Below are 100,944 nucleotides of genomic sequence, written 5' to 3'. Positions count from 1 at the left end.
ATCTTTTTTTAAAAAATTCTGACAGATAGTTACTATTTTATCTAAAATTTTAAGTGTCAAACGACATGATGAGAAGGTCACAAATAGGCTTCGTGACTTTTTCATGGTCATCCTTTATAATAGATAGACATACTGTTGCGATGAAAAAGAAGAGTACATATATTCACCATTTACAGAGAGTCTGCGGTTGGTGCAAGCAGATAATGGCATGTATGGAATGGGCTTTGGAGCAGCTAACCGAACACTTGATAGAGTGAGTAGGCTTAGACGGAGCAGTCTCCGATATCAACGTCTTGAGTGATTTCTGATTTGAAATAACAAGGGTGGTACCACGGTTCATTCGTCCCTTTTCTGTTGAAAAGTGATGGGTGGGCCTTTTTATATTGAAGAAAAGAGGTTTTAGTATGACAAAAAAGACGATTTTCTCAGGCATTCAGCCTAGCGGTTCTGTGACATTGGGGAACTACATTGGAGCGATGAAGCAATTTGTCGATCTTCAGCATGATTACAACGGCTACTTTTGTGTGGTCGATCAGCATGCCATTACGGTGAGTCAGGATCGTTTAGCCCTTCGACAAAATATTAGAAGCTTAGCCGCTCTTTATTTGGCAGTGGGACTTGATCCTGAGAAGGCAACATTGTTTATCCAATCAGAGGTACCTGCCCACGCCCAGGCAGGATGGATGCTGCAATGTGTCGCTTATATTGGGGAATTAGAAAGAATGACTCAATTTAAGGACAAATCTGCTGGTAAGGAAGCGGTCGTTTCAGGACTATTAACGTATCCGCCATTAATGGCTGGCGATATTTTGTTATACGGTACGGACTTAGTTCCTGTAGGAGAAGATCAAAAGCAGCATCTTGAATTAACGAGAACGCTTGCTGAACGCTTTAACCGAAAGTACAATGACATCTTCACTGTACCTGAAGTCAAAATTCCAAAAGAAGGCGCTCGGATTATGTCTTTAACTGACCCAACGAAAAAGATGAGCAAATCTGACCCGAACCAAAAATCCTTCATTACCTTATTAGATGAGCCAAAACAGCTTGAAAAGAAAATCAAAAGTGCTGTGACTGATTCAGAAGGCATCGTCAAATATGACAAAGAAAACAAACCTGGAATTGCCAACTTGCTGACGATTTATTCTGTATTAGGGAACGTATCGATTGCAGAGCTTGAACAAAAATACGAAGGCAAAGGTTATGGTGAATTTAAGGGAGATCTTGCGAACGTTGTCGTGGATGCTTTGAAACCGATTCAAGATCGCTATTATGAACTCATTGAGTCAGATGAGCTTGACCGCATTTTAGATGAAGGTGCTGAAAAGGCTAACCGTGCGGCAAACAAAATGCTGAAAAAAATGGAGAATGCGATGGGTCTTGGCCGGAAACGCAAATAAAACAAGCTTGCAGCATATTCAGCTGCAAGCTTTTTCTAATTCACTTTTGATTCGTTTTCCATTTCCCAAAGTTTTTCAAAAAATGGCTGTCCTTTAATCATTTTTTCACAAAAGGCTAAATGGTTTTCTGACCATCCATCAATGGTTTCGTTATAAAGCATGTTCCAAATCTCCTCGAAAGACATTCGTTTGATCTGGTTGTACATGCGCGGATTCCATTCTGTATACCAATAGGCAATTTCTGCCCGGTTTTGAAGCCCCTTTAGTTGATCTAACGCCATAAACATCAGCTGCTTCAGCTGTCTTTCTTTTCTCGTTAATCCGCTGATATGCTGCGGTGGTAATGATAGGATGTGATATTCTTTCGTCGATTCAAGGCTGTCTGTTGTGAATTCATACTCCTCTGCCTTCACATCTTTCACCATTTCATACACCAATTGCTCCTGTCTTGGAATCAATCGGCTCTTTCTCACAGGGATGGAATAACCAATCGTATCCACAGCAATGATTCTAATCCCGTCCGTGACCACAAAGCAATACTCTAATTTACGGCGTTCATGATTTTTTCGAATATATGATTTCTCAAATACAGACTCTAGCAGCGTCTTCGGCAGCTCTGATAGATCATTCTCTATGTAATCAAACAAAGGACTCTGCACCTTGAGTAAAGGTACTTGATCTAACAGCTCCACGCTGTCCTCCTTGCGCCACTCATGAAAATGGCACACATTATAGCCATTCTCTTCCCCTTCAAACCAATTCACCCATACGTCATGAAGAAATAACATAACCAATCCCTCACTTTTTAAAAACTGTTGTCCACAGTATGGGCAAGGGATAGAGAAATTATTCCAACTTTATTAAAACTTCTCCCTGACGGAAGGACGGCTTTATTTCCTGGGAAAAGGAGAACGTCTCGCAGAGTCCTTTCACGATTTTCTATAAGCAGAACCTTATTTTAGCTTTTTAGGATCAAGGGCATCTCTCAGTCCATCACCTAAGAAGTTAAAGCATAAAACGGTAAGTAGAATCAGTAAACCTGGGAACAGTGGATACCACCATGCTTGCACCATAATGGAGAAATTTTGTGCATCTTGAAGCATGTTTCCCCAGCTCGCCGTTGGAGGCTGGATGCCGAACCCTAGATAGCTAAGTGTCGACTCAGCTAAAATAACAGAACCGACTTTTAATGTAGCAGACACAATAATAGGGCCGATACAGTTCGGTAAAATATGCGAAAAGATGATGACATGGTTTTTCGTTCCGATCGTTCTTGCTGCGAGTACGAATTCTCTTGTGCGAAGTGACAAGAATTCACTGCGGATCAGCCTGGCGGTTGTTGTCCAGCCAGTCAGCGCAAAGATTAAAATCAATTTATCAATACCCGGTTTAAAAATTGTCACTAGCGTGATCAAGAGAAAAATATCTGGAATAGACAATACGACATCCACCATTCTCATGAGCACAGAATCGACAAAACCTTTAAAGTATCCCGCTACCGCCCCAATGACGGTACCAATGGTGATGGCTCCGACTACTGAGACAAAGCCAACTAATAGAGACACCCTCGCTCCGTATAGCACTCTTGAAAAAATATCTCGACCAAACTTGTCGGTTCCCATAAAATGCTCTGCACTTGGAGGCTGTAGCCGTTTCAACAAGTCTTGCTGTTCCGGTGCGTAAGGTGCGATCACCGGGGCAAAAATAGCTGAAAAGATAATGATCAATAAAATAGCGGAGCCGGCAACCGCCAATTTATTTTTGAAAAATTTCTCGCAAAATAAACGAAGCATCGTCTCTGGTTTTGGCGGAAGGCCTTCTTTTAATTTGAGATCAACAGGAGGTGTTCCCATATTAGGTTGTGCCAATTGTGCCTCAGCTCCCTTCTAATATTCAATACGCGGATCAACGATCGCATAGAGAATATCCGCTATTAAGTTTCCAACGACCACGAGCACAGCAGAGATAACAGTCATCGCCATAATGACGGGATAATCTCTTGAAAAAGCAGAATCGATAAACAGTTTCCCAAGCCCTGGCCATGTGAAGATTTGTTCCACCACGACTGCGCCGCCAATAAAGGATGGAATCATGAGTCCAAAGATCGTAATAACAGGCATCAGACCGTTTCTCAATCCATGTTTGAAGATGACTTTGTTCTCTCTAAAACCTTTCGCTCGCGCCGTGCGAATGTAATCCTGCCGCATCACATCGAGCATACTTGACCTTGTATAACGTGTAAGGCCTGCCATATCAGCCGTTGCTAAAACAAAGGCAGGTAAAATAATATGATGAAGCCGGTCAAATAGATTAAAATCTGCATTTAAGGTAGAGACACCCCCGGTCGGAAACCATCCTAAATTCACTGATAACACCATTATAAGGATCAAACCAAACCAGAAATTCGGAATAGCCAGTCCGATAAATGATGTAACCGTAATACCATAGTCAAGTTTTGTATACGGACGTTTTGCTGAAAGAACACCAAATGGGATGGCAATGATCAGGGCAACTAATGTAGAAAAGATCATGAGGATGAGGGTATTTGGCAGCCGGGCAAAAATCAAATCAGCCACGGGCGTTCCTTTTTTTACGATGGATGTGCCAAAGTCACCTTGAAGCATATTACCGAGCCATTTCATATATTGCACATATTCAGGATCGTTCAACCCGTACTTATCAATAAAGGCTTCCCGGTCTGCGGCACTAATGGTCGGGTCCATCATGAGTGACATCGGATCGCCTGGTGCTGCTTTCATAATCGCAAAGGACAAAATCGTAATACCAAACAAAATCGGGATGGAAAGAAGTGTCCTTCTAATGATATATGTAACCATGTGCACAACTCCTTTTTCATCGGATGGCCATACTATGATGAAAAAAGGGGAGACACCTCCCCTTCTTCACTTGCAGACTACTGTTCAATCCACCATTTTTCGATTTTGTAATATTCATCTTTCGGGTGGTAAGAGTAGCCTTGTAGATTAGATGGCATCGCGCGATGTGAGTTGGCATAATAAAGGAACGTATACGGCTGGTCTTCTGCAATCAGCTCATAAATTTTTTCATACGCCTTTGAATACTCTTTACGATCACTCAAGTTTTTGGCATCAACTAGCAGCTTATCGACTTCTTCATTTTTATACCAAATGTTATTTAAGCCTTTTTCAGACTGACTTGAATGGAAAATGCTGTATTGGTCAGGGAATGTCGCTAAGCTCCAGCCGAGTAATAACGCATCATAATCCCATTTTGGCGGAGTTGTTTGTTCGATTAATGCACTGAACTCCACAATTTGCGGTTTTGCTTCAATGCCAATTTCTTTGAGCTGCTGCTGGACAACGACAGCAATATCTTCACGGACTTTGTTTCCTTGGTTCGTCTTCAAAACGAAGGAGAACTTCTTACCGTCTTTATCAAGATAACCGTCTCCATCTGTATCCTCCCAGCCCTCTTCCTTCAGCATCTTCTTCGCTTTTTCTTGATCAAATTCAAATACTGGGACATTTTCATTTTTAGGGTAGTTCCATGACAACGGGCTTTCTGGGATGTTGGCTACTTTCCCGTCTCCATTTAACACTTGATCGACAATTGTTTGACGGTCAATGGCATGGGTAAGCGCTTGGCGGACTTTTTTGCTTTTGAACAGTTCGTTTTTCTGATTCCAGCCAATATATGAATAATTAAGCCCTAGATCAGATTCGATTTTGATGTTACTAACTTTTTCAGCTGTTTGCAGTTCTGCTCCAGGCACTGCAAAGAAATCAATATCACCTGCGGATAGCTGGGCCATGGCTGCATTTTGATCAGGAATCGTTTTAATGGTGACTGTATCAAGGTATGGACGTCCATCCCAATAATCATCAAAAGCTTCTAGTTTGACATAGTCCCCTTCTTTCCACTCGGCAAATTTAAATGGGCCAGAGCCGATTGGATTTTTTCGGTTAAATTCATTTTCACCAAGATCCTTTATAGGGACATCACCTAAAATATGCTTTGGTAAAATGCCATAGCTTCCTAGCGTGACATTATAAAAATATGGATCTTTTTTATTCAGCTTAAATTCGACCGAATAGTCCCCTGTTTTTTTGACAGACTCTAATACTTCAAAGCCTGATCCACGCTCACCATTGTAATCCTTATTGATCGGAATGCTGTATGTAAACACAACATCATCAGCAGTCAGTTCTTCTCCATCATGAAACTTCACGCCTTTTCTAATGGTCACATCAAACTGTTTGCCGTCATCGGATTCTTTAATATCTTCTGCCAACGCCAGCTGTGGGTTAAGCTTTCCATCTGTTTGCAGCAAAAAGCTATAGATTCTCTCTTCAATATCAGAACTTGCCACGTCTGTTGAGTAAAGTGAGTTAAATAATGTAGGCTCTGCAATCGAACCAATGACAAGATCTCCACCTTGTACAGGTTTACCTGTGGATTTCTTTTCACTGTCTCCAGACGTTTTATTTCCACCAGAACAAGCAGCAAGGAGCAATGTAAAGATCAGCAGTAAACTGACCAAAATGGACTTTCTCTTTCTATCTTTCATAGACAATTCCCCCTATCTTTTTTAAAAAATGATGACAGAAGCCCGTTTCATCCCCCCTCTCAAAGATGAGATCATACAAGCGTGATCAAGCGTCGTAGAGGTGGCAGGCCACAAAGTGGTTCGTTTTTAATTCTTGAAATTCTGGTACTTTTTCTTTACAGACTTCTTTCGCGTGTGGGCATCTTGTATGAAACACACAGCCTTTTGGCGGATTTGCAGGGCTTGGTAAATCTCCTTGCAGCATAATCCGTTCCCTTTTCACCTGACCTTTTTTACGGGTGACGGGAACAGAAGAAAGCAGGGCCTGTGTATACGGATGAAGCGGATCATCGTACAGGCTGTGCTTATCCGCAAGTTCCATCATTTTGCCAAGATACATGACGCCCACTCGATCACTAATGTGGCGGACCACACTGAGATCGTGAGAGATAAATAGATAGGTGAGGTCAAACTCTTCTTGAAGCTCTTCCATCAAATTGATGACCTGCGCCTGAATGGAGACGTCAAGCGCTGAAACAGGCTCATCTGCTATGATCATTTCAGGATTCATGGCAAGTGCACGAGCGATACCGATCCGCTGCCTTTGTCCACCGGAAAATTCGTGCGGGTATCGATTCGCAAAACTTGGGTGAAGGCCGACTTTGGATAAAAGCTGTTCTACTTTTTCATTTCTTTCTTTTAAGGAATATAAGTGATGTGTTTTGTAGGGTTCTTTGATGATACTTCGAAGTGTTTTTCTAGGGTTGAGTGATGCAAAGGGATCTTGAAAAACCATTTGGATGTTTTTCCTTGTTGATTGTCTTAGTTTTGATTCAGATACATGAGAAATATCTTGCCCTTTAAATAGAATTTGTCCTTCTGTTGGTTCATATAAACGAATCATCGTCCGTCCTAATGTGGATTTACCGCATCCAGACTCTCCAACGATGCCTAACGTTTCGCCTTTATAAATGTTTAAGTCGATGCCGTCAACCGCTTTGACTGCTCCTACTTTCTTTTGCAGCACCCCAGCTTTAATCGGAAAGTGTTTTCGTATATTTTTTAATTCCAGGATGGTTTCTTTCTCAGATCGATCTGTCATGTATGGTTGGTTTTCAGCAAGTGTCATGTTTGGCTTGCCTCCTCATATAAGAAACACCTGACGCTTCTACCATTTTCAAAGGTTGTCAGTTTGGGCAATTCACCTATGCATCGTTCCATGGCTTTCGGGCATCTAGGCGCAAAACGGCATCCTGCGGGAAGCTGATCTGGCGCAGGGACATTCCCTTTTATCGCCGTTAATGGCTGAATGTCTCCGTCAATGACCGGAATGGATTCAAGCAGTCCTTCTGTGTATGGATGAAGCGGCTGATCAAACAACTCTTCAACGGTTCCATTTTCAACAACCTGTCCGCAGTACATGACAATGACACGGTCTGCTACTTCCGACACAACACCTAAATCATGCGTAATGAGAAGTATAGATGTACCAAAGGTCGAACATAAATCTTTCATTAAGGTCAGCACCTGGGCTTGTATGGTCACATCGAGCGCAGTAGTCGGCTCATCCGCAATGAGGAGCTTCGGATCACAGCTTAGCGCAATGGCGATCATGACTCGTTGACGCATACCGCCGGATAAACGGTGCGGGTAATCTTTGATGATTTGTTCTGGCCTGGAAAAGCCTACAAGCTTTAGCAAGTCAATCGCTTTTTTGGTCGCTTCTTTTTTTGAAAGTTTTTTGTGGTAAATGAGGATTTCTGTTATTTGTTCCCCGATGGTTAAGACGGGATTAAGTGAGGTCATGGGTTCCTGAAAGATCATGGATACATCATTACCACGAATATTGCACAATTCCTTTTCACTATATGTAACAAGGTCTTTTCCATCAAGCTTAATGGAACCATCCATAATCTTCCCACCAGTCCCATTAATCAGACCCATGATGGATAAAGACGTAATACTTTTACCAGACCCAGACTCACCGACTAATGCGACTGTTTCCCCTTTTTTGATACTAAAATCAACGCCATCAACAGCAGGTATTGGTTCCTTTTTTCGAAAAAAATAGGTTTTTAAGTTTTGCACTTCAAGCAGTGTGCTCATGCATTCGCCCCTTTCTCCATAGATCAAATGAACCGAATCTAAAAATTCCGTCTTTTTAGAATAAAAAGAATTATCAAAATTTATATTTGTATATTATTACATCAGCATGACGAAATCAAGAAGTATTTAGTAAAATTGTAATATGTCACTTTTTTTGTGAATGTTTGTCTTTACGATTCTATCGCCTTTAAAAACGTTTCCGCTGGCTCCGCAATCATAGACTCCTCGCTGATTCGGTGCTCATCGAAATACTTTTTCACGATATAAAATCCAGTGGCATAGCCAAGCATTTTGGGGTAGTTCCCTTTTCCATAAAGGAGATTCTGTATCAGCCTTTCGTCGTCCTGCACTTTCTGATAAAGGTGACTGGATACCCATTTCTTGTACATGCGCTGCAGCTGCGATTCGTCATATAAAGTCGTCCACTTTGCTGTATAGCTTTCTCCATATCTATGATACACAGCATATTCAGCGAGCCCCTCCATCATGATTGTATCAAGGAATGTAAAATCTTTTTCTTCTTTCGTGAGAAAATGCAACCTGCATACATGGTGATATTCATGCGTCAGCAACGTACCGATTCGATCCTTTGGTGTATGCGGGGATAAAAAAAGAAAGATTTTGTCATCAAATGCCATGCCGGATTGAAAGTAAAATTGTTCTCTGATCTCTTTGCTGCTCTCATTAACAGGCAAAATAAAGACGGGGACATTAGGACCTCCCCACTTTTTTTGCAGCGCTTTGTATTCTTTCATCACAAGCTTGAAATACCCTTTTTCTTTGAGCTTGTCGATCATTTCCTGGCAGGCGTTCCATGATCGAACCATCCCGTGATGTTGTAAATGGGCGAGAATAGGTGATCCTTCTTTTTTATCCGCACCTTTAAAATAAGGGACAAAACGTGCCGCCAGCTCCTGAAATGATGATGATTGCTCAATGAGATATTGTGTATTGATCAGACCCATACCGCTGAACACCTCCATTTTCATCATATGCAAAAAGGCGGCGATCTGTTTATAGATCACCGCCTTCTTAAGACATATTACGCTTCGTATTTTTTGAAGATAATTGTCGCATTGTGCCCGCCAAAACCAAGTGAGTTGCTCAACGCAACTTGTACTTCTTTTGAACGTGCTTCATTTGCTACATAATCAAGATCACATTCTTCATCTGGTGTTTCAAGGTTAATCGTTGGCGGAATGACACTGTCTTTAATCGCCAGAACAGAGAAAATCGCTTCTACTCCGCCTGCTGCGCCAAGTAAATGACCTGTCATTGATTTTGTCGAACTGATCGCAAGCTGATTCGCATGCTCTCCAAACACTTCTTTAATCGCCATTGTTTCAAACTTATCATTATACGGTGTGCTTGTTCCGTGGGCATTGATATAATCAATTTCTTCCACTGTTAAACCTGCATCACGAATGGCTTCTTTCATTGCACGTACGCCGCCTTCTCCATTTGGAGCAGGTGCTGTGATATGGTATGCATCTCCAGTTGAACCGTAGCCAACGATTTCTGCATAAATGGTCGCACCACGTTTTAACGCATGCTCTAATTCTTCAAGAACAACAATTCCCGCTCCCTCACCCATCACAAATCCGTCACGGCTTTTATCAAATGGACGACTTGCTGTATCTGGATCAGGATTTGTCGAAAGGGCTTTGTTTGCACAGAAGCCAGCAAACGACATTTTCGTTAACGGTGCTTCTGTTCCACCTGTAATCATCGCATCTGCATCTCCGCGCTGAATGACTTTAAAGGCATCACCAATGGAGTTTGTTCCTGTCGCACATGCTGTTACTGTACAAGAGTTAACCCCTTTTGCGCCAAGAGCAATTGAAATTTGGCCTGTTGCCATATCTGGAATCATCATTGGAACAAAGAACGGGCTTACGCGTCTTGCTCCTTTATTCGAATACACTTCGAATTGCTCTTCGAATGTTTCAAGTCCGCCAATACCAGATCCAACCCATACCCCAACACGAGGTGCGTTTTCATCTGTAATTTCAAGGCGTGAATCATCTAAAGCCTTTTGAGCAGCAACGACTGCATATTGTGTGAAGCGTGCCATCTTTCTCGCTTCTTTTTTCTCCATGTAATCTTCGATGTTAAAATCTTTTAGTTCTGCAGCTACTTTTGCTGTATATTCACTTGAATCAACACGTGTGATCGGGCCAACACCTGATACACCTGCTACAGCATTTTTCCATGTTGTCTCTACATCGTTGCCAAGAGGTGTCAAAGCACCTAATCCTGTAACAACTACTCGTTTCTTATCCATTAATTTGTGCACCCCACTCTTTTATCGGCCCCATCGCATAGCGATTGCGCCCCACGTTAATCCTCCACCAAAACCAACCATTACAATCACATCGCCGTCATGAATTTTTCCGGCTTCGATTTCTTCACATAGTGAAATTGGAATGGATGCTGCTGATGTGTTTCCATATTTATGGACTGTTTTCGACATTTTTTCAACTGGCAGCTCTAAGCGTTCGCGTGCTGCTTCCATAATGCGAATGTTTGCTTGATGCGGAATCAAGAAGTCTACGTCTTCTTTTGATAGTCCAGCTTTTTCAATCACGTTTACGCTTGACTCGCCCATTTGTCTCACAGCAAATTTAAATACTTCTCTTCCATTCATGATTGTATGATCTTTTTCATCTAAGTACAAGTGCTTCCCGCCGCTTCCATCGGCTCCAAGCTCAAATGATAGAATTCCCTTGCCTTCGCTGACTGTTCCTAGTACAGCAGCACCTGCTCCATCTCCAAACAAAACAGCTGTGTTGCGGTCATCCCAGTCGGTAATGCGAGAAAGCTTTTCTACACCAACGACAAGCACGTGTTTGTAAGTGCCTGATTCGATAAATTGTTTTCCAGTAACAAGCCCATACATAAAGCCAGCGCAGGCAGCGCTAATATCCATTGCACATGCTTTATGTGCACCGAGCTGCTCTTGAATCATACAAGCGACTGTCGGAAATGCTTGATCTGGCGTAACTGTCGCTACAAGAATCATATCAATATCTTCTGCAGCCACATCTGCGTCAGCTAATGCTTTTTTTGCAGCAGCAAGCGCCATATGAGATGTATTGACATCATCAGATGCAATTCTTCTTTCTTCTATACCTGTTCTAGTACGAATCCACTCGTCAGAAGTTTCAACCATTTTTTCTAAATCACGATTTGTTAATACTTTTTCAGGTATATAGCGGCCAAGGCCAATAATTCCAGCATTCATTGAATAAGACTCCTTTTACTCATACGAGCATGTGATATTGTGATCTTATATTAGTATCTGGTACTAATTTTACCTTATTTTTTTCTCCTTGGCAATACAAACGTCTAACCTTTCCTCTCACTTTTTTCATAGATTAATGATATACCAATAGTAGAAAGGAACATGTGATATGGCGCAAAAGGATATTTTCTCAGCAATGATGTTTGGTCAGCCACTTGAAAAAGAGAAAAGCAAGACAGAAAAAAAGGAGGAGCGTGCAGAGACTTCTTCAAGTGATGACTCCATTGACTACATGCATGTCATGAATCAAATTGGAAACATTATGAACTCCATCGATGAGCTGAAGCCTGTGTTTAAAGATGTTGGTCCTATGATTAGTGCCTTCAAGAAAAAATTATCATAAAAAAAAGCCACTATTCTGTGGCTTTTTTTGATTGTTGACAAAGGGCTAAAATCTTTTAGCCCTTTGTCTTCTTCTCAGCGTGATAGAAAACCTTTGCAGTCTAGGAAGGACGAGCACTGGAGCGGAGCGAATTTGTCATTCGTGAGCACCAGCGCGCAGGACTGACAAAGAATGCGAGGGTTTGTCTACACGCTGAAAGCCACTATTCTGTGGCTTTTTCTGATGCTGCATCTGCTTTTCCAAGCTCGTATGCCTCTTGCATGACAGATGTAAACAAAGAGAGAAGTGGCTGAAGTGCTTGTGGATCAAGCTGAATCCCTGCTTTATCTAATTCTTCTTTTGCTTGTGGAAAATACTTCATCGCAATTTGTAAAAACTCCATCGATTTTTCGTGTTGCATGTTCAACGTCCTCACTTTTCATTTGGCAATTTGCCTGTTTTTTTGTAATTCGCAATATCCTTCTCAATGTCTTTCACAAAAGCGCGGTCTATGGTTGAGCTAAATTTCCCCATTTCGATCACTCCTTCTTTAAAGTCAAAGGAGTACTCACCTTGTTCGTTTAGCTTGCCTTCATTAAACTTCTTCGCAATGATACTGTACGCTTTATCGACATGCTGTACTGTGCTAGTTAACACCGTATGGCTTCCAAGGTTGGATTGATCAGTGACATATCCGATCGCAGATAAGTTGTCGGTTTTGATTTGTTCAATGACAGGGATATTATAACCATCACCTGCTGGATACACAACATCTACACCTTGTTTTTTCAATTTTTGATAGAGGTTCACCGCTTTGTCAGCATCATCCCAGTTTTCGACAAATTCCGCTAGGACTTGCACATGTTCGTCCTGATATTTTGCACCTTTGATAAAACCGTCTACTTCACTTTGCCAATCATATGTAGCCAGAATACCAATCTTTTTTGTTTTGGACATATGTGCTGCTGTCATGCCTCCGAAAAAGCCCATTGCTTCTCCTTTAAACGTGACGTTTGTGACATTATCAGCTTGAGGCTTGCCTCCATTGACCGTGATAAATTGTGTTTTCGGATAATCTTCACTGATCAAGTTGAAAATTTCGCTGTATTCATTGCCATGGCCAATAATCAAATTGACTCCTTTTTTATGAAATTCTTCAATGGCATCAACGATTTTCTCCTTGTCGACCATCCCTTCCTTATAATAAACATCTACACCAAATGTTGATTGGATATTTAATAAGCCTTTATAACCTTTCGTTCCCCAAACTTGATCATTAATCGTATCGGGGACGAGTAAACCCACCTTCTCAATATGTCCTTTTAACGGCGCCTGCGAGCAGGCAGATAGCATAAGAAGAAGGAACGAAAAGATCATGACAAGCCGCTGGTACTTCATGCCATGTTCAACTCCCTTTGCAACACGCAGGCATGAACCTGTATGTTAAATATAGGTTTATTTTATACTGAAAAAAGATAAGATGGAAGATCATTCTTGCTTTTTGTCGAAAAATGTTGAGTTTTGTCTTTTCCATTCTGCTATGATTTCTTCTGCTTGTTTGTCATCTGTTTGTCTTTCTACCTTCAATTGATGGATCATTTCCTCCCTTTGATCAGTCCGTGCCCACTTTAAAAGCTCCTTTGCGACATCTTCTACAAAAAATGTGTGATCATCCTTTATTCGTCTCTCTTCATGGAGTGTCCACGGACCAAACATGTGTGGAAGGATAACAGCCGAAACGCTTTGTTCATGCGAATGGCTTTCGGGTTCTTCGTAAAACAAGCGGTATATGCCATGCTTCGCTTCGAGGTCTGTCTCTCTGTTCATTGAATCATCTGATTGAAAAAAGATCAGGTCATATGCCTCTTTCCTATCTTGACCATCAATAACGCGGACAAGATCATTGCGGCCGAGCCACATCATCCGCTCTTCTAATAACATTTTTTGCTCCTCTGACTGCTCCTTAGGATATGTGATATCCACTTGTATGCCCTCTTTCATCATATATTCACAAAGTGTCAGTCCAAAAAATTCATCTGCACCTATGATCAGTCCTATTTCCATGTTCATGTCCCCTTTTTTAGCATATCGAATAAAAAGAAGAGCCCTTTCCATGAAGGGCTGTTATCATCCTATTCATTACAATTCTCTTTCATGCGATTTATAAAACTTGTGAATGGACTGAAAGATTCTTCTTGGATGATCAAACATATGCAAGGTGAGGTCCATCTGACAATGGTCTGGATTCATCATATGTTGATCAATAAAAGGCTTTGCATGTAGTTCATAGGCATACGGTGCGCCGTTTAGTCTCTGCCATATATGAATCGGTACATGAGCTGAATGAACGGGGCAAGAAGGAAGTGGATACGTTTCTGCTTCCTTTGCAGAGCACCCATAGCTCTGTGCGAGTTCTTTCATGAACTGTTTGTAGAAGAATTTGTGTTCCTTTTCTCTTTCTCTTTGTGCTTGCAGGTGTAAACATGGATTCATCATGGCTATAGACCTTAGCACTTCTGGCATTTCTTCGGCAAGACTCATGGCGACAAGTGCGCCCATTCCCTCTGCCAGCACATGAATTTCCCGGTTTAATATTTCTTGTTTTAATGTGTGATGAACAAGCTGTTTCGCACTAAAAACAGCATCTTCACATCCCCAGTGATTCCCATGAAGATGACTATTAAACAATGTATATCCTTCATCCTTTAAAGCAGTTAATAGCTGGTTTCTTCCGTAATGCTGAAGCCAGAATGATGTATTTTCCTGCACAAAGTGATTTCGGTCACCGAGGATTAGAATGCCAAAGCCATTTGGTTTTTGAGGAAGGTGAATGACGTTCCACTGGGAACCAAGCTGGAAAAAACGTTCGCTTACACCCATATGGCCAGCCTCCTTTCAGTGATTCTGCTTTCTATGATATGAACAACAACTCTTGTAGGAATAAGGAAATCCCCTAAAGACAGAAGAATTCTTTTTATTTTTATAGTAGAAGGTCTCAAAATGATCACATAAAGGCGGAAAACAGTCTTTTCTCTGAACTCGTATCTATGGTATGATAGTCAATAGATTGTTACATAAAGGACGGTGGAATAATGCATTACATTATCACCCTCATTTGGACTTTTCTGCTGACACATATGGCTGGTTACATCGTTTCATCTATGAATGGAGCTGCTTATGATTTTACGTTAACTTCCATTCTTGCCATAGTGTTTACGGTTATTTTATTCATCTTTGCTGAAGTAAGTCCAATGAAAGAAACAGAAAGTTCAACAGAACATTCTTAATATTGCTGGAAAAGAGCTAATGATTTGAGATTAGCTCTTTTTCTTTTTTTCAGAATGATGACCAGAAGTTGAGAGCGCACGCTAAAACCCCCTGCCGTCAATTACAGGGGGTTTTTGAGTTACACCTCAACCGTTTCGGACTTCTGTTTGTCTGCTGACAAATGGCTTTTCGCTAGCCCTGTGAACAGGAAGATCGCAATGCCTGATAAAATCTCAAGCACACCCCCCCCCGCAATGACAGGTCCTGCTCCAAAGCGTTCTGCCAGAACGCCCGATATGACGGCTGCAAGCGGGAGAAAGACATTTGATGACGCATTGATCACGGCATATACTTGCGGCTGATCTTCTTGGTCAACAGACGTTTGAATAATGACCATCTCTGGGACATTGATTGCACTGACGGCTGCACCAAAAATAAAGGAAGCTAGAAGAACGACTGGAAGCCATGTACTCATTCCAGTGATAAAGAATGCAGCTCCTTCAATCATGCCTGCGACAATAAAGAACAAGCCGAATCTTTTGATTTTCACCTTCGCCAGTGCAAAGCCCATCATAAACGCACCAACTGCGGCGACACCTCTTAAAATGGAATACACCATTGAATCACTTTGCAGCGCTTCTGCTACATATACAGCGGATAATGCCTGCCACGGAGCTGCGGCGACATTCATTAAAATACAATAAAGGGTTAGTGCAAATAAAATATGATGATTTTTAACGACTAGAAAGCCTCTTTTTAAGTTATACAGATATGTATTCTTTGCTTGTTTAATGTCTGCTGCTTTTTCTGCATCTGACTTTTGGAGTTTAACGCCAATAATGAACAAGCCCGATATGATGAATAAAGCAGTGGTGATCAGGAGCGTATCTGCAGGTCCAATTAATTTGACCAAAAGACCAGCGACCATCACCGCAGCAAGTGCGACAATTTCAAAAGATGATTGCAGGATCGCATTTGCTTTTTGAATGAGATGCTTTGGAACAATCTGCGGAAGGATAGCCACAGAAGCCGGGTTATAGGCTGCACCTGTTGCCGATTGAATAACCATTAATGAGATCAATAACCATAGAGGCAATATGTGCGAAAAATGCAGTAGTGGAATAATGAGTACAATGGTTGCTCGAATGACATCTGAAGCAAACATCCATTTAGATAAATGGTGTCTTTTCATAAGAGGTCCTAGTATTGGGGCCAACAATGATGAAGGAAGAACTGTCACTGCTAGAAGAAGTCCGGTACCGAGCGCTCCATCCCCTCTTAAAATCAATAACCAAAGAACGGATGTAAAAGCAAAACTTTCTCCTGTATTTTTTATGAGTCTTGATATGAACAATGAGGTGAAGCGTTTATTCCAAACACTTTCACTGAGATTCATCTTTTCCATCACACAAATCCTTTCAACCTTATACTATTCTTACATATTTTACCTTAAACTTTCTTTTTTTCATACTATTTATTTGAAAATTGGAACTTAATTGTTTTTTATTATAAAGAAAAAAGAGGCATGACACATGCCTCTAAAGACTTATTCATATGGACTCTTAGTCAATTGCTTACGGCTTTCTTTGGTAAGTCCAAACGCGGTTATGGTTCGAGTTATCTGGAAAGACGTCTCCTGCTTTAAGCTTTATCTTTAAAGGATCTTTCACCATACTACCGGTCTCACCGATTTCGATATAAACACCATTATTAGGTGCCTTATTACCAGATTTAAACTGATGCTGTTGACCCATTTCCATCCTCCTTTCTCGATTGATGTTATTATGTCCCATCCATTGTCTCTCCAATCCAACATGTAAAAAGTCCCTGCTCAGTCGAGACAGGGACACTTGTGATTTATTTAGGTTGTTGATACATGAGCTCTTTGATTAACGCTTTTTGCACATGCAGGCGATTTTCTGCTTGCTGGAATACTTTAGAGTGTGGTCCATCAATGATATCAGCCGTCACTTCTTCTCCGCGGTGTGCCGGCAAACAATGAAGGAAGATATAATCTGCTGCTGCATGTTGCATGAGTTCCTCATTGACTTGATATTCTTTAAATTCAGCTAGACGTTTCTCTGTTTCAGCTTCCTGTCCCATGCTTGTAAATACGTCTGAATAAATGACATCTGCATCCTGAACAGCAGCTACTGGATCTGTTGTGACGATGACTTCTGCGCCTGATAGTTTTGCAAACGCCTGGGCAGTGTCTGTCACCTCTTGAAGAGGTTCATAGCCTTTTGGTGATGCAACGGCAATGTCACAGCCTAACTGCGCGCAGCCGACTATTAAGGAATGAGCCACATTATTCCCATCACCGATGTACGCCACTTTCACACCTTTTAGTGTGCCTTTCGCTTCTTTAATCGTCAGTAAATCAGCCAGTGCCTGACATGGATGAGAGTAGTCCGTTAGTCCGTTGATCACTGGAATAGAGGCGTATTTTGCAAGTTCTTCTACCTTCTCATGTTCAAAGGTTCGAATCATAATGCCATCTACATACCCAGACAGCACCTGCGCTGTATCACCAATCGTTTCTCCTCTGCCAATTTGCAGATCATTTGAGCTGAGGAAGAGCGCATGTCCGCCTAGCTGCGTCATGCCCGCTTCAAACGAGACACGGGTTCTAGTTGAAGATTTTTCAAAGATCATCGCTAATGTTTTTCCTTTGAATAAATCTTGATATGGATGTTGTTTCATTTCTTCTGCTTTTTCAATTAAGTACGCAATATCATTGATCGAAAAGTCTTTTAACGATAAAAAGTCTTTTCCGTATAATGCCGGTTGCACGTCGACTTGGCTCATGCCGTCACTTCCTTTTTATATAATTCGTGGAGAGATACTGGTGATACATCTCCATCTTTTCCTTGCAGGAACGCTTGCGCTGTTTCATATTCGGTTAGAACTTGAACACCATGTGTGAGTGCTTTTACACGCTGTTCTTTTGCCTCTTCATCATCACCTAAATGAATGTGAAGCGATTTATCGTCTTGTTGCAGCCACGATTCAAAGCTGCCAGTCCAGACGTTAAAGCCTGCTCGTGTAGCTTCATCTATGAGTAATTCACTGCCATGAATATAGAGGGTCCCTTTCTGTTGCCAGATCGGCGCAAACACTTTTTTCAAAGCGCTTTCGACGTTCTTTCCAACACACATTCCTTCACCCGTCGCTTTCATTTCAGGTGTCAGCTTTAAATCGATATCTTGAATGGCATGTGAGGAGAAGACTGGGAATTTAACAGCTGTGCCCCCCTTATTCTTCGTTACAGGATTCAATTCTTCAAGCGTTGCACCAGCTAACAGCTGTGTCGCCATTGGGATCATGTCAACACCCATGACTTTACTTACAACTGGAACAGTCCGGCTTGCCCGAGGATTCACCTCTAATACGAGCGCCTGGTTCCCTTTCATCACAAATTGAATATTCATGATGCCTTTAAAAGCTAATTTCTTTGCGATTTGTTCAGAAGCGTTATACACCTGCTCTTTGATGTCTTCACTAATAGAGACACTTGGCAAGATGGCAAAGCTGTCACCTGAGTGTACGCCCGCTTTTTCAATATGCTCAACGATTGTTGGAATGAATGTCGTCTTTCCGTCTGAAATGAGATCCACTTCCACTTCTTTTCCAGTGACGTACTCATCAATTAAGATCGGATAAGGTAAATGATCTGGCTGATCAAGTATTGCTGCCAATTGAGCTTCTGTATGGACAACGATCATGCCCATTCCCCCAATGACATATGATGGACGAATAAGAACAGGGTACCCGATGCTTGCAGCATGCCCCAGTGCTTCTTCTTTTGAATGAGCTGTATCTCCTTTTGCATGAGGAAGATTCAGTTCATCAAGAAGCTGATAGAATAAATCGCGATCTTCTAATGCATCTAGTGTGTCAAAGGACGTGCCTAACAAGGTAACGCCGGCTTTTTCTAAACCTTCCGCCACATTGATTGCTGTCTGCCCGCCAAATTGAACGATGACAAAATCAATTTGCTCCGCTTCAACTACGTTTAAAATATGTTCCAACGTGATAGGCTCAAAGTATAAACGATCTGCAATCTCATAATCGGTACTAACCGTTTCTGGATTGTTGTTCATCATGATGGTTTCAAATCCAAGCTTTTGTAGAGTAAGAACGCCGTGAACGGCACTATAATCAAACTCAACTCCCTGACCAATTCGAATCGGACCGGAGCCAATGATGAGTGCACGCTGCTTTGTTTTCTCTTGATGCTCTCCATCACTTTTGCCAAAGTACGTTGAATAGAAGTAATTCGTTTTTGCATCGAATTCAGCCGCACATGTATCGACAATTTTAAATGAAGCGGCAATGCCATACTCTTGGCGAAGCTGTCTGATATCTTGTTCACTGCGATCCGTCAGAGAAGCGATTGTTTCATCAAGAAAGCCTTTTTCCTTCACTTTTCTTAAGGTGTCTTTGGATAGCGTCCCCTGATGATTCTTCAATTCTTGTTCGAGTGTGATCATATTCTTGAAAACATGTAAGAAAAACAGATCAATCTTCGTCGTTTCATGAATCGTTTCAACGGTTTCTTGTCTGGAAAGCAGCTCCATGACAGCGAAGAAACGGCGATCGTCCGGTGTTTTGATTAATTCAAATAACTGTTCAGTCGTATGTTCTTTCAGTTCAGGCAAGTGGAAGCCCTTTGTTTTGATTTCAAGCGATGCGACGGCTTTTTGAATGGCAGATTCTAAATTACGGTCAATCGCCATGACTTCACCAGTCGCCTTCATTTTTGTGCCTAATTTCCGGTCTGCCTGTTTAAATTTATCGAACGGCCAGCGCGGGAATTTCACCACGACATAATCGAGTGCCGGTTCAAAGCTAGCATACGTTGTTCCTGTAAGCGGATTTTTCAATTCATCTAGTGTATAACCGACCGCAAGTTTTGCCGCCATTTTGGCAATCGGATAGCCTGTTGCTTTCGATGCAAGAGCAGAAGACCGGCTGACCCGAGGGTTGACCTCAATGACAAAATATTCTTTGCTGAGTGGATCGAGAGCGAATTGGATATTACAGCCGCCAACGACATCAAGCGCTGAAATAATTTTTAAGCTCGCTGAGCGGAGCATTTGATAATCCTGATCCGTTAATGTCTGTGACGGCGCAACGACAATCGAGTCACCTGTATGCACACCAACTGGATCGATATTTTCCATGTTACATACAGTGATACACGTATTTTGACGATCTCTCATGACCTCATACTCGACTTCTTTAAAGCCAGCAATGCTTTTTTCAACTAAGCACTGATGAATCGGACTCGCTAGAAGAGCACCTTCAATCAGCGGTTTAAAAGCCTCTTCAGTTAAAGCGATGCCTCCCCCTTTACCACCAAGTGTGTAGGCTGGTCGAAGAATGACAGGAAAGCCCACTTCTTTTGCAAATTGAAGGGCGTCTTTCGCATTATCCACAATTTCACTTTCTGGTACAGGTTCATTCAAATGCTTCATGAGAGCACGGAATTTCTCACGATCTTCACCGTTTTCAATTGTTTCAACTGACGTTCCGAGCAGTTTTACCCCATGCTTTTTCAGCACACCGGCTTTTTCTAGCTCGACAGCAAGGTTTAAAGCTGTCTGTCCGCCAAGATTGGCTAAAAGACCATCTGGTTTCTCTTTTTCAATGATTCTTGTCACTGAATCAACTGAAAGCGGTTCAAAATAAATTTCATCAGCAAATGACTCGTCTGTCATAATAGTTGCTGGGTTGTTATTCACTAAGATGACGTTGTAGCCTTCTTCTTTTAAGGCCATACAACCTTGTGTTCCTGAGTAATCAAATTCTGCTGCCTGACCAATGATGATTGGACCAGACCCGATGACTAGAATGGTTTGTATGCTTTGATCTTTAGGCATGTGCGACTTCTCTCCTTGCTTGTTTCACTTTCTCAATAAAATCATCGAATACCCATTCACTTTCTGCAGGGCCTGGGTGTGCTTCTGGATGAAATTGAACGGACATAATCAGCTTCTCTTTATGAATGAATCCTTCAACAGATCCGTCATTCACGTGGAGGAATTTGACGTCCACTTCTTTGTCATTCATGCTTTTTTCATTGACCACATAGCTATGATTTTGGCTTGTCATAAAGACACGTTTTGATTCTGTATCTTGTACAGGATGATTCGCCCCGCGGTGGCCAAAAGGAAGCTTATACGTATCCCCGCCAAGCGCAAGAGCAATTAATTGATGACCTAAGCAAATGCCTAGTGTCGGGAAGGTCATCATGATGTCATGAATGGTTTTTAAATATGGCTTCATTGTTTTTGGATCTCCAGGTCCATTTGACAAAAGGATCGCATCTGGCTTGATATCAAATACCTTTTCCATTTGTTTGTACGGAATCACTGTGACTTTACAGCCACGCGCTTCGAGTGAGTCTGCAATAGATTTTTTAAAGCCAAAATCAATGAGTGCTACATGTTCCTCGCCGCTGCCTTGTGTGTATACTTCATCTTCTGTGACCTGCTCAACCACATTGTCTTGCTTCATTGCAGGCGGCGTTTCATTTTCGTCTAAACTAAGCACTGCATTCATCGTTCCATTGGCTCGAATGTTCTGCACGACTGCGCGAGTATCTGTATGTGTAAGAAGCGGAATGTTCCACTTCTGTAAATAATCTTTTAAGCTTACGGCTGCAAGGTGATGAGAAAAATGCTCAGCTGCCTCATAGACAACGACCGCTTTTACTTGTGGTTTTTTGCTCTCAAAGTCTTCATGATTGATGCCGTAATTTCCGATGAGCGGATATGTGAAGACAATGATTTGTCCTTTATAAGAAGGATCTGTGAGCACCTCTTGATAACCTGTCATCCCTGTAAAAAAGACCACTTCACCTGTCATGCCAGCTTCTCCTGTCAGATCTCCTTCAAAAGAGGCTCCATCTTCTAAATTTAAATAACCTTTCATGCTTGTGTCACCCCATATTGAATAATTAATAATATAAATGCATGTTTATGCGTTCTGGTGTAAAAAAATTTAGACCGTTACTGCTTCATTTGCTAACACTTGAATGATTGCTTCAATGGCTTGATCCAATTCAACTTTTTTGACATTCAGCGGAGGTAATAAACGAATGACATTCGGACCAGCTGGAAGCACAAGCAAACCTTGCTCTCGAAGGGCTGTGATGTAATCACCTACTGGCTGATGACACTCAATTCCTGCCATTAATCCTTTGCCCCTTACTTCTTTCACGATGTTCAGCTGCTTGACTTCTTGCAGTCTCTTTAAGAGGTACGCACCCTTTTCTTTCACTTCTGAAAGAAAGTCTTCTTTGAATATTACATCAAGGGTTGCGTTCACAGCTGACATAGCGAGCATATTGCCACCAAATGTTGTGCCATGAGAGCCTGGAGAAAATGCATCCCCTAAAGCTTTTTTCCCTATCACTGCACCGACTGGAAACCCATTTCCTAAACCTTTTGCGACTGAAATAATATCAGGATCAAGTCCCGATTGCTCATAGGCAAATGCTGTCCCTGTTCGCCCAATACCCGTTTGGATTTCATCTACAATCAGCAGCGCTTGATGTTTTTTGCAAAACGTTTGAACGGCTTCTAGAAATTCAGCTGTAGCTGGATTCACTCCACCTTCACCTTGCACCACTTCCAGCATGACCGCTGCGACATCATCGATTTCACACGCTGTGATCGCTTCAGGGTCATTAAACGGTACATAATGAAAGCCTTCCAGCATCGGTCCAAAACCAGTTTTGATTTTATCTTGACCTGTGGCAGCCATACCAGCATACGTGCGCCCATGGAAAGAGTGCAAAAACGTCACAATATTTGTTTTCCCTGTTGCTTTTCGGGCCAATTTGATAGCCCCTTCATTCGCTTCAGCCCCGCTGTTGCAGAAAAATACGAGATCTCCTGAACTGTTTGCTGCCAGCTTTTCCGCTGCTTTTTCTTGCAGTCCATTTTCAAATAGATTTGATACGTGCCAGACCTCGTCAAGCTGCTTCTTGATGGCTTGATTGACCTTTGGATGATTGTGACCTAAATTCGTGACCGCAATGCCTTGTATAAAGTCTAAATATTTTTTCCCAGTTGTATCAACTGCCCAAGAACCTTCTGCCTCTTTAATTTCAACATTCCACCGTCCGTATGTTTGAAAAAGATGACTCACAGGACCGCCTCCTTTTGTTTTACAATTCGAGTTCCTTTAAAGGTATCTCCTGTAAAAATACTGCCTTTTCCATTTACAATCATGACTTCATCCACATCTCCTGATAAAGCACTGAGCGCGGATTGCACTTTTGGAATCATTCCCCCGGAAATAATACCTTCATCGATGAGCTTGAGAGCTTCTTGTTCGGTGACAACGTCTAACAGCTCACCATTTTTTAAAATTCCTTCCACATCTGTGACAAACATGAGCTTATCAGCTTTCATAGCTCCTGCGACTGCTGATGCTGCAAGATCAGCATTTACATTTAACGTTTGGCATTCTTCGGTCATAGATAGCGGCGCAATGACGGGAATGAATTGTTTCTCCATTAGTGCTTCTGCCATCTCTGGATTGACTTCTTTGATTTCGCCAACGTACCCATATACATCTTGATCGAGAAAATCGGCGACAAGCATCTGTCCATCTTTACCAGATACACCGACAGATGATATATCATGCTTTGCCAACTCTGAAACAAAGTATTTATTCACCGTTCCTGAAAGGACCATTTCGGCTACCTCTAACACCGGCTTTGTTGTTTTGCGCTGTCCATCTACAAATTCCGTCTTCACTTCTAATTTTTGCAGCATGCTCGTGATTTCAGGACCCCCGCCATGTACGATAGCCAGTTTAAATCCAGCAGCTTGAAGTGAGCGGACATTTTCATAAAAGGTATCGGAAAGTTCTCGAATGACACTGCCTCCACACTTGAACACGATCGTTTTATCCATGTCTATCTCCTTCATTATGTGCGATAGCTCGCGTTAATTTTCACATAATCATAGGTAAGGTCACAGCCCCATGCTGCCGCTTCACCATTTCCTTCATTCATTTGAATGAAAATCGTAATCTCATCCTGCTCTAGATACGCTTTTGCTTCCTCTTCTGAGAAAGACTGAGGTTCATTATGTTTAAACAGACATTGCCCGCCTAAGTAAACTTCAACCTCTTCTGGCGTGACAGAAGCTGCGCTATGACCGATTGCTCCAATAATCCGTCCCCAGTTGGCGTCCGTACCATATACGGCTGTTTTCACAAGACTTGAACCTACGATTTTTTTTGCAATAATACCCGCTTCTAAGTTGTTTTTTGCACCAACAACTTTCACTTCGATTAATTTGGTTGCGCCTTCTCCGTCTCTTGCAATCTCTTTTGCTAGATCTTCACAGGCTAGTTTTAATCCTTCTTTAAACAATGGCCATTCTGGATGTTCTTCATTCAGTGCCTGGTTTTCTGCCATCCCATTTGCCATCACAAGCACCATATCGTTAGTTGATGTTTCTCCATCGACGGTAATTTGATTAAACGTCACATCTGTAATGTCACGAAGAGCATTTTGCAAAGCTTCTTGTTCGACATTTGCATCGGTTGTGACAAACCCGAGCATTGTTGCCATGTTCGGATGAATCATACCAGAGCCTTTTGCTGCACCAGAAATGAGAATCTCTTTCCCGTCTATCGTCAAGGAGTATGTCGTATTTTTAATGACTGTATCTGTTGTTAAAATCGCTTCTTCAAAGTGGCCATTTCCTGCTTTTGCTTCTTTTAGCTGAGCGATGCCTGTTTTGATTTTATCCATATCCAGACACTCTCCAATGACACCAGTAGAAGAAACAGCAATGTAATCAGGCTCTGTGCCTAACATGTCTGCACAGGCTGCCTGCATGTCGTATGCATCTTTTAATCCCTGCTCACCTGTGCATGCGTTGGCGATGGCACTATTGACAATGACACCTTTTAGTTTGCCCGTCTTTTTCAAGCTTTTTTGTGTGACTTGAAGAGGCGCAGCTTGAAAGTGACTTTGTGTGTATACCGCTGCACTCGCTGCTGGTACTTCACTGATGATCAAGCCAAGGTCTTTTTTTGAATAGCGTAATCCTATATGAATCCCCTTTGCTTCAAAACCTTTTGGTGATGATACGTCCCCGTCTATTTTGACAATACTTTTTTCATTCAATTCGATCATGTTTGTTGTCTCCCCTGTTCTTATGGATAGAGAGGTGTCATTGTGAGGCCCGCCTCTTCATGTAAGCCTTTGATGATATTGAAGTTTTGAACCGCTTGGCCGGCTGCGCCTTTCATGAGATTATCTATGACAGATACAATCGTCAGTCTGCCTGTTCGCTCATCTAAATGAAAACCAATGTCACAGAAGTTACTGCCGTATACTTCTTTTGTTTGCGGATATATCCCATGATCTCTCACTCTTACAAAATAGGAATCTTCATAAAAGTCCTTCATCCGTTTCATTAATTCTTCTTTTGTGACATCTGATTTCAATTGTGTATACATCGTCGCCATAATCCCTCTTGTCATCGGGACAAGGTGTGTTGAAAATGTGATGTTCGCCGTTTGCGGGTTCCATTCTCTAAGTACTTGTTCTATTTCAGGTGTGTGCTGATGTTCATTCACCTTATAAATTTTAAAGTTATCGTTCAGCTCTGAAAAATGTGTGCCAAGTGAGGCTGATCGTCCTGCACCGGACACCCCGGTTTTTGCATCTATTATGATCATAGATTCATCGATTAAATTCTGTTTCATCAGCGGTGCTAATCCTAGAAGAACTGCAGTAGGAAAGCAGCCTGGGTTTGCAATGACTTCCGCTTGCTTAATGGTTTCACGATTCAATTCAGATAATCCGTATACAGCTTGTTGAACCGATGCTTCATCCGCTGCCCTTCGTTTATACCACGCTTCATAAACAGTTCCATCTTGAATGCGCAAGTCACCTGATAAATCAATAATTGGCACCCCTTGATTCATGAGCTTCGGTGTGAGTTCACTTGAAACGCCTGCTGGTGTCGCTAAAAACACAGCATCTGTTTCTTGCACAATGGTAGCCGGATCAATGGCTTTTAATGTTTGGTCAGTAATCGTTGTCAGATGCGGATAAGATTGACTGTATAATTGCCCATCACCACTTGATGAATACAATATACATTCCTCCACATGTGGATGCTGCTTAAAGATACGAACTAATTCCGCACCGCCGTACCCTGTAGCACCTATAATACCTATTTTCAACGTCAATACACCCTCTTGATCTTTGTGAAATTATTTAACATTATAACATGTATAAAAATTAATTCAATTGTATATTTAATATTTGTTTTCATTTTTTTTCATAAAAAAATCCACATATCTTCGTGAGACATGCGGATTTTATCTATTGTTCTTCATATTGAGGACCAGAAGCGCACTGCATAAATATAATAGGGAACTTGCATAAAAAATCAAATGAATGGTGAAGAAATCAGCAAACAGGCCGCCAAGCATAATGGCGATCGATGAAAAAAGCGCTGTCCAAAAATGATAGTGCCCAACTTCTTTCATACGCTTTTTCTCGTTTGTGAGTTCGGTGACGAGTAGTTTCTCTCCGTGCTTCTGAACACCACCTAGCACACCTAAGGCAAGCTGAATCATATAAACTTGCTCTACTTCTGTGATATGTGGAAAAAGGAGAAGAAGAAACGCCATACCAAACGAATGAATGATTAAAAAGAGACGCCTGTCGGTCATTTCAGGAAGTTTTCCTAATAATAAATGAATGAACGCACCGCTCAAACCAAACAGACCATAAGCAAGACCAAATTGAGAATAGCTCGACCCAACATTTTTAATAAAAAGAATATAAAAAGGGAAAATGAGACTACTGGCGAAAAACAGTAAACTTTGTGAATAGACGAACCATTTCATTGCTTTAGCATTCATTGTGTATTATACCTTTCATAAAAGTAGTTGATAAATCTGCCATCTGGATCTGCTTGCTTTTTCTTTTGAAAGAATTGATCGGTTTTTGGATACGCTTGTTTCATTTGTGCTTTCGTTTGATAAGGCATGTATGGTAAGTAATAGCTTCCATGGTGTCGCAAGGTGATATCTGTCATTTGCCGGATGACCCGCTCTGCTTCTGCCTTCTCTTCTTTCTCAAAACCATAATTCACTAACAAAACAAGTGCAAACATATCTTCTTTCGCATATGAGAGATCCGCTTTTTCATTTTTTTGTACGTAGCGGATCGTGATGTTCATTAGATTCAATTCTTCCTGTTGTAAAAAACCTCTCATGTCATCGATATACGCACGAAAACGATCAACTGGAACAAAGTATTCTTGAAGCACATCGGTATCTGACTCATTTTCATATTCTAAAAAAGCAGAATCAGACCGCATCACGTTATTTCTTGTGATCAGCTGGTCATTTTGACTTTGAAAATACTTCTTTTGCAAGTTCCATAGCAAATCTTTCCCCATATCAAATCTTCTCGAAAGGCCGAGCATAAATTTTAAAGGGATGACGAGCTGATCTTCTTTGAGCTCGCGGTATGGATCGATCTGTTGATCAGAAGTAAGTGAATAATTCGTCACATACATCTCTTTCAAAAAATTTGTTTTCGCTGTAGAGATTCTTGCGAGATGCATGCGCACTTCTTTATTGTTCTTTACATGCTTTTGAAAATAATCAGTGTATTCATCGAAGTGTAGAGAGGTTGTCTCCATTTTATATAATTCATCCTTTGTTAAGGACAGCTCAACATCTAAAATGACACCGAATAAGCCGTATCCTCCAATCACGGCAGTAAATAAATCATCGCTAGGCTTTACTGTGATGATCTCTCCATCTGCTTTTAACAGTGTGAAAGAGCGCACAGTGTCAATAAGTGAGCCGTAGCGAATGTCACGTCCATGTGCATTTGCACTTAACGAGCCACCAATCGTAAAGATGTTTTGAGATTGCATCACCTTTACTGCAAGACCATATGGGTTCACATATGTTTGAATATCATCCCATGTGGCGCCGCTCTGGACCCGAATGGTCTTCTTTTTTTCATTAAATGATACGATTCGGCGAAATTTCGTCATGTCTAGTACAATGCCATTTTCATAATACGTGTGGCCGCCCATACTATGCTGCTTTCCGGCGATTGAAATGGGCAGATTCTTCTCTTTTGCTTCTTCTAATACTTCTTTTAAAGATTCTATTTCTTTTCCTTGCACGACTTTTTTTATTTTGACCGGCATGAGGTGACTCACATCTGTAAACGCCTCAAGTCCTTGTCTTTTGTGTGCTTGATCTTCACGTATAGAGACTGATGCAAAAAAGGCAGCACCATATCCCATCAAAAGGACGATCCATATCCACTTTCGTTTCATTATAGGTACTCCGTTCTATAAAATTACATCCATTATATCAAGCCATACTCCTCCTCTACCTTAATTTTTCATAAAAAAACCTGGTACGAGTTTATCTCATACCAGGCATTTTTCATTTTGTGCTTATTGAATACCAAGCGCAATTTTAGCGTATCTTGACATTTTGTCACGTGTCCAAGGTGGATTCCAGACGATGTGAACTTCAGTTTCCTTCACTTCAGGCAAGTCGCTCAATGCTTTTTTGACTTCATCGACGATAACTGGTGCAAGAGGACAGCCCATTGATGTTAAAGTCATTGTGATATCCGCTTTTCCATTCTCATCAAGATCGACATCATAGACAAGTCCAAGGTTGACGATGTCTACGTTTAACTCAGGGTCAATCACCTGTTCTAGGGCGCCTAAAATATTTTCTTTCAATGCTTCATCCATGATATCCACTCCTTTTTCAACTAGTATAACGTACTTTTCCTTTTGGCTAAACGTTTGTGCTTTTCAGGTGTGTCACAAACCAATCAATCGTTTCAAACATCGCTTGTCTTGAGACCTTATGGCCAGCCTGTCCATCTGTAATAAAACGAATCAGGTGCGGATCTTCTTTATATTGGGTTTCTGCTAACTCGTCATAAAGAGCTTTTGCATGTCTGTAAGGGACAACTGGATCGTTTTCTGCATGCCAGAATAACAGCGGTCTTTTGTTTAATCGATCTGTTTGCAGCGTTAAATCATAAGGACGCAGAGCGTCTAATTGCTGATTGACTTCTTCGTCCGTGATATCTTTCATCAACCCTTTGTGACGCATGTCCATGATTTGTGCTTGTAGGAATGTCGTATATTTCGGACTGCCCATCAAGCTGACTGCCGCTTTAATCCAATCATGCTTTGCAAGTGCACCAAAGGTCGTGATCCCTCCCATAGATGTACCTGCAACACCTATTAGATCAGCTTCAATCAATTGTTTTTCTTGAAAATGTGTCTTAAGTATATCGATTTCACGTATTTCGTTTAGGACGATTTCCCAAAACTTTGATGCCAGTTCCTCTAAGCTGAGGTTTTCTGATCTTACACCATGATAAGCACAGTCAGGCAAAATGACTCTCATGCCTTTTTCCGCCAAATGAAAGGCGAAGTGTAAGTTGTGCTCGCGTGCACTTGTAAATCCATGTATAAAAAATACAAGTGGCAGTGGTTTGTCTTTATTTTCAGCTTTTACGATATGTAAAAATGGAATATCGTGCGTCATTTGCTCATCAATGGTGATCACAGCCTATGAATCCTCCTTTATCATTCCCGTCTTTGTTTATTTTAACATGTAGACAACGAAGATGTGATAAAGATACACTATAGGTGGAGGCACCCGCACCAGCTGCCTCCTATTACTTACAGATCAAAGGAGATTTTATGGAGACTAAACCTTATCTAATCGCACTTGACCTGGATGGCACGTTATTAAAAGACGATAAAACGATTTCAGCACACACACTTGATGTCATTCAAAAAGTGAAAGACAGCGGGCATCATGTCTGTATTTCAACTGGCCGGCCATTTCGTTCCAGCTCTCCTTATTATCAGCAATTGCAGCTCGATTCTCCGATTGTGAACTTTAATGGAGCGTTTGTCCATCATCCTCTTGATGAAAAATGGGGCAGATTTCACACATCACTTGATCTTCAAGTCGTAAAACAGCTTGTGGATATTAGTGAGGAATATAAAGTGCACAATGTGTTAGCTGAAGTGCTAGACGATTTGTATTTCCATTATCATGATGAAAAGCTCATTGATATATTTAATATGAATGCAAACAAAGTGACCGTTGGAGACCTTCGGGACAATCTTGGAGAGAATGTCACAAGCGTCTTAATTCACGCAAAAGAAGAAGACGTCGGAGCGATCCGGAGCTATTTGACAGATGTTCATGCAGAAGTGATTGACCACAGACGCTGGGCTGCTCCGTGGCACGTCATTGAAATCATTAAAACAGGCATGAACAAAGCCGTTGGACTGCAAAAGATCAGTGATTATTACGGTGTGCCTCAGGAGCGGATTGTGGCATTCGGAGATGAAGACAATGATTTAGAGATGCTTGAATTTGCTGGATGCGGGGTTGCAATGGGCAACGGGATTGATGCAGTGAAACGTGTCTCTAATGAAGTGACAGATACGAATGAACAAGATGGGATTGCAAAATTCCTAACGAATTACTTCTCGCTTTAATTTTTCCATTCATACATAGCAGGTCGAAGCGGGCATACTACCGTTAGACAGGTTGTCCTGTCAGCTTGTGTAAAGGGGCGGATTCCGAATGGGTAAAAGAAGCAAATCGAAACGCTTTATACAACAAGGTAAAGATTCAGTCAGTCTGCATGACGCACGTTTTCCGTATCGTTCCACACTTGAAGAAGCTGCGGAGGACAGGGGAAATATGAAGACTGATGCTTCTGGAGGTTCATTGTGAGAAACGAACTTTTTGATCAAGCCAAATCATTTACTGAAGAAGCCCTTACTTCTTCATTTCCATCTGGTTTAGAGCGTCAACAAGCAGTTCAGCGAGCTAAAAACGCCGTATCATCTGCATTTGCTAATTCGACAGATGCAGAAAGAAACCAGCTGCATACGTTCCAAGACCTGCTTGATGATCTTTAACGAAAAAAGCTGTCCGCTTTGTGGACAGCTTTTCTTATGCTTATTTCACTTGGAACGTTTTCTTCTCAGTGATTTGCTTTAGCCCTTCTGCTTTTCCTTTAAATGTGACGACCGCTTCATACGTTCCCGGCTCCACACCGTTTGACCACGTATCTTGGAAGTCATATGTTTCATCTGCTTTCAGCACAAAGGATTGGATGGCTTGTGTGAACATACGGTCTTTCGAGTAACGGTATTTTTCATTTCCATCTTCATCGTACACACTCAATTCGAATTTCTGGCTTGTGTTAAACGTGAATTCAATATCTCGATCTGATTCATTTTTTAGTGACATATTAAATTGAACCGAAGAACCTTTTTGGACGGGGTCTACTGTGAGTACAACGGTTTTTTCTCCCATTTGACCGGATACCTCCTTGTCTGGTTCATCCTTTTTTTGTTGCCCACAAGCTGTTAAAACCAATAGAACGAGAAAAAGCACTAACCCTTTTTTCATCTTCTACCCACCTTTTAATCTCGTCTGAAAAATCCAAGAATATTGGTTGTTTGAACAATATTTGTAAAGGCTTTTGGATCGACTTCCTTTATAATTTGTTCAAGTTCATACAGCTCATACCTTGTAATGACAATGACCATCATTTCTTTTTGTTCATTGGTAAATGCCCCTTTGGCCGGAACAGTCGTAATCCCTCTGACCATTTTTCCATAAATGGCTTCTTTGATTTCATCTGCTTTCTTTGTCACAATCATGGCGGTCAGCTTTTCATGTCTCGTATGGATGGCATCAATTACCCTAGTCGTCACATATAATGTGACAAGGGTATATAAAGCTTTCTCCCAACCTTGTAACAATCCTGCTGTAAAAATGATAATTCCGTTTAAAATGAAGAAATACGTGCCAACTGGTTTGTCTTTCCATTTCGCTAAAATCATCGCAATAATGTCAAGGCCGCCTGTAGATGCCCCATATTTCAGTGTAATCCCAATGCCAAGTGCAGAAATGACTCCGCCAAATACAGCATTTAATAAAATATCTTCAGAAACACTTGTCTCTGGTAAAATGCCGAGGAAAATCGTTGTCAGTGCCACACTAATAATGCTATACAAAGTAAAGGAACGACCAACCTTCATCCAGCCTAAAATGCCGACCGGAATGTTTAAAATAAATAATAGGATCCCTGTTGATAAATAAAACGGTGCATATTGATCGATTAAACTAGATAACAGCTGGGCAACCCCTGTAAAACCACTTGCATATACGTCAGCAGGGATTAAAAATAAATTCAGTCCAATCGCATTGAGTAAGGCACCAATGACGACGACGATGAATTTTTTTGCTTCTCCAATGAACATGTTGTCATTCCTCCACTTACCATTCTCTCTATGGTTTTCCCTAAAATTTAGAATTTGAACACGAAAAGATGATTTTCTATGATATAGTTAGGCTAAAAAGATGTAAAATATGGTTGATTTTTTTTAGAAAGAAGGGATTTTGATGACCGTTCATATCATAGCAGACAGTGCTGCTGATCTGCCTCTTTCTTATTATGATGAACAAAACATGACACTCATTCCGCTGCGTGTGTTACTCGGCGAGCAGGAATTTGAGGATTTGATTACCATTGAACCAAAACAAGTATTTGATGCGATGAGACAAGGTGCAAGTCCAAAAACATCACAAGCTTCACCGAACCGGATAAAGGAAGCCTTTGTTTCTGCAGCACAAACCCATACATCGGCTATTTATGTTGCCTTTTCATCAGAGCTTTCAGGTACATACCAAACCGCTGTGATGATGGCAAACGAAGTGAAGGAAGAATACCCTGATTTCGACTTACGAATCATTGATTCTAAATGTGCTTCACTTGGTTATGGACTAGCTGTCAAACACGCTCAATCACTTGCCATTGACGGAAATACAATACAAGAAATTGAAACGTCTGTAAAGCATTTTTGTGAATCTTTACAACATATTTTTACTGTAGACGATTTATCGTATTTAGCAAGAGGCGGAAGAATCAGTAAAGCGTCCGCATTTGTTGGCGGATTGTTAAGTATTAAACCCATTTTACACGTTGAGGATGGAAAACTGATACCCCTTGAAAAAATTCGTGGCCGGAAAAAATTGTTGAAACGCATTATCGAGCTAATGAAAGAACGCGGATCTGACTGGTCCAGCCAAACTGTTGGCATTAGTCATGGAGATGACCCTGCACTTGCAGAAGAAATGAGACAATTAATCGAAGCCGAATTTCATCCAAAAGAAATCGACATCCAGGTCATCGGCGCAGCTGTCGGGTCCCACTCAGGCCCTAGCACACTTGCCATTTTCTTTACAGGCAGCCCATCATAAAAAGCACCCTTCCCTGAATCATCACGGGAAGGGTGCTTTTCTTATGACAGCTTAAATCGGTGAACGGTTTCGTTTAACCTTGCCGTCATACTCATCAGTTCTTCTACTTGTTTGTTCATTTGATGGAAAGATTGCAGTTGTTCGTTTGCCGAGGCAGAAATTTCTTCGCTGCCCGCTGCCGTTTCTTCTACAACGGCACTAATATTTTCAATCGAGTGCAGCACTTGTCCGCCAAGCTCTGTTGATTGAATAATTTGGTCATTTAAGACCGCCATTTCTTGCTTAATATGTTGTGCTTTTGTTTCTATATCTTCAAAGGAGTGTGAGGTTTTGTCCATTGCATCTTGCTGCTGAAGTGATAGCTTGACCCCTTCTTGTACAGTTTGGCTAATGGATTGAATGCCTTTTTCAATATGACTCACCATGTCAAAAATTTGTCTTGTTGCACGAGACGATTCATCTGCCAGCTTACGAATTTCGTCCGCTACGACGGCAAACCCTTTGCCAGCTTCTCCTGCTCTTGCCGCTTCAATCGCCGCATTGAGCGAGAGGAGGTTTGTCTGGTCCGCAATATCAGAAACCGTTTTGGCCATTGCGGAGATTCCGCTTGCGTACTGAGTGAATTCTCCTGCAGACTCTTCAATTTGTCTCGTCGCACGTGTATTTTTTTCAATGGCTGCTTTTGTTTCTGTTAACGTGTGCTTTCCGCTTTCCACCGCTTCAATGGCATCCTCTGTACTACGGATGACTGTATGTGATCTTTCGGAATTCTTACGGCCATGTGAATCCATTTTCTCAATCAAACTAACGCCATGCTGAAGGTCTTCTGAAATCGCTTGTGAACCATTCGCCATTTCGTCTGTCGATACAGACACTTGATTGGCCGATTCCATAAGCTTTTTGTTTTCATCATCTAGCTGAATCGAGAACGATTCCACTTGACTTGAGACATGACTGATTTCTTGAATCAAGCTAATCAGCTGATCCGTCATTTGATTGAACGACTCATTTAAGCCACCGATTTCATCTTTCCGCTTGATGTTCATCCGCTCCACAGCGAGGTTTCCTTCGGCAATCTGTTTTGCCCGGTAAGAAAGGGATTTGATTGGTGTCACAATGGATCTCGTTAAACCAATATTTAAAAAGACGGCGATGACAATCAGCGTGAGGGCTGCGACAGATGCGCTTGTGATGATCCTTTGCACATTGTCTGCCGCCTCATCTAAATGGTATTCATACGCTTCTTGTGCTCTTTTATTCATCGTATGCACGTCGTTTAAAACACCGTCAATTCTGGCAGCTACTCGTCTGGCATCAGAGGCATTTTTTTCACCAATGACATTGTTTGCTTCTTGCGTCCATGTGTCAAACTTTGAATTTAACCGTGTTAGGGCTTCTTTGTTCATATTTCCTGCGTTTTTGTTTAACATTTGCAGCTGTTTTTTCGCTGTCGATATATCGGTTTGAACGACCTCTAGCTGTTCATCTGAAAGGGTCATGGAAAAATTGGTCATGGCTTGTTCGACACTTTCAAAGCTGGCCTTCGTTTTTTGTACGTTCAGTAAGGTTTGAACTTCTGTTTCGCTTGATGACTGAATCTTTGTCATGCTCACAATAATAAAGGCAATTACGCCCACCGCTAAAAGAAGTGAAATGAGTGAGTTGAGCAAAATTTTGATGCGTAAGCTCATGATGCTGCCCCCTCTTCTTTCAGAAGTGTCTGCTTCAGTCCATTTAATTTTTTGGTCAATTTCTCAGCATCTTTGAGCACCCGGATTCTTGCCATATCGATTCCGTCATTACTTAAGTCATAAACGATATGCCCGCTTTTGATTTTGCTGCTTTTGACGAGCTGTTCGCTGAATTGATAGACGACTTCATCGACTTTTTTGACCATAGACGAAATAACGGCTTTTTCAGCTGTATAATACTGATCGCTGTCCACGCCGATTGCATATTTGCCTTGCGTTTGCGCTTCTTTTAATACACCAACACCCGTATAACCGGCTGCGGCATATAAAACATCTGCTTTCTTTTTGATCATGTCTTTCGCTATTTTACTGCCTTTGCCTGCATCACTAAATGTGCCAGCATACGTGGATACGACCTTGATTTTCGGATTCACTGATTTTGCGCCTTTTTGATAGCCTTGTTCAAATCGGTGGATCACCTCTGCATCGACTCCGCCCACAAAACCAATAACATCACTTTTTGTTGTCATGGCAGCAAGAGCTCCCGCTAAATAGCTGCCCTGCTCTTCTTTAAAAGTCACTGATGTGACATTTTTCAGTTCAGACACAGCATCAATGAGTAAAAATTGCTTTTTCGGATATTTTTTCGCTACCTTTTCTAAGTCTTCTTGCATACTGAAACCTACACCGATGATCAGGTCATTTCCATCTTTCACAAGCTCGGTCAGCCCTTTTTCATATGTATCGGTTTCTGCAATTTCTCTATAATCGAATTCAATGCCAAGCTCATCACGTGCTTTTTCTAATCCTTTAAATGATGAATCGTTAAATGATTGATCACCAAGACCATCATCCGTCAGCATGACACCAATATGCTTCGTATTTGATACCGGGGGTCCTCCCTGCTGATTGCTGCATGAGGCGAGTACCATGATCATAGCTGCCATCAGAAGTAATGAAATCTTCACTTTCATCCAAAAACACACTCCTTTTATCATCCTTACCCCTTATTTATCGGATTTGAGAGTCATTGTTTCAATGATAAAGTGAAGGATTTTCAGCTTTTTTCATGACTTTTTTCACTGAAAAAAACCATTATTTATGACAAAAATAAAAAAAGTGAGCAAATGCTCACTTTTTCTCGTATGTCCACCCTTCTTTTTGGTAAACAAGATCATTTTTCATCAGATGACCTAATGCTCGTTTGAAGGCTGCTTTGCTCATTTGAAATCTTTCCCGGATATCTTCTGGATCACTTTTATCCCCGTAAGGCATTGCACCGTTTCTCGTTCTCATGTAAGTTAAGATTTCTTCTGCATCGACAGATAATGCATCCTGTTTTCTAGGAAGCAGAGAAACGTTTACAGTTCCGTCCTCTTTCACTGCAATGACGCGTCCTGTCACGGTCGATCCTAGTCTAGGCTCTTCCTTTCGTTCCGTGCGGTGGATAAATCCACGCACGCCTGTATCTGTCAGCATAAAAGAACCTGTCGCAATTAAGCGATAGATTGTTCCAGTAATTTCTTTGTTCATTAACGTTTCTGGCGCTTCAGTAAATAATTCACTGATCACATCTTCAGTGGCTGGTTTTGCGAACATTCTCCCGTAACTTGTCACTTTGAGCATACAGTATAGTTTGTCGCCTTTTTTCGGCCACGCTTCCTCAAAAGGCGGGAGGTGTTCAGTTGCAACAAGTGCATCCTTTGACAAACCTATATCGACAAAAGCACCCATATCTTCTACAACGTCTACGACTTCTACCCAGTCGTATGTATGTGCATTGATTTTAGGAATTTTCATCGTCGCTGCCAGTCTTTCCTCATGATCTACATATAAGTAGACCTCTACTTCATCACGATCTCCAATATCCTCTGTCATCTCACTGCGATGTAGGAGGACAGAATCTTCGCCATCTGTTAAAAAGTAGCCGTATTCCATCTCGTTATCTATTTGCAAGGTCAGTTGCTCACCTGGTCTCATGTTCTCTTCCTTCCTATCTGCCCTTAAAAGAGCGTTCGTTCATCTTTTGATTCACTTTATTCTACTATACTTCTGTCATCATGAACATCTCTAGTTCTGTTAGCTAAAGTGGACAAACTGTACTTGAATTATACCGCATACATCTGAACTCTCTTCGATAAAGTTTCTTCTTCCCCTATTGGCATGATAAAATAGACGCAATATCTATAGTTGGAGGTCATATGTGATGGCAAAAGAAAGTTCATTTGATATTGTATCGAAGGTGGAGCTGCCAGAGGTGCAAAACGCTATTCAAGCAGCACTGAAAGAAATTAAAAACCGTTATGATTTTAAAGGAAGTAAAAGTGATATTTCACTAGAAAAAGAAGAACTCGTTCTCATTTCTGATGATGACTTCAAGCTGGAGCAGCTAAAGGATGTCCTTGTGACAAAACTGATTAAACGAAACGTACCGACTAAAAACATTGACTACGGAAAAACAGAACATGCCCTAGGTGGAACCGTTCGCCAGCGTGCAAAGCTGATTAGCGGGGTTGATAAGGACAATGCCAAAAAGATCAATGCCTTGATCAAACAGTCTGGTATAAAAGTAAAGTCGCAATTTCAAGATGACCAAGTGCGTGTGACAGGAAAAAATAAAGATGATTTACAAGAAGTGATTGCGCTCATGCGCAAGGCAGATTTACCGATTGACGTCCAATTTATAAATTTTCGATAAATTTCAAATTTTCCATTGATTATTTCCGATTTTTTCGATACAGTTGATGGAAGTTCAATTCATTGACATGTTCATATCGCTTTCTTATCAAGAGAGGCAGAGGGACTGGCCCTGTGAAGCCTCAGCAACCGGTGTAGTAGAAATCTATTTTCTATGACCAAGGTGCTAAATCCAGCAAGCAACTGCTTGGAAGATAAGAAGAAGAATTTCAATACAGCCAAAAAGTCTTCTTCTTATCAGAAGGCTTTTTTTGTTACATAGAAATAAGGAGGAAACCAATGGGCCTATTACAAGACTTACAAAATCGCGTACTGATTGCTGATGGAGCAATGGGAACACTTTTATACTCTTATGGCATTGACCGCTGCTTTGAAGAATTAAATTTATCAAAAGAAGATGAAGTCAAAAGAGTGCACGAGGCATATGTGCAAGCTGGAGCGGACATTATTCAAACGAACACATACGGTGCGAATTATATTAAACTATCCCGCTACGGCTTAGAGGAAGAAACAAAACGCATTAACACAAAAGCTGTACAAATTGCCAAAGCAGCCGCTGGCTCAGCTTATGTCCTCGGAACGATCGGCGGCATTCGAACATTTAACAAAAATGCCTACTCTTTAGACGAGATTAAACGGAGCTTTAGAGAACAGCTCTATATCCTTTTAAATGAAGAGCCTGATGGATTACTGCTTGAAACATACTACGATATTGAAGAAGCAAAAGCCGTTCTTGAGATTGCTCGCAAAGAAACAGCGCTTCCGATTGTCATGAACGTCTCCATGCATGAGCAAGGTGTATTGCAGGACGGTACACCGCTAAAAGACGGTTTATCTGAATTATCCTCACTTGGCGCTGATGTCGTCGGCATTAACTGCCGATTAGGCCCTTATCATATGATTCAGGCACTTGAAGGTGTTCCACTTTTGGAAAATTCTCATTTATCTGTCTATCCAAACAGCAGTCTCCCCTCCCTTGAAGAAGGCAGACTCGTCTATGATACAGATAATGATTATTTCCGAAAAAGTGCAATTGAGTTTAGAAATCAGGGCGCACGAATCATTGGAGGCTGCTGCGGAACAACCCCTCAGCATATTAGTGCTATGGCTGAGGCGGTCAAAGATTTAGCACCTATTACCGAAAAAGAAGTGAAAGTATTAAAAGAAGAAATCATTTCCATCCAAGATCAACGGACAGAACCAGGTCTTGACGAGCTGGCTGTGAAAAAACGTTCAATTATCGTCGAGCTGGATCCGCCGAAGAAGCTGAACTTTGAAAAATTCCTCGTCGCAGCGAACGAATTAAAAAGTGCAGGCATTGATGCCCTCACGCTGGCCGATAACTCTCTAGCTACCCCGCGTATTAGCAATGTGGCATGCGGCGCTTTATTAAAACAGCAGCTTGATATGCGTTCACTTGTCCATATCACATGTCGTGATCGCAATTTGATTGGACTCCAATCCCACTTAATGGGGCTGGACACACTTGGACTAACCGATATTTTAGCCATCACAGGCGATCCGTCTAAAATTGGAGACTTCCCAGGTGCGACATCTGTGTATGATTTAACCTCCTTTGATTTGATCCGTCTGATCAAACAATTTAACGAGGGACTATCTTTCTCCGGGAAGCCGCTCGGGAAAAAGACTAATTTTTCAGTGGCTGGCGCGTTTAATCCAAATGTCCGTCATATTGATAAAGCGGTCAAACGCCTCGAAAAGAAAATCGAATACGGTGCCGATTATTTTATTTCACAACCTGTATACTCTGAGGAACAGCTTGTGAAGATTCATGAAGAAAGCAGACATTTGGATAAACCGATTTACATCGGTATTATGCCGCTAACAAGCAGCCGAAACGCAGAGTTTATTCATCATGAAATTCCCGGCATTAAATTGTCTGACTCGATTCGTGAGATTATGGCCAAGGCAGGCGAAGATAAAGAAAAGCAGCGGACAGAAGGGTTAGCGATTGCCCGCTCTTTATTAGATACAGCTTGCGAATTGTTTAATGGTATCTATTTAATTACCCCTTTCCTTCGATCAGATTTAACAGCAGAACTGACAACTTACATCCATCAGAAAGAAAAGGAGCCAAACATCCATGCCAACTATCACTGAACAGCTCAAAAAACGCATCCTCGTCCTTGACGGTGCAATGGGCACAATGATTCAAAACGCCGATCTCACAGCAGAGGATTTCGGTGGAGAAGAGTATGAGGGCTGTAACGAATATTTAAACGTCACAGCCCCTCACATTATCTCCACGATTCACCGGCAATACCTAGAGGCAAGTGCTGACCTCATTGAAACAAATACATTCGGTGCGACGAAGCTCGTTCTCGATGAATATGGACTTGGCCATCTCGCCTATGAATTGAACGTAAAAGCAGCTCAGCTGGCAAAGCGTGAAGCAGACCGTTTGTCGACGCCAGACTGGCCCCGCTTTGTAGTAGGCGCAATGGGGCCCACTACAAAAACATTATCCGTGACAGGCGGCACAACGTTTGAAGAGCTCGTTGCAAATTATGAAGAACAAGCCCGCGCCCTGATCGATGGGAAATGTGATGCTCTTCTTTTAGAAACGAGTCAAGACATGCTGAATGTCAAAGCTGGATTTAAAGGCATTCAAGAAGCCTTTCACGCAACCGGTATTGAGCTACCACTGATGGTGTCAGGGACGATCGAACCAATGGGCACCACCCTTGCCGGTCAAGATATTGAAGCCTTTTATATCTCACTTGAGCATATGAAACCAATCAGCGTCGGACTAAACTGTGCAACTGGTCCAGAATTTATGACAGACCATATCCGTACACTCTCCTCCATCTCAAAGTCGGCTGTCAGCTGCTATCCAAACGCTGGTCTCCCTGATGAAGAAGGACAATATCATGAATCCCCTGCTTCGCTTGCTAAAAAAATCGCCGCTTTTGCAAAAGAAGGCTGGTTAAATATCGTCGGCGGCTGCTGCGGTACAACGCCTGCACATATTCAGGCATTATCAGATGAAGTACGTCCGCTTCAGCCCCGCAGCATGTCGCATGAGTCATCACCGCATACCGTATCAGGCATCGAGCCCCTCATTTATGAAGAAGCGATGCGCCCCCTCTTTGTTGGCGAGCGCACAAATGTCATTGGTTCACGCAAATTCAAACGGCTCATCGCAGAACAAAAGTTTGAAGAGGCAGCAGAAATTGCTCGTGCTCAAGTGAAAAATGGCGCTCACGTCATTGATGTGTGTCTAGCAGACCCTGATCGTGATGAGATAGCAGACATGGAAGGCTTTTTAAAAGAAGCCATGAAAAAAGTGAAAGCTCCTTTTGTCATTGATTCAACCGATAAACATGTCATCGAAAAAGCACTCATGTATTCTCAAGGAAAAGCCATTATCAATTCTATTAATTTAGAGGATGGAGAAGAGCGCTTTGAAGAGATTCTTCCGCTTGTCAAGCTATATGGCGGCGCACTTGTTGTTGGAACAATCGATGAAACAGGGATGGCCGTCACAGCAGATCGAAAACTTGAAATTGCCGTAAGATCCCATGACCTGCTCACGAAAAAATATGGAATCCCTGCGAGTGATATCATTTTTGACCCGCTTGTCTTTCCAGTAGGTACTGGAGACGAACAGTATATTGGTGCTGCTGAAGAGACGATTAAAGGCATTGAGCGAATCAAAGAAGCACTGCCTGAATGTCTCACCATTTTAGGCATTAGTAACGTGTCTTTCGGACTCCCACCAGTCGGCAGAGAAATATTGAATGCCGTTTATTTGTATCACTGCGTCAAAGCAGGACTTGATTATGCGATCGTGAATACTGAAAAGCTTGAACGCTTTGCTTCAATTCCAAAGGAAGAAATCAAGCTGGCTGAAACTTTACTTTATGAAACAAATGATCAAACCCTTGCTGAGTTCACCCAATTTTATCGCGGGAAAAAGAAAACAGAGAAGAAACCAAAGATCTCCTTATCACTTGATGAAAGGCTGGCACTCTATGTCGTCGAAGGGACGAAAGAAGGACTGATTGATGACCTTGCCCTTGCTTTGGAGAAATTTGAATCACCTCTTCATGTCATCAATGGACCATTAATGCAGGGAATGTCGGAGGTTGGGCGCCTTTTTAATCAAAACGAATTGATTGTAGCTGAAGTCCTCCAATCCGCTGAGGTCATGAAAGCATCTGTTTCATACCTTGAGCAATTTATGGAGAAAAAGGACGCAAGCGGCAAAGGGAAGATTCTCCTCGCCACCGTCAAAGGCGATGTCCATGATATAGGGAAAAACCTGGTCGACATCATTTTGAGCAATAATGGCTTTCACGTCGTCGATCTCGGAATCAAAGTAACCCCACAAACATTGATTGAAGCGGTGCAAAAAGAAAAGCCAGATATGATTGGACTATCAGGTTTACTTGTCAAATCAGCACAGCAAATGGTCTTGACCGCTCAAGATTTACAAAAAGCAAACATCTCTGTTCCCATTTTGGTGGGCGGCGCGGCGCTTTCACGGAAGTTTACGAAGATGAAAATTTCGCCTCAATATGATGGCCCCGTCCTTTACGCCAAAGATGCAATGGACGGTCTGTCTTTAGCGAATGAATTAAGAACGAACCCTCTTCAATTTCAAACAAAACCCTTAGAGGATCAAGAAACGCTCCATAAGGAAAAAGAAACAACGCAGCCAAAAGCTGTGATTGAATTACTAGAAAAACGCGCGACACTTCCGGAGGCAGCGATATTCACGCCAGAAAATACGAAACGCCATTATGTACGGGATATTGATTTGCACCACATAATGCCCTATGTCAATGAGCAAATGCTGATCGGCCATCACCTCGGTTTAAAAGGAAAGGTCAAAAAGCTCTTGGCTGAACAGCATCCAAAAGCATTGGAGTTAAAACAGCTGATCACAGATCTTCTTCAAGAAGGCAGAGAGAAAAACTGGTTTGCACCTGCATTCGTCTATCAATTCTTCCCTGCCAATTCAAATCGGAATGACCTGCATATCTATGATCCAGAAGCGCCTGACCGCGTCATTGAGACATTCCAATTTCCAAGACAGGAAAAACTTCCGTACCGGTCTATTTCTGATTATGTGCGGAAAACCGGAGAGAACGAGAAAGATTATATCGCCTTATTTGCAGTGACGGCTGGTGCCCGCATACGAGAAGTTGCGCAGCAATTTAAACAAGAGGGTGACTATTTGAAAATGCATGCTGTCCAAGCTTTAGCACTTGAGCTTGCAGAAGGATTGGCTGAACGAACGCACCAAGTAATTCGTGATAAATGGGGATTCCCAGACCCAGTCGATTTCACGATGGAGAAACGATTCCAAGCCAAATATCAAGGTCAGCGCTATTCCTTTGGTTATCCAGCGTGCCCTAATCTAGAAGACCAAGAAAAACTATTCCACCTGCTGCAGCCAGAAAAAATCGGGATTCATCTCACAGAAGGGTTTATGATGGAGCCTGAAGCATCCGTTTCAGCCATTGTCGTTTCTCATCCTGAAGCTCGATATTTTAACGTTCACTAAAAAAACCTCCTGAATTGGAGGTTCTTTTTATAAATAAAAATGGAATAAATATGAAAAATTAAGTTTATTTACCGATATTATAAATGAAAGTCATTTACTTAAAAGGAGATGTTTGTCATGTTCAAAAAGAAGATCGGGGTTTTATTGCTTACAGGCCTCTTTATCGCTAGCCCTCTTTTCCAATCACCTGCTCAAGCAAGTGAAACGTCTACGAAACAAACCAAATATTATACAGAAGAATTGGAGCATCTGTATCCAGACAGTGATTATGCAAACAATGATACGATGGACAAAGCTCAATTCTTACAGCACTCTCTTCATCTAAACAAGACCTATTTATATCACGAAGGCAGTATCTCTTCTATGAATGACATTGATTTTTACCGGTTCACCAGCTCTAAATTTGATGGAGCAGATGGCCGCTTTTCTATCAAACTCGTCAATGTGAAAGCTGGAAATGATTTCGATCTTTATCTTTACAATCAGAGCGGGTCACTCGTGTCTTCCTCTGTGCGGACAAACAACCAAAATGAAATCATCCATATGCCGAAAATTGCCGCCAGTACTGACTACTATTTAGCCGTCAAACCAAAGCAATTATTAAATGAAGAGGACAACATGTATCGTATTGTCTTTGATAAAAGTATTGAAAAAGGCACAACCAAACGATATGGATCACCTGCCACATTGAATAGTTTCAATGAAGCCGGATCTCCCAATTCTTCTTTTGATTTAAGCAGCTTGCCGCAGGATGCCGTTGTCACTGGCCTGTCATTAGAAGCTGAAAAAGGTAGTACAAATGCATATAATTATGTATTCACAGTCTCTTCCTTAAAAGGCGGAACAGTGAACGTACCTTGGAACGGTCAAAAAGTTGACATCTCTTCTTACAAAACAAGTCAAGTGCCGGCAAAAGACCGCTTTTTTGTTTCTTTTAATGCAACTGAGGTTCCTCAATTAATCGGTGGACGGTTAATCAAAGTAGGCGTTGTCTCAATTAAGAACTTACAGCTCACCTTTGAATATGAATACAATCGTGACCTCAATTATTAAACTATACAAAAGGAAAAGGGAGCACCAAAACGGAGTTTGTCTACACGGTGAAGGAAAAGGTATCCCCTTTTCCTTTTTCTTATGCGTTCTTATGGTACGATACATAGAGAGAAATCAGCTAAGAAGGAGTTGCGTGTATTGCCAAACGTTATTCAACGATCTTTAACCCTTGATGACATACCAGATCTTGTCGCATTGTCAAAAGAGGTCGATTGGCCTGATTACAATGCGGAAGAGCTCACATCTCTTTTAACAAATGGACACTTTACCGGTTTTACAACAACTGACGGACAAGTCATTTCATGCGCTGGACTTTTTCAGTATGACAGTGTGGCATCAATTGGAGCGGTCATTGTATCTGAGACACATCGAGGCCTCGGTCTTGCCCGTCAAATGATTGACACACTGCTTCGTCATAGTGATCCAAGTGTCCCTGTCGTTTTAACGGCTACTGTACAAGGACAGCCAGTTTATGAAAAAATCGGCTTTCAGACAGCCGGTTATATTCATACATACAAAGCACAAAAAACAAATCCTAGTGCGCTTCACCCGTCACATCAGATTCACCTTTTTCCCGCTGATGAAACGCACCTCCCGTCTATTGAAAGGCTGGATGAAAAAGGCGCAGGGACCAATCGATCAAACTTCTTAATAAAGCGAATGGAGCGAGCAGCATTTAAACTGATCGCAAAGGATGAACACCACGAAATCACCGGCTTCGCGTTTGGTGTGGAAACACCAGCTAATCTGATGATTGGCCCGCTTGCAGCAAACGATGAACAAACGGCGCTATCACTCATTCAATCACTTCTCACGTCTTATTCTGGCGCCTTTCGTTTAGATATGCAGGAAGAAACAGCTGAACGCCTGCATACATCACTTGTAGAAGCAGGATTTACGAAAACAAACGTCGCACATTTTATGATGATTCGCGGGAACGAAAAGCAGAACGATTCGGCGCTTCTCTATTTCCTGGCCTCACAAGCATTTTCATAAAAAATCAAAAAGCTGTAGACAGATGTTGTCTACAGCTTTTCTTTTTTATTTTTCGCCTACGGATGAGAGAACTTGAGCGAGTGCATTTGTGACCTTGCCATGCTCTGATGCATGCGGCCGGTCATCTCCGTCTCCATAGCCGTAATCAATCATGCGATTACGGTTTAAGCAAAGCTTTGTCAGCTGAGGCTGGAATAGATCAAATAAAGCAAAACGATCTTTTAGCTGTGGAAATTGCTTTTGATACTGCTGAATTTCTTCTGCAAGCAAGCGCCAAAGCGTCGTTTCATCTAACAGATTGTGATTGTCTAACACATTTGACACGTAACGAAGATTGCAAATAAACAGACCCGTAAAAATAAATTGTACAAGACCCTCAGGCGGCTCACTACGCAGCACTTCCTTTAGATCTTCTTCTAATGAAGCCAATTCAGGCAGCGGTTGATCACTAATGTTCACATCATCAACAAAATCTTTGATCGCCAAACGATGCGGCTTATGATCTTTTAATACAAGAATTGTATTTTGTCCGTGCGGTGAAAACACCGTGCCATATTGATACATAAAGTGCAGAAGCGGCGGCATGACAACATGGAAGAATGACGCCATCCATTCTTTTGCTGACAGACCCGATTTTTCAATGAGCTGCTTCAGATAAGGCTCGCCTTCATGATCCTCATAAGTCAGTGCCGCCAGCGTAACAGGGCTCTCCCCTTCATCTAAATACGTATAAATGCTTTCTCTAAAAATGACCCCAAGCATTTCAAGGTATTGATATGGCGCACCAGGTAGCTTGCTGTAATAAGGATGATCAACATTGATACTCGCATTCTCACCTGGTAAAATCACGCGGCATACATCGGATAAAAAGGCGTCTTGATCGGCGATTCCTTTAATATGCGCTGTAATACGTGGCGCAATCACCGTACGTTCTGATGGGAGCCCCCGGTACACTAGCGTATTTAAAATACTCATTGGCAGTTTAATATGATGCTTGCCTTTATTTGAGATGTTTGTAAAGGTTCTGATCGATTGCTGTGGAATATATTGATCCAGCCCTTCTCCTAAATACACGATACGGCGCATGGCTAAATCTTCAGGGAAATGCTGGATGATCATATGCGTCCACTGCCATTTATGAACAGGCATCATATAATAATCAGCAGCATTCAGCCCTTCATCCTTTAACACACGTTGGAATTGACGGATCGTCACTTCGTCTAATTCTTTGGCAATGATGTGCTCATAGTTCTCATGATCGACCGCATGGAAAGTCGCAAGCTCTCGGTGAACAGCAATCCAAGACAGCTGCACACATTCCTGCCTTTCAGGTGCATAGACTAAGTAATCATCGTAGCTGAATCCAATACGCCCTTTGTTATAGACGATCCACGGATGACCAGTCATCTCGCCTTCAATCCATGCGTAATCTGTATCTGTTAGCTCATCTGCACGAAGTGCTTTTTTCGACAGCAAATGTACATCAGCTAACAAGGTATGGTGAAGCTCTTTGATCAGATGGCCAGTTGTTTCAGAAGACATTGGGATGATTGGCTGAATGTCTAGTAAAAACACAATGGCACTAACGTCCTTTGTCCATGTTCCGTCTTGACAGCACTCGATCGATTCCGCAATCGTATCAAAACTATCAAACAAACGAGGTTTTGCGAGATAACGATATTTCTTCTGTTCGTGAATGATTAATTCATATTGGGCGATGCCATCCTGATGATTTAGTTGAACGGGATGAAGCATATCCTCATACATATATTCGGACAGCATTTTTGCCACCATTCGCTGGTTTGCTTTTTTCCAAGCAGCAGGATTGACCGCTTTTTTCAATTCATCTTGTACACTCATCGGTTCATCCTCCTTACCCTTTGATTTCTTCAAATGTATTTGCGTGTTTATGTGTACCGAATGTCTGGAAAACATGCTTTTGATAAAGTGGATACACAGGTCGACGAGCCAGTTCATTGATAATGACACTGTTTCGGTACGCCCCTAGCCCTAAATCTGGTGCGCCTACTCCATGTGTATGAAGCTCTGCATTTTGTACAAAAATATCATTTTCACCTAATGTATTTGTTTTCAATCGATATTCACGTTCAACCTGGAAGCGTCCTTGATGATCCCACTGAATATGATGGGAAATCGGATCAATAAATGGCGGTAATACAGATTGATAGCCCGTTGCCAAAACGACAATGTCTGTCTCATGCGTAAAGGATTCCTCTTTGACCCATTGATTGCATGAAAGCGATAAGCCGTCCCTCGTTTCCTCAATCAAATTGACCTCCGTCATCGCCTGCAGCACGGTGTTCAGCTGCTCTCCGCAAGCAGAACGTTCATAAAGCAAGTGATAAATATCTCGGATCATCGCTGAGCTGATGCCTTTATACAGCAAATCTTGCTGCTTTAATAGCGCATCTTTTTTAGGCTGCGGAAGCTCATAAAAGAAATCAATATAGTCTGGAGAGAAATACTCAAGACCCAAATTTGAATATTCCATTGGGAAAAACCCTTTAGAGCGTGTAAACCAATGAATATCCTTCGCCTCATCGTCTGATAAAATGTCATAGAATACTTCTGCCGCACTTTGACCAGAACCGATGACCGTCACGAATTTTCCTTTAAAACAGCCTTCTTTCTTTCGTTTCAAGTAATCAGCAGAATGAAACACCCGATCCCCTAAAGCTGGCTGAAGAGATGCTGGTACCGCAGGCTGTGTACCGATACCTAAAACAAGATGCTTACTTTCAAACACCTCTACCGTTTGATCTTTCACATGACGGACATGCACTTCATATCGTTTTTCTCCAGCTTTTTCAACGATAGAGACAGATTCGACATTCATGCCAAATCGGCAAGAATCTAATTGATCCGCGACCCAGCGGCAATAATGGCTATATTCCTTGCGCGGGATATGGAAGTCTTCTAGAAAGTAAAATGAATACAAACGGTTTTGTTCCTGCAAATAGTTGAGAAAGCTATATTTGCTTTTCACATCCGCCATACTGACAAGATCCGCTAAAAAGGGGACCTGAAGTGTTGTCCCTTCAATGAGCATACCTGGATGCCAGTGGAACGCTTCACTTCTTTCAAAAAACAAAGCGTCAATTTCATCTACTTCTTCAGATAATGCAGCAAGCCCTAGGTTAAATGGTCCAATGCCAATCCCAATGACATCCACTACATTATTTTGCTTGTTGAACCGCGTCATGGTTATACTTCCTTTCAAATCGATCTCGATGACAAAACATCAAAAGACCTGTTTTATCTGGTAAAGTAACTGGTTTCACACGTTCGAATCCACACTTTTCAAAGACATGAATCATTTTTTCGTTCCGAATATCTGGCTCAGCCACGATTTTTTCTGTTCGTTTGTTCTGCTCAAACTGAAATGCTGTCATGGCTTGAAGCAGCGGAGCCGCAAATCCTTTCCCTACATAATCTGGCTCTCCAATTAACAGGTGAATGCCTTGATCATGCGGAGAAGGCTCATAGTACGATTCAATGATATCCCCTTTCACATTGTATGCTTCAAAATAGCTCATCGGCGTTCCATCAATGGTTCCTAAATAAAGGGTTTGATGCGGATCATGAATGGCCTGATAAAAGTGCTTTTCAAAAGCAGGAAATGGAATATTCAAATGCCAAAATGGGTGGACATACTCTTCTTGCATCCACTTGTGGACAAGCTGGACGTCCCGTTCATATTCAGCGCGAATGAACCCAATTCGATGCCTCATCCAATCAGCGCCTCCTTATGTAAAAAGAGCGGATTCAACACAGACGTGTACCTGGATTGCGTTTCTAAAGAACCCGTCAGCTCATCCATATCTTCAAACCGCGTGAGTAAGTTCGCTTTTGAAGGCAGCTCCTGTGACCGGAGAAGACTGTTCGTCAGCTCAGATGCACCATATGTCTCTTCATGCGCAATCAGTGTGTCTCTAATCAGGGCTAATAAATCTTCTTCTTGTGCAAGCCCCTCTGTACCAAAACCATTCACAAGACCAAACAAATGATTAAAGAAGAAATAGTAACGCAGTCTCTCAACCGCTACATCGTCTGCACAAATAGTTTCACTTCTGACGCTTAAGTTTTGAACAAGCTTCGCAAGCTGATCCTTTTTCGATTCGCTATAATAGTAGCCTTGATTGTCACGATAATAGAATGTGTGCGGATATCCATTCTTTAGCTGTACGACAGCATTTTGCTGATGGGCTTCAAGGGCAAGACCATACGTTTCAAACAGCCAAAGCATCGGCTCTAACGAAATCGATAAATATTGTGTGAACCAATCACGGCTGACATCTTCTGTTGATCTGCCTTCAGCGTCTGCTAATTCATGAATAATGCCTGAAAGGCGTGATTTTTCTCCGTATGCATGATCCTGACATAGCCCTGCAATTAAGCTTGCCCCTTTTTCATGATGCAAAAATGGATTTTGACGAATGACGACTTCAAAGCCAGATTCCGCCTCATCCCCTTGAATAGATAGATACGCAGGATCTTCAATCACACGGAATCCAGAAAATTTGTCATATAAAGAAACGCCTAATTCTGTTTTTAAGATACGAGACATCTCAACTCCGCGATCAAGTTCCTTTTGTTTGTTAACGCGTAAAGAGTTTGTGATCTTTACAGGGACAGAGAATTTGAGCATGTACGCAGAGTCTTTTTGATAGACCGTTCTAAAGGAAGATGTCGCTGTGTATTCAGACCCTAGCGGCCCTAAATACGCCAGCTTTCCGTCCTCTATATAACGCTTGACGAACGCTTTCTCCATCACCACTTGGACTTGCAGCGGATGAATCGGAATCAGGACATATTCACCGCCTTCTGTTAACGTCGTCAGTCTCTCTTTTTCTTCTGGCATCTGGCGCATAAGCTCCTCAAACATGAGGCTTGCCGCAGACTGTGAAATTGAAGAATCCTGAAGCACAATTGACGGATGTGCTTTAAAGTAATGAAGCTGGAAAGAGCCTTTCAGCTCAGGAGAATAAATAGCTTCCTCCTCTTCTGTCATTCCTTGTCTGCTTTTTGGTGTAGGATGCGTTAAATGCCCAAGAAGGAGTGACTGCTCCGCTTCGATATATTCAAAATCAGCTGAAGAAAGAGCTGCTCGATCACTTTCTCTCTCTCTGATGAATCGTTCAATATTCCGGCAGCTTAAAATGATGCGAAGCATGAACTCATCCTCTGCATCTGTGCGGCCGTATTCAATGAGAAGTTCCTTTGAACATAAAGCAACAAGTGTGGTGTAATCGACGATCGTTCCCTGTTGCTCACTGCCTTGCGGGCGAAAGCGAACGGGAAAATCAAAGAGATGACGGCCTACAGGCGAAAAATATCGAATCGGAATGACAAGCTCAAGATCTTGTTTTGCTAATGCTGCTACAAATACAAGTGAGCCGTCTGCTTTTGTCTCTTTCTTTGCAGATCGATCAACTCCTGTTTCACGTAAAAAACAGTTTAAAAAGCTTTGCATCGTTGCATTTTCAGCCATTTGTTTATATTGACTCAACGTAGTACCCTCCCGGATTGAATATGAGCGATCCCGATATCAACAATGTCAGAAAGGATTTCCTCAATATGTGTAATAGTCGTTCTCGGATTTAACAAAGTGAATTTTAAGCATGTTTGACCATCGGCTACTGTTTTTGCTACGACAGCCGTTCCTGTTTGGAAAAGTGTGCGATGAATGATTTTATTAATGTCATCTGCTTGATGATCATCCATAAAACGGAACACGACTGCATTGATTTCTGGATCAGGATTGATCACCTCAAGATGCTCATTTTTCTCAATCAACGTAGCCACATCTTTCGCAAAATGGATGGTATGGTCAATGATACTTGCAAATCCTTCTTCTCCAATCATACGCAGAGAGAGAAGGAGTTTTAGCGCATCAAACCGGCGCGTCGTCTGAACAGATTTATTCACGAGATGCAGAATGCCTTCCAGTTCATCTTCCTTTGGATTGAGATAATCTGCATGGTAATCAATCAAACCAAAATGTCTTTTATCCTTTAGTAGAAATGCCCCGCAGGAGATCGGCTGATAAAATTGCTTGTGAAAGTCGATCGTGATCGAATCAGCAAGCTCGATGCCATCTAATTTTCCTCGGAAGGTTTTGCTTAATACAAGCGCTCCTCCATAGGCAGCATCTGCATGAATCCACAAACCGAAAGGCTTCACCATGTCATATATGTCACGTACAGGATCAATACTGCCAAAATCAGTTGTCCCGCAAGTCGCCACGACTGCAAATGGAAGCAAATCCTGCTCCTTAAGCTCCATAAGCTTCTTCTGCAAATCATGCAGGTCCATTCGATGATGTTCGTCTGTCTCAACTAACACAACAGCCTGTTCACCTAAACCTAGCTGAGATGCTGATTTTTTCACAGTGAAGTGGGCATTCTTGGAGCAAAGAATCCGCATACGGTTTGCCTCGCTCGGCAACCCTTTCTGCTGTACATTCCATTGCCAAGTGTTTTCGCAAAATGCATCTCTTGCTAAAAGCAGTCCCATGTAGTTAGATTGGGTTCCACCGCTCGTAAAGGTCCCATCTGCTCGTTCTCCATAAGAAAACTTTTCACATAACCACTTGAGGATTTCCTCCTCAACCAAAGATGCAATGCCGCTTTGATCAAAGGAATCCATTGATTGGTTAAAGGAACTTACGATCACCTCTGCTGCCAGAGCAGGGATAAGAGGTGGGCAATGCAAATGTGCCAGGCATTTAGGATGTGACACATCAACCAAATGCGGTAAAAGGTGATTTTTTATATCTTGAAAAACAGACTCAATGGATTCACCAGCCGGTTGAATCTGGAATAACGATTCGACATGAGTCGCTAATTTCCCAGGCAATATCCCGCTATACGGTCCTCTGCTTGTTTGCCACTCTGCCAGTAAACTGTCGATGGATGTGTAGAGAGCCGCTTGGAAGGACTCCCTCCCAAGCTGGCTTTGTTGAATAAATAATGAATCGACAGATGGTTTAGTTGACTGCATCGTAAACTGCCTCTTTAAAAATCGTGATGACTTTTTCAAGCTGTTCTTCTGTCATGATCAAAGGCGGTAAGAATCGAATCACACTTCCAAAACGGCCTCCTGTCTCCACAATTAAGCCTTTATCAAAACAATTCTTTTGAATGAGACTGGCTAGCTCTGGATTTGCTGGATAACTGCCGTCCACATCCTGTTTCTCATCTGGATTCACAACTTCAACACCAATCATTAATCCTCTTCCTCGCACATCACCGAGAGCAGGCACTTGTTTTTGAATGTCTTTTAGATTGGCCTGCATACGCTGACCAAGCGCTTCTACATGATCAAGCAGATTGGTTTCTTTTATAAATTTAAGCGTAGCAGTTCCAGCTGCCATCGCCATTTGATTTCCTCTAAACGTGCCAATGTGTGCACCTGGATTCCATTGATCTAAGTCTTTGTCATAAATCACAACTGATAGCGGAAGGCTTCCCCCAATTGCTTTTGATAACACAATGACATCTGGCACAATACCAGCATGTTCAAAGGCAAACATCTTACCAGTTCGGCCGATGCCTGATTGAACCTCGTCAATAATAAGTGGAATTCCTTTTTCTTTTGTGATTCGTCTCATTTCTTGTATCCATTCAATTGATGCCGGGATGGAGCCGCCCTCCCCTTGCACCGCTTCAAAGATCATGCCTGCTGGCGGGAGAATTCCACTCTCAGGGTCATTTAATACACGCTCAATATAAGAGCTGGAAATGCGATGTGAATCTTTACCGCCAATTCCAAATGGGCAGCGGTATTCATATGGATAAGGCAGGAAGTGAACATCTGGCATTAATCCTTGTACTTTTTCCTTTGGCGATAAGTTGCCGCTTAATGACATCGTGCCATGCGTAGCACCATGATATGCTCCGTGGAATGATAGAATGGAACGATTTCCCGTCGCTGTCTTGACTAATTTAATTGCTGCTTCTATAGCATCACCACCAGTTGGTCCGCAAAATTGAATTTTCGCTCTTTTTGCAAACTCCTCTGGCAAGTGAGAAAAAATCTCATTCACAAATTCTTCTTTAATCTCTGAAGTGATGTCCAGCGTATGCAACGGTCTTTTTTCATGAAGCATACGTTCAATAGCATCTATAACAACCGGGTGATTGTGACCAAGGGCAAGTGTTCCTGCACCTGCTAGGCAGTCATAAAATTCTCTACCATCTGCATCTGTCACGATCATACCTTCGGCTTTTTGCATGGCTAATGGGAACCGTCTCGGGTAAGACCTTGCATTAGATTCTCTTTGACTTTGCTGCTCTAAAAATTGCTGATTTTTAGAAACGGTTTTGATGGACATAATAAAACACTCCTCCAATTGATAAAGATTATCATTTTCATTTACTAGCCTAGAGGATGTAAGATACGAAAGTCAATTGTATTCAAAAAGATGATTCTAAAAGCATATGAATGCTATATTCTCTTTTTAACGAGTAATTTCGTGTATTTTTTACAAACATCTACAGCCATAAGGCGATGTAACGTTTGAGTATGAAAAATGTTGAAAAAAATTACAAATCAATTCTCCTGGTTCTTTTGCTCTATGCGTTGTAGCTCCCTTGTTTGATACGGGACGGCCGAATGAAATGAATGTAGTAAAACAAAAAATGAACGTTATTTTATCTTGATATAAATGGTTATGATGGTATAATTTCTCTGAAACGAAAGGGAATCGAGGGAGATCTGATGATTTTAACGAAGCATGACCTTCACCACTACTTGGCACAAGATCAGAAAGCACTTGCCATCAATCGAAAAAGACCAAAGTGGCTTGGGGATGATATTTGGAAATATCAAAGATATTTACGAAAATATGAGTACTATACGAATAGCGGTGCTACGTTACGCAAATGGTTTTATCGTTACTTACATAAAAAGAAAGGCATGCAGCTTGGCTTTGATATCCCAATTGGTGTATTTGGACCTGGGCTCAGAATCAACCATACTGGGCTGTTGATTGTGAACAAGCACGCCAAAATCGGATCGTTTTGTGATATTCATCAAGGCGTGAATATCGGTCAAAACCATCATGAAAAAGATGTGCCCGTCATTGGAGATCATGTATGGATCGGCCCTGGCGCTAAACTGTTTGGAAATATTTATATTGCGAATCATATTTCCATCGGAGCAAATGCAGTAGTGAATCGCTCCTTTCATGAAGAGCGGATTGTCATTGCAGGTGTCCCTGCTCAAAAAATAAAAGAAAAAAGCCCTTCTTTATGAAGGACTTACTTGACCAAAGCAGTGAGCCACATGAGATAAAATAAGATGGATAAACATGAGGATCATCCTGCCCGAGCCCCATCACCATTTATCCTAAGATGCTTTGGCGCAATCAAACCATCAATCGGTAGCAACTTGAAGTGAAACAAATCGCCACAGCCGTACTCTCTAATTTGCGTTGGAGTACCCGAAGACTAGCATGAGAAAGTACAAGACAAAGACGAGGATGGCAATCGCATAGATGAGAATGGACACAATCAGTACTGTCCAGCCCAACCCTTTTCTTCCTGTTTGAATGAGATATATTCCAAGTGTGAAGAGCCCGAGTAAAAGACCTAAGATGGCCCATAACCATTTATTTTTCCCGTGTTTTGGTGCATCAACGAATAGGTAGATTGCGACTAATATGGATACAAACCAACCTGTAATCCATTTCACATTCATCCGCCACCCTTCTTTTTCAATTTATTGAATCTTACTATACTTTTTTCCTAATCTTAAAAACAACTATTCAAATGAATGATTCGGAAGGCTTTGCCATTCTTCTCTCAGCATCCCATACCGCATCGAATCATAATACTCCCCTTGATAGTAACGTACCTTACGCAGTCTTCCCTCAAGGATAAACCCGCATTTCTCTGCGCAACGCATCATGCGTTCATTTCCAGACCAGGTGGTCAGGCCGATGCGTGGGATATCAATGTGTGAAAAGAGTTCATCGATCCATAGACGCAATGCCTTTGTACCAACGCCCCCATTCCAAAAACGTGAGTCATAAATAAGAATCCCACACTCCAGCCAGCGTGTGCGTTCATTCTCCCAATAATAAGAAACTGTGCCCTTTAATTCACCTCCTACATCAATGCCAAATAGTTTTGGCAGGACAGATTCATCCTGTAAATAGCGTTTTTTAAATGCAGCAAGCGATATGTCATGTTCAATAAAATACGGTGCATTCCACTTTCGATAGGCCTGGTCTGGTGCTTTAAACCTTAAATGCCATACCACTTCTAAATCGGTTTCGTCTAATGGACGTATGCTCACAATCTCTTCTTTTTTTCCTTTCATCTGTTCACGTTCCTTTACTTTGTCGTTCTTTTAGCAAGATGACGATACTCGATAGGCGTCATGCCTTCATTTTGCCGAAACAGCTTTGAAAAATAAGTAGGGTCATCAATGCCTACATGTTCTGCAATGAGAGCTATTTTTTCATTCGTTGAAGCAAGCAGGCTTTTGGCTTTTTCAATTTTGAGTCGATTGATGTACTGGCTCGGCGTCAGTCCGTACACGGTCTGCATGCACCTTGTCATGTAATCAGGATGATAATGGAGAATCTCTGCCAGCTTCTCCATCTGTAATTTTTGCGTAAAATGACGTTCAAGATAGTGAACCACTTCTGAAGCGACAGTCTCCTTTGCACTTGGAATATGAAATGCTTCTTTTTGTAAATGAATGAGCATTTCCTCAAATTGAAGCTGCTTTTTGAGCTGAAGTTCAGACGCATCATCATTTAAAGCGCGCATCGCTGAAAGATGCTTCTGTAGCACGCTTCCCCCTTTCACTTTTCCTTTTCGGAGCAGACGAAATTCATAGCTTGCTGCTTTTTCAAAAGTGGCTTGATTTTGCTTCATGTCAAACCAGTGTTCTCTCGGCCGATCTGTAAACTCAAATGAATCAATTGAAAAATGCAGCCACTCATAAAGTGTTTCTTCTTTGCATGGAAGATGTCCACCATGGGCAAGTCCCGGTGATAAAATGATATATTCTCCCTCTTTTACGTGATGAGGCACCTCGTCTTCTGTGATCCACAGTTCACCTTTCGTGACATAAAGAAGATCAAATACGGTGAAAATTCTGGAGATATGTCGTTCTCCTGGGTGGAATACACCTTTGCCTGAAGCAATATAGACTGGAAATGGCGGTACAGTAAATGTAATAAACGGACCCATATTCATCCCCTTATGAAGTCGGATTTCTCCAATAAGTTTCGGTTTCATCTCTTCTTATTATAGTCGATGCAAGGTACACTATAAATCGGATTTATACGAAAGAAGGTGATGTGATGAAGCCACAAGCACTGACAATACAAAAGGTTCAAGCCAAAAGTGAAAAATCCCACCCTTCATTATTTGCATTAACTTGGCCTATTTTTATCGAAATCTCTTTATATATGCTGATGGGGAGCGCAGATACACTGATGCTCAGCCAGTATTCTGACAATAGTGTTGCCGCAGTAGGGGTAAGCAATCAGCTACTAAATCTATTGATTGTGATGTTCAGCTTCATTACGACTGGGACGACGATTGTCATTGCGCAACTTTTAGGAGCGGGCCGCAATCAGGAAGCGACCCTAGTTGCCTATGTATCACTAGGCACCAACTTCCTCATTAGCTTTGTGATCAGTCTTCTTATGTTTGTGTTAGCTGTGCCCATCCTGCATATCATGGGATTATCAAGCGAGCTCATGCCAGATGCAACCGTCTTTTTACAGATTGTCGGCCTGCTGTCTTTTATACAGGCGCTCATTATGACCTATAGTGCTATTTTAAAAAGCTATGGATTCACGAGAGATACGATGTATGTCACCATCGGTATGAATCTGTTAAACGTTGCTGGTAATTATTTGGTCATCTTTGGACCATTTGGCTTCCCTGTATTAGGTGTCATGGGTGTTGCTCTTTCCACATCATTTGCACGGTTGATCGGTCTAACAGCCATGATCCTCATTGTTCGACACCGCATTGGATTGCGGTTTTCATTCAAGCGAATGTTTTACATCCAGCGAACGCATTTAAAAAAACTGCTAAAAATCGGCATTCCTTCTGCTGGAGAACAGCTTTCTTATAATGGCTCTCAAATGATTATTACGCTGTTTATCACATTTATGGGCACGCAAGCACTTGCAGCAAAAGTCTATACCCAGAATTTGATGATGTTCATTATGTTATTTGGTGCCGCCATTAGCCAAGGAACGCAAATCTTAATTGGGCGCCTGATCGGGGCGAAAGAATTTGATGCGGCCTATCGAAGATGCATGAAAAGCTTATACTGGGCCATTGCCATCTCGCTTCTTTCTTCTACTGCTTTATCTTTATCATCGACGCATTTACTTACTTTTTTCACTAGCAACAGTGAGATCATTCAAATCGCGAGCCTCCTCCTCATATTGACGATTATTTTAGAGCCTGGACGTTCTTTTAATATGGTCATCATCAACTCCTTGCGGGCAGCTGGTGACGCGAAGTTTCCAGTCTATATGGCGATGATTTCAATGTGGGGCATCGGCCTTCCGATCGCTTATTTATTAGGCATTCAACTTGAGATGGGCCTGATCGGGGTTTGGATTTCTTTTATCGTGGATGAATGGGTAAGAGGTATCTTCATGTATAGGCGGTGGCGTTCAAGGGTGTGGACGGAGTATCGGTTTACTTCCACATAAAAAGGACTGCGGGTGCAGTCCTTTCAGATTGTTGACAAAGGGCTAAAATGAACTTTATTTTAGCCCTTTGTCTTCTTTTCAGCGTGATAGAAAACCTTTGCAGCCCTAGGAAGGACGAGCATCGGCGTGGAGCGAATTTAACATTCGTGAGCACCGAAGCGCAGGACTGACACCGAATGCGAGGGTTTGTCTACACGCTGAAAGGGCTAAAACGAACTTTATTTTACCCCTTTGTCTTCTTTTCATTACGTAATATCTTCTAAAATAAGTGCTTTTTCTTGTGTTGAAATATATGACCGCTTCGTAAAGACGCGGTATTCGTTTTCTCTAGTTTTATCTAAAATAGCCTTATAAAAGTGAGCAGCTGCTTTCACCGGTATCCTTGAATAAAGTGGGAATTCATGTAGATGGTCAAAAAATTCCTCATAGTACGCCTCTGCCTCAAACGCAATATATTCCCATACGTGCTGGAAGGCTTGATTGACGATCCCTTCTTGTAATTCTTGCTCTGTATACCCAAATTGATCCATGACTTGTTTTGGCAAATAAATGCGGTTCCTTTCCGCCTTATCCTCACCAATGTCTCGAAGAATATTGGTCAACTGCATGCCAATCCCAAGGGAAATCGCTGCTTCTTTTAGCTGTTCTTTTTTACGCGGTGCAATGATCGGAAGCAGCATTAATCCAACTGTACTTGCGACATGATAGGAATAGATGAGCAGTTCATCTAACGTTTCATACCGGTGCTGCTCTAAATCCATCTCCTGTCCACGCAGCAGGTCACGGAATGGGGATTCATCCATACGAAACTGTTGAAATGTATACTCCAGCGCCACCCACATTGGATCATCACGATCTACTTCTCCTTGCAAGAAACGATCAAATGCCTCCTGAAAAGACGCCAGTTCTTCCTTTGGTGAAGGAGACTCATCTACAATGTCATCCGCTCTCCTACAAAAGGAATAAACAGCCCAAACAGCCTGTCTTTTCTTTTTAGGCAGCATGGAAAAGGCACGATAAAACGTTTTTGAATGGGTTTGAATGGTCTCTTCACATATTTTCAATGCTGTTTGCACATCAACCACTTAGCTTCACTTCCTTTCTGTTGTTCAGCTCTTTAAGCAGTACAGAAGCCATGAGCTTTGCACTTTGCATCACGATCGGTACCCCGCCGCCGGGATGGATGGAAGCACCTACCGCATATAGATTGTCTACATCTGCAACCTTTACTTGCGGGCGAAACACACCTGATTGAAACAAATTAGGAGCGAGTCCAAAGCTGCCGCCTTCAAACAATCCTTCTCGCATTGAATCATTCGGTGTTCTCACCTTTTGCCAGACAACCGCCTCTCGCAGTTGCGGAAAGCCTCTTTTCTCAAGACGCTCCACCATTTTATCCACAAAGTCTGTCTCTTGTTCCCAATTGATGTGATCTCCTGATGGAACAGGAATGAGCATATATAGGACACTGCTACCTTCTGGGGCAAGGGATGGATCGATGGTCGATGGATTAAACGTATAAAATGATGGATCTTGAGGTATCGTTTTCGTTTGGAACACCTCTCTCATATGCCGATCAAAGTGTTCTCCCATGAAAAATTGATGAACAGGTGCTTCATCGTATACTTTGTTTAACCCTAGATACACCATCACGCAGCCGGAGGATGGAACGTATTTACGCCGGTCTTGTTCACCTAAACCAAGCTGTTTTAACGCCGCTGGATAATCTCCGTTCATCACAAATGCGTCAGCTGCTATGTGCTCATTATTTATTTTTGCCTTGACCACACGTTTCCCCTCAAACTCAAATTGTGCGACTTCTTCACTTTTTCTTATGTGTACACCCGTCTTTAAGAGCTGTTTCTCCAATATATCTACTAAACTCGCATATCCGCCTTTTAAATAGTAAATTCCGTGTGCGTGCTCACTATATGAAACAAGCGAATAAATGGCAGAAGCTTCATACGGATTTCCTCCGACATAGAGGGTTTGAAGTGCATATGCATCTCGGAGGCGCTCATCCGAAAAATATTTTTTGAGAGAACTTTGAACGGTTCGATATGCTTTTAATTTCATTAAAATCTTCATGTTCGCTTTTGTAAAAAAGGTTCGTTTTTCATGAAATGATTTTTCTAGAAAAGCTTGCTGCCCTTCTTGAAACCGATCCGTCATTTCTTGCATAAATGTTAAATATCCCTGTTCTTCCTTTGGAAATACACGTTTGATTTCTTCTAGTTGTCGCCGTGTATCAGAGTATTTCGTGTAGGAGGTTCCATCTTGATAGTGGATCGTATACAGCGGATCGAGCTGCAAGAGATCAAGAGATGTTTCATCAATGCCTACGTCATGTAAAATGCCTTTTAACATATCAGGAAGTAGGACAATGGTCGGACCTTCATCTACTTTATATCCTTTCTCACGTACAAAAGCAAGTCTCCCGCCGAGCCGTTCATTTTTTTCAACAAGGGTGACATCATGTCCAGCTTTTTTTAAATAGAGGGCTGAGATCATTCCGCCAATACCGCCGCCAGCAATCAATATATGTTTTTTCATGAGGCGCTCCCCTTTTCTTGATGTGGCACTCTTTTGTGCGTATGTTTCTCTTTTGCCAGAATCGCATTTGTCGTAATACGCGCTGATTCTAAAATGGTTGGCAATCCGCTGCCTGGGTGGGTTCCTCCACCAACGAGCCAGCAGTGTTTCAACTCATCAAATTCATTATGCGGCCTGAGTACCATCATCTGCGTCAACTGGTGACCCAGATTAAATGTAGCTCCTTCATACACGTACAGCTCTTCTTCCCAATGCTTCGGCGTGATCATCCGCTCGACTTCAATATGCTGCCTGATATTCTTAAAGCCCGTTTTCCGCTCCAGTGTATCCAGCACAAGCTCTCTAAATTCTCCTTGATGCGCTTCCCAGTCAATACCGCTTTGATTATTGGCAACGGGTGCTAACACATAAAGAGCGGACTTGCCTTTTGGCGCAAGCGAATCATCTGTCACACTTGCATTTTGAATATAAATGGACGGATCATCCGGCAGCTCAAAGGTTTTCGTAATCTCTTTGACGAACTTCGCATAGTCATCGGAAAAAACGATGGTATGATGCGGCTCATCATATATCATATCTAAACCTAGGTACAGCATAAAGGTGGAGCATGAGAATTTTTTCTTTTTCAGTTTCTTCTCGCTATATTTCTTTAAAAGACCTGGCTCTACAAGCTTTGTCATCACGTGTGCAAAATCACCATTTACGACCACCTCATCTGCCCGTATTTCTTCACCAGTTTCTAAGCGAATGCCCTTCACTTTCCTGCCTTCCGTCAGCAACTTTTCAACTCCAGTTGATAGATGAAGGGTAGCCCCAGATTCAACAGCTGCCTTTGCCATCGCTTCTGACAGCTGATTCACTCCGCCTTTCGGATGATAAACGCCTGTGTCATGCTCCATAAAGGAAAGAATTGAGAACGCTCCTGGACATTCCCAAGGTGACATCCCTAAATATTTTGATTGGAATGTAAAGGCATATTTCACTGATTCATTTGAGAAATAATCCGACAGCACATCATATAAGCTTTTATTTAATGAGAGCTGAGGAAGTGCTTTGATGACCTTTGGACGCAAATAATGATGGAAACGATCCATTTTACTTTGTAGAATCGGCGTTAGGCGATCCATTTTTCGTTTTGTATCATTCATAAAACGTACATACCCTTCGCCCTCACCAGGTGCAAAGGCTTCTAGTCGTTTGTACATTTCGTCTCGATCTCGAATCATATCAAGCTTCTCATCTTGAAAGATTAACCTATACATTTCTTTTAATTCAATCACATCTATATAATCATAGAGATTTTTACCGGCAAAGGTGAATAGTTCCTCTGCAATATGAATCATACTGAGAAAAGTAGGACCTGTATCAAACGAGAAATCACCAAGTTGAAACTTAGAGTTACGTCCGCCAACAAAGGACTGTTTTTCATATATATGAACATCATGTCCTTTGCTTTGCAACATCATAGCTGCTGCAAGTCCCCCTGGTCCTGCTCCGATCACAATGATTTTCATTATCCTTTTTCCTCCAAATTAATTCACTTTAAGTTAATTATACAAATTGAAGCGGTTAGATCAACTTTTGATGTGCTCTAAAAGTCTCATGTTATGTAGCAAAAAAGCCGACTTCCTTTCAACAAGTGCAAGAAAGCCGACCCTTTGTTATGCTTCTATATCAATTCGATATGTTTCAAACCAATGATGAATCTGTGCCAAATGGGCAATGAGCTGTGGGCCTTTCATTAACTGACCATACCAAGGAACCTGGAAAGAAGCCCCTTCTGTTTCAATCAGCTGTTTTAATTGATGTGGATCTAAAAATTCATGAAGCACAGAATCCTTTTGCGCGAGACAATCTGTTAACATCTCTTTTACCGCCTGAGTATAAGCAGGATGATGTGTTTTCGGATAAGGGCTCTTCTTGCGATAAAGCACTTCATTCGGTAAAATTCCCTCTAATGCTTTTCTCAAAACCCCTTTTTCCCGATTTCCATACATTTTCATTTCCCAAGGAATATTCCATACATACTCAACAAGACGATGATCTGCGAATGGTACACGTACCTCAAGGCTCGCACCCATGCTCATACGATCTTTTCGATCCAGCAGTGTTGTCATAAACCAAATCATATTTAAGTAAAAAAGTTCTCTTCGGGCTTTATCTACTCCAGTTTCCCCATCTAAAAGAGGGGTTTCTGCCACGGTTTCTTCATATTTGCTTTGCGCATATTCCTTCAGTGATAATTTCTTTTGCCATGAGTCTTGAAGAAGCTGAACGCGTGCTTCCGTTGATCTCATCCACGGAAATCCATTGGTTTCGCTTGCCATGTGAAACCATGGGTAACCTCCAAAAATTTCATCTGCACATTCACCTGATAAACCGACAACAAAATCCTTTTTAATTTCTCGACAGAACCATAGTAAGGAAGAATCAATATCTGCCATCCCCGGCAAATCTCGTACTTCAACCGCTTCTTTCAAATAAGAAGCCAGCTCTTTTTGCCCGATGATACAGCTGTGATGATTCGTTTGAAACGCTTTGGTCATTCGATCAATCCACGGCCCGTCAGCATTGGGCTGGAATTGACTTGCTTCAAAGAATTGATCATTTCCGTCGTAATCAACGGAATACGTATGCAGCGGGGCTTTCCCTATTTTCTCAAAGTGCTTGGCGGCAATAGCTGTAATGGCACTAGAATCCACTCCACCCGATAAAAACGTACATACAGGCACATCAGAGACGAGCTGTCTTGTAACAGCATCCGTAAAGAGTTCCTTCACGTGCTGAGCGGTGTCATCAAGCGAATCTGTATGCTGCTTACTTTTGACATTCCAGTACCTCCACACACGCAAACCATCTTTTGAGAAGGTTAAAGCATGAGCAGGTCTCAGCTCTTTCACCCCTTTAAATACGCCTTGCCCTGGTGTTCTAGACGGCCCTAGGCCAAAAATTTCTGATAAGCCTTCATGATCGACTTTGGCTTTCATCTCAGGATGAGCCAGAAGTGCTTTGATTTCTGAGCCAAACAAAAAGGAATGATGACGTTCTGTATAGAAAAATGGCTTGACACCGAGCCGGTCTCTCGCTGCAAATAATAATTCACGCTCACTATCCCAAATGACAAATGCAAAAATTCCATTAAAATGGGTCACACACTCTTCCTTCCATTCTGTATAGGCGTGAAGAAGAACCTCTGTATCAGAATGCCCAAGAAAGCGGTGCCCCCTTTTGAATAATTCTTTTCGTATATCCTCTGTGTTATAGAGTTCTCCATTGTATACCACCGTATAATCATGGTGTTGATGGGTATATGTCATCGGCTGCTTTCCGCCTTCAACATCGACAACGGCTAACCGTTTATGGCCGAAAAGAACGTGCTCACTTTTCCACGTATTTGTATCATCCGGCCCTCGTTTAGATAATGTATCTGTCATTTGATTGATTACATGATCCTGTTGGATGAGCTGCTTTTTAAAGTCTGCCCAGCCTGTTATTCCACACATCATCATCAGCTCCCATCCGTTTTTCATCAAGTGTTCTCATTTAGCCTTTCTTAGTTTATGCATCGTCTCCTTGATAGTTGATTTGTCCTTTTTTCCTCCTGTGTATAGGACAAGCTTCATTTGGTAAGAAAAGAAAGAGGAAAGGAGGTTTTGCGAATGGAGAACCGCATGACATATCTTCAGCAAAACCACCCAAAATGGTGTAACGGATACTTACTGATGGAAAACGGTCATTGTCTGATTGAAGACGAAGAAGGAGACATCATGCTGCCTGAAAGCCTTCAAAGTTCTATGATCTGTTTGAAAGAAAAGGATCGATGGACAAAAGGAGAATTGCTCGGGTCTGTCGTTCTTTGTGATAATGGGAAGTTGATGGAGGTAAAAGGCGGTGAACGCATTCAATATACAGCGTCTCTTTCTAAAGGGTGGCTTGATTTGCTCATGTTCGTACCAGAAAGCGTCTTTTATCAGATCATTGACCATGTAGAACAGCTTGGCTTTTCCGTCTATGATTGTGTCTTCTCTTCCTTCCATCCTTCTCATCGCGTGTCTTTTTTTCAATTTTCAGGAGACATGCAATCACTTGCCCTTCAATGCCACCATCATTCGGGTACAAATCAAGTTCAATTGGAATGGACGACATCTGACGGTCACCGGCTGATGTCTCAGTTTGATCTCACATAAAAAGGGCACTGCTTTTGATAAGCAATGCCCTTTTTATCTTAAAAGATATGGAAACCGATCGGCAGACGTAAGCCTAGAAGAATGGTCACAATGGCAACCACGATAAAACCAATGAATACACCCGTCACCGATTTTCCTTTTTTCTTGCGTACAAGGACCATTTCCATGAAACCAATCACAAGAATACCAAGTATCATTTTTCCAACATACTCGCCCCCGTAACCCGGGATTTTCATTCCTGTGCGAACATACAGCTCTACGCCTGTTGCAATAATAATCAAGTAGAACAGTCGTACGATCATATGCACAATTTTAGCGCCTTTATCGTTTTTACCTGCTAATGCAAAGGCAACGAAAAATAAAATAATACCTAGCACCCACGCTGTAATATGTAAATGTGTTCCCATTTGTGATTTCCCCCTTTATCAGAACAATTACCTTCTCATCGTACCACGAAATAAGTCGAACACAAAGCGACAATCCTGTGTCAAAACGCCTTTATTTGACGCGATTTGATAACGTCCCAATTGGTTCAATTGTTACATCAACCTGATCGCCTGAGGCTAAAAATTTTGGCGGTTCAAAACCTTTGCCGACTCCAGAAGGTGTACCTGTTGCAATGATGTCTCCCGCTTCCAGCGTCATCCCTTTTGAAAGAGTTGACACAATGTCTTCAATTGGAAAGATCATTAATTCCGTACTGGCAGACTGACGAACCTCTCCGTTTACCTTTGTTTCCACATGGAGTGCTCCATGATCCTCAATCACTGACTTGTGAACGATATAAGGTCCCATTGGACAAGTTGTATCTAAGCTTTTCCCGATGAAAAATTGTTTGTGTTTTTTCTGCAAATCTCTTGCGGTTATATCATTTAAAATGGTGTAACCGAAAATGTAATCGTGGACCTCTTCAGGAGCAATATTCTTTCCTGTTTTGCCAATGACAATGGCAAGCTCCCCTTCGTAATCCAATTCACTTGTCACATCTTCATGGAGAAGAATGTCCGCTTCATGCCCTACAACAGAGGTAGGCGCCTTTGTAAAGATCATCACGTCTTTAGGAATATCTGCCGCACTTCCCATTTCCATGACGTGATCTTGATAGTTTTTCCCAACACACATGATGTTTTTCGTTGGTTTTGGAATCGGTGCATGGAGTGTCACGTCCGAAAGCGGATAGACATAAGAGCCGCGGTCTTCTTCTTTTTTCTCCGCCCAATCAAGAAGCTGTTTGACGTGTTCAACAAACTTGTCCCCCATGTTGATGCATTCAAATAAAGAGTTTGGCAATGTTTCTAGCTCAAATAGTTTTGCTTCTGCCTTTTTGACGTCCATCACCCATTCATCATCAATGACGACCCCGATAAACAATCTGTTATGTATCTCACCTGTAAAAAACTTCATGTCTTCCCCTCACAATCTTCATTACAATACATTATGATGTCTCATTTTTATTTCTCTACGAAATAAAAAAAACCCTTTTTTATCATACTCTCTTTTAAAAAGGGTTTCAAAAATGAAGACCTGACATTTAGCGGTAGCGTCGATACTCCCACATATTCCCTTGATCCCATTTACGATCAACATTTCCTTGATGGCGGGAATGATGTTTTTTCTTTCCGCATCTTCGGCAAGAGTGACTCCGTTTATGGTGATGAGAACGTTTAGATCGATGGCTGCGGTGTGATTTGCGGCAGCTTTTCTTATGATGTGATCTGTGTTTGCTGCGGCATGATTTTTTTGGTTCACTCTTTTTGCTGCGGCAAGACTTTTTGCTTTTATACGACTTTTTACTTTTGCATGGTTTCTCGCTCTTTACACTTTTCTTTGAGCAGCGACTTTTTTTAGAGCGATAGCTTTTATGGCTTTTTTTGCTGCGATGTGACTTACGGCAGCCTCCTCCACCAAAGAACCAGTGACGGCGATTTGAATGACGAGAACGAGATGATTTGTGCGAATGTCCCGATTCTGGTTCACGATCTAAGTGTTGATCACGCCCCTCACTTCGAAGTGAATCAACTGCATGTTCAATATGCGAATGATCAAATGTGCTCACGAACAATTCCCCTCCCAATCTGTGCTCTGACAAAACAAACAGACAAAGCTGTTTATCTTCTCTGCTTTATGTTACGAGACTCGATAGACAAGTGTTCTTGGCGAATGCCTCTTTCTTAGAAAACTCCATGAATACCTACCAGCAGGTACAGGACATTCCTTCATTTTCATATAGTGGAGGAGATATAGGAGGGTGATGAACGCATGGACACAGAACCTTTAAAACAACTGGATATCTGGATTCATCCAAAAGATCTCATGGAATTAAAAAAGGACGTATGGAACGATGAACCCGTCGAGGCCATTCTGAAAACCGGCCAAACGAAGTCACATATTTATGCCTCATACCGAGGATCACACATCCGAAAGCTCAAGAAAAAATCCTATCAAATTGAATATCGAAAACCAAAGCAAAGACAGGGCGAATCCCTTTTTCACTTAAATGCAGAGTACAATGATCCTTCTTTCATTCGCAACAGGCTGTCTTTTTATTTCTTTGAACAAATGGGTGTCTTCAGCCCGTCCGCTTCTCATGTGTTTCTGACCATTAATGGAAGAAAAGAAGGCATTTATTTAAAAATAGAATCTGTAGATGAGCTGTTCCTCCAAAAACGACAGCTGCATGGAGGCGGCATTTATTATGCTGTAGATGATGACGCCAATTTCTCTCTTTTAAGTTCATTTGATAAAAAGCCAAAAAAACATCTTCTTCTCGGTTATGAGAAAAAAACGGGAACTCCTGAACACGACAAGCAGCTGAGTGAATTTATTTACTTTTTGAACACCGCAAGGGACGACACGTTTGCAAGTAAGATTGAGCAGTACCTTGATGTAACACAATATTTCCGCTGGCTCATTGGTGTCGTGTGTACCCAAAATTTTGATGGCTTTGTTCATAACTATGCGCTTTATGTGAATGATCAAGGAAGGTTTCAAGTAATGCCTTGGGATTATGATGCGACTTGGGGTCGTGATATTCACGGAGAAGAAATGGCGTTTGATTATATTCCAGTCAGCGGTTTCAATACATTAACCGCTAGATTGCTAGACATCCCTGCATTTAAAAGAGACTATTATGCCCTTTTCCAGCACGTACTAGATACACATTTTTTAGAAAAACGGCTTCTCCCTATCATTGAGACATGGCATGCTTCGATTGAGCAGCGAATTGGAGATGATCCATATACGAAAAACCGACAAGACATGCTGCGTTCAGAGCGAGAATTAATCCGACAGTATATCAACAAAAGACGACGTTATTTACAAACTGAGATTAAAAAAGAGACATCGCGCCTGTAAAGACACTTTCGAATTTTGTCACTTTAGTTCTCATATTGACGAAAGAGCTTTTTTTATAGAAAAATAGGGTATACTAACCATATCCTTCTATTTGATAAAAAATGTGAGAGTTGGCGTCCGTTATGATCAATTATGAAATTGAACAAAAAAGATTACATTTAATTGAGACCGCAAAAAAATTCGGAATGAATGCCGAAGAAACCATCAGGTGCAGTCAAGAGCTTGACACACTCTTAAATAAAGGCATCAAAACCACCTCTAAAGAATGCTCGAATACAGGGTAAACCATACACTTCATTCCTCTCATCAAAGTTCTTCAAAAAGACAATCACATATTAAAAGACCCATCATAAGCTATGGTGAAACGCCCAAAAACGAAGTGCCCTATTTTTCTAAAGGATGTGCACCGCTATGCCGGCTATTGTTGGAGCCTTTAAAGTAAATGCCGTCGGAACGAGCGGAGTCGTTCATGTTGGAGACTGCATCACCATTTCTCCAAATAGTCAGGTTAAAACGTTTGCCGGCGCAGGCAGTTTTAACACTGGTGATCAATTACGCATTAGCAACTATAAAAGTGTGACAAATACGTATGATAGTGATGTCATTGATCAACCGCTTGTTGGTAACTTGTAAGGAGTGAGAATCCGTTGAACTTCTATATTAATCAAGCGATACAAATTAATTACTTACGTGTGGAGTCTGTGAGTAACTCATCCGTTCTGCAAATCGGAAGTGCTGGATCAATCAAGGCACTCTCCAATCTGTATAACACTGGAAGCTACGTAGAGTCAGCACCTGCCGCAGCAGGCACACAAGGAATTCAAGAATCTCAAGGCGCAAGCACAGCACCTTTTGTACCGCTTCAGTCACCAACAACATAAGTTCATCTGCAATCCCCGGAGGTGTATGCATATGTATGACTATCAAAACAACGCTTCACAATTGTATGGCATCATTCAAAAGCAAACACAGCAAATCATGATGCTTGAAAAAAGGCTTAACGAGCTTCAGCAGGAAATGCAAATGATCAAAGATAAACCGACAACAACGATTGAACGGATTGATTATCAATTTGATCAACTGAAAATCGAGCGGCTGGAAGGCACATTAAATATCGGCCTCAATCCATCTGATCCAAATAGTGTTCAAAATTTTGAAGTGGGCCAAACAACAACCCCGGGAATTGGAATGATGCAGCAAGAAATGGCTGATCAATTTTTCAATCAAACACGCCAGCTTGTCGATGCATTCTTAAATGAAGAAGCACCGCAGCTTCTTGAAGAACTAGAGCAGCGATACGAAGGCTCGCTTGATGAAAGCAACAAACACCATATCATTGAGGACATTCGAAAACAAATAGACAGCAGAATCAAATATTATGCGGGGCAGCTGCCACAAAGGGAAGATATGACCCCGCTTCAACGTTCCGAGCAAATTGCTGAATACGTGAAACATGATGTCAAACGGGCAATCGAGCACTTTTTAGCCCATATTCCAAATGAAACGAAAGGAGAGGAAAACGGATGAATTTCACAGTCGTCAACCGCAACATCGAAACCGGAAGCATTAAAGTAGTTGGGGTATCGTCCTCTTCCCTATTTATTATCGGGGACACGGATCACGTACAGCTGTCATCGATTTTTGATACACCGCCAGAATCTTTAATTATTGGCCCGTTTGTTCCTCTAGCCCCTCGATAATGATCAAGCGCACATCTCAAGTGAAGTTCTCGAAGGTGAATTCTGTCGGGATTGCAAGTGTTGTTCAAATTGGTGATACACAGGAGCTATGCCCGAACGTGAAGGTGTTAGCTGTTCAGCGAACCATTAGTTTGTTTTATGGAAATGAAGCTGAAAACCTAGATGCAAAAGAATTTGAAGTGTATTATGAGCCGATCCCATTGATGCTGCCAGAACGAGCGGTTAGAACGGCCTTTTATCATGAAAAGCCTCTCATTAAAGTGTCGTCCATTCATGTAGAAGGGGTCTCTTCCTCCTCTATCTATCAAATTGGCTCTACGTGCGGAATAAATGCCGTTGCGCGAGTGAAGCATATTCGAGAGTTATTTAGCAACAATGACGAACATCCGCCAAACTCACAATTGGACCTACCTGCGCATATGATGGTGATATGACTTCGAATAAAGGATGTCGATTATGCCAGCAATTGTCGGACCCATTTACATTAACTCGATTTCTGGAGGCGTCGTAAACGTCGGTGACTCATTTTATCTTTCGCCTAAAAGTTCTTCAAAATCTGCTTTAGGCTCTGGAGCGGGGAATACCGGAGATTTCTTGATTTTAAATAATGGCATTAGCGCCACCAACTATGTGGATCCTGACTTAAATGATCAGAATATGGTAGGCAATGCATAAAGCGGCTCCTCTACACTCATTTCATTTAGAGGAGCGCTTTTTTATGCTTATTTCTTTCTGCGTTGTCTTGATTTCTTTGTTTTGACCAGCTTGCTTGCCGGTTGCTTTCGAATCCATTTGATGTACGGAACAAGCTTTTCATCTTGTCTTAGTGCATCCAGCGTATTCAAACGTGCGGCAAGCTCCTGGTTTGTATAAAGAGCATGTACCTGTTTATGGCAAGGGATACACAGGAAGGCAGTCGGTAGAAAGGCCCCTCCTTCTTCTCTTGGCGTTAAGTGATGTTCTGTAAGGACGACCTCTTGTCTTCCGCACAGCTCACATAATCCAATCGTTTGCTTTGCCATCCTGAGATCACCTCACTTTACATTAATTCCATCGAGACTGTTGTTCCTTTCCCGCTTGGATCTGCTGGGTGGACAATCAGTTTCTTTGGCAGTCTCATCTTTAATTCTTCCACATGGCTGATCACACCAACAGCTAAATTTTGAGACTGTAGTTTCTCTAATGCTGTAATCACCGTATCTAACAAGTCTTGATCGAGTGTACCAAATCCTTCATCTAAGAAGAAGAATTGCAGCGGGAACTCACCTCTCAGCTGAATTTGTGCAGACAGAGCAAGGGCAAGTGCTAAAGACGTCAGGAAAGTTTCTCCCCCAGACAAGCTGGATACCGGACGTCTGACACCTCCATTGGCATCATCCCGCATCACAAAACCGCCCTCTGAATCGACTTCAATGGCATATCTTTGTCTTGTCAAAATCCCAAGACGATGAGAAGCATCACGGCTGACACTTTCTAGCTGTTCTTCTGCTAGGAACTCAACAAACGTATTCCCTTTAAACACAGTTTGAAGCTTATCCAGCCGGTCAATTTCTTGCTGCAGTTCTTCAAGGCGTTCATGAATGCTTGCAAAACGCTGATGGTTTGCTTCAATCACTCGCAGATGCTCCTGTGCAGATCCACTCAGCGCTGTCGCTTCTTCAAGCGCTTTTTCCGCCGCTTCTTTTTTTAGTTGAATGTCTGTCCACTCGTCTTCATCCAGCGACTCACCTTTTAACAGTTCAGAAATTCGCTTTAAGTTTGCTGCACATTGCTTTCTTTTATCCTCAAATTCCTCAATTTCCTGTTTGACTGTAAGACGTACAGATCGATCCATTAAAGCAGGTGCTATCTCCTGAGGATGAGCAAAAGGAGTAGATGCTGTTTCTTTTTGCCACGCTTTCTCAGCTTCTTGTTTTCGCCGCTTAGCCTCTTGGAGCTGACGTTCACTGCTTGAGAAATGGCTTTGCGCCTCACTAAATAATTGCTGTGCATGCTTGAATTGCTCGTACGAATGCTGTTCTTTTTCATTTAGATGAGCAAGAGATTGTTGAACTTCGTCCAGTTCATCAGAAAGAGAAGCGGCTTTTAAAGGATATCGCTGTAAATCTGTTTCATATTGATCGATCAGGTGTTGCTGGCTTCCCAGCTGATGCGCCAACTTATCGAGTTCCTTCTCTAGATCGTATATGGCTGTTTGCAGATGCTCTTTTGCCTGCTGTTTTTCCTCTAGAAAAGAAATACTCTTCTCAATACGCTCTTGATAACCTTCCGCTTGTTGATCCTTTTCGTCAATTTGTTGCTGCATTTCCTGCACTTGGTTGATTGTCAGATGAGGAAAGGTCTGTTCAAATTGCGTCAGTTGTTCGGAAAGCTCAGATCGAAGCTCCTTGATCAGCATGTCTAGTTCTTGTATGCGCTGCTGCTCAAATGTCAGTTGATCTTTGACTTTGCTCATTTCTGCCGCTTGATCATAAGTGACGTCCATTAAACGAGCTCGTTTGCTTTCGATTGCTTGAATATCTTGTTTTACACCTTTCCATTCTTGAATCAGCTGGTGCAAAGACTGCGGATTCTGTACTGCTTCTACTGCTGCAGCTACTTCCGAATCGGGGGCTTTTTGAGATAAAAAGGAGAACTGTTTAACTAATTGATTGGCATGCGTTTCAAGCAGCTGTTTTGCAGCAAACATGTCTCTAGCATATTCCTCTGCCAGCTTGAGCTCTTTATCCATTTTTACAATCCATTCATCAATTTGGGCAACCGTTTCTTCATAGTCATTGTCTATCACAGCCTTTGGATCATGATGAATCGATCCACAAACAGGACATGGTTCACCGTCTACTAGCTCTGCCGCTAATTCTTTTCTTAATTCTGCCGATCTGACAACATCACGCTGTTTTAATTTTTCTTGTTTTTTGTCCTGCTCTTTATGACTCCATTCTGTAAGACCTCGTTCAAATTCACATACATAAAAATACAATTGCTCTATCGCTTGAAACGATTGATTTATTTTTTCATGATGATCTTTTTGCTGTTTTTGAAGCTTTTCATACGATTGTGTCGCCTGTGCTGAACGCTGTCTTAGCTCCTCAATCTTTTGTTCTTCCTTTTGAATGCTCACATTCATTCTTTGAACATTTTCACTGAAACGAAGTGCGTCTTGTACAAGTTTCCGCTCTTTGACAGAGACTTGTAATTGTTCCAGCTCATGCTTCAACTGTGTTTGTTTCGCAAGCGCACGCTCTAATAAAGATTGCACGTTTTCGGCTTCCGCTTTTTTTTGAGTCAATTGCTGCGCTTTTTCATGGTTTTGCTGCTCTAGTACGGTCTTTTCCTGAAGAGCTGTTTCTTTTTTTCGTTCAATTTCTTTTAATTGAATCAGCTGCTCTTTCTTTTGAAGAAGCTCTGGCTCATTTTCCATTTTCTTTTGCCGCGTTTGCTCATACTCCTGCGTCATTTGATCATAGATCGTTCGTTGAAGAAGTAAATGTTTTTCTGCTTCCTGCTTCTCTTTTGATGCTTGAGAGAGCTGCTTTTCAGCCTTTGTTAATGCATCCGCATAAGGCTTTAATGTCTCTGCCTGCTCTGCAATGCGAAGTTGATTCTTTTTCTCTTCCATCGTTGGTGCCAGTAGATTGAGTTTGTTTTGTTCCTTCTCGTACGCTTCTTGTTCCTTTTGATACTGCCAGATGGCTTGCGCTTTTGTAAAAGCAGTGAACGCTTCGTCCCGCGTTTGTTTTTTCTCAAGAAAAATAGCTTGCGCCTGCGCAGCTGCTTCTTTAGCTTTCGCTAATGCCTCTGGACCAGCTTCTCCTAATCCAGTCAGTTCAGCCAGCAGTTCGTTTTTCTGTCCATAGTGTTTTTGAGCCTTTGCGCGTAAACGTTTGACGAGCTGATCACCATATTTCTCCAAATTAAACAAACGCTGCAGCATTTGGCGTCTGTCGGCTCCTTTCAATGAAAGGAATTCCGCAAACTTTCCTTGGGGTAAAACAACCGCTCTCGTAAAATCGTCAATGGTTAAACCAAGTAATTCTTCTATTTTACGATTGACCTCACTTGCTTTATCTGCAAGAACTGTCTGCGTATCACCAATTTCAATCAATCGGCATAACGTCGTTCTAACCTTCATTTCATCTGCCCTTTTAAAGGCACGTTCCACTTTATAAGAAATATGGTGTTCCCTTTGCAAAGCGAACGTAAAGGAGACAGACAGCTTTTCTTCAGCTTGGTTCAAAATACCATGCGTATTATTGAGTGCACGTTCGACCTTGCCATAGAGTGCAAGTGTCATGGCATCTAATATGGACGATTTTCCGCTTCCAGTCGGTCCAAAAATACCAAACACACCTGCATCACATAAGGAGCTAAAGTCAATGGTTTGCTCTTCTCTGAAGCTATGAAGTCCTTTAATGGTTAGCGTGATCGGCTTCAATTCGCTTCCTCCCCTTGCATGTCATTGGCAAGCTCTAAAAATAGCTTGACAGTTTTTTCATCAGGTAGACCTCCACCTGTCTGACGCTCATAAAATTTCACAAACCGCTCTTCAATCGAGAGCTTTTCCACTTGTTTTTGTTCTTCTTTTTGCTGTAACTCTTTAAACTTTGGTCTAATATGGACAAATCCACTATGCTGTTTTCTCAGCTGATGAATTTGTTCGATCGACAGCTGATCTGTTAAGTGAATCTCTAAATCAATCCAGGCTTGAAGATCCCGCTTTTCATCCAGCCAACTGTGTACTTGGCTCAGCCCTTCAGTCGCCTTCCACTTCATAAGTGGTTTACCGCTTGATAAAAACACTTCTTTCCAGCTTGCTGTTTCATTCGGTTTTGCATCCACAATGGTGACTGATTTGGCGTAGCCTGCTTCAGAAAAGCTGTATGCAAGTGGAGAGCCAGAATAGCGGGCAATCGTTTTGGCACGTTTAATGGTTTGGGGGCGATGCAAATGCCCCAGTGCGACATAACAAGCCGCCTCAGGCAGACTTTCGGCCGCAACGGTATATGCGCCTCCCACTTCAATCGGCCTTTCCGAATCCGTTTGACTGCCACCTGCCACATAAATATGACTTGTTGCGATATTGACCGTATCCGCCTGAAATTGGTTGCTTAAATGTTGAAACATTTGTTGTATTTTTAAATTGTACTGATCACGGAGCAGTTTCTCTTCAAATGTTTCAGCCAGCACCTCGTTTAGCCTTGCTTCGGATGGGTAAGCGAGTGCGGCAATAGATAGACGTTCACTTGCAGAAGGAACATCGACATGAATTAAATCATTTGTCGGATATCCAATTAAATGAATCCCCTGCTCATTCGTTAAAGGAGATGCGGCTGATAAACGGTCTGGGTTATCATGGTTGCCAGAGATCACAACCACCTGACGCTTTCCTTTATCAGATAATGCAGACAGACTTTCATAAAAAAGCTGTTCTGCGCGAGCAGGAGGGTTCACTGTATCAAAGGCATCGCCTGCCATCACAATGACATCAATGTGTTCATCCTTGACGATTTGATTTAATTCATCTAAAAACTCCGCTTGCTCCTCAAGCCGGCTTCGGCCTTCAAGGGTTTTCCCTAGATGCCAATCCGCTGTATGCAGAATCCTCATGTGATTCACCTCTCATTCATTCCACCTATAAAGAAATTTCTAGATTTCCATCAAAGAAATAAAGGATTTTCTCCTCTAATGTTCTGTTTGTTAAACGTTCTACCGCTGCTGTATACAACGATATTTGCGTTTCATAGCGTTTTTTTAATATCGCCTCAGCTTCCTCTAATCCACCTGAGAATCTGCCAGTCACTCGATCTGTTTTATAATCAAGTAAATAGAGCTTGCCATCTGCTTCAAATAAACAATCAATCATTCCTTGAATGAGCACAGGTTCACCTTCTGCATCAATATGGCTGTATACCTCTTTAACCGGTAAAACCATACTAAACGATACTTCTCGTTTCACCCAGTCCGCTTTCCGCAGTTTTTGACCAATAGCAGTAGAAAAGAAGGCCACAATTCCTTCTCGATTGATGGACTGGATTTGTTCATCTGTTAGTAAGTCTTTCTCTTTTAAAGAATGGAGCAGCTCTTCTACACGAGATTCATCATATGGTTCATTTGAAGGAAGAGGGATATGCTGCATGACTGTATGCATGGCCGTCCCTTGTTCTGCGGCTGTGAGTGTTTTTTTCTTCATAAAAGCCGGTCGTTCGTACAATGTCGCACGAGCTTTTCGAACGGAAGAAGGCACACTGTATTCATCCTGTATTTCTTTCATTCTTTTGATCTCAGAAACTGACTGCTTTGTCCCTACTTGGGAGGCCGCTAAATATGGATAACGCCATGTAAGTCTTTTTTTTACTTCCTCCTCGTAATCGCCATATCCTTGAACAGGCACACCTTCCATTAATGCTTGTACCACTTCGTCTTGTTTTTGTTTTTCAAGTGACATGTCTTCTTTTAGAAGATCGGACGCTTGATGAAAGGTGATAGAAAATGATGATGGATGCGAGAGAACGACTTCTCTCGATTCTTCTAAAAGAGAAGACATCGCTTGATGACGGATAAGGGCTGGGCCAATAAAATCTAAGTATGTTCTCGCTTGATATCGTTCAAAATCAGGAAGAAGCCAGTCATCTCCGTTTGCGGCATTTTGCCACTTGCTTAAAGCTTTCACTTGATTTTTGACAGAGCCGACTAAAAATAATTTTTCCTTCGCCCTTGTGAGCGCCACATATAGAACCCTCAGTTCTTCAGATAATAGTTCTTTTCTCATCTTTTTTTTCATCGCGATCAGCGGTAAGGTTGCATAACTAATTCTCAGCTCAGGATGAATATATTTGCTGCCAAAACCTAATTCTTTATCGAGCAAATAGGACTGGTTTAAATCCATCATGTTAAAGTTCCTGCCAAGTCCTGCAGTAAATACAACAGGGAATTCGAGTCCTTTACTGCTATGAATGGTCATCATGCGGACAACATCCTCTGTTTCACTGAACGTTTTTGCCGCTCCAAGATCATCTCCACGCTCTTGCATTCTTTCAATAAATCGAAGAAATCGAAACAGCCCTCTAAAAGCAGCCTTTTCATACTGTTTTGCTCGATCATATAAAGCCCGAAGGTTTGCCTGTCTTTGCTTGCCTCCTGGCATCCCGCCGACATAATCTAGATATTGTGTATCTCGGTACACTTCCCAAATCAGTTCTGCTACCGAATGCTGAATAGATAAATCACGCCATTTGCGTAATTGAAGGAAGAAACGCTCCAGCTTTCTGCACGTCGGATGATCAGAGTGTGTCACACTCATAAATGCCTTCACAGCATCATAATAAGTGCCTTTTTTATCACTGGTTCTAATCAGTGCCATCTCATTTTCGTCTAAATGAACAAGAGGTGACCTTAAAACAGCAGCGAGCGGAATATCTTGATATGGATTATCAATCACTTTTAACAAAGAAAGAATGACAGATACTTCTGTAGCTTCGAAATAACCTGAGGAAAGATTCGCATAAACAGGGATTCCCTGCTTCTTCAACTCTTCCATCATTTGCGGAGCCCACGGCATTGATCGAAGCAAGATCACAATGTCTCGATACTGCAAGTTGCGGGTCAGCTGCTGTTTTGCATCGTACACTTGAAAAGGCTGTTCTACCAATTCTTTTATTTTCTTTGCAATCACTCTCGCCTCAAATTGAACCGTCTCTAGCTCTTCTCGTTCTTCATCGCTTTCTGTGTCGTGCTGATCTAAATGAACAAGAAGCATTTCTGTCGTCGTGTCTTCGCTTTGCGGATAACTCGCTCCAAGCTTTAATTCAGCTTGTTCGTCATATTCAATTTCTCCAACTGTTTCTCCCATCAGCTGTTTGAACAGAAAGTTGGTACTATCTAATACATCAGCCCGGCTACGGAAGTTTTTATTTAGATCAATTCTTTTACCTGTTTCATTGCTGTCTGCTTTAAATTGTTTATATTTATTTAAAAAGAGCATCGGCTCTGCAAGTCTAAAGCGATAAATGGACTGCTTCACATCACCAACCATAAAGCGGTTGCCTTCGGCAGGATGTTTCCCTTTAGACACAAGCTTTAAAATCGTTTCTTGGACAAGGTTTGTATCCTGGTATTCATCCACGAGTACTTCTTCAAATTGCTGTTGATAGTACTTAGCCGCTTCTGTTTCAATGAGATTTCCTTCTGCGTCCTGCTTCGCTAAAATGCGCAAACAATAATGTTCTAGATCAGAAAAGTCTACGATTGATTTTTCTTGTTTTGCTCTCTCGAAACGCTCTCCATATTGAATCACAAGCTCTACAAGTGTTTCTACAACTGACTTCATTTCAGCCAAGCTTTTTAAATGCTGATCGGGACTGCGCATAAAGTATTCATCTTTTAGCTTTTCTAATTGTTTTTTGGCTTGATTGCGTGCATCTGTTGCTTTTTCTAACAGAGCCGGGTCATAGTCATCCCCTTTGCAAGTCTTTAACCTTTTAAAATTGATGTTTGGCAAAAGCTCATAAAGTGTCCCAAAATCATCTTGATGCCTTATTAATTCATTTACTTGCTCTAAATCATCTATAAAATTCTCTGCTCTCGGTGCTGGACCGCCCGGCTCTTTTGATAAAGTGAGCGCTTGTTCCAGCAGTTCCTGACAGCTTCTTAAAACGAGAGAAAGGTCCTCTTTGATATATGGATAAAAGGGTAATTCTTCTACCTTTGTCTGTGTATCCACATCATAAAGAGAAAGGAATGCCCGCATCCATTGTTCGGGAGCTGGATGTGACCTAGAAAACTCATAAATTCTTTTGACAAGCCATTGAAGATCTAAATCATGCCGATCAGATGTGTAACGATCAACGAGTTCAAAGAATGACGGCTTTCCAGCCTTATACTCATCCTCAAACAGTTCATCTAACACTTCATCTCCTAATAATTCTCCTTCTGTTTGATCAGCCAAACGAAAACCTGGATCAAGGTCAATCTCATAATAAAAGGTACGGAGAACTTGCAAACAAAAAGAGTGCAAGGTAGAAATATTGGCACGATTCATAAGTGACAGCTGTCTCCGCATATGAAGTGATCCAGGGTTTTTAGATAGTTCTTTTTCAAGTGCTTCAGTGATCCGGTGCTTCATTTCTGCTGCTGAAGCATTGGTAAAAGTCACTACGAGCAGCCTGTCCACATCAACTGGCTGCTCCGGCCGAGTCATTTTTCGAATGAGCCGTTCAACCAAGACCGCTGTTTTCCCTGACCCTGCCGCCGCAGCAACAAGAATATCTTGTCCTTCTGAAACGATGGCGTTCCATTGGTCATCTGTCCAAGTACTGTTATTCGGTTTTGGTATTTGCATACTGATCCCCTTCTTTTTTGATCCGGTCTAACATGACATCATCCTTCTCAGAGGTGAGCACCCTAAATTCATTATCTTCTATTGATTCATCAAATTGGCAAATAGACTTAAAGGAGCAAAAGCGGCAAGGGGTTTGATCCTTTAATTTATATGGGTTTATTTCTACCTCACCGCTTGTAATTCTTTCTCCTGACTCTTCAAAGGTTCGCCGAACGTGTTTTGTGAGAATGTGAAAATGATCTTCACTTAATACCGCAGAGTCAGATCGGAAAGAACCATCCTTTTTCAAACCAGCTTGGATGACTTGTGATCTTCCTGATTCGAGTGTTTGATCCATCAACTTCACTGCTTCCACATCTTCGAGCAATAGACCCTTCATTTTAAATTTCTTCAATATTTCCTGCTCAATTGCATCCTCTGCGAGCGGAATAGGCGCTTGAATCAGCGGGTCATGAATATGGAAGTATAAAATCCCTGCCGGTGTCGCTTCCATGCCAAGCCATTCTTTAGAATACGTAATGGTCAGGTCTAAATAAGTGAGCATTTGCAAGGCTAAACCGTAGTAAACTTCTGCTAGATCAAGCCCCTTCTCACTGGACTTATAGTCGACAATTCTTAATAGAAGTCCTTTTGATCCTTCTGCTTTATCCACTCGGTCAATCCTTCCAACAAGCTCCATCGTGCAGCCGTTTTTTAATTGAAAAGTAAACGGCGGCAGAGGTCCTTGACCTCCAAAACCTAACTCAAGTCCAACCGGAGAGAATCCGCTCACTTTTGCATGTTCGCTTAATATAGAAGACACCCTGATGAGGATTTTTTGGAGCTTTTCTTTGATATAAGCATGCCGATTAGAGCTTAATAAAATTTCTTTTTGCAGACGTGGAGCCAGCTGTTCGATTGCATGCCTTGAGTAGGTCACACAATCTTCCTTCGTTAAGTTTTTCCAATCCTTTTTTTGTTCAACAAGCGTATCTGAAATCAGTTTTAAAGCCGAGTGAAAGAGCTGACCGATATCAGGTGCTTCTAATTTGTAAAATTGTCGATCTTTTAGTTTTAACCCGTGGGAAGCAAAATGAGAAAATGCACATGCATTGAATTTCTCCATTCTTGAAACACTGCCCTGAATATGGTCACCGTAAAGTTCTTTTGTGACATTCGGATTTAAACGTGTCGCTCTATTTGTAAAGAACAAGCTGGACATGATTTTATTTGATACGTCGCGGTTGGACGAGGTCATCAAATGATTATATACACTCCACCATACGCCGCTGATCGGATATTGATTGAGCCATTGTTGCAGCTGCGAAACGGTATAGGATAACGAGACATGCTCGTTTGTTACAAATTTTAATTGCTCCTGATCATCCAACTGCTCTGGATCTAACACATAGAGGGCTTGCTGATGGTTTGGCATCAGTTCCTCACAATACTTGATGAGGGTCGAAGGCAAAAGAGACCGCCCTTCCGTATCTGAAGCTGAATAGGATACATACAGGTAGTGCGATGGACTGGACAGCGCTTGATAAATCAAAAATTGTTCATCCAGCAGCCGTTCCTTCCCTGTCTCTGCCAGCTCTGCTCCTGCACGTTTTAACCATTCCCGGTCGTCTTCAGACAATACACTTTCATCAGAGGGCCGTGCAGGTATAACTCCATCATTTACTCCAATGACAAACGTACACTTTACTTGATACATTCTGGATAAATCCATACTTCCGATAAACACTTGATCAAGTGAAGGGGGAATCAAAGCGAACTTGAGAGAGGACAGTCCTGTATCCATCATCTGTTGAAATAATGGAAATGAGAGCTCCTCCTCGCCCAGCATTTCAACAAATTCATCCATCAATTGAACGACAGCATCCCACACTTGCCCATGCTGCATCGCTTCAGCTAATCTGCCTGCTTCTTCTGCCTCAAGCCTTGCCTTTTCAAGCTTTTCTGGCACTTGGGCTTCCTCTAGAAAGACATACACTGCCTCCACCATGTCTCTTAGCTTTTGCGCTTTTTTCAATCTTTTTTGCAATTGAAAGAGTGGCGGAACAATCCATTCTTTTACATCATTCAGCATTTGCTCCATTTCTATTTCTTGATCGGTTTGTCCAAAATCTTCATCTAATGATTGAAAGCGGCGATAATGAAAGCGTGAACCATTCGTCCAGCGTTCACCTTTTACACCGTAAGCAATACAATAGTTTTCAAGCTGATCCGCCTGTTCTCTCGCTTTGTTTTTAGCGAGTTCAAGCGGAAATAAGAACTCCGTTTTCACACAGCGAAACACCGCCTCATACCGCCAGTTCCCTTTTATGACATCGAGGCTCGAACGAATGAACTCAATGAGCGGATGATACTGCATCGATTCATTTCCATCAATAAAGAAAGGAATATCGTAATCTCGAAACACCTCTTTTAACGTATCTTTATAGTCGTCTACATGTCTTGCAACAATTGAGATATCTCGTAACCTAAGACCTTCCTCTCTTACTAAATCAAGAATATCTCTCGCTACTCCCTCAATTTCAGCTCGTTTATTTGCACTTTTCGATACGGTAAGGTGAGGCGTTTCTTCTTGATACGGCCGCAAAGGTCTCTGTTCATATTGATTTTCTAAATAAGCTAGATCTGGGGTATGAAGATGCCGCTTATTTCTCTCCAAAATGTTCTCAGAAATAACCGCTCCGCACTCTTTAGCCAGCTGATAAAGCTGGGAATATGTCTTACCTGTCATGCGAAATAAATCAAGTTCATTTGGCTGCGTGTCATGATAGGAACGATCCACTGTGAATGCAGCTGTTATTTTTTCTGCATGTAGCAAAAGCTGTTCAATGACAAGAAGCTGCTGGGGGGTAAACTGATAAAAACCATCTATATAAATGTGTGCCCCTCTCAATTCTTCTGATAAAGGAATTTGCTGAGCCAGAAGTGTCAAGTAATCCTCTGAATGCACATACTCATCTTGCAGATGCTGCTCCATCTGCTGATAAAGAACATGAAGATCATGCAATTTTTCCGCCGCACGTCTTTCTTCTGTATACTCTGAATGCATACTGGATGCCGAGATTTTTTCAATATCCTCCGGCATCATACAGTACCTTTTGAATTCAGCCATCGTCTTTTCTATTTGCTCAACAAATCCCGGTTTATCACTCGCCTTTTTGAATACCTTAAACTTGTCTTTCTGTTCTTCTATTACTTTTCTTAAGAGCATTTGAATTCCTGTGCTTGTGACAAATTGACGGTTCGCACCGCCAGTCTGCTGTAATATAGACCAGGCAAGCCGAGTAAAACTAAAGACTTTGGCCCTGATCATTCCACCAGCTTCAGACGTTTTTGCAAGCTCATATTCCATTAAAAATGTCATTTGATCCGGGACTAAAAAAATGATTGGCGGACCCAGCGGATCAAGCCGCAGTTGTTCTTTGATTTCTTCTAGAATTGCAGTCGTTTTTCCACTCCCCGATCTGCCTGCTAAAAACTGAATCTCCACGTTCCACAACACCTTTCTTATGTACTCATATTCTAGCGAAAATAAAGGTAAATAGCTATTTTCCTATCACCTCCCCTTTCTCCTCCGATTGAAAAGAAGATAGGCACCTTTCCCGACTCTTTTCATATCATAAACCATCATGATCTAAAAGGAGGCTGGCAATATCATGTATTACGGTTATTATGACTACTCGCCATATGACATGCGCCAAAACACAAGGATCATTGCAGACCTTGAAAAGGCCATCAATGGCGAATATTCTGCGATCCAATGCTATGAAAAACTTGCACAAAAAGCAAAAAATCCTGAAGCGAAAAAAATCATTCAAGAAATACGTCAGGATGAAGTCAGACATTATCAGCTATTTACAAAGCTATACTATTCTTTGACTGGTAAAAACCACAAACCAAGCATAACAGAGCCTTGTCCAGACCAATTTAGGGAAGGTCTCTTATTTGCCTTTAAAGACGAACAAAAAACAGTCGATTTTTACTTAACGGTATCAGACTATGTCCGTGATCAAGGAACAAAGGAATTAATGAAGCGTATTGCTCAAGATGAACAGCAGCATGCTGTCTGGTTTCTATATCTTTTAACGCACCATGTTTCTTAGTTACCCCTATTTTAATAGGAGATCGTATGTTCCGTCAAAAAATGAAATTGCTTTTTTGCTCATTCAATATGTGAAATAAAGGGCTGTCATCATCAAAACGACTCTTCGCTTTTCCTTTTTTAATGATAAAACGACCTTTTGACCATAAAAAAACTCCTCTGCTACAAATCGCAGAAGGAGTTTTTTGTTATTTAATGAAATTTTGCTTCATTGCTTTGTTGCTGTTGTTTTAACAATCCATCAATCGAAAGCATCTTGCTGCCACTAAGTGTCAAGTAAAGCGCCATGACCATTAAAGAAAGTTCAAATTCATAACCGCCCACAAATCCTCTTGCAAAACCAACTGTGATAATGGCTACAGCCATAATTGGTACAAATAAAGCTGCGAAAAGACGTGTGCCTAAACCTAGAATCAGGGCAATTCCACCAACCAGTTCAATTGTTTTGACAATATAGGCCATAAATTCAGGAACACCAATTTGACCAAAAAATGCAGCAGTGCCTCCTAGTCCACCTTGATATGCTTGAAGTCCATGTAAAAAGAAAATAATGCCTAAGATGACGCGTACAAAAAGTGTTCCTATTTCTTGATTTGTTTTCATATAGTGATTTCCTCCCATTTTTACACTACATCATGTAATGTTCATTCGTAAAAAAAATTAGTAATTTAAGTTGAGCATAATCATTAAGACCAACATGAGGATGGTTGATGTCACAATTGGGATAAGTGGTACATTGAACGGTATGTTGTATGTTGGGTTTAAGATTTTTTGGATTCTTAAATTCAATGCTCGATCTCCAAAGGACACGGCAAATTTCGTTTGTTTTTGAAACTGGGTTCTATTTTTAATGAGTTTCAAAAGGGCTTGCCCTACTCCTAGCTCAGTCCCTGTCTGTTGAATGGCATAGTCATCTGCAATGACCTCACGAAAAACGGAGTAACTTTGTCTCATATGCTTTAACACAGGAATGTACCAAATCACTTTTGTGAGCATAGAGAAAGCGAAAGTCTTTAAAGGATCGTAGCTGTATTTGTGATGTAATTCGTGATAGACAACAGCATCGATTTCCCCTTCATCCAGCATGTCTATAAGCGCTGTTGAGAGATACACTTTTGGCCGAAGCATCCCCATTGCGAAAGCAAGCGGTTCATGGCAATGAAACACAATGATCTCATTTCTATAATTGTCTGATAGACTTTGCGTTGAATGTTGATCGACTGCCATCATCATATTTCTTTTGAAATGAAGATACTTTCTGACCTGCTTCGTCATATAGAAAACGGCAAAACCAAGCGTATACAAGACGAACGCATCCAGAAAATACTTTAAAGGAGTGAATCCATAAAATTCGAGAACAGATTGACATACATGGATCAGGTTATATGCTTGATTCCAGCCAAAAAAGCTTGAGAGTACATAATAGCCCATCTGGTAAAAGATCACTAAGCCAATCAATATACCGCCTAAAAACAGCAGACTCGACTTCATTTTAATCATGTCGTTTCTCCTCTTTTTTGGATGCAAGCCTTGCTTCGAGTACCTTCAGTAATTCAGGATCAGCACTTTCAATTGCGTCCACCATATGATTGACTGCAAGGGGGCCGAAATCATCCATCAGTCCTTGAGTAATCCATTTCGTTTGCTCATTTAGAAATTCTTCTTTTGTTAAAACAGGGTTATAGATAGATGAACGCCCTTTTGTTTTCTTTTCCACAATTCCTTTTTCGGTTAATCGATTGAGTACCGTCATGACCGTGTTGAAATTAATTGGCTTCTCATCTGACAGCTTCTGCTGTACCTCTTTAATCGGCATATCCTCACCTTGATAAAGGATCTCCATAATCCTTCCTTCTAAAGGACCGAAAAAGCGGTTCAATCCCTTTTCGTTATATTTAAAAGAAGGAATTTTCATGTCATCACCTCACACTAAGCATTGTAGTGTAATTGAAAATGATAGTCAACTGATAACAAAAATAGGGGAAAATCGTTGTATATTGTATTTGTTTTTGACAAAAATTATATGTCATTTATATCAAAAACAATTTTTTCTAACAGAGTTAACCATAAGATAATCTTATGAAAATACTAAAAAAATTCGTATTTTATTTATAGAGACTTTTGTATTATAGTGAAGATAACAACATTTCACTTACTGAACAAATATACAGGAAGAAGGTTTATACGTGATGAAGCAAGGAAACAGCCTTCGAACCGATCTCATTTTGATTGCGGTAAGCGGTTTAGGTGGATTCCTTTTGTCTCTAACAGGGATGTCTATCGGCTGGATGATTGGCACATTAATGACAGCTGCATTTATTGCCCTGCGCCGTCCCGCCCTGTTTCAGCGTAAAGGAAAGAATACCTTACGTATTCACAGCAGATGGCTACTCCTTGGTCAATTCATTCTCGGAATCGAACTAGGACAAAAAATGAACATGAAAGTCCTTCACATTTTCGCTGAAAATTGGCTTCCCGTGAGTTTCATGCTCGTCTTTTCTATTTTATTAGCCATGCTCTCCGGGTTTGTCTTATGGAAGCTGAGTAAAACAGATATGCTGACTAGCTTTGTCGGCACTGCCCCCGGCGGTCTTTCCGCTATGCCGGGCATCGCCCAAGAGGTTGGAGCAAATACAGCTGTAGTGAGTCTCGTACAAACGATACGTGTGTTAATGGTCGTACTGACCATTCCATTTACGGTATTTTATTTAAATACAAAAAGCCAATCAGATGCGGTAGTCGCCCAAGGCAGCGCCTTCTCATCAGGCGTTTTCACAATATCAAACATATCTTGGACTGCTGCACTCATTTTAGGGGCATGGCTGATGTCACGCCTAGCCGTGCGTCTTCACTTTCCCGCCCCTTGGCTGATCGGCAGTATGTTAGGTGTAGCGGCTCTCCAAGTAGGGGCAGGCGCCTTGACAGGTCATGATTTGATTCCTTACTGGCCAGCCCAAGCGAACATTGCGTCACAGGTATTTCTAGGGGCAACCATCGGGTCAAAAATGAATAAACAAATGTTTGTCGGGTTAAAAAATACCTTGATTGTGGCCGCCGTCAGCTCAGCCGGATTGATTGCTGCGACCGTTCTCAGTTCAATTGCCATTGCAGAAATAACAGGTATTTCTGTCATTACAGCCATTCTTGCTTTTTCGCCTGGCGGTATTGCAGAAATGGCCACAACAGCTGTTACACTTCATGAGGATTCCACCTTTGTTGTGGCTGTACAAGTCGTTAGAATTATTTTGGTCATCGCCATGCTGCCACCGTTTTTTCGTTTCTTACATCATGTCTGGGCAAAAAGACAGACTGATTATAAAACCGCTAAATAAAAAGAGCCGCTTTGCATAAGCAGAGCGGCTGTCAGATTGTCTGACAACGGGCTAAAATGATGTTGATTTTAGCCCGTTGTCTTCTTTTCAGCGTGATAGAAAACCTTTGAAGTCTAGGAAGGTCGAGCACCAGAGCGGAGCGAATTTGACATTCGTGAGCACTGGAGAGCAGACATGACAACGAATGCGAGGGTTTGTCTACACGCTGAGCCGCTTTGCATAAGCAGAGCGGCTCTTTTTTATTCATCATGATTCCTTTTTACACCGACTACTTGATCCTTTGAGATCGTTCCAAAATGCCGGCTGTCAAAGCTATGTATTCGATTATCTCCGATCACGAAGTAATGATTGTTTTGTATGTTCTGACGACCGGTGATGGCTTTCAGCTGAAAATCACCTGTTAGGACGTTGCCCATTTTATGTTTTTTCTGCTCTTTTAAATACGGCTCTTTCCACTTTACACCATCAACAAACAGTTGATCATCTTCATATTTGATTGTTTCTCCTGGAAGTCCAATGACCCGTTTGATCAAGATTTGATTTTTAGGGCCATGAAATAATACATAGTCAAACCGGCTAATTTTCGTGAGTTTTGGCGAGAACTTGTTAATTAATAATTCTGTTCCATCTGTAAATGTCGGGTCCATACTAACCCCTTCTACTTTGTACGTGACAAACATGAAATTCTTTACTTGGAACAACAAGACGATGCATGTAATAATCATGAACCATAGCAATGGCTTCTTTTTCATTAAGAGCCTCCTTTGTCCTCACGCTGACTCATCCGAATATTCAACCTATTTTCTACTCTCTTTCCAACATACCATAATAAAGCAATGACTAGAACCGCAAAAATACTTCTTAACGGATTCTTTACTAAAGCTGAAATGTCATAGCCGATAAAACTAATAATAAAGAGCATGACACACTTCCCTGATAAAGCAGCTAATGAGAACTGCCAGACGCTGATTCTTGATAGACCTGCTACGACATTAACGGCAGCAGACGGTGTAAAAGGAAAGCAGAGTAAAATAAACAACGGACCAAATCCCCGCTTTTCAACCCAAAGCATTAGCTTTTGAATAGAAGGGTGTCTGCTAATAAAGTTCAACATCCTCATCTGTCCAAATTTTCTGATCAGTAAAAAGACAAGGATAGACCCTGCACTTGCACCAATCCAGGTCAATAAAAAGCCTTCCCATAGCCCAAAAGCATTTGCATTGGCCACCGCAAATGCCACGAGAGGTAAAAACGGTAGAAATGCTTCTATTAAAGGGAGTAATATAGCCACAATGGGTCCAAAAGCCTTGTAGCTTTCAAAAAATGATGTGATATTTTCATGAGTAAATATAGAAAGAAATAATGGCAACTTGTTTGACTCCTTCAAGGTTTGTCTATCTTTCATTTTACATGGAAAACATAAAAATATACAAATGAATCCCTCTCAGCCCCCCCTTGAGATTTTTTAACTCATCCGATATAATAAATAAGAACAAATGTTCTATAAATAAAGAAAGCAGGCATGGACATGACGAGATTATCAAGCGTACAGCTTCAGATGATGGAACAGGCCATCTTTCTTCCAATGGTCATCTCCATCCTCAATCGTGATTTGACGTACCTTAAAAAACATCAAACATTCAAACTAAATGAACCATATATTCAGCTAGTCACCTCTTCATTAAAAGAAGCACAAAAAGCCCTTTATCAACTGAAACAACAGTTACGTAAAGAAAAAATGAACGTACAGCAAATTGAACACGATGAAGGATTTACGACATATTTATTTCTGATCAATGGCTATGAAGAAAAGCATAAATATTTTAATCCCCGTATACGTCATCGTGTAGAGGAAATGCTCACCCATTATTTTCTCCATTCAGGAAAATGATATGGTTATATTTTACATTTATAGAAGGAACTCTTCACTTTTTGGCGAATTGATTATTATACCAAAAATTAGGAGGTTCCAACTCATGTTCAAAAAAATAACAGCACTTACCTTAGCAGCAGGATTACTTGTGCCAAGCACAGTGTCAGCATTAGAACCACTGCAAACAGGAAAACAAGCCCCAGCAGCATCTGCACAAATAACAAGTGTAGCCTATACAACGGTTTCTATCGTTGGAAAACGAGTGAAGTTTGAAGTGAAAGCACTCGAAAATCCTTTTAACATGAATTACTATAATCGAATTGCTTGGACGAGTACGGACGAAGAGCCAAGTGTATTCAATGACAATATTCTATCGGTCATTGTCGCTAAAAAAACCGGACAGGCTTATCAAGTCTCTTCATACGAAGCGCTCACTTCGGTAAAGGACAAGATTGAATCAGGTCAAAAGGTGTATGGCTGGGCGCTTGCTTTAAATGGTGTGTGGTACCCAACGATGCCTGCAACCCTCTATTATTAAAAAAAGCCTGCCACAGTGGCAGGCTCTTTCTCCATTATGATAATTCGAGCTGTTTTCTCAGCTCTTGTCTCACTTCTTCTAATCCTGGTCCATCTAACTCAAAGTAATACACATTCCCAGGCTGGTAATCGTGCCCTTTTAACTGGATGGTATCCACTGATTTTAATGAACTCAGTAAAGGGAATAGACCGATCAACTGTTTCATGGATAAATTGGTGGAGACGTTATCTCCAAGTGTATCAATGATGTTGTCATAAGACGGTATGGACGAAATGGATTTGGATTTTTCAAAGATGGCTTGAAGTGCTTCCATTTGGCGCTTTCCGCGCATGAGATCACTATCTGCCTTTCTCGTTCTCACAAACGCTAATGCTTCTTCACCACTGAGCGTATGCGTGCCTGTTTCCACATGAACTTTTCCTTTTGAATCCTTTTCCATTTGTTTTGCAATGCCTTCATCTTCAATCGTTACGTCAATTCCATTTAGCTCATCGACAATGTCTTGAAACGCCTTAAAGTTTCCTGCAATCACATAGTCTACCGGGATGTTTAACAAATTCTCTACCGTTTTGACTGATAAATCTGCACTCCCAAACGCATGGGCGTGAGCAATTTTATCATATCCTCTCCCCGGTATATCAACATAAGAATCACGAGGAATACTTAGGAGCTTGATCGTTTTGTCTGTTCGATTCACCGTCGCCAGTAAGACCGCATCACTTCTTGCTTCGTCTACCGTTTCACCTGGACGGCTGTCAATCCCTAAGAGCAGCACCGAAAAGCTATCCTTTCCTGGATCAAAAGCTTTCACACGCTTTTGCGAGGTCTCTCCTCTTTCTAAAGATACTTGCGCTTTATTCGACGCTTTTGAAATTTTATAGTATGCATATCCTGTGACAGATACTGCCATGATCATGACAAATGCCATGATAAACAGCACGACTTTCACCCAAGGTCTTAGCCTTCTTTTTGATCTTGTTTTCTCCTTCATCCTTTCCGAACCCTCACTCTATCTTAGTCTCACAATGTAGGTTCCACTATAACATATTTTGATGAAAGTTTCCTGCATGCAACATATTTTTATGTATCCACAATAAAAAGCTACTCAAAATGAGCAGCTTTTCATCCATTACTTTTGTTCAATTCCTTTTTTCACTTCATCAATCATCGCATTCAATGATTCAAGGCCACCGCCTGCTAAATACCACATGTCAGAGTTTAGATACACCACATGATTGTTTTTAACCGCTTTGACTGATTTCACATAATCATTTTCCACAAGCTGTTTCGCAGACGTTTCTTCTCCAATTGCCGCGCCGCGATCCACGACAAATAAGTAATCTGGATTCGTTTTGACCATATATTCATACGAAATGCTTTGTCCATGTTTATCAGATGGCTCTAGCTTTTGATCTGCTGGTGTGATGCCAAATACATCATGGATCAGACCATATCTTGACTTAGGACCAAATGCCGTCATTTTGCTGTCGTTCGCCATGATGACGAGTCCATTTTTCTTTAACTCTTTTGCTTGTTTCTTTAATGCAGCCACTTTTTGATCAATGGCAGAAAGTTCTTTTTTGACTTGGTCTTCCTTATCAAAAATCTTCCCTAACGTTTCAGCATTCTTTTTAAATGATTCCATATAGTTTGCGTTATCTACATCCATATAAATCGTCGGAGCAATTTTAGAAAATTCATCAAATGCATCTGCTTGACGGTGCTGAATAATGATCAAGTCAGGCTTGATTTCTGCAATTTTCTCAAAGTTTGGTTCTTTTAACCCGCCGACATTTTCATATTTGTCACTTTCATATTTAGATAAATAGTGAGGAATCACTTGTTTTGGTAAGGCTGTCACGTTGACACCAAGCTTATCAAGTGTATCGAGACTTCCCATATCAAAGACGACGACTTTTTTCGGATTTTTCTTGACCTTCACACCGTCTTTATTCAACATATCCTTTACTGTTACGGTTTCCTCATTCGTTCCCGCTGTTTTTCCTTGGTTACCACAGGCAGCAAGGACAGCAATCGCTGTTAATACTGTTATCATCCAAATCCATTTTTTCATGATTGATCACCTCTTCATTTTTTCAAGAAAAATATAAGCAAATACGCTCACCACGAATGACTTCGATCGGTATGCGCATGTCATAAATGTGTTCAAGTGCTTCTGTTTGAATCACTTCATCAACGCTTCCTTCTTTGACCACCTGACCCTCTTTTAAGGCGACGATGTGATCTGAATAGACAGATGCAAAGTTAATATCATGGAGAACAACAACAATCGTTTTTCCAAGATCTTTCACGAGCTGCTGAAACAGCTTCATCATTTCAACTGAATGGTTCATATCTAAATTATTTAAAGGCTCATCTAAGAAAATATAATCCGTATCCTGAGCCAGCACCATGGCAATAAAGGCTCTCTGCCTTTGTCCGCCGCTTAGTTCATCTAAATATTGATGCTGGATTTCGACGAGTCTCATGTATTGAAGCGACACATCAATCATGTTCTCATCTTCTTTTGTCAAGCGGCCTTGAGAGTAAGGAAAGCGGCCAAAGCTGACAAGCTCACGAACGGTCAGACGCACACTCATGTGGTTCGACTGCTTCAAGATGCTCATTTTTTTCGCAAGCTCCTGAGGAGAGTAGGCACGATAAGGTTTGTCCTCTAAACAAGCTTCCCCAGTATCAGGTTGAATCAGGCGGCTCATGATGGACAAAAGCGTACTTTTGCCTGCGCCATTTGGACCAATGAGAGAGGTCAGCTGTCCTTTTTTTACACTGACAGTTGTTTCGTGAAGCACTGTTTTTCCGTTATATGTCTTACTGACTCCCTTCATCACGACCATGAACGACTCTCCTTTAAAAGTAGATAAATAAAATACAGTCCGCCGACTAAATCAATCAGCACACTAAGCGGTGTTTGAAACGTAAAAACCTTTTCCACAAGAAATTCCCCGCCAACAAGCGCAATGACACTAATGAAAAACGAGCCTAATAGCAAGTACGTGTGCCGATATGTACGAAACAGCTCTCTTGCCACATTTACGACGAGTAAGCCAAGAAACGTAATCGGGCCGACGAGCGCCGTCGCAATAGAAACAAGGACAGCAATGACGATCAGCATCTTTTTTGTGATCCTGTCATAGTCAATCCCGAGATTCACAGCCTGTTCCTTTCCTAACGACATGACATCTAATTTCGCGCGGAAGGTCCATATATAAAGACAAAGTGCCGCAAATAAAAGAGAAGCGAAGAGTAAAATATCTGTGTTGATGTGATTAAAGCTGGCAAAGGACTTGTCCTGTACGACTTGGTATTCATTCGGGTCAATGAGCATTTCCATAAAGGAAGAAAGACTTTTGAACAATGTTCCAAACACAATCCCGACAAGCAGGAGTAAGAAAATATGCTTGTTTTTGCGCTTGAACATCACCGTATAGAGCAGCACAGAAAACAGAATCATTAATCCAACGCAGAGAAAGAAATTCAGGTTCTTATTCGCGATCATCAAATTGGTCGATCCAAAAAGATAAATAATCGCCGTTTGCAAAAACAAGTAAAGCGCGTCTAACCCTAAAATGCTTGGCGTTAAGATTCGGTTATTGGTCAATGTTTGAAACACAACAGAGGAAAAGGCAATCGCGCCTCCTGTCAAAGTCATGGCAAGCACCTTTTTTAAACGGCTCGGCACTGTGTACTCCCAGTACCCCATTTGAAAGGTGACGAAGATGACAACGAATACGGCTGCAATGGCTGCAATGAGAAATAATGTTCGTTTCTTATGCATAGCGCTTCCTCCTTAATAACATGTACAGGAAGATCGCACTTCCAATGATGCCGACCATAAGCCCGACAGATATTTCATATGGATAAATGATCACCCGTCCGAGTACGTCACATATGAGCACAAAAATGGCCCCTAATAAAGCCGTATGCGGCAGGCTCTTTTTCAAGTGATCCCCTCGGTAGATCGATACAATATTCGGAATGATTAAGCCAAGGAATGGCAGCATGCCAACAGTCAAAATCGTTACAGAAGTAATCATCGAAACAATCACCAAACCAACTGCCATGACACGTTTATACGTTAAACCTAAATTGACGGCAAAGCTCTCACCCATACCAGCCACTGTAAAGCGGTCAGCATATAAATACGCGATGATCAATAGAGGAACACTCACATAGAGCAGTTCATAACGCCCCTGAACAATAAGAGAAAAATCCCCTTGCAGCCATGCGGATACGTTTTGGATCAAATCATATTTATAGGCTATAAACGTGGAAATTGAACTAACAATTCCGCCAAACATTAAGCCGACTAACGGTACGTAGATCGTATCGTTCACCTTAATATGGCGTAGAATTTTTAAGAATAATAGATTGCCAGCTAACGTAAATAAAAACGCAATCGCCATTTTCATCAGCGGGCTTGCTTGTGTAAAAACAAGCATAGCGGTTAAAATACCCAGCTTGGCCCAATCCATTGTTCCTGCAGTCGTTGGAGAGACAAATTTATTTCTCGTCATGCTTTGCATGATAAAACCGCATAAGCTCAGGCTCATGCCAGCAAGCACAATACTCATCAGCCGCGGGATGCGACTTGAAAATAAGGTGTTCATTTGTTCATCTGATAGATGAAACAACTGTAAAAGAGACAGGTCCTGTACTCCGACAAACAGCGACGCACATGCCAAACACACAAACAACAAACTTAATTGGTACAACTTCATACAGGGTTCACACTTTCTATCAAGCTCTCTGCCACAAATGATTATCATTATCAATTAAGCGGCAGTTCATATATTATCATATTTAGTGAAATATTCAATAGTAGAATGAGAAAGGGTCAAAACAGCAAAAAAACAGCTTTCAGGATCAGCTGCTTTTTTACGCTTCAATATTCAATTGAAACTGCCCTTGCAGTTCCTCTTCAGCCTCTTGAAATAAATGCCGCAAATTCTCTGCATAATCACCAAGCGCGTCTTTGCTTGCTTGATAATGAATCCATGTAAGCTCTACAGGCAAGCTCACTTCTCCTGTTAAACAGTCCCAAAGGGCATCAAGATTTTTGCCGTAATGATCAGGAAGTTGTAACACTGTTTTTAGTTGATCATGAAGCTCCTCTTGTGATCTGCACATCGCACCATTTAGCTGTACTTTTTTCATTTCCCTCCCCCTCTTCTGTCTTTATTTTAAACGAATTGGAGAGGAAAGAGAAAGAATCCATTTCACTTTTGCCTCTCTCTGAAACTTAAACTAAACAAGATCAGACAGGCAGCCAGCACGAGCATGAAAAAGAGCGTTAACACTGTCTGAGTACCGTACATATCAGCAAAGAGACCAACGAACACACTTGGTATGCCAAGACCTAGATACGCAAACAAGTAATATCCAGCAACAGCTCTAGCCGCTTCCTTCTTCCCTTTCTCAACAATCAGCTGGAGACCACCTAAGTAAGTAAATCCATAGCAAGCTGTGCCCGCTAAAAGAGTTCCAGCAAGGACAAGGAAAATGGACCCGCTATTAGCACCGAATAACAGCAGGCCATATCCACACGGAAGACAAATAAAACCGATACGAAGCGCTGCACTGCTATTCATCTTTCGGACAAAAGGCTGCATCAGAACACCTGCCATATTAATAAAAAACAGCGCCGGGCCTACCCACAATTCATAGCCATTTAATTTAAGCTGTGCTGGCAAAATCGAAATGACAAGACCGCACACAGACCATGCGATAGCAATGGCTATGTTCGCAGGCATTGTCCCTTTTGGAAACCTCGGCATGTTCATGAGCGGTTTACTTGCATCCCCTTGTACAGGCGGCACCAAAAAGAATACAGCAACAATCGTCAACATAATCAAGACCAACACAATCCAATAGCTAAGAGGCGTCAGTGACACTTGCTCAAAAGAAAGAATCGCTGTAAAAAGAGCACCTCCACCAAATCCAATTGAACTGCATAATGCGATAAACGTTGGGATCCAGCCCGATTTCTCTGGATATAAAGCAATCAAGTAGGCAGTACATGTGCCAACACTTAACCCAAGTCCCACTCCTTGCAGCAGCCGGGCGACAAAGAGCATTTGTATGGTCGGATGCACGATCATGAGCAGGGTGGCACATAATGAAAAACAAAGTGCGATCAATAAAATCGGTTTTCGTCCTGCCCGGTCAGACATGCCGCCAAGTAACAGTAATACTGGAATCAGTCCGAAAACATATGCAGCAAACACAAGGGCTGTTGACGCCTTTCCGTATCCTGCCTGCTCTGCATATTCCGTATAAAGAGGGACTTGCAGGTTCACTGCTGTTGTAATCATAAAAAGGCTAAATAAAACGAACACAAACGGAATCATGGATAGCTGTGCTGTTTCTTCTTTTGATGCAGGAATCATGGGACTCTCTCCTCTGTGTAAATGATATGAACCAGTGTACACATCATTTGGATTTCTTCCCACATCCAAAAATGAAGCTATTGACCAGTCCATAATTCCATGTCATCATCAATGATGACATGACAAAGGAAAGAAGGTGCACTGTGTACATTCATTTAGACCGTTCCAGCTCTACCCCGCTCTGGCAGCAAATCGTCAATGGCATCATTCAAAAAATTCATACAAACACACTGAATCCTGATGATCAGTTGACTCCGACAAGAGTATTAGCACAAGAGCTCAACGTATCTCGATCCACCGTACAGCTTGCCTATGATGAACTGCTGGCAAGAGGCTATGTCAGCACCTCTAGAAGAGGCGGGACAAAGGTCATTTCAAGTAATCACTATGCTGCTTCTCCCCCACATCAAAACGAACCGCCTTTTGCACTTCCGACAAGACCTCACTTTGACGAGGCTGAAAAACAAATGGATCACTGGCTCTCGGCCAATCAATTTCATGACACACTTGAGATTGATTTCCGTCATCAAGAACCAGCCATCGATGACCATTTTCAAAACATATGGAAACGCTCTCTTCTAAAAGCATTACAGCGCTTAAATATGAAAGATTGGGGCTATTCTTCTCCGCATGGATTATGGGAAGTGCGTTCTGAAATTCGCCAATACTTATCGGTTGAACGCGGCATTGATATAGAAGAAGACCAAATGGTGTTAACAGGGGGCACACAGCAAGCCATTGACTTAATTTCACAAGTCATGCTCAAAAAAGGAGATACAGTCGCTGTTGAAGATCCTGGTTTTCCTGGAGCTAGGTTGTCCTTTTTACATCGCGAAATGACTATTTACCCCGCACCAGTCGATGAAGAAGGAATGATGGTGAATACATTGCCAGAACGTACAAAGCTGATCGCTGTAACGCCCTCTCATCAGCGGCCAACCGGTGTCTGTATGAGCGTCAATAGAAGACGGGAGCTGTTGCAGTTTGCTGCGAAGGCTCAATCTTACATATTAGAAGATGATTTTGATGGGGATTATCGTTATCATGGCGGACCGCTTCCTTCTTTATTTTCAGAAGCACCCGATCATGTGATCTATATTGTCAGTTTTTCCAAGGTGCTTGCACCAGGCATCCGCCTTGCTGCCATCATCGGCTCCAAAGCAGTCATCAAAGAAATCGCTGCACTGCAATCACTTATTCAAAGACAGCTGCCGATCATGGAGCAAATCACTCTTGCCTCTTTTTTCAGAGAAGGCGAGTTTACGCGATATGTCAGGCGGATGAGACAGGTGTATAAAAAACGGCAGGCAGCGATGATGGATGCTCTTTTGACACATCACTTTGACAAACACTTCCGTTTATATGGAACTGATACAGGCCTTCACGTCTTTTTGGAAGGAACATCAGACTTTGATGAACAAGGTACGATTGAGGCCGCAAAAGCGGCAGGTGTCGGCATTTATCCATTAAGCCCCTATTGTTATGAAAGCAAAAGGAAAGGGTTGCTGCTTGGTTTTGCCTGTACGGATGAAGCCATGATTCAAGAAGGTGTACGCCGATTAAAGCAAACCCTGCACATCTAAAAAAGCCTGGAAGTCTCTCTTCCAGGCTTTTCATTGTGATTGCTGAACGTTTCCTACTTCTTCAATGAAAGAGGCTGTCTCTTGCAATCCATCTTGAAAATGTTGAGTGGCTGACATAAACAGCTTTTCTTGATCAGGACGCTTTAACAGCTGCTCTACCTTGCTAACTCCTTTTTCAAATGAAGCAAGACCTGTCTTTAATTGTTTGTCTGCCTTTTGATACACAGCTGGCACTTCTTGATGAGTAAGCCCTTTTTGAATGACACGGTCGAATGCTTTCGTCGCTTTTGTCAATTTTTCATTTACTTGAATTTTTCCATGTCCATCCGAAATAAATTGATCGGTCATGTTTTCATATGCTTCATTTAACTCATCCATATAACGCTGAACCCATTGTTCATACGCAGCTTCTTTTGTGTTTTGTTTTGAAGGCGGCTGACCTGCTTGATTGCAGGCCGTGAGTAGTGTCACTGTCACGGTAAATAGCAGCATCAAATGCCATCGTTTTTTCATACAGGGCCCCCATTTCTCTTTCCCATTTGTTCATATCGGTCAAATATGATCAACTTTTACCTCATACGAACACCTTGTAAGAAATGACTTATTTTTATTGTAACAGACCGCATGTATCACTTCTGTGATTTATGCGGAAATGAATGAAAATCCTTCTAATGGTTCACATTTCCCTGCCATTTCATGATGATACAGTCAATAGACGACGAGAAAGGCACATTTGGTTTCAATCTAATTCATCTTCGCCATTTTTTCTCCAATAAAAAAGACCCCTTTCGGCGCCTTTTATGATCCTACCCATTTATTGCAGCTTTCCTTTACAAGCAATCTCCAGCTCTTCTACCACTTCGCCATCTTGAATGAGGTATGCTTTTTCATGAAGATTCACAGCAGGACAGATGTGATTCGGAATCATTTGCACCTTCTCACCGATCTGTACACTTTGACGAAAGCCTTCATGATAGATAATGGCATGCTCGTCAAATACGCTTGAAACAAATACATCATCATATTCTTTCACTTTGCCTAAGCCCTCTGTTTTGGTCAGCCCTTTTGTACGTGTTTGTGCCGTCAGCCCCTTGGCCCCTACATCTGTAATCACCCGGCGCTCTGTCGGTTTACTAATGACCGTTGTCAGCACAGATGCTGCACAATGTGAATATGTGCCGATTACATTGGACTGGGAAGCGTCCATCAAGATGTATGTGCCTGGCCGTATTTCTGTGACTCCTTTTGGAATATCAAATTGAAATAAAAATGGCGGTGTTGATCCAATACTGACGACCTCTAGCGGCATACCAGCTTCTTCTGCAATCTGCGCAAAACGGAGCGTTCGATTTACAGCCTCCTTGTATAATGTCCGGCAATGTGCTTTACTTTCCGCTTGATACGTATGACCATCATGAGAAAAAATCCCCTTTAAATGAACGGCATCACTTGTTTGAATCGCCTCTAATATGTGGCAGAAATCATGTTCTTCAATGACACCAGACCTTCCCTCTCCAACCTCTATCTCAATTAAAACCTCCGCTTTTTTCTCTGATTCACAAAAGACTTGCTCAATCTGCTTCACATGCTCAACACAATCTATACCGAATGAAATCTGTATCAACTCTGCCAGTTTACGAATCCGCTTGAGTTTAATCTCACCTACAATTTGATTGGCGATAAAAATATCCTTGAGCCCATGGGCTGCCATTACTTCAGCCTCTCCTACTTTCGCCACCGTAATGCCAGATGCACCTTTCTCTTCCTGCAGCTTGGCAAGTGCAGGCGTTTTATGAGTTTTCGTATGAGGGCGCAATTTGACATGCTGACGGTCTGCGTATTGCTGCATCGCCACTACATTCTCCATCATCACCCTTTTATCAATGAGTAGTGCCGGCGTATCCAGTTCTTCATACATCATCCCCATGACCCCTTTCGTTATATAAAAAATTATATGATATAGATAAATTATATATTTTTTTATACGATAATCAATGGTTTTTTCTGCAAAAAAGTGATGACGATGAGTAAGCAGTCCAGCGGCTGTCTGCCGCTGGTCTCTCACTAATAACGATTACGAAGTTCTCTTAAGATAAAATCATACACAAGGTTGAGCTGCTGTTCCTTTGGATACAGCATAAATTCTTGTTTCTTAGGAAGACCTCCATCAAGTCGATCTTGAAATTTCGTTCGGAGATACGCTGTTCGGTGTACCTGACTCTCAAATGACTTATATGAGACATCTAATTTGACCGATTGCTCATTTGTAAAAGTAACAACCGTGTCTCCGAGGGATGATTCCTGAAAGATATGAATGTATTTGTGGGAGATCCATCCGCATTGAGGGCGGTTGGATGAATAGGTTGGGAAGAAATACAGATGATTGGATGAGTCAATCACGATGGGAGGCTTGTGGGAAATACCTGTTACTTCATATGTTCCCGCTTTTCTGCCTGCATAGCTTGAGCCAAAGAACCTGCAACTGCGTTCTATAATTTGCAGCGGCTTTAATTCAACGTAAAAGCTTGTCTCTCTTTCGATCACTTTTGAATATACTCGTTTTCCTTCTTCAACCGGAAGGACCGCCATTGTTGTTTGATTAATGACGTATGAATCTAATGGTGTTTCACTAATTCCTGACACTTCATTTCCTCCTGTGTTAATTTTTGGTTATTTTAGATACTATTAATCTATCACCAACGTATAAGAAACGACAGGATTTTTTCAATATTTATTTAAAATTATCTTTTTATCATGTTTTTTAGTACATTCGATCTATCTAAAAGCCATTTTTAAAGATATATCGCATCTTGTCGACTGGACAAGTGGTGTCGATATGGCTCAAAAATAAATTGTCTAAAAATTATAAATTCTTGTTGATTTTTTCTCCGCCAATCCATATACTATAAAAAAGGCATCGGGGGGATTCTTTATGAAAGAGAAAAAAACGTATGCTGAGCTCATGAAGTCCCGCAACACCCAAAAAACCGAAGAGAATGGCGTTACTATTTTAGACATTTATATTCAAATGGTTTTAGATGAGGCGCTTTATAAACAGCGCTTAACCTTCCTTAGAGAAGAGATTGACAAGGCGCTAGATCAGCGTGATGAAAAGCGTTTTAATGACCTGTCAGCTCAATATGCAGAACATTGCTTACATCAATCATGATGATTTTACTTGCGGCAGAGAGACAGAAACTTGTCTCTTTACCGCAAGTTTTTTGTTTTTATCCATTTAATATGGTTCCGCCATTCACATGAATCATTTGTCCATTCATATAAGAAGAGTCTTCGCTCGCTAAAAATAAATAACTCGGTGCTAACTCTACTGGCTCACCAGGCCGCTCCATTGGGACATCACCACCAAATTCAGACACTTCCTTTTCCGTAAATGTGGATGGAATCAGCGGTGTCCAAATCGGTCCAGGCGCTACCCCATTTACCCGAATCCCTTGTTTGATAAGAGATAGAGATAATGATCTTGTAAACGTTACAACCGCCCCTTTTGTCGATGCATAATCAATTAAGGTTTCATGACCTTTATAAGCAGTGACCGATGCTGTATTAATAATACTGCTTCCTTTTTTTAAATGAGGGAGCACCGCTTTTGTTAAATAGAACATGGCAAATATATTCGTTTGAAATGTCCGAAGAAGCTGGTGAGAGGTAATCTGTTCAATGCTTTTTTGCGGATGCTGTTCACCTGCATTGTTGACCAAAATATCAATCGAACCGAAAGCATCTTTTGTTTGTTTGACGACCTCGTGTGAAAAAGCTTCATCGCCTAGATCGCCTGCTATTAAGATAACGCGACCTCCCATTTTTTCAATATAGTCCTTCGTTTCTTCCGCATCACGATGTTCATTCAAATAAACAATCGCTACATTGGCTCCTTCTTTCGCAAATAAGACAGATACTGCTCTTCCAATCCCGCTGTCTCCACCTGTGACAATCGCCGTTTTCCCTGTCAGCTTTTTGCCTTGCACCTCTCGATCAAAGATAGGTCTAGGGTTCA

General features: G+C 41.7%; 97 protein-coding genes, 1 riboswitch and 1 other annotated feature (1 of these 99 cut by a window edge). Of the genes, 29 read left to right on the top strand and 68 right to left on the bottom strand.

Annotated elements, in window-relative coordinates; genetic code table 11:
- Positions 1-131: 131 nt before the first annotated feature.
- Positions 132-351, top strand: a binding site (T-box leader).
- A gap of 53 nt (positions 352-404) precedes the next feature.
- On the top strand, positions 405-1,400 hold the full coding sequence (trpS, locus tag V7L95_RS12515; protein ID WP_008348488.1) for a tryptophan--tRNA ligase: 996 nt from the start codon (positions 405-407) through the stop codon (positions 1,398-1,400).
- Between the two features lie 35 nt (positions 1,401-1,435).
- Here the strand turns inward: trpS and V7L95_RS12510 are convergent, their stop codons facing one another.
- The 9 genes from V7L95_RS12510 to V7L95_RS12470 form a co-directional block, all read right to left on the bottom strand.
- On the bottom strand, positions 1,436-2,188 hold the full coding sequence (locus V7L95_RS12510; protein WP_008348490.1) for a YjbA family protein: 753 nt from the start codon (positions 2,186-2,188) through the stop codon (positions 1,436-1,438).
- 165 nt (positions 2,189-2,353) lie between these two features.
- Positions 2,354-3,253 carry an oligopeptide ABC transporter permease gene (gene opp4C, locus V7L95_RS12505; protein ID WP_017360169.1) on the bottom strand — a complete coding sequence of 300 codons (900 nt, stop codon included), beginning with the start codon at positions 3,251-3,253 and terminating at the stop codon, positions 2,354-2,356.
- Between the two features lie 33 nt (positions 3,254-3,286).
- On the bottom strand, positions 3,287-4,237 hold the full coding sequence (locus V7L95_RS12500) for an ABC transporter permease (protein WP_007499031.1): 951 nt from the start codon (positions 4,235-4,237) through the stop codon (positions 3,287-3,289).
- Between the two features lie 77 nt (positions 4,238-4,314).
- The gene (locus V7L95_RS12495; protein ID WP_017360170.1) at positions 4,315-5,949 is read right to left on the bottom strand and encodes a peptide-binding protein; all 1,635 of its coding nucleotides are present in this window, start codon (positions 5,947-5,949) and stop codon (positions 4,315-4,317) included.
- An 85-nt stretch (positions 5,950-6,034) separates the two neighbouring features.
- Positions 6,035-7,030, bottom strand: a complete 996-nt coding sequence (locus V7L95_RS12490; RefSeq protein ID WP_025207148.1) for a dipeptide ABC transporter ATP-binding protein — start codon at positions 7,028-7,030, stop codon at positions 6,035-6,037.
- 23 nt (positions 7,031-7,053) lie between these two features.
- Positions 7,054-8,034, bottom strand: a complete 981-nt coding sequence (locus tag V7L95_RS12485; protein WP_008348498.1) for an ABC transporter ATP-binding protein — start codon at positions 8,032-8,034, stop codon at positions 7,054-7,056.
- A gap of 170 nt (positions 8,035-8,204) precedes the next feature.
- Positions 8,205-8,999, bottom strand: coding sequence for a DUF2268 domain-containing protein (locus V7L95_RS12480; protein WP_046343175.1), 795 nt, complete (start codon positions 8,997-8,999; stop codon positions 8,205-8,207).
- Positions 9,000-9,076: 77 nt separating this feature from the next.
- Positions 9,077-10,318, bottom strand: a complete 1,242-nt coding sequence (gene fabF, locus V7L95_RS12475) for a beta-ketoacyl-ACP synthase II (RefSeq protein WP_268390873.1) — start codon at positions 10,316-10,318, stop codon at positions 9,077-9,079.
- A gap of 21 nt (positions 10,319-10,339) precedes the next feature.
- Entirely contained in the window at positions 10,340-11,278 is a 939-nt protein-coding gene (locus tag V7L95_RS12470; protein ID WP_008348504.1) for a beta-ketoacyl-ACP synthase III, read from the bottom strand.
- A 169-nt stretch (positions 11,279-11,447) separates the two neighbouring features.
- Between V7L95_RS12470 and V7L95_RS12465 the strand changes: the two genes are divergently transcribed.
- Positions 11,448-11,681 (top strand): hypothetical protein, encoded by a 234-nt coding sequence (locus V7L95_RS12465; RefSeq protein WP_008348506.1) that lies wholly within the window; start codon positions 11,448-11,450, stop codon positions 11,679-11,681.
- 202 nt (positions 11,682-11,883) lie between these two features.
- Here the strand turns inward: V7L95_RS12465 and V7L95_RS12460 are convergent, their stop codons facing one another.
- From V7L95_RS12460 to V7L95_RS12445, 4 genes are all read right to left on the bottom strand, one after another.
- Positions 11,884-12,081, bottom strand: a complete 198-nt coding sequence (locus tag V7L95_RS12460) for a ComZ family protein (RefSeq protein WP_008348507.1) — start codon at positions 12,079-12,081, stop codon at positions 11,884-11,886.
- Between the two features lie 11 nt (positions 12,082-12,092).
- Positions 12,093-13,058, bottom strand: coding sequence for a BMP family ABC transporter substrate-binding protein (locus tag V7L95_RS12455; RefSeq protein ID WP_017360174.1), 966 nt, complete (start codon positions 13,056-13,058; stop codon positions 12,093-12,095).
- Positions 13,059-13,148: 90 nt separating this feature from the next.
- On the bottom strand, positions 13,149-13,724 hold the full coding sequence (locus V7L95_RS12450) for a nad binding enzyme (RefSeq protein ID WP_268439692.1): 576 nt from the start codon (positions 13,722-13,724) through the stop codon (positions 13,149-13,151).
- A gap of 75 nt (positions 13,725-13,799) precedes the next feature.
- On the bottom strand, positions 13,800-14,540 hold the full coding sequence (locus V7L95_RS12445; protein ID WP_007499048.1) for a hypothetical protein: 741 nt from the start codon (positions 14,538-14,540) through the stop codon (positions 13,800-13,802).
- A 212-nt stretch (positions 14,541-14,752) separates the two neighbouring features.
- On the opposite strand from V7L95_RS12445, the gene V7L95_RS12440 reads away from it, so the two are divergent.
- On the top strand, positions 14,753-14,947 hold the full coding sequence (locus V7L95_RS12440; RefSeq protein WP_024720055.1) for a YjzD family protein: 195 nt from the start codon (positions 14,753-14,755) through the stop codon (positions 14,945-14,947).
- 119 nt (positions 14,948-15,066) lie between these two features.
- Here V7L95_RS12440 and V7L95_RS12435 read toward each other — a convergent pair whose 3' ends face one another.
- From V7L95_RS12435 to V7L95_RS12375, 13 genes are all read right to left on the bottom strand, one after another.
- On the bottom strand, positions 15,067-16,332 hold the full coding sequence (locus V7L95_RS12435) for an MFS transporter (RefSeq protein ID WP_007499050.1): 1,266 nt from the start codon (positions 16,330-16,332) through the stop codon (positions 15,067-15,069).
- Between the two features lie 169 nt (positions 16,333-16,501).
- Positions 16,502-16,681, bottom strand: a complete 180-nt coding sequence (locus tag V7L95_RS12430) for a YjzC family protein (protein ID WP_008348517.1) — start codon at positions 16,679-16,681, stop codon at positions 16,502-16,504.
- Between the two features lie 103 nt (positions 16,682-16,784).
- Positions 16,785-17,735: an ornithine carbamoyltransferase gene (argF, locus tag V7L95_RS12425; protein WP_340966623.1), complete on the bottom strand. Its 951-nt coding sequence runs from the start codon at positions 17,733-17,735 to the stop codon at positions 16,785-16,787.
- Positions 17,732-20,812, bottom strand: a complete 3,081-nt coding sequence (locus V7L95_RS12420; RefSeq protein ID WP_340966620.1) for a carbamoyl phosphate synthase large subunit — start codon at positions 20,810-20,812, stop codon at positions 17,732-17,734. Before V7L95_RS12420 ends, argF begins: the two co-directional genes overlap by 4 nt.
- Positions 20,805-21,866 (bottom strand): carbamoyl phosphate synthase small subunit, encoded by a 1,062-nt coding sequence (locus tag V7L95_RS12415; RefSeq protein WP_007499056.1) that lies wholly within the window; start codon positions 21,864-21,866, stop codon positions 20,805-20,807. Before V7L95_RS12415 ends, V7L95_RS12420 begins: the two co-directional genes overlap by 8 nt.
- A 69-nt stretch (positions 21,867-21,935) precedes the next feature.
- Positions 21,936-23,087: an acetylornithine transaminase gene (locus V7L95_RS12410; RefSeq protein ID WP_340966618.1), complete on the bottom strand. Its 1,152-nt coding sequence runs from the start codon at positions 23,085-23,087 to the stop codon at positions 21,936-21,938.
- Positions 23,084-23,860 (bottom strand): acetylglutamate kinase, encoded by a 777-nt coding sequence (argB, locus tag V7L95_RS12405; protein WP_017360181.1) that lies wholly within the window; start codon positions 23,858-23,860, stop codon positions 23,084-23,086. Before argB ends, V7L95_RS12410 begins: the two co-directional genes overlap by 4 nt.
- Positions 23,861-23,874: 14 nt before the next feature.
- Positions 23,875-25,095: a bifunctional ornithine acetyltransferase/N-acetylglutamate synthase gene (gene argJ / locus V7L95_RS12400; protein WP_098680896.1), complete on the bottom strand. Its 1,221-nt coding sequence runs from the start codon at positions 25,093-25,095 to the stop codon at positions 23,875-23,877.
- A 20-nt stretch (positions 25,096-25,115) separates the two neighbouring features.
- The gene (argC, locus tag V7L95_RS12395; RefSeq protein ID WP_176544686.1) at positions 25,116-26,153 is read right to left on the bottom strand and encodes an N-acetyl-gamma-glutamyl-phosphate reductase; all 1,038 of its coding nucleotides are present in this window, start codon (positions 26,151-26,153) and stop codon (positions 25,116-25,118) included.
- Positions 26,154-26,291: 138 nt separating this feature from the next.
- Positions 26,292-26,840 (bottom strand): MFS transporter, encoded by a 549-nt coding sequence (locus V7L95_RS12390; protein ID WP_025207139.1) that lies wholly within the window; start codon positions 26,838-26,840, stop codon positions 26,292-26,294.
- The gene (locus V7L95_RS12385) at positions 26,837-28,282 is read right to left on the bottom strand and encodes an FAD-binding oxidoreductase (protein ID WP_138825530.1); all 1,446 of its coding nucleotides are present in this window, start codon (positions 28,280-28,282) and stop codon (positions 26,837-26,839) included. Before V7L95_RS12385 ends, V7L95_RS12390 begins: the two co-directional genes overlap by 4 nt.
- Before the next feature lie 123 nt (positions 28,283-28,405).
- Positions 28,406-28,714, bottom strand: a complete 309-nt coding sequence (locus V7L95_RS12380; RefSeq protein ID WP_003211530.1) for a metal-sulfur cluster assembly factor — start codon at positions 28,712-28,714, stop codon at positions 28,406-28,408.
- Between the two features lie 46 nt (positions 28,715-28,760).
- Positions 28,761-29,546, bottom strand: coding sequence for an alpha/beta fold hydrolase (locus V7L95_RS12375; protein WP_017360185.1), 786 nt, complete (start codon positions 29,544-29,546; stop codon positions 28,761-28,763).
- A gap of 137 nt (positions 29,547-29,683) precedes the next feature.
- Between V7L95_RS12375 and V7L95_RS12370 the strand changes: the two genes are divergently transcribed.
- From V7L95_RS12370 to V7L95_RS12360, 3 genes are all read left to right on the top strand, one after another.
- Positions 29,684-30,496, top strand: coding sequence for a Cof-type HAD-IIB family hydrolase (locus V7L95_RS12370; protein ID WP_039167379.1), 813 nt, complete (start codon positions 29,684-29,686; stop codon positions 30,494-30,496).
- A gap of 88 nt (positions 30,497-30,584) precedes the next feature.
- Positions 30,585-30,737: a hypothetical protein gene (locus V7L95_RS12365; RefSeq protein WP_008348539.1), complete on the top strand. Its 153-nt coding sequence runs from the start codon at positions 30,585-30,587 to the stop codon at positions 30,735-30,737.
- Positions 30,734-30,925, top strand: coding sequence for a DUF3813 domain-containing protein (locus tag V7L95_RS12360; RefSeq protein ID WP_008348541.1), 192 nt, complete (start codon positions 30,734-30,736; stop codon positions 30,923-30,925). The genes V7L95_RS12365 and V7L95_RS12360 overlap by 4 nt, the downstream gene beginning before the upstream one ends.
- Before the next feature lie 40 nt (positions 30,926-30,965).
- On the opposite strand, the gene V7L95_RS12355 is transcribed toward V7L95_RS12360, so the two are convergent.
- Together V7L95_RS12355 and V7L95_RS12350 are read right to left on the bottom strand one after the other, a co-directional pair.
- Positions 30,966-31,421 (bottom strand): BsuPI-related putative proteinase inhibitor, encoded by a 456-nt coding sequence (locus V7L95_RS12355; protein WP_076821895.1) that lies wholly within the window; start codon positions 31,419-31,421, stop codon positions 30,966-30,968.
- 14 nt (positions 31,422-31,435) lie between these two features.
- Positions 31,436-32,278, bottom strand: a complete 843-nt coding sequence (locus V7L95_RS12350; RefSeq protein WP_007499067.1) for a YitT family protein — start codon at positions 32,276-32,278, stop codon at positions 31,436-31,438.
- A 142-nt stretch (positions 32,279-32,420) separates the two neighbouring features.
- Between V7L95_RS12350 and V7L95_RS12345 the strand changes: the two genes are divergently transcribed.
- Complete coding sequence (locus V7L95_RS12345; RefSeq protein ID WP_008348544.1) at positions 32,421-33,278, top strand: DegV family protein; 858 nt, start codon at positions 32,421-32,423, stop codon at positions 33,276-33,278.
- Between the two features lie 41 nt (positions 33,279-33,319).
- On the opposite strand, the gene V7L95_RS12340 is transcribed toward V7L95_RS12345, so the two are convergent.
- The 3 genes from V7L95_RS12340 to V7L95_RS12330 all read right to left on the bottom strand — a co-directional run bounded on the left by V7L95_RS12340 (position 33,320) and on the right by V7L95_RS12330 (position 36,949).
- A complete protein-coding gene (locus V7L95_RS12340; RefSeq protein WP_144740720.1) occupies positions 33,320-34,969 on the bottom strand; it encodes a methyl-accepting chemotaxis protein in 1,650 nt (549 codons plus the stop codon).
- Entirely contained in the window at positions 34,966-35,943 is a 978-nt protein-coding gene (locus tag V7L95_RS12335) for a BMP family ABC transporter substrate-binding protein (protein ID WP_171465169.1), read from the bottom strand. Before V7L95_RS12335 ends, V7L95_RS12340 begins: the two co-directional genes overlap by 4 nt.
- A 157-nt stretch (positions 35,944-36,100) precedes the next feature.
- Complete coding sequence (locus V7L95_RS12330) at positions 36,101-36,949, bottom strand: S1 RNA-binding domain-containing protein (RefSeq protein WP_017360190.1); 849 nt, start codon at positions 36,947-36,949, stop codon at positions 36,101-36,103.
- Between the two features lie 226 nt (positions 36,950-37,175).
- On the opposite strand from V7L95_RS12330, the gene V7L95_RS12325 reads away from it, so the two are divergent.
- From V7L95_RS12325 to V7L95_RS12305, 5 genes are all read left to right on the top strand, one after another.
- Positions 37,176-37,667, top strand: coding sequence for a YajQ family cyclic di-GMP-binding protein (locus tag V7L95_RS12325; RefSeq protein ID WP_340966600.1), 492 nt, complete (start codon positions 37,176-37,178; stop codon positions 37,665-37,667).
- Positions 37,668-37,748: 81 nt separating this feature from the next.
- Positions 37,749-37,867, top strand: a riboswitch (SAM riboswitch).
- Between the two features lie 78 nt (positions 37,868-37,945).
- Positions 37,946-39,787, top strand: coding sequence for a bifunctional homocysteine S-methyltransferase/methylenetetrahydrofolate reductase (locus V7L95_RS12320; protein ID WP_057079710.1), 1,842 nt, complete (start codon positions 37,946-37,948; stop codon positions 39,785-39,787).
- Positions 39,771-43,199, top strand: a complete 3,429-nt coding sequence (metH, locus tag V7L95_RS12315) for a methionine synthase (RefSeq protein WP_340966595.1) — start codon at positions 39,771-39,773, stop codon at positions 43,197-43,199. The genes V7L95_RS12320 and metH overlap by 17 nt, the downstream gene beginning before the upstream one ends.
- A 117-nt stretch (positions 43,200-43,316) precedes the next feature.
- The gene (locus V7L95_RS12310) at positions 43,317-44,252 is read left to right on the top strand and encodes a hypothetical protein (RefSeq protein WP_008348558.1); all 936 of its coding nucleotides are present in this window, start codon (positions 43,317-43,319) and stop codon (positions 44,250-44,252) included.
- 138 nt (positions 44,253-44,390) lie between these two features.
- The gene (locus V7L95_RS12305; RefSeq protein ID WP_076821905.1) at positions 44,391-45,248 is read left to right on the top strand and encodes a GNAT family N-acetyltransferase; all 858 of its coding nucleotides are present in this window, start codon (positions 44,391-44,393) and stop codon (positions 45,246-45,248) included.
- A 45-nt stretch (positions 45,249-45,293) separates the two neighbouring features.
- Here V7L95_RS12305 and V7L95_RS12300 read toward each other — a convergent pair whose 3' ends face one another.
- Genes V7L95_RS12300 through V7L95_RS12275 form a run of 6 tightly spaced genes read right to left on the bottom strand, consistent with a single transcriptional unit; the run spans position 45,294 to position 53,604 of the window.
- Entirely contained in the window at positions 45,294-47,108 is a 1,815-nt protein-coding gene (locus tag V7L95_RS12300; protein ID WP_076821907.1) for an IucA/IucC family siderophore biosynthesis protein, read from the bottom strand.
- Positions 47,109-47,121: 13 nt separating this feature from the next.
- Positions 47,122-48,471 (bottom strand): lysine N(6)-hydroxylase/L-ornithine N(5)-oxygenase family protein, encoded by a 1,350-nt coding sequence (locus V7L95_RS12295; protein ID WP_076821910.1) that lies wholly within the window; start codon positions 48,469-48,471, stop codon positions 47,122-47,124.
- Complete coding sequence (locus V7L95_RS12290; protein WP_007499091.1) at positions 48,446-49,000, bottom strand: GNAT family N-acetyltransferase; 555 nt, start codon at positions 48,998-49,000, stop codon at positions 48,446-48,448. The genes V7L95_RS12295 and V7L95_RS12290 overlap by 26 nt, the downstream gene beginning before the upstream one ends.
- A complete protein-coding gene (locus V7L95_RS12285) occupies positions 48,997-50,778 on the bottom strand; it encodes an IucA/IucC family protein (protein WP_340966585.1) in 1,782 nt (593 codons plus the stop codon). The genes V7L95_RS12290 and V7L95_RS12285 overlap by 4 nt, the downstream gene beginning before the upstream one ends.
- Entirely contained in the window at positions 50,775-52,271 is a 1,497-nt protein-coding gene (locus tag V7L95_RS12280; RefSeq protein ID WP_146269927.1) for an aspartate aminotransferase family protein, read from the bottom strand. The genes V7L95_RS12285 and V7L95_RS12280 overlap by 4 nt, the downstream gene beginning before the upstream one ends.
- Positions 52,258-53,604 (bottom strand): aspartate aminotransferase family protein, encoded by a 1,347-nt coding sequence (locus tag V7L95_RS12275; RefSeq protein WP_008348573.1) that lies wholly within the window; start codon positions 53,602-53,604, stop codon positions 52,258-52,260. Before V7L95_RS12275 ends, V7L95_RS12280 begins: the two co-directional genes overlap by 14 nt.
- A gap of 386 nt (positions 53,605-53,990) precedes the next feature.
- Here V7L95_RS12275 and V7L95_RS12270 point away from each other — a divergent pair, with 386 nt between their 5' ends.
- A complete protein-coding gene (locus V7L95_RS12270; protein ID WP_008348575.1) occupies positions 53,991-54,527 on the top strand; it encodes a serine O-acetyltransferase in 537 nt (178 codons plus the stop codon).
- 168 nt (positions 54,528-54,695) lie between these two features.
- On the opposite strand, the gene V7L95_RS12265 is transcribed toward V7L95_RS12270, so the two are convergent.
- From V7L95_RS12265 to V7L95_RS12255, 3 genes are all read right to left on the bottom strand, one after another.
- Positions 54,696-54,971: a hypothetical protein gene (locus tag V7L95_RS12265; RefSeq protein WP_008348576.1), complete on the bottom strand. Its 276-nt coding sequence runs from the start codon at positions 54,969-54,971 to the stop codon at positions 54,696-54,698.
- A gap of 63 nt (positions 54,972-55,034) precedes the next feature.
- Entirely contained in the window at positions 55,035-55,595 is a 561-nt protein-coding gene (locus tag V7L95_RS12260) for a GNAT family protein (protein WP_136944460.1), read from the bottom strand.
- 14 nt (positions 55,596-55,609) lie between these two features.
- Positions 55,610-56,476, bottom strand: a complete 867-nt coding sequence (locus V7L95_RS12255) for an AraC family transcriptional regulator (RefSeq protein WP_268357533.1) — start codon at positions 56,474-56,476, stop codon at positions 55,610-55,612.
- A 113-nt stretch (positions 56,477-56,589) separates the two neighbouring features.
- Here V7L95_RS12255 and V7L95_RS12250 point away from each other — a divergent pair, with 113 nt between their 5' ends.
- Positions 56,590-57,966 carry an MATE family efflux transporter gene (locus V7L95_RS12250; protein ID WP_268357517.1) on the top strand — a complete coding sequence of 459 codons (1,377 nt, stop codon included), beginning with the start codon at positions 56,590-56,592 and terminating at the stop codon, positions 57,964-57,966.
- Between the two features lie 245 nt (positions 57,967-58,211).
- Here the strand turns inward: V7L95_RS12250 and V7L95_RS12245 are convergent, their stop codons facing one another.
- From V7L95_RS12245 to asnB, 4 genes are all read right to left on the bottom strand, one after another.
- On the bottom strand, positions 58,212-59,051 hold the full coding sequence (locus V7L95_RS12245; protein ID WP_017360206.1) for a phytoene/squalene synthase family protein: 840 nt from the start codon (positions 59,049-59,051) through the stop codon (positions 58,212-58,214).
- The gene (gene crtI / locus V7L95_RS12240) at positions 59,044-60,519 is read right to left on the bottom strand and encodes a phytoene desaturase family protein (protein ID WP_241511839.1); all 1,476 of its coding nucleotides are present in this window, start codon (positions 60,517-60,519) and stop codon (positions 59,044-59,046) included. Before crtI (V7L95_RS12240) ends, V7L95_RS12245 begins: the two co-directional genes overlap by 8 nt.
- Positions 60,516-62,033, bottom strand: coding sequence for a phytoene desaturase family protein (gene crtI / locus V7L95_RS12235; RefSeq protein ID WP_340966566.1), 1,518 nt, complete (start codon positions 62,031-62,033; stop codon positions 60,516-60,518). Before crtI (V7L95_RS12235) ends, crtI (V7L95_RS12240) begins: the two co-directional genes overlap by 4 nt.
- A 147-nt stretch (positions 62,034-62,180) precedes the next feature.
- Complete coding sequence (gene asnB, locus V7L95_RS12230; RefSeq protein WP_108611378.1) at positions 62,181-64,022, bottom strand: asparagine synthase (glutamine-hydrolyzing); 1,842 nt, start codon at positions 64,020-64,022, stop codon at positions 62,181-62,183.
- Positions 64,023-64,178: 156 nt separating this feature from the next.
- On the opposite strand from asnB, the gene V7L95_RS12225 reads away from it, so the two are divergent.
- A complete protein-coding gene (locus V7L95_RS12225) occupies positions 64,179-64,706 on the top strand; it encodes a DUF2777 family protein (protein WP_008348597.1) in 528 nt (175 codons plus the stop codon).
- A 38-nt stretch (positions 64,707-64,744) separates the two neighbouring features.
- Here V7L95_RS12225 and V7L95_RS12220 read toward each other — a convergent pair whose 3' ends face one another.
- The 3 genes from V7L95_RS12220 to V7L95_RS12210 all read right to left on the bottom strand — a co-directional run bounded on the left by V7L95_RS12220 (position 64,745) and on the right by V7L95_RS12210 (position 66,455).
- Positions 64,745-65,113, bottom strand: a complete 369-nt coding sequence (locus V7L95_RS12220) for a YisL family protein (protein ID WP_007499115.1) — start codon at positions 65,111-65,113, stop codon at positions 64,745-64,747.
- Between the two features lie 91 nt (positions 65,114-65,204).
- Entirely contained in the window at positions 65,205-66,110 is a 906-nt protein-coding gene (locus V7L95_RS12215) for a fumarylacetoacetate hydrolase family protein (RefSeq protein ID WP_241511837.1), read from the bottom strand.
- 21 nt (positions 66,111-66,131) lie between these two features.
- Positions 66,132-66,455: a hypothetical protein gene (locus tag V7L95_RS12210; RefSeq protein ID WP_025207114.1), complete on the bottom strand. Its 324-nt coding sequence runs from the start codon at positions 66,453-66,455 to the stop codon at positions 66,132-66,134.
- 510 nt (positions 66,456-66,965) lie between these two features.
- On the opposite strand from V7L95_RS12210, the gene V7L95_RS12205 reads away from it, so the two are divergent.
- The 8 genes from V7L95_RS12205 (at position 66,966) to V7L95_RS12170 (ending at position 70,435) form a co-directional block, all read left to right on the top strand.
- Positions 66,966-68,060 carry a CotH kinase family protein gene (locus V7L95_RS12205; protein WP_025207113.1) on the top strand — a complete coding sequence of 365 codons (1,095 nt, stop codon included), beginning with the start codon at positions 66,966-66,968 and terminating at the stop codon, positions 68,058-68,060.
- Positions 68,061-68,182: 122 nt separating this feature from the next.
- Positions 68,183-68,344 carry an aspartyl-phosphate phosphatase Spo0E family protein gene (locus V7L95_RS12200; RefSeq protein ID WP_340966556.1) on the top strand — a complete coding sequence of 54 codons (162 nt, stop codon included), beginning with the start codon at positions 68,183-68,185 and terminating at the stop codon, positions 68,342-68,344.
- Between the two features lie 127 nt (positions 68,345-68,471).
- Positions 68,472-68,693, top strand: a complete 222-nt coding sequence (locus V7L95_RS12195) for a spore germination protein (RefSeq protein ID WP_003211745.1) — start codon at positions 68,472-68,474, stop codon at positions 68,691-68,693.
- A gap of 14 nt (positions 68,694-68,707) precedes the next feature.
- Positions 68,708-68,941, top strand: coding sequence for a spore germination protein GerPB (locus V7L95_RS12190; RefSeq protein WP_017366980.1), 234 nt, complete (start codon positions 68,708-68,710; stop codon positions 68,939-68,941).
- 31 nt (positions 68,942-68,972) lie between these two features.
- A complete protein-coding gene (locus tag V7L95_RS12185; protein ID WP_046343131.1) occupies positions 68,973-69,587 on the top strand; it encodes a spore germination protein GerPC in 615 nt (204 codons plus the stop codon).
- Positions 69,584-69,760, top strand: coding sequence for a germination protein GerPD (locus V7L95_RS12180; protein WP_003210893.1), 177 nt, complete (start codon positions 69,584-69,586; stop codon positions 69,758-69,760). Before V7L95_RS12185 ends, V7L95_RS12180 begins: the two co-directional genes overlap by 4 nt.
- Positions 69,760-70,194, top strand: coding sequence for a spore germination protein GerPE (locus tag V7L95_RS12175; RefSeq protein WP_008348609.1), 435 nt, complete (start codon positions 69,760-69,762; stop codon positions 70,192-70,194). Before V7L95_RS12180 ends, V7L95_RS12175 begins: the two co-directional genes overlap by 1 nt.
- A gap of 22 nt (positions 70,195-70,216) precedes the next feature.
- Positions 70,217-70,435: a spore germination protein gene (locus V7L95_RS12170; RefSeq protein ID WP_003211468.1), complete on the top strand. Its 219-nt coding sequence runs from the start codon at positions 70,217-70,219 to the stop codon at positions 70,433-70,435.
- 47 nt (positions 70,436-70,482) lie between these two features.
- Here V7L95_RS12170 and V7L95_RS12165 read toward each other — a convergent pair whose 3' ends face one another.
- Genes V7L95_RS12165 through addB form a run of 5 tightly spaced genes read right to left on the bottom strand, consistent with a single transcriptional unit; the run spans position 70,483 to position 82,584 of the window.
- The gene (locus tag V7L95_RS12165) at positions 70,483-70,782 is read right to left on the bottom strand and encodes a hypothetical protein (RefSeq protein ID WP_017360217.1); all 300 of its coding nucleotides are present in this window, start codon (positions 70,780-70,782) and stop codon (positions 70,483-70,485) included.
- A 17-nt stretch (positions 70,783-70,799) separates the two neighbouring features.
- Positions 70,800-74,195, bottom strand: coding sequence for an exonuclease subunit SbcC (sbcC, locus tag V7L95_RS12160; RefSeq protein ID WP_340966551.1), 3,396 nt, complete (start codon positions 74,193-74,195; stop codon positions 70,800-70,802).
- A complete protein-coding gene (sbcD, locus tag V7L95_RS12155; protein ID WP_282900490.1) occupies positions 74,192-75,367 on the bottom strand; it encodes an exonuclease subunit SbcD in 1,176 nt (391 codons plus the stop codon). Before sbcD ends, sbcC begins: the two co-directional genes overlap by 4 nt.
- Positions 75,368-75,392: 25 nt before the next feature.
- Positions 75,393-79,097, bottom strand: coding sequence for a helicase-exonuclease AddAB subunit AddA (addA, locus tag V7L95_RS12150; protein ID WP_340966547.1), 3,705 nt, complete (start codon positions 79,095-79,097; stop codon positions 75,393-75,395).
- The gene (addB, locus tag V7L95_RS12145) at positions 79,075-82,584 is read right to left on the bottom strand and encodes a helicase-exonuclease AddAB subunit AddB (RefSeq protein ID WP_081114761.1); all 3,510 of its coding nucleotides are present in this window, start codon (positions 82,582-82,584) and stop codon (positions 79,075-79,077) included. Before addB ends, addA begins: the two co-directional genes overlap by 23 nt.
- A gap of 166 nt (positions 82,585-82,750) precedes the next feature.
- On the opposite strand from addB, the gene V7L95_RS12140 reads away from it, so the two are divergent.
- A complete protein-coding gene (locus V7L95_RS12140) occupies positions 82,751-83,197 on the top strand; it encodes a ferritin-like domain-containing protein (RefSeq protein ID WP_007499129.1) in 447 nt (148 codons plus the stop codon).
- 191 nt (positions 83,198-83,388) lie between these two features.
- Here V7L95_RS12140 and V7L95_RS12135 read toward each other — a convergent pair whose 3' ends face one another.
- From V7L95_RS12135 to V7L95_RS12125, 3 genes are read right to left on the bottom strand one after another with little or no spacing between them, the layout of a single operon-like run.
- The gene (locus tag V7L95_RS12135; protein ID WP_008348626.1) at positions 83,389-83,799 is read right to left on the bottom strand and encodes a DoxX family protein; all 411 of its coding nucleotides are present in this window, start codon (positions 83,797-83,799) and stop codon (positions 83,389-83,391) included.
- Between the two features lie 57 nt (positions 83,800-83,856).
- Positions 83,857-84,696, bottom strand: coding sequence for a M56 family metallopeptidase (locus tag V7L95_RS12130; protein WP_025207106.1), 840 nt, complete (start codon positions 84,694-84,696; stop codon positions 83,857-83,859).
- A complete protein-coding gene (locus V7L95_RS12125) occupies positions 84,689-85,111 on the bottom strand; it encodes a BlaI/MecI/CopY family transcriptional regulator (protein ID WP_007499135.1) in 423 nt (140 codons plus the stop codon). Before V7L95_RS12125 ends, V7L95_RS12130 begins: the two co-directional genes overlap by 8 nt.
- A 274-nt stretch (positions 85,112-85,385) precedes the next feature.
- Between V7L95_RS12125 and V7L95_RS12120 the strand changes: the two genes are divergently transcribed.
- On the top strand, positions 85,386-86,528 hold the full coding sequence (locus V7L95_RS12120) for an AbrB family transcriptional regulator (RefSeq protein WP_340969034.1): 1,143 nt from the start codon (positions 85,386-85,388) through the stop codon (positions 86,526-86,528).
- Between the two features lie 239 nt (positions 86,529-86,767).
- Here the strand turns inward: V7L95_RS12120 and lepB are convergent, their stop codons facing one another.
- Positions 86,768-87,280 carry a signal peptidase I gene (gene lepB / locus V7L95_RS12115; RefSeq protein ID WP_007499139.1) on the bottom strand — a complete coding sequence of 171 codons (513 nt, stop codon included), beginning with the start codon at positions 87,278-87,280 and terminating at the stop codon, positions 86,768-86,770.
- The gene (locus tag V7L95_RS12110) at positions 87,280-87,897 is read right to left on the bottom strand and encodes a TVP38/TMEM64 family protein (RefSeq protein WP_081298145.1); all 618 of its coding nucleotides are present in this window, start codon (positions 87,895-87,897) and stop codon (positions 87,280-87,282) included. Before V7L95_RS12110 ends, lepB begins: the two co-directional genes overlap by 1 nt.
- 159 nt (positions 87,898-88,056) lie before the next feature.
- On the opposite strand from V7L95_RS12110, the gene V7L95_RS12105 reads away from it, so the two are divergent.
- Together V7L95_RS12105 and V7L95_RS12100 are read left to right on the top strand one after the other, a co-directional pair.
- The gene (locus V7L95_RS12105; RefSeq protein WP_017360224.1) at positions 88,057-88,419 is read left to right on the top strand and encodes a hypothetical protein; all 363 of its coding nucleotides are present in this window, start codon (positions 88,057-88,059) and stop codon (positions 88,417-88,419) included.
- Between the two features lie 85 nt (positions 88,420-88,504).
- Entirely contained in the window at positions 88,505-88,939 is a 435-nt protein-coding gene (locus tag V7L95_RS12100; RefSeq protein WP_017360225.1) for a hypothetical protein, read from the top strand.
- A gap of 34 nt (positions 88,940-88,973) precedes the next feature.
- Here the strand turns inward: V7L95_RS12100 and V7L95_RS12095 are convergent, their stop codons facing one another.
- The 7 genes from V7L95_RS12095 to V7L95_RS12065 form a co-directional block, all read right to left on the bottom strand.
- The gene (locus V7L95_RS12095; RefSeq protein WP_007499147.1) at positions 88,974-89,930 is read right to left on the bottom strand and encodes an LCP family protein; all 957 of its coding nucleotides are present in this window, start codon (positions 89,928-89,930) and stop codon (positions 88,974-88,976) included.
- Positions 89,931-90,068: 138 nt separating this feature from the next.
- Positions 90,069-91,013: a siderophore ABC transporter substrate-binding protein gene (locus V7L95_RS12090; protein ID WP_073415940.1), complete on the bottom strand. Its 945-nt coding sequence runs from the start codon at positions 91,011-91,013 to the stop codon at positions 90,069-90,071.
- Between the two features lie 22 nt (positions 91,014-91,035).
- Complete coding sequence (locus tag V7L95_RS12085; RefSeq protein ID WP_081114757.1) at positions 91,036-91,794, bottom strand: ATP-binding cassette domain-containing protein; 759 nt, start codon at positions 91,792-91,794, stop codon at positions 91,036-91,038.
- Complete coding sequence (locus tag V7L95_RS12080; RefSeq protein WP_025207102.1) at positions 91,785-92,735, bottom strand: iron chelate uptake ABC transporter family permease subunit; 951 nt, start codon at positions 92,733-92,735, stop codon at positions 91,785-91,787. Before V7L95_RS12080 ends, V7L95_RS12085 begins: the two co-directional genes overlap by 10 nt.
- Complete coding sequence (locus V7L95_RS12075; RefSeq protein ID WP_017366964.1) at positions 92,728-93,678, bottom strand: ABC transporter permease; 951 nt, start codon at positions 93,676-93,678, stop codon at positions 92,728-92,730. The genes V7L95_RS12080 and V7L95_RS12075 overlap by 8 nt, the downstream gene beginning before the upstream one ends.
- Positions 93,679-93,835: 157 nt before the next feature.
- Positions 93,836-94,114: a barstar family protein gene (locus tag V7L95_RS12070; protein ID WP_079919111.1), complete on the bottom strand. Its 279-nt coding sequence runs from the start codon at positions 94,112-94,114 to the stop codon at positions 93,836-93,838.
- A gap of 62 nt (positions 94,115-94,176) precedes the next feature.
- On the bottom strand, positions 94,177-95,346 hold the full coding sequence (locus tag V7L95_RS12065) for an MFS transporter (RefSeq protein ID WP_017360232.1): 1,170 nt from the start codon (positions 95,344-95,346) through the stop codon (positions 94,177-94,179).
- A 143-nt stretch (positions 95,347-95,489) separates the two neighbouring features.
- Here V7L95_RS12065 and V7L95_RS12060 point away from each other — a divergent pair, with 143 nt between their 5' ends.
- The gene (locus V7L95_RS12060; RefSeq protein ID WP_025207099.1) at positions 95,490-96,929 is read left to right on the top strand and encodes a PLP-dependent aminotransferase family protein; all 1,440 of its coding nucleotides are present in this window, start codon (positions 95,490-95,492) and stop codon (positions 96,927-96,929) included.
- A gap of 30 nt (positions 96,930-96,959) precedes the next feature.
- Here the strand turns inward: V7L95_RS12060 and V7L95_RS12055 are convergent, their stop codons facing one another.
- The 3 genes from V7L95_RS12055 to V7L95_RS12045 form a co-directional block, all read right to left on the bottom strand.
- On the bottom strand, positions 96,960-97,442 hold the full coding sequence (locus V7L95_RS12055; protein WP_135226753.1) for a hypothetical protein: 483 nt from the start codon (positions 97,440-97,442) through the stop codon (positions 96,960-96,962).
- Between the two features lie 301 nt (positions 97,443-97,743).
- Complete coding sequence (locus V7L95_RS12050) at positions 97,744-98,850, bottom strand: alanine racemase (RefSeq protein ID WP_079919114.1); 1,107 nt, start codon at positions 98,848-98,850, stop codon at positions 97,744-97,746.
- Between the two features lie 143 nt (positions 98,851-98,993).
- Entirely contained in the window at positions 98,994-99,572 is a 579-nt protein-coding gene (locus V7L95_RS12045) for a competence protein ComK (protein ID WP_017366958.1), read from the bottom strand.
- Between the two features lie 289 nt (positions 99,573-99,861).
- On the opposite strand from V7L95_RS12045, the gene V7L95_RS12040 reads away from it, so the two are divergent.
- Positions 99,862-100,098 carry an IDEAL domain-containing protein gene (locus tag V7L95_RS12040; protein WP_008348804.1) on the top strand — a complete coding sequence of 79 codons (237 nt, stop codon included), beginning with the start codon at positions 99,862-99,864 and terminating at the stop codon, positions 100,096-100,098.
- 58 nt (positions 100,099-100,156) lie between these two features.
- Here the strand turns inward: V7L95_RS12040 and V7L95_RS12035 are convergent, their stop codons facing one another.
- Positions 100,157-100,944, bottom strand: partial view of an SDR family oxidoreductase gene (locus tag V7L95_RS12035; protein ID WP_008348806.1) — the 3' portion only. Its footprint extends 73 nt past the window's final position; the window shows 788 of its 861 coding nt (coding positions 74-861); the start codon falls outside the window, past its right edge; its stop codon occupies positions 100,157-100,159.

This window comes from Bacillus sp. PPSBB_11, from assembly GCF_038023285.1.
Taxonomy (GTDB): domain Bacteria; phylum Bacillota; class Bacilli; order Bacillales; family Bacillaceae; genus Bacillus; species Bacillus altitudinis.
The sequence above is the reverse complement of the archived record's forward strand: the minus strand, read 5'-3'. Positions and strand labels throughout refer to the sequence as shown.

What these genes read in the sequence shown, in the direction of transcription:
- trpS (WP_008348488.1), top strand. Translation starts at nt 405, where the DNA reads ATGACAAAAAAGACGATTTTCTCAGGCATTCAGCCTAGCGGTTCTGTG.
- V7L95_RS12510 (WP_008348490.1), bottom strand. Translation starts at nt 2,188, where the DNA reads ATGTTATTTCTTCATGACGTATGGGTGAATTGGTTTGAAGGGGAAGAG.
- opp4C (WP_017360169.1), bottom strand. Translation starts at nt 3,253, where the DNA reads ATGGGAACACCTCCTGTTGATCTCAAATTAAAAGAAGGCCTTCCGCCA.
- V7L95_RS12500 (WP_007499031.1), bottom strand. Translation starts at nt 4,237, where the DNA reads ATGGTTACATATATCATTAGAAGGACACTTCTTTCCATCCCGATTTTG.
- V7L95_RS12495 (WP_017360170.1), bottom strand. Translation starts at nt 5,949, where the DNA reads ATGAAAGATAGAAAGAGAAAGTCCATTTTGGTCAGTTTACTGCTGATC.
- V7L95_RS12490 (WP_025207148.1), bottom strand. Translation starts at nt 7,030, where the DNA reads ATGACAGATCGATCTGAGAAAGAAACCATCCTGGAATTAAAAAATATA.
- V7L95_RS12485 (WP_008348498.1), bottom strand. Translation starts at nt 8,034, where the DNA reads ATGAGCACACTGCTTGAAGTGCAAAACTTAAAAACCTATTTTTTTCGA.
- V7L95_RS12480 (WP_046343175.1), bottom strand. Translation starts at nt 8,999, where the DNA reads ATGGGTCTGATCAATACACAATATCTCATTGAGCAATCATCATCATTT.
- fabF (WP_268390873.1), bottom strand. Translation starts at nt 10,318, where the DNA reads ATGGATAAGAAACGAGTAGTTGTTACAGGATTAGGTGCTTTGACACCT.
- V7L95_RS12470 (WP_008348504.1), bottom strand. Translation starts at nt 11,278, where the DNA reads ATGAATGCTGGAATTATTGGCCTTGGCCGCTATATACCTGAAAAAGTA.
- V7L95_RS12465 (WP_008348506.1), top strand. Translation starts at nt 11,448, where the DNA reads ATGGCGCAAAAGGATATTTTCTCAGCAATGATGTTTGGTCAGCCACTT.
- V7L95_RS12460 (WP_008348507.1), bottom strand. Translation starts at nt 12,081, where the DNA reads ATGCAACACGAAAAATCGATGGAGTTTTTACAAATTGCGATGAAGTAT.
- V7L95_RS12455 (WP_017360174.1), bottom strand. Translation starts at nt 13,058, where the DNA reads ATGAAGTACCAGCGGCTTGTCATGATCTTTTCGTTCCTTCTTCTTATG.
- V7L95_RS12450 (WP_268439692.1), bottom strand. Translation starts at nt 13,724, where the DNA reads ATGGAAATAGGACTGATCATAGGTGCAGATGAATTTTTTGGACTGACA.
- V7L95_RS12445 (WP_007499048.1), bottom strand. Translation starts at nt 14,540, where the DNA reads ATGGGTGTAAGCGAACGTTTTTTCCAGCTTGGTTCCCAGTGGAACGTC.
- V7L95_RS12440 (WP_024720055.1), top strand. Translation starts at nt 14,753, where the DNA reads ATGCATTACATTATCACCCTCATTTGGACTTTTCTGCTGACACATATG.
- V7L95_RS12435 (WP_007499050.1), bottom strand. Translation starts at nt 16,332, where the DNA reads ATGGAAAAGATGAATCTCAGTGAAAGTGTTTGGAATAAACGCTTCACC.
- V7L95_RS12430 (WP_008348517.1), bottom strand. Translation starts at nt 16,681, where the DNA reads ATGGGTCAACAGCATCAGTTTAAATCTGGTAATAAGGCACCTAATAAT.
- argF (WP_340966623.1), bottom strand. Translation starts at nt 17,735, where the DNA reads ATGAGCCAAGTCGACGTGCAACCGGCATTATACGGAAAAGACTTTTTA.
- V7L95_RS12420 (WP_340966620.1), bottom strand. Translation starts at nt 20,812, where the DNA reads ATGCCTAAAGATCAAAGCATACAAACCATTCTAGTCATCGGGTCTGGT.
- V7L95_RS12415 (WP_007499056.1), bottom strand. Translation starts at nt 21,866, where the DNA reads ATGAAAGGTTATTTAAATTTAGAAGATGGAGCCTCTTTTGAAGGAGAT.
- argB (WP_017360181.1), bottom strand. Translation starts at nt 23,860, where the DNA reads ATGGATAAAACGATCGTGTTCAAGTGTGGAGGCAGTGTCATTCGAGAA.
- argJ (WP_098680896.1), bottom strand. Translation starts at nt 25,095, where the DNA reads ATGATCGAATTGAATGAAAAAAGTATTGTCAAAATAGACGGGGACGTA.
- V7L95_RS12390 (WP_025207139.1), bottom strand. Translation starts at nt 26,840, where the DNA reads ATGAATGCTAAAGCAATGAAATGGTTCGTCTATTCACAAAGTTTACTG.
- V7L95_RS12385 (WP_138825530.1), bottom strand. Translation starts at nt 28,282, where the DNA reads ATGAAACGAAAGTGGATATGGATCGTCCTTTTGATGGGATATGGTGCT.
- V7L95_RS12380 (WP_003211530.1), bottom strand. Translation starts at nt 28,714, where the DNA reads ATGGATGAAGCATTGAAAGAAAATATTTTAGGCGCCCTAGAACAGGTG.
- V7L95_RS12370 (WP_039167379.1), top strand. Translation starts at nt 29,684, where the DNA reads ATGGAGACTAAACCTTATCTAATCGCACTTGACCTGGATGGCACGTTA.
- V7L95_RS12365 (WP_008348539.1), top strand. Translation starts at nt 30,585, where the DNA reads ATGGGTAAAAGAAGCAAATCGAAACGCTTTATACAACAAGGTAAAGAT.
- V7L95_RS12355 (WP_076821895.1), bottom strand. Translation starts at nt 31,421, where the DNA reads ATGAAAAAAGGGTTAGTGCTTTTTCTCGTTCTATTGGTTTTAACAGCT.
- V7L95_RS12350 (WP_007499067.1), bottom strand. Translation starts at nt 32,278, where the DNA reads ATGTTCATTGGAGAAGCAAAAAAATTCATCGTCGTCGTCATTGGTGCC.
- V7L95_RS12345 (WP_008348544.1), top strand. Translation starts at nt 32,421, where the DNA reads ATGACCGTTCATATCATAGCAGACAGTGCTGCTGATCTGCCTCTTTCT.
- V7L95_RS12340 (WP_144740720.1), bottom strand. Translation starts at nt 34,969, where the DNA reads ATGAGCTTACGCATCAAAATTTTGCTCAACTCACTCATTTCACTTCTT.
- V7L95_RS12335 (WP_171465169.1), bottom strand. Translation starts at nt 35,943, where the DNA reads ATGAAAGTGAAGATTTCATTACTTCTGATGGCAGCTATGATCATGGTA.
- V7L95_RS12330 (WP_017360190.1), bottom strand. Translation starts at nt 36,949, where the DNA reads ATGAGACCAGGTGAGCAACTGACCTTGCAAATAGATAACGAGATGGAA.
- V7L95_RS12325 (WP_340966600.1), top strand. Translation starts at nt 37,176, where the DNA reads ATGGCAAAAGAAAGTTCATTTGATATTGTATCGAAGGTGGAGCTGCCA.
- V7L95_RS12320 (WP_057079710.1), top strand. Translation starts at nt 37,946, where the DNA reads ATGGGCCTATTACAAGACTTACAAAATCGCGTACTGATTGCTGATGGA.
- metH (WP_340966595.1), top strand. Translation starts at nt 39,771, where the DNA reads ATGCCAACTATCACTGAACAGCTCAAAAAACGCATCCTCGTCCTTGAC.
- V7L95_RS12310 (WP_008348558.1), top strand. Translation starts at nt 43,317, where the DNA reads ATGTTCAAAAAGAAGATCGGGGTTTTATTGCTTACAGGCCTCTTTATC.
- V7L95_RS12300 (WP_076821907.1), bottom strand. Translation starts at nt 47,108, where the DNA reads ATGAGTGTACAAGATGAATTGAAAAAAGCGGTCAATCCTGCTGCTTGG.
- V7L95_RS12295 (WP_076821910.1), bottom strand. Translation starts at nt 48,471, where the DNA reads ATGACGCGGTTCAACAAGCAAAATAATGTAGTGGATGTCATTGGGATT.
- V7L95_RS12290 (WP_007499091.1), bottom strand. Translation starts at nt 49,000, where the DNA reads ATGAGGCATCGAATTGGGTTCATTCGCGCTGAATATGAACGGGACGTC.
- V7L95_RS12280 (WP_146269927.1), bottom strand. Translation starts at nt 52,271, where the DNA reads ATGCAGTCAACTAAACCATCTGTCGATTCATTATTTATTCAACAAAGC.
- V7L95_RS12275 (WP_008348573.1), bottom strand. Translation starts at nt 53,604, where the DNA reads ATGTCCATCAAAACCGTTTCTAAAAATCAGCAATTTTTAGAGCAGCAA.
- V7L95_RS12270 (WP_008348575.1), top strand. Translation starts at nt 53,991, where the DNA reads ATGATTTTAACGAAGCATGACCTTCACCACTACTTGGCACAAGATCAG.
- V7L95_RS12265 (WP_008348576.1), bottom strand. Translation starts at nt 54,971, where the DNA reads ATGAATGTGAAATGGATTACAGGTTGGTTTGTATCCATATTAGTCGCA.
- V7L95_RS12260 (WP_136944460.1), bottom strand. Translation starts at nt 55,595, where the DNA reads ATGAAAGGAAAAAAAGAAGAGATTGTGAGCATACGTCCATTAGACGAA.
- V7L95_RS12255 (WP_268357533.1), bottom strand. Translation starts at nt 56,476, where the DNA reads ATGGGTCCGTTTATTACATTTACTGTACCGCCATTTCCAGTCTATATT.
- V7L95_RS12250 (WP_268357517.1), top strand. Translation starts at nt 56,590, where the DNA reads ATGAAGCCACAAGCACTGACAATACAAAAGGTTCAAGCCAAAAGTGAA.
- crtI (WP_241511839.1), bottom strand. Translation starts at nt 60,519, where the DNA reads ATGAAAAAACATATATTGATTGCTGGCGGCGGTATTGGCGGAATGATC.
- crtI (WP_340966566.1), bottom strand. Translation starts at nt 62,033, where the DNA reads ATGAAAATCATTGTGATCGGAGCAGGACCAGGGGGACTTGCAGCAGCT.
- asnB (WP_108611378.1), bottom strand. Translation starts at nt 64,022, where the DNA reads ATGTGTGGAATAACAGGCTGGGCAGACTTTAAAAAGCAGCTCATCCAA.
- V7L95_RS12225 (WP_008348597.1), top strand. Translation starts at nt 64,179, where the DNA reads ATGGAGAACCGCATGACATATCTTCAGCAAAACCACCCAAAATGGTGT.
- V7L95_RS12220 (WP_007499115.1), bottom strand. Translation starts at nt 65,113, where the DNA reads ATGGGAACACATTTACATATTACAGCGTGGGTGCTAGGTATTATTTTA.
- V7L95_RS12215 (WP_241511837.1), bottom strand. Translation starts at nt 66,110, where the DNA reads ATGAAGTTTTTTACAGGTGAGATACATAACAGATTGTTTATCGGGGTC.
- V7L95_RS12205 (WP_025207113.1), top strand. Translation starts at nt 66,966, where the DNA reads ATGGACACAGAACCTTTAAAACAACTGGATATCTGGATTCATCCAAAA.
- V7L95_RS12200 (WP_340966556.1), top strand. Translation starts at nt 68,183, where the DNA reads ATGATCAATTATGAAATTGAACAAAAAAGATTACATTTAATTGAGACC.
- V7L95_RS12195 (WP_003211745.1), top strand. Translation starts at nt 68,472, where the DNA reads ATGCCGGCTATTGTTGGAGCCTTTAAAGTAAATGCCGTCGGAACGAGC.
- V7L95_RS12185 (WP_046343131.1), top strand. Translation starts at nt 68,973, where the DNA reads ATGTATGACTATCAAAACAACGCTTCACAATTGTATGGCATCATTCAA.
- V7L95_RS12180 (WP_003210893.1), top strand. Translation starts at nt 69,584, where the DNA reads ATGAATTTCACAGTCGTCAACCGCAACATCGAAACCGGAAGCATTAAA.
- V7L95_RS12175 (WP_008348609.1), top strand. Translation starts at nt 69,760, where the DNA reads ATGATCAAGCGCACATCTCAAGTGAAGTTCTCGAAGGTGAATTCTGTC.
- V7L95_RS12170 (WP_003211468.1), top strand. Translation starts at nt 70,217, where the DNA reads ATGCCAGCAATTGTCGGACCCATTTACATTAACTCGATTTCTGGAGGC.
- V7L95_RS12165 (WP_017360217.1), bottom strand. Translation starts at nt 70,782, where the DNA reads ATGGCAAAGCAAACGATTGGATTATGTGAGCTGTGCGGAAGACAAGAG.
- sbcD (WP_282900490.1), bottom strand. Translation starts at nt 75,367, where the DNA reads ATGAGGATTCTGCATACAGCGGATTGGCATCTAGGGAAAACCCTTGAA.
- addA (WP_340966547.1), bottom strand. Translation starts at nt 79,097, where the DNA reads ATGCAAATACCAAAACCGAATAACAGTACTTGGACAGATGACCAATGG.
- V7L95_RS12140 (WP_007499129.1), top strand. Translation starts at nt 82,751, where the DNA reads ATGTATTACGGTTATTATGACTACTCGCCATATGACATGCGCCAAAAC.
- V7L95_RS12135 (WP_008348626.1), bottom strand. Translation starts at nt 83,799, where the DNA reads ATGAAAACAAATCAAGAAATAGGAACACTTTTTGTACGCGTCATCTTA.
- V7L95_RS12130 (WP_025207106.1), bottom strand. Translation starts at nt 84,696, where the DNA reads ATGATTAAAATGAAGTCGAGTCTGCTGTTTTTAGGCGGTATATTGATT.
- V7L95_RS12125 (WP_007499135.1), bottom strand. Translation starts at nt 85,111, where the DNA reads ATGAAAATTCCTTCTTTTAAATATAACGAAAAGGGATTGAACCGCTTT.
- V7L95_RS12120 (WP_340969034.1), top strand. Translation starts at nt 85,386, where the DNA reads ATGAAGCAAGGAAACAGCCTTCGAACCGATCTCATTTTGATTGCGGTA.
- lepB (WP_007499139.1), bottom strand. Translation starts at nt 87,280, where the DNA reads ATGAAAAAGAAGCCATTGCTATGGTTCATGATTATTACATGCATCGTC.
- V7L95_RS12105 (WP_017360224.1), top strand. Translation starts at nt 88,057, where the DNA reads ATGACGAGATTATCAAGCGTACAGCTTCAGATGATGGAACAGGCCATC.
- V7L95_RS12100 (WP_017360225.1), top strand. Translation starts at nt 88,505, where the DNA reads ATGTTCAAAAAAATAACAGCACTTACCTTAGCAGCAGGATTACTTGTG.
- V7L95_RS12095 (WP_007499147.1), bottom strand. Translation starts at nt 89,930, where the DNA reads ATGAAGGAGAAAACAAGATCAAAAAGAAGGCTAAGACCTTGGGTGAAA.
- V7L95_RS12090 (WP_073415940.1), bottom strand. Translation starts at nt 91,013, where the DNA reads ATGAAAAAATGGATTTGGATGATAACAGTATTAACAGCGATTGCTGTC.
- V7L95_RS12085 (WP_081114757.1), bottom strand. Translation starts at nt 91,794, where the DNA reads ATGGTCGTGATGAAGGGAGTCAGTAAGACATATAACGGAAAAACAGTG.
- V7L95_RS12080 (WP_025207102.1), bottom strand. Translation starts at nt 92,735, where the DNA reads ATGCATAAGAAACGAACATTATTTCTCATTGCAGCCATTGCAGCCGTA.
- V7L95_RS12075 (WP_017366964.1), bottom strand. Translation starts at nt 93,678, where the DNA reads ATGAAGTTGTACCAATTAAGTTTGTTGTTTGTGTGTTTGGCATGTGCG.
- V7L95_RS12070 (WP_079919111.1), bottom strand. Translation starts at nt 94,114, where the DNA reads ATGAAAAAAGTACAGCTAAATGGTGCGATGTGCAGATCACAAGAGGAG.
- V7L95_RS12065 (WP_017360232.1), bottom strand. Translation starts at nt 95,346, where the DNA reads ATGATTCCTGCATCAAAAGAAGAAACAGCACAGCTATCCATGATTCCG.
- V7L95_RS12055 (WP_135226753.1), bottom strand. Translation starts at nt 97,442, where the DNA reads ATGAAAAAACGATGGCATTTGATGCTGCTATTTACCGTGACAGTGACA.
- V7L95_RS12050 (WP_079919114.1), bottom strand. Translation starts at nt 98,850, where the DNA reads ATGATGTATGAAGAACTGGATACGCCGGCACTACTCATTGATAAAAGG.
- V7L95_RS12040 (WP_008348804.1), top strand. Translation starts at nt 99,862, where the DNA reads ATGAAAGAGAAAAAAACGTATGCTGAGCTCATGAAGTCCCGCAACACC.